Origin of the sequence: Azospirillum brasilense (assembly GCF_007827815.1) — a bacterium.
Classification (GTDB): domain Bacteria; phylum Pseudomonadota; class Alphaproteobacteria; order Azospirillales; family Azospirillaceae; genus Azospirillum; species Azospirillum brasilense_C.
Genome location: NZ_VITH01000010.1, coordinates 132,670 through 248,012 on the forward strand (window position 1 = coordinate 132,670; position 115,343 = coordinate 248,012).

A 115,343-nucleotide genomic window follows, 5' to 3' on the forward strand; every position below is an offset into this window, starting at 1 on the left:
TGACCAATCAGGTGCGCAACATCGCCGACGTCACCACGGCGGTGGCCAACGGCGACCTGTCGCGCAAGATCACCGTCGACGTGAAGGGCGAGATCCTGGAGCTGAAGGACACCATCAACACGATGGTCGACCAGCTCAACAGCTTCGCCTCGGAAGTCACCCGCGTGGCGCGCGAGGTCGGCACCGAGGGCAAGCTGGGCGGTCAGGCCCAGGTGAAGGGTGTCGCCGGCACCTGGAAGGACCTCACCGACAACGTCAACATGATGGCCGCCAACCTGACCGGTCAGGTGCGCGGCATCGCCGAGGTCGTGACGGCGGTCGCCGAGGGCAACCTGAAGCGCAAGCTGACCGTCGCGGCGCGCGGCGAGATCGCGGCGCTGGCCGACACCATCAACGGCGTGATCGAGACGCTGGCCATCTTCGCCGATCAGGTCACCAACGTGGCGCGCGAGGTCGGCATCGAAGGCAAGCTCGGCGGACAGGCGAAGGTGCCCGGTGCCACCGGCGTCTGGGGCGACCTGACCGACAACGTGAACCAGCTGGCCGCCAACCTGACCACCCAGGTCCGCGCCATCGCCGAGGTGGCGACCGCGGTGACCAAGGGCGACCTCACCCGCTCCATCGCCGTCGAGGCGTCGGGCGAGGTGGCGGCGCTGAAGGACAACATCAACGAGATGATCCGCAACCTGCGCGACACGACGCAGAAGAACGCGGAACAGGACTGGCTGAAGACCAACATCGCCAAATTCACCCGCATGCTGCAGGGCGAGCGCGATCTGGTCACCGTCACCAACATGATCCTGTCGGAGATCGCGCCGCTGGTGAACGCCCAGCACGGCGTCTTCTACGTCACCAGCCGCGAGGGCGACGAGCCGGTCCTCGATCTGGTCGCCAGCTACGCCCTGAAGGAGCGCGACGGGCTGGGCACCCGCTTCACGCTGAAGCAGGGTCTGGTCGGCCAGTGCGCGCACGAGAAGAAGCCGATCCTGCTGACCAATGTGCCGAAGGACTATGTGCGCATCAGCTCCGGTCTGGGCGAGGCGGCGCCGCTGAACATCATCGTCCTGCCCGTGCTGTTCGAGAACGACGTGAACGCCGTGCTGGAGCTGGCCTCCTTCGGCCATTTCAGCGAGACGCACCGCACCTTCCTGGAGCAGCTGACGGAAAGCATCGGGATCGTCCTCAACACCATCGCCACCAACATGCGGACCGAGGGGCTGCTGAAGCAGTCGCAGCGCCTGACCGCCGAGTTGCAGAGCCAGCAGGAGGAGCTGAAGACCACCAACGAGCGGCTGGAGCACCAGGCCGCCTCGCTCCGCCAGTCGGAGGAGCTGCTGATGGCCCAGCAGGAGAAGCTGCGCCAGACCAACGAGGCGCTGGAGGAGAAGGCCGAACAGCTCTCCCTCACCTCCAAGTACAAGTCGCAGTTCCTGGCGAACATGAGCCACGAGCTGCGCACCCCGCTGAACAGCCTGCTGATCCTGTCCAAGCTGCTGTCCGACAACGGCGACCACAACCTGACCCCCCGGCAGGTGGAGTTCGCCCGCACCATCCACGCCGCCGGCTCCGATCTGCTGAATCTCATCAACGACATCCTCGACCTGTCGAAGATCGAGTCCGGCACGGTCACGCTGGAGATCGGTGCCGTCGTGCTGGACGACCTGCGCGGCCATGTCGAGCGCACCTTCGCCCAGCTCGCCGAGGAAAAGGGGCTGCGCTTCGACATCGACATGACCCAGCCGCTGCCCGTGGCCATCCAGACCGACCAGAAGCGGCTGGAGCAGGTGCTGAACAACCTGCTGTCCAACGCTTTCAAGTTCACCGAGACCGGCGGCGTCACCTTCCGCGTCGGGCTGGCCAGCGAGGGCTGGAGTGCCGCCCACCCCGTGCTGAACGCGGCGGAGGGTGTGCTGGCCTTCACCGTCGTCGACACCGGCATCGGCATCCCCGAGAACAAGCAGCGCATCATCTTCGAGGCGTTCCAGCAGGCCGACGGCACGACCAGCCGCAAATACGGCGGCACCGGCCTCGGCCTGTCGATCAGCCGCGAGATCGCCCGCCTGCTGGGCGGCGAAATCCGCGTGCAGAGCGAATCCGGGGCGGGCAGCGCCTTCACGCTCTACGTGCCGATGGAATTCGACGTCGCCCGCTACGGCGACCCGGCACCGAAGCTGGCCCCCTTCCCCACCCCGACGCGGCCTATCGTCGTGCCGGGGCCGGAGGAGCGGCTGGCGCTGCCGCTGCACCCCCCCGTCGCCGACGACCGCGAGCGCATCCGCCCCGGCGACCCGGTGGTGCTCATCGTCGAGGACGACGTGAAGTTCGCCTCGATCCTGGTCGATCTGGCGCGGGAGAAGGGCTTCAAGGCGATCCTCTCCCACGCCGGAAGCCCGGCCATGCCGATGGCCCGCAAGTACCGCCCGGACGCGGTGATGCTGGACATCGGACTGCCGGACATCGACGGCTGGGCGCTGCTCGACCTGCTGAAGCGCGACCCGCACACCCGCCACATCCCGGTGCACGTCATCTCCGCCAAGGAGGAGCGGCGCCGCGGCCTCGCCATGGGCGCCTTCGACTACACCGAGAAGCCGGCCGACCGCGAGGCGATCTTCGCGGCGCTCGCCAAGGTCAAGGGCTTCGTGGAGCGCCACCAGCGCCGGCTGCTGATCGTCGAGAAGGTCCCCAACCCGGAGACCGGCGGCATCGCCGGCCTGATCGACCACGATAAGGGCGGTGACGACATCGACATCAGCACCGTCGCCTCCGCCGAAGCCGCCCGCGCCCTGCTGGCGCAGGAGCGGTTCGACTGCATGGTGCTCGACCTGACGATCCCCCAGCCCAGCGACTTCGAGCTGATCGACAGCCTGCGCACCCGCGATTCCACCGCCTGGATGCCGGTCGTCGCCTATGTCAGCGACGCGATCGCGCCGGAGGACGAGGCGCGGCTGCGCCGGCTGGCCGAAACGGTGGTGCTGCGCAGCGTGCATTCCGCGGACTCGCTGCTCGACGAGACGGCGCTGTTCCTGCACCGCGCGGTGGACCGGCTGCCCGACGACAAGCGCAACGCGCTCGACCAGATCCGCCAGCGCGACCCGGTGCTGGCGGGGCGCAAGGCGCTGATCGTGGACGACGATTTCCGCAACATCTTCTCGCTCGCCAGCGTCCTGGAGGCCCATGACATGACGGTGCTGCACGCCGAGAGCGGGCCGGAGGGGCTGGACCTGCTGAAGGCGCACCCCGACCTCGACGTGGCGCTGGTGGACATCATGATGCCGCTGATGGACGGCTATCAGACCATCCGGGAAATCCGCGCGACGGCGGCCGGGCGCGGCTTGCCGGTGATCGCCGTCACCGCCAAGGCGATGAAGGGCGACCGCGAGAAGTGCATCGAGGCGGGGGCGACCGACTATCTCGCCAAGCCGGTGGACATCGACCACCTGCTGTCGCTGTTGCGGGTCTGGGCCGGACGCCGGCAGGATGCCGGCTCCACCGATGGCCCCGCCGACAGCCCCTCCATGGGCCACGACGCCGGACAGGAGTGAGGAGACGTCCATGCCCCACACTCTGATGCCCCACAACCAGACTCCCGCGGGCTTCGCCGAGATCGACGACGCCGGCCTGCCGCCGCCGGAGGTCCGCGTGCTCGTCGTCGACGACGACCCGCGGAACCTGCTGGCAATGCGGGAGACCCTGGCCGACCTCGACGCCACGGTGATCCTCGCCCGCTCCGGCGAGGAAGCGCTGAAGCGTATTCTCGACCAGGACTTCGCGGCGATCCTGATGGACGTCCACATGCCGGGCATGGACGGCTACGAGACGGCGGAGCTGATCCGCAACCGCCGCAAATCGCGGCACATCCCCATCCTGTTCCTGACGGCCATCAACAAGGACGAGATGCACATCTTCCGCGGCTATTCCGCGGGAGCGGTCGACTACATGTTCAAGCCGGTGGACCCGGTGATCCTGCGCAGCAAGGTCACCGTCTTCGTCGAGCTGTACCGCAAGACCGAGGAGGTCAAGCGCCAGGCCGCCCTGCGCGAGCGGCTGATGGCCGAGAACTACCGCGTGCGGGCGGAGAAGCTGGAGGCCGAGCAGGCGCTGCGCCGGTCGGAGGAGCGGCAGGCGATGATCGCCCGCTCCCTGCCGATCGTGCTCTACACCGCCGGGCCGGAGCGCGGCACGCCCTTCCGCTACGTCACCGAGAATGTCGAGGCGCTGTTCGGCTTCCCCGCCGAGCGCTTCCTGACGGATGGCGGCTTCTGGGAATCGCGCCTGCACCCGGACGACCGCGAGCGCGCCGCCGTCCAGTTCGACGCGATGCGGCAGGGCGGCGTGTCCACGGTCGAGTACCGCTGGCGCGCCGCCGACGGGCAATACCGGACGCTCCTTGAAAAGGCCATGCTGCTGCCGGGCGAGGACGGTCGGCCGCCGGAACTCTGCGGCACGGTGCTGGACGTCACCGACACGCGGGAGCTTCAGCTCCAGCTCGCCCATGTCCAGAAGATGGAGACCATCGGCCAGTTGACCGGGGGCATCGCCCACGACTTCAACAACATGCTGACCGTGGTCATCGGCAGCCTGGAGCGGCTGGGCCGCATGGCCTTCGACGACCCCAAGGCGGCGCGGCGGGTGGAGATGGCCCTGCAGGCGTCGCTGCGCTGCTCCGACCTGACGCGGCGGCTGCTCGCCTTCGCGCGGCGCCAGCAGCTCCATCCCGAGAGCGTGGACATGGAGGCGCTGGTCCGCAACATGGGCGAGCTGATGGAGCGCACGCTCGGCTCGGCGATCACCGTCGAGATCGACAGCGCGCCATCCCTCTGCCCGGCGCTGGTGGACCGCACCCAGGCGGAATCGGCCCTGCTGAACCTCGTCATCAACGCCCGCGACGCCATGCCGGCGGGCGGCACACTGACCATCGCCACCGCGATGGTGGAGGCCAGGGAGGGGGACGCGGAGTTGCGCCCCGGACGCTACGTGCGGATGACCGTGAGCGACACCGGTTGCGGCATGCCGCCCGAGGTCCTGGCCCGCGCCTTCGAGCCCTTCTTCACCACCAAGGAGATCGGCAAGGGCACCGGGTTGGGGCTGAGCATGATCCACGGCTTCGTGAAGCAGTCGGGCGGGCTGATCCGGGTGGAGAGCGAGCCGGGCCGCGGCACCTCCTTCCACCTCCATCTGCCCTGCGCGCCGGCCGCCGTCCGCTTGGCGAAGACGCCGGAGGACCGCGAGGACACCGGACCACTGCCCGGCCAGGGCGAGGTGATCCTGGTGGTCGACGACGACCGCGACGTGCGTCAGGTCGCCGTGCTGACCCTCCAGGATCTCGGCTACACCGTGGTCGAGGCGGAGAACGGGCCGGAGGCGCTGGCGGTGCTGGCCGGGGAGCCGCGGGTGGACCTGCTCTTCACCGACGTGGTGATGCCGGGCGGCATGAACGGGCTGGAACTGGCCCAGGAGGCGCAGCGCCGCCATCCGGGCCTGAAGGCGCTCTACGCCTCCGGTTACGCCCATGGCGTGGACGGCGGCCTGGGCGGTGACGGGCCGGGCGCAGAGTTCCTGATCAAGCCCTACCGCGACCGCGACCTCGCCCGCGCCGTGCGCAAGGCGCTGTGCGGAGGCGTGGCGGAGGCGCGCCCGGAGTTGAAGAGCGCCTGATGATTGCCATTTTCATCGAAGGTCATCGTTTTCATCAAAGGTCATTGTCGCCCTTTTGCCCCAACCGTGAGCGGGGCCGCGGTGATCAGATGACCGTCGCCTTGCAATAAAGGAGTAGTCGACGTGCCTGCTGTCCGCCTGTCCGGGATCCGCTTCGCCTCCGTCCTGTGCCTTGGCCTGTCGGTCGCCCTGCCCCTGACCGCCACGCCCGCCGCGGCGCAGGTGTTCACCCAGGGCGGTTACGGCGCGCCGACCCAGACCAACCCGCAGGGCGGCCCGCTCGGCAACGGCGGCAACAACACCACCTTCGGCATCGACAACGACCTGCTGGGCAAGCTCGGCGGCGCCGCCGTCGGCGCGCTCGCCGGCTCGCAGATCGGCAAGGGCAGCGGCAACCTGCTGGCCATCGGCGCCGGCGGCCTGCTCGGCTACTTCGCCGGCGGCTACCTGATGGAGCAGCTGAGCCCGGGCAGCCGCAACGCGGCGCAGACCGCCGAGACCCGCGCGCTCGACGCGCCGGTCGGCCAGACCATCCGCTGGAACAGCCCGGACAGCACCAACACCAGCGGCACCATCACCCCGATCCGCGCCGGGCGCGATTCCGCCGGGCGCGAGTGCAAGGAATTCCAGCACAAGGTGACCATCGACGGCCGCCAGGAGTCCGCCACCGGCACCGCCTGCCGCGGCGACGACGGCCAGTGGCGCCTCGCCGCGACTCCCTGATCGTCTCCCGGTCCCCGGCAGTTCCGGCGACCGCGTCGCCTCACGGCAGGGAGCCGCCGGTCAGGGTCTCCGAGACGCTCCACAGCCGTTCGGCCAGCGCGTCGTCCGCCGCCCAGGGATGGACGCCGCGCCGCCCCGTCGCCGCGCTGTGGACCGGGGCGACGTCGCAATCCTCGCAATAGAGTCCGCCGAGGCCGTCGAGTCGCGGGCTGGTCGCGCACCACACGCTGGTGGCCGCCCCCTGGGCGACGGTCTTCATCCCGCGGGACGGGTCGATGCGCGGGCGCCCCTCCGCGTCCAGCGCGTCGAAGCCAGCGATCTCCGCGGCGGTCAGATGGCGGGCCAGCTCGGTGAGAATCTGCCCCGGATGCAGCGAGAAGGCGCGCACCCCATGCTCCCGGCCGCGGCGGTCCAGGGCGATGGCGAACAGCGCGTTGGCCGTCTTGGACTGGCCGTAGGCGATCCACTTGTCATAGGGGCGCCGCGCGAAGTCGAGGTCGTCGAAGTCGACTCCGGCGATCTGGTGACCGCGCGACGAGACCGACACGACGCGCGCGCCGCCCGCCGCCGCCCCCGCTGAGAGAAGCGCCGGCCACAGGGCCAGGGTGAGCCGGAAATGACCGAGATGATTCGTCGCGAACTGCCCCTCGCGCCCGTCGGCGTCGCGGTGAAGCGGCGTCGCCATGATCCCAGCGCTGTTGACGAGGATCGACAGCGGCCGTCCGGACGCCCGGAAGCGCCCGGCGAAGGCGGCGACCGAGGCGGCGTCCGCAAGGTCCAGCGATTCCAGCTCGACGCGATCGAGACCGGTCAGCGCGGCCGCCGCGCGAACGCTGTCCCGCGCCGGCACGATCACCGTCGCGCCGGCCTCGGCCAGCGCGCGCGTCGTCTCAAGCCCGATGCCGGAATAGCCGCCGGTGACGATCGCCACCCTCCTGCCGAGATCGATGCCGCGGATAGCCTCGGCGGCGGTGGTGGCGGGGCCGAAGCCGGACCCGATGGGCGTCTGGTCGGGGTGTATCATTGGGAGCCTCCTCGCTGGGCGTGGCGTCGGACCCCGTTGTCGCCTATATGCCCAGGATGATCCATCCATCCCCGTCCGGAATCCTGTCGTGATCGTCCAGAACGCCCCCGCCGACGTGCTGTCGGACGTGCTTCGCCTGATGCAGGCCCGGACCCTGTGCTCGGCACGCTTCGCCGCCCGGGGGAATTGGTCGATCCGCTTCCGGCCGCCGCACACCATCAAGTTCAATGTGGTCACGGCCGGCGCCTGCTGGATTCGCGCGGACGGGCCGGACGGAATGGACGCGCCGCAGCGCCTCGGCGCCGGCGACTGCTTCGTGGTGGTGCGCGGCGGCTTTGTCCTGGCGAGCGCGCCGGACCTGCCCCCGGTTCCGGCCGACGAAGTGTTCCGGGGATCGGATGGCGTGGCCCAGATGGATTCGGGGTCCGGCGCGCCCGGCGGCGACGAGGTGCGCTTCCTCGGCGGCAGCGTGTGGTTCGACCGGCTGGACGGCGGCCTGCTGTTCGACCTGCTGCCGCACCTGCTGATGATCCGCGGCGGCGCTCCGGGGGCCGCGCCGGTGGGCTGGCTGCTGGAGCAGCTCGACCAGGAATGGCGCGGCGGCACGGCGGGGTCACAACTCGCCTGCAACGACCTGCTGCGCCTGATGTTCATCCACACCCTGCGGACGCATCTGAGCGAACAGCCGCCGCGGGGGGCCAATTGGCTGGCGGCCAGCCTCGACCCCTCGATCGGCCGGGTTCTCGGCGCCATCCACGCCGAGCCGTGCCGCAACTGGACGCTGGCTGAACTGGCGGGCATCGCCGGGCGGTCGCGCTCCAGCTTCGCCGCCGCCTTTCGCGAGCGCGTCGGCATGCCCCCGATCGATTACCTGCTGCGCTGGCGCATGCGCCTCGCCGCCACGCGGCTGCGGCAGGGGCAGGAGCCCGTCTCGGCCATCGCCGCCTCGCTGGGCTACCTGTCGGACAGTGCCTTCAGCGCCACCTTCCGGCGCATCATGGGCATCTCACCGGCGCGCTACCGGACGGATACGGAGAGGGATGCCGTTTTGGACCATGGCTCCGCGATCACGCGTTGAGCGGACTGCCCGGGCGTCGCGCGGAAGCGCGACGGGACCGGTGGCGGCGGGAGACCGGAACGCGTATGGTGCGGAGACTTGTTCGCCTCTCGTTTTTTCAGGACCCTTCCGCCTTGGACCAGACCACCGCTTCCACGCCCCAATCCGCCACCATCGCCGAGCGGGTCGCCAAGACCGGCATCGACGAGGCGATGATCGAAGCTCTCGTCCGCACCTTCTACGGCAAGATCCGCGACGACGCCCTGCTCGGCCCGGTCTTCGGCACGGCGATCACCGACTGGGAGCCGCATCTGCTGAAGATGATCGACTTCTGGTCCTCGGTCGCCCTGCTGACCCACCGCTACGACGGGCGCCCTCTGCCCGCCCACGTCCGCTTCGACATCGGGCCGGCGCATTTCGAGCGCTGGCTGGAACTGTTCCGCGAGACGACGACCGAGGTCTGCACGCCCGAGGCCGCCGCCTTCTTCGAGGACCGCGCGGTCAACATCGGGCGCAGCATCCAGATGGGGGTGGATTTCTTCCGCAAGCAGGCCGCGGCCGACGCTGGCGTTGCCCGCTGATCAGGCGCCGCGCACCGGCTTGCCCTTCACCCCCCAGCTCTCCGTGAAGTCGCGCACGCCGGGGATGGTCATCATGTGGGCGTCCTTGACGTAGACGAACTGCTTGGGGCCAAGCTCGTACTCCATCATGGTGATGCCCTTGGCCCGGCAGCGCTTCTGTTCCTCCGCCCGGATGGGGCGGTCGGACACCACCATGTCGGGATGCTCCAGCCCGACCCCGGCGCAGAAGCTGCGGAAGCCGCTGTTGGTGCCCTCGGCGACCAAGCGCGGCTGGGTGTCGGGCGTGCTGTCGAAGCGGCTGGCCGCGGTGCCGACCGCCCCGCGCATGGACGGGCTGCCGACGATCCAGATGCCGCGCTCCTGCGGCGGCGGCTTCGGCACGGTCGGGGGCGGCAGGGTGGCGGTCTGCTGCGGCGACGGGAATCCGGGGAACTGGCAGCCGGCCAGCGCCGCCGCGACGGCGACCATGGCAAGGCCTTTCGACAGGGATGGCACGCTGGTGTCTCCTCCAGAACTCTTTCACGGCACGGCGCCATCGGCGCCGCTGGTGGTAGCAACGCTCAAGCCGGCCCGATGGCTCCAAGATGGCGGGCCAGCGCCTCTTCGAGAAGGCGCGGCGTCACCGGCTTGTGCATCAGGCCGAGGCCATGGCGCGCGGCGTCGCGCTGCGGTTCCGGCCCGATCTCCCCGGTGACGATCAGGCCCGGAACGTCCTCGCCGAACAGGTCGCGGATGCGCAGGATGGCCTCGGTGCCGACGCGGCCCTGGCGCAGCCGGTAGTCGGCCAGCACGATGTCCGGACGCCTCCCGCCGCTGCGCAGCTGCTCCAGCGCCTCGCCGGTGCTCCCGGCGGACAGCACCTCGAACCCCCATTCGCCGAGCATCGCCGCCAGCCCCAGCAGAACGATGGCGTCGTCCTCCACGACCACGGCCAGCCGGCCGTCCCCGGTCGCCGTCGCCGCCTCGTCCCGCGCCATTCGGGCGGGCGGTGGGGGATGCGGCGCGTTGTGGCGGACCAGCGGCACGCTGACCGAGAAGATCGATCCGTGCTGCGGACGCGACACCAGATCGACCGGGTGATCGAGCAAACGCGACAGCCGCCGCACGATGGCGAGCCCGAGGCCGAGGCCCTGGTCGCGGTCGCGCTCCGGGTTGCCGATCTGGTGGAACTCCTCGAAAATGCGCTCCCGCTGGTCGGGTGGGATGCCCAAGCCGGTGTCGTGCACCTCGACGCACAGGCGGGTTCCCTGGGGCCGGCAATCGACCATGATGCGGCCGCGGTCGGTGTAGCGGATGGCGTTGTCGACCAGATTGCGCAGCATCCGCCCCAGCAGGACACGGTCGCTGCGCACCGTGCCGGTGAAAGGCACGACCCGCCAGTCCAGCCCCTTGGCCTCGGCCAGCGGGGCGTAGGCGGCGGACAGCGGGCCGAGCAGGTCGGCGACCGGGAATTCCTCGATCTGCGGCGCCACCACTCCGGCGTCGAGGCGCGACACGTCGAGCAGGCTGTCCAGAAGATCCTTCAGCGTGTCCAATCCCTGCTGGAGCCGGTCGAGCGCCCGCTGCCCGGCCTCGCCGGCGACGTGCGGGCCGAGCGCCCCGGCGAACAGCAGGATCGACTGCATGGGCTGGCGCAGGTCGTGGCTGGCCGCGGCGAGGAAACGGCCCTTGGAGCGGTCGGCCTCCTCCGCCGCCTGCTGGGCGCGCCGGATGTCATGGATGTCCACCGCCGTGCCGATCCAGGAAACGATGCTCCCCTTTTCCCGCACCGGCACCACGCGGCACTGGTGCCAGCGCCACGCCCCGTCGGCGCGCCGCATCCGGATGTTGCTCTGATAGGGCGTGCCGGCGGCGATCGACCGCGTCCGCAGTTCCAGATACGCGGCGCGGTCGTCCGGATGGAAGCCCTGCCACGCCGACATGGTCTCCGGGTCCTGCCCGGTGTAGGCGCGCAATTCCTCATTGTAGTATTCGGGCGTGCCGTCGGAGCGGTTGATCCACATGAGCAGCGGCGTGTTGTCCACCAGCGTGCGGAACCGCGCCTCGCTCGACCGCAGCGCCTCCTCCGCGCGCTTGCGGGCGGTGATGTCGCGGGCCACCCCGACGACGCCGGTGGTGCTTCCGCCGTCGTCGCGCAAGGGCATCACGCTGATCATCAGGACGCGCCGCCCGTCCTCCGTCGGGAAGGGCAACTCCTCCTCGACCGTCTCCTCCCGCCCGGTGGCGATCACCCGCCCGCACAGGTCGTCGAGGCGCTTCGCCTCCTCCGGCGGAAACAGGTCGCCGCCGGTCAACCCCGCCACCGCGTCCCGCGTCCGGCCGAACAGGCGCGCGGTCGCGGCGTTGACCAGGGTGAAGCGGCGCTCGCGGTCCTTGGTGAAGATCGGGTCGGTGACGCTCTCCAGAAGGCTTTCCAGCAGGGTGTTCTTGTCCCGCAGCAGCCGTTCGGCCGCCTGGGCGGCACGGCGGGCGGTCTGGGATTCCATCTCGTGCATGGCGAGGCGGGCAAACTCCTCCAGATCCCGCTCGTCCTCCGCGCTGAACTCGGGGTGGGGCTCATGGTCGAGGAGGGAGAAGGTGCCGATCCGCAAGCCATCCGGCGTGATCAGCGGCGCCCCGGCGTAGAAGCGCAGATGCGGCGGCCCGGCGACCGCCTCATGATCGGCGAAGCGGTCGTCCTCCAGCGCGTCGCGGACGACCAGCACCGCGTCGCCGAGGAGGGCGAAGGGGCAGAAGGGCAGCCGCAGCTCGGCGGGCACCGTCTCCATCCCATAGCCGGCCTTGGACCATTGCCGGGTCCCGTCCAACAGGTTGACCGTCACGACGGGCATGCGGAAGTGACGGGCACCCAGCCGGGCCAAGCGGTTGAAGACCGCTTCCGGTGGCGTGTCCAGCGCGCCGTCGCTCTCCAGCCGGTCCAGCCGGGCGCGCTCAGTCGAAGGCCATGGCGGCTCTGTGCTGGTCAACGTGGCCCCTTCAGGCAGGACTCGACGCAAGACGCGGACAAGACACCGGGGAACGGGTCCGGCCCCGCCTTTCCTATGATGTGGGCAAGCTCAAGGCGCAAGGAAAGACACGGAGCCGGTTTCCCTTCCGCCTGCCAATGGTCTGCGGCACAATTGCTTTGAATGCAAACCCTTTGAGTCCGGGCAATGGACCGCCCGCGACCCCACATGGCGAAAAGCCGTTCCCCGTCCCCACCCGGAGCACAGAATGCCGGAGCACAGCATGAAGGACAGCAGGCCGAACCACGAATCCGCCGCCTACCGCATCGCCTTCGAGGACCGCGATTTCCTGTTGAGCGAGCCGATGCGCGGGGTGCGCTTCATGCTCGAATACGCCAAGCCGGAGTCGGAGCTGAAGGCCTGGGGCATCCGGTCCACCATCGTGGTCTACGGCAGCGCGCGGGTCCCCTCGCCGGAACGGGCAGAGCAGCTTCTCCGCGACGCCCGCACGCCCGAGGAACGGCAGCAGGCCGAGCGGCGGGCCAAGCAGGCGGCCTGGTACGAGGAGGCGCGAACCTTCGGCCGCATCGTGTCGGAACGCGGCGGCGCCCTGGCGCCGACCGAGGATGGGCAGCGCGACAACGTGATCGCCACCGGCGGCGGTCCTGGCCTGATGGAGGCCGCCAACCGCGGCGCGCAGGAGGCCGGGGCGCCGAGCATCGGCTTCAACATCAGCCTGCCGCAGGAACCGCACCCCAACCCCTACAGCACGCCGGAGCTGACCTTCCGCTTCCACTATTTCGCCATCCGGAAAATGCATCTGGCGATGCGCGCCAACGGGCTGGCGATCTTCCCCGGCGGCTTCGGCACCTTCGACGAGGCGTTCGAGATCCTGAACCTGCGCAACACCAACAAGGCGTCGCGCCTGCCCATCGTCTTCGTCGGTCGCGACTACTGGAACGAGGTGGTGAATTTCCGCGCCCTGGCCGACCACGGCATGATCAGCGCCGGCGACCTGGAGCTGTTCGACATCGCCGACACGGCGGAGGAGGCGTGGGACTGCATGACCCGGCTCGGCCTCAAGCGCGGCAACCCGCCGCTCGGCCCCGCCGGCACAGGCATGTCGGCGTCCGAGGAGAACTGAGGCTCAACCGGGCGGAGGACTGTCGGCGGCCGGAGCCGTCGGCGCGGGAGCGCTCAGCGCCACCCGCCCGACGCCCGGGATCTTGAACGCGAGATCGAAGGGATCGACCCCGAAGGTCATGCCCAGCAGGTTCACCTCGAACCCCTCCTCCCTGGCCAGGAGGAGGCCGGCAAGGCCGAACAGGCTGACCTGCCAGCCGGTGCCGCTGGGCGCCCGCGCGATCAGGCCGGTGCCCAGATAGTCCTTGCCCAGCGCCGTCGAGGGAAGGTCGAGCCGCAGCTCCGGCACCGCCCGCCCCACCCAGGCGGCGAAGGTGTTGCTGTTGGGGCCAGGCCAGATGCGGTATTCCCCGGCGTAGGGGTAGCTTTGAGCCGCTTCGGCGATCTTGGGGATGGCGGCCTCGGCGGCGGGACCGCGCAGTTCGGCCAGCACGGCGGGGGCGGAGCCGAACCAGCGCCCGTCCGGATCGCGGTTGCTGACCGCCACCGCCGGCAGGCCGCGGTAGACCCGCCAGCCGATCACCTCGTAGACGGTGTAGGCCGACGCCCCCGCCGGCTTCACCGCGAACCACGGGTGCGTGCCGAAGGCGCCGCGCCAGGACAGGGCGCGGGCGGCGTAGACCTGCACCACCGCTTCCGGCGTCGTGGCCGCATCGGGGGCGAGGCCGACCGACCTGCGGTCCGCCCGGCTCCAGTCCACGCCGAGCGTCGCCGTTCCCGACGCGATCACGAAGGCCGGACCGGCCAGCAGCAGGACCAGCGTCATCAAAATCACCAGGATGGTGGCCGTCATTCTTTTCCGCACCGCTCCCTCTCGCCTGATGGGCCGTTTCCCAGATAGGCTGTCATCGCCCGGCCCGCCACCGATGTTGTGCGTCGGGGACCATTCGGATGGTTCATCACCGGACGAATTGCAGAAGGAGCGCACCGATGCCCGCCGCCGACCCGACCGACCTTGTGGACCGCATCACCCGGCAGGCGCCGACCCGCGCCGCGACAATGGAGGTCGCCCGCGCGCTCGGCTGGACCACCGGACCGAGCCGCAAGGGATGGAAGGTGGTGCAGCCCACCGGCTATGTCGGCGGCATGGTCGTCCCGCCCAGCGCCGACACCGCCGCCGCCGAGGCGTGGTTCGACCCCGAGGGGACGGAACGCGGCCTCGCCGGTCCCAACGCGGAATTCCCACCCTACCTGACCAGCCTGGACACCGCCCTGGCCGCCATCCCTGCGGCGGAGCGGGCGACCACCCTGCGGGCCGCGCTCGACCGTCACCGGGCGTGGCAGGAGGAGACCGGCCGGGACGACGCGGCGCTCAGCCGCTTGCCCGCCTTCGTCATCGCGGCATGGCTGTGGGTTAAGCCGGCGGCGTGACGGGCGTCACTCCGCGGCTCCGCTCTCCTTGCCGGTGCCATTCATGGCCTGGGCGGCGGCGAAGCCGATGATCCGGTTTGCGGCGTCCGGATCGTCCACCCGCACCACCACGCCGCGCCCGACCAGATGGATGCCGTGGTCCTGGAAGGCGCGGATCAGGCGATGGTACGCCTCGCGCCGGATGACGAACTGCTCGTTGGGCTTGGTGATGAACTTGACGCCGATGATCGCCGCGTCGTCCTCCACCCGCCGCACGCCCTGGGACTTCAACGGTTCGATGAAGCTCGGCCCCATCTCCGGGTCGGCGGACAGCTCCTTGCCGACGTCCTTCACCAGCTTTTTGACCAGCCCCATGTCGGTCTCCGGCGGGACACGGAACTCCAGGCGCATCAGCGCCCAGTCGCGGCTGTAGTTGGTCAGCGCCTTGATCTGGCCGAAGGGCAGCGTGTGCACCGCACCGCGGTGGTGGCGCAGCTTCAGCGAGCGCAGGGAAATGCCTTCCACCGTGCCGCGCAGGTTGCCGACCTCCACATAGTCGCCCATGTGGAACGCGTCCTCCAGCAGGAAGAAGACGCCGGCCAGGATATCGGCAATGGTCGATTGCGCGCCCAGTCCGATGGCGATGCCGACCACTCCCGCCCCGGCGAGCAGCGGCCCGATCTCGATGCCCAGCGAGGAGAGGACGATCATGACGACGATGGCGACCAGCACGACCTGAAGGAACTTGCGCAGCAGCGGCAGCAGCGTCGCCAGCCGCTGCCCGCGCGACGACACCCCGTCGTGCCGGGCCTCCTCCAGCGTCCGGTCGATCGCCCGCACCACCATCGTCCAGGCGACGTAGCCCAGCAGAAGCACGACCGTCACGTTGAACAGCAGCCGCAGGGCGATGCCGGTCGCTCCGGTCGCCTGCTCCACCCGGAATCCCCAGATGGCCGCGGTGGCGAAGACGCCGACGACGAACAGGGCCAACCACAGCGCCCGCATCACCCGCGCCACCGCGGCCTTCCCCGCCTCCGTCTCCTCCCCCCGGTAGAAGCGCGCGAGGGGGCGTTGGGCCATCAGCGCGATGGCCGGCACGGCCAACGCCACAAGCAGGCTGGCGAGCATCCGCGGCCCTGTCGCCGGCTCCAGCCGCACCGCCGCCGCCGCGACGACCAGCCACAAGGCGACGAGATAGACCGACGCCACAACTGCCCACAATCCCAGCGTGGGGTGGTCCTTCACCTCGACGCCCAATGGGCGGGCGATGGCCCGCGCCACCGGAGCACGCCCGCGCCACACACGGTACAGCAGATACAGGAAGGGCACGGTGCTCAGCGGCAGGCCGATCGCGACGATGGCGTTGCCACCGACCCCCAACGCCAGCAGAAGATCGATCAGCCCGAGCACCGTCGCGGCCAACGTCACGGTGACCACGCCCGTGCGGTGCAGGGAGCGCGCGTCGGCGTCCTCCAGCGGGATCAGGCGCAGCCTGGGGCGCCTCGGCGCGCAGAGGAAGCGGATCAGCCGGTCGGTGAGCAGAACGGTCAGCGCCGCCTGGAGCACCGCCAGAAGGACGGCCGGGGCCGCGGGATGCGGCGGACGCACGATCGCGTAGACGACCAGCACGCCGAGCGCGAAGGCGCCCACCGGCACCAGCCCGAGCACGAAGCGCAACGCGCCGGTCAGCAGCGGCGCCCCGCCGTCCGCCTCCAGCTTGCGGAGCGGCCCCGCCAGGACCCGGCTCGTCAGCAGCGCCGCCGCCGTCCCCGCCGCGAAGAGGATCAGCAAGCCGCGCAGCAGGCGCAGCGGGTTCACCGCCGCCTCCCGCCCGTTGGGGCGGGCGAAGGCGTCCGACAGGATCGTGGGAAGCTGTGGATAGGTGGCGGCGACCGCCTCCAGCCGCTCGGCATACACCTCCAGCGCCGTCGCCGGCCCGCCGGCCGCAGGCGCGTGGGCATCGGGCGTCTGCGCCGCGGCCCATCCGGACGGCGAGGCGGCAAACAGCAGGGCGGCAAGCAAGGCAAGGGCCGGCCACCGGGCCAACCTGCGGCGCGTCCCCGAATCTTCGTTCATAGGGGCCATCCTGCCGGAGAGCGACGGAGCGGTGCCCATCGGGCGGAAAAGTCCGCGCCGATGACGTGGACCGACAATGGGAAACGCTCGTCTGTCCCTTGATGAGGAAGCCAGTACGTTACCGTTGCCTATCGGACGGTCCCGCGGCGGAACGCGCACCGTGACCCTGACTTTGGAAGATCGCGGAGCATGACCGGAGCATGAAAACGGCCGGAGGCCGCCGCCCGCCGATGGGTGGAGCGTATGTTACCGTAACAGCCCGGTTCGTGACCTGCCTTCACATGCGGTCGTCCTAAATCGTTCCTAGAATGCCCGGATTCGAAAACGGTCATAAGGAACCGCCGCATGCGCCTTTTACCCATCCTTTCCTTTGCCTTCGGGCTTCCCGCCGTCGCTCTGGCGCTGACGCTGGCCGCAGCCGCCCCGGCGCAGGCGCAGTTCGGCCTGTTTCTCGGCGGGCGCGGCGGGGTGGATCTGACGGACGAGGATTGGGACCTGTTCCGCAAGGCGCTGGGCGATGCCCTGACCCCCATGGAGGCGGGACGGCGCACCGAGTGGAACAACCCGAAAACCGGGGTGCGCGGCGACGTCACCGTGCAGAGGGTCCACGAGCGCGACGGCGCACCCTGCGGGGACGTTCAGGCCAACTTCATCCGGCGCACCGTCCAGCCCTACACGCTGACCTTCTGCAAGATGCCCAACGGGCGGTGGGCGATCGCGCCCTGACCGTCGCTCGGCCCTTCAGAACCCGGTTTCGCGGATCAGCACGGCCAGCGCGGTGCGCCAGAAGCGGTCGGCCAGGCTGCGCGCCTCGCCGTCCACGCGGGCCACGCCGCGCATCTGGTGGGCGGGTGCCGCCTGCGTCCGGTCCAGCGGCGCCAGGGTCACCCGGTAGACCGCCTCCAGCGGCTTCAGGTTGGAGCGCGCGGCTTCGGTGTTCGTCCGCCCCATCGAGGGGCCGGTCTGGCTGTCCACGGCGATCGGACCGCCGTGGAGCGAGGCCAGGGCGGGAACGTCCAGCCCCTTCACGCTCACCCGGTCCACCGCCGTCACCCGCGCCGCCATGCGGGGGCGCAGCGGATCGTCGGCATGGAAGACCGCCTCCGCCCCGACCGCGACGCGGGTGAGGTCGTTCTCGGCGACATAGCCGACCAGCTCGCCGCCGCCGTCGGCGACGATCTGGCCAAGCGCCAGCGACGGCCCCACCCAGCGCCCGGGGCGCAGCGCGTCGGCGACGTCCACCACCTTCCCGGCGATGGGCGCGCGGATCTCCAGCCGGGCGAGACCGTCCAGCAGTCCCTGCCGGTCGGCCAGCCCGGCGGCCAGATCCTCCTCCATCACGCGCACACGGTCCAGCCCGTCGCGGGCGGCCAGCATGCGGTCGATGCGGTCCTGGGCCAGCGCGATGCGCAGTTCCGACTGCTGCAGCTTGCTGGTCAGCTCCGGGGCTTCCAGACGGAAGAGCAGATCGCCCGCGGCCACGCGCTGGCCGGGCTGGACCAGCACTTCGGCAACGCGGGACGGCACCGGGGCGAACAGGGTCGAGAACCCCTCGGCCCGCCACACCGACGGCACGGCGATGGTTCCGGTGACCGGCATGAAGGCCAGCCAGAGCAGTGCGGTCAGGCCGCCCAGGGTCATCAGGAGGTTGCGGTTGAGCCTGAAGCTGCCCCGCCGCTCCCACCAGGCCGCCGCCTCGTTGAAGAACGGGCGCAGGATGAACCAGCCGACTTCCACCGCGAACAGCACGATGCCCAACACCTTGATGAAGACGTGATAGACCAGCACCGCGATGCCGATGAACAGCACCAGCCGGTAGACCCAGGTGGCGAAGGCGTAGACCAGCATCACCCGGTGCATCCACGGATCGAACCGCTCCGGCACCTCGTCGCCCAGGCCGAACAGCCATTCCCGCAGCCGCCAGCGGGCCAGCGCGAAGGCGCGGTCCTGCAGGTTCGGAACGTCCAGCGCATCGGCCAGCAGATAATAGCCGTCGAACCGCATGAAGGGGCTGAGGTTGATGGTCAGGGTCGTCACCCAGCTCACCGTCGCCACGAAGAAGGCGGCGCTGCGCAGCGGCCCGTCGGGCAGGAAGCTCCAGGCCAGCGTGGCGAAGGCGGCCAGCGCCAGTTCGGTCAGCATCCCGGCCGCCGCGATGTGCAGCCGGGCGCGGCGGGAGACAAGCCGCCACGCATCGTTGGTGTCGGTGTAGAGCACCGGCCACAACACCAGGAAGGCCGCCCCCATGGTCGGCACCCGGCAGCCGAACCGCTTCGCGGTGTAGGCGTGCCCCAGCTCGTGCAGTGTCTTGGTCACCAGCAGGGTCAGGCCGTAGAAGGCCATGCCCTCCGGCGTGAAGAAATGCAGGAAGGTGTGGGCGAAGCTGTCCCACTGGCGCATTGCCAGGATGATGCCGAGAATTCCCGCGCCGATCACCGTCCACAGCCAGCCGCGGCTGTAGAAGGGCGCCACGTAGCGCACCGTCGCGTTGAGGAAGGCGTCGGGACGGACCAGCGGGATGCGGAAGAACAGGTAATTGTGCAGCAGCCACATCCACCAGGACGTGCGCCGCGCCGCCGTCTGCTTCGCCAGGAAATCGACGTCGGCGCCCTGGGTCAGGTTGCTGGAGACCAGGAACTTGTAGAGGCCGACGACATCCTCCGCCTCCGGCTCCAGGACCGTTTCGGCGGCCACCGCGGCGGCGATGGCGCGAGGCGATCCGTGATGCCAGCGGGCGATGACCTCGAAGGCGCCGTGGCCGATGCGGAAGTAGCGGTTGCGCACCGGATCGTGGATCGTCCAGCAGGGCGACCCGTCCGCCGCCGGCGGCGCCGGCAACAGTTGCAGGTCCTCGCGCAGTGGCGCCAGCCGCACGCTGTCCAGCGGGTCCGCCGGCGTGACCACCGCCGGCCCCGTCGTCATGCCGATGGCGGCGGCGCCCATGGCTCAGAGCCCCACGGTCTGGCGCAACGCCGCCAGCGGGCGGCGGAACAGGTAGAAGGCCAGCGGCACCCGCTCGCCCTGGATCTTGGCGGTGCCGCGCAACCCGATGCGCGGGGTCGGCTGGTCCGGCGCCAGATCGGCACGGACGCGGTAGGCCAGGACACCGCCCTGGGTCAGCCCCGGTTCGTAGCTGGCGTGCGAGACGGTTGCGCGGAGCGGGCGCAGGGGATCGACGTTCAGATAGAGGCTGACCACCGCCCCCTCCTGGAGCACGATCGCGTCGTTCACCGGGACATGCACATCCACCTCCGCGGCCTGCGGATCGGCAAGGGTCAGGATGCGCTCGCCAACCGCCACCGGCTTGCCCAGCCAGTCGTTGGCGTCGGTGAAGACGGCGATGCCCGTGCGCTCGGCCTTCACGGTGACGCGGTCCATCAGATCGCGGGCGAAGTCCATCTCCGCCCGCCGCAGCTCCACCTGGGTCTTCAACTGGGCGATGCGCGCCTTGCTCAGCGGATCGGTGAAGGCCCCCTGCGAAGCCGTCAGCAATTCCGCCTCCGCCGAGGCCAGCGCCTTGCGCGCCACCTCCAGGCGGCTCTTCAGTACCGTCGCTTCGAAGGTGAACAGCGGCTGGCCGGTGGTCACCGGTTCGTTCGGCTGGACGTGGAAGCGCTCGATCACGCCCTCCAGCGGCGCGCTGACGATCAGCGGATCGCGCGGCGCCACCTCCGCCGGGGCCAAGGTCGATTGCGGCACCGGGATGGCCAGGACCGCCGCCAGGACCGCCACCACCGCCAGCGCCCACACCCCCTTGCGCGCCCGCATGGTGGAGCGGCGCCCGGCCCGGGTCAACGCCCACCAGGCGTGCCCATAGCCACCGGAAAGCTGCGCGAGCAGCACCTTCTCCCCGTCCGTCCACGCGTCGTCACGCGCCAGCCACAAAACCGCCGCGACCGTGCCGTCCGGCGCCGGCAGCGGCACCCACAACGCCTGCGCCGGCCCCCACTGCCCCCACTCGCGGGCCAGTGCGGGGGGCACCTCCGTGGGCGCGATGCCGTGCAGGCTGTGCGCCTCCGCTCCGGCGGCGATGGCCGTCGCGGCCGCCTCCAGCCAGCGGGTGAAGGGAGCGTCGCGTTCCGGAACCGCGATGTTGGACACCGCCTCCAGCCGCGCCTTGCCGGACGGCGCGAGGGTCAGGAAGACCGCCTGCTGGTAGGCGATCATCCGCCGCGTCTGGTTCACCAGCAGGAAGCGCAGCGCTTCCGGGTTCTGGGCCTGCCGGGCCTCCTGCTGCAGGTTCAGGAGGAGCAGGAGGCTGTTCAGCGGGTTGGCCGCTTCCATCCGGACGGATGTGACGTCATCGGGCACCTTTGGCCTCCTCCGGCGCATTGAAGCGGGCGGTTCCGCTCATGCCGGCGACCAGGTTCGCGGCGTTGCCCTGCTTGTCGGCCTGCAGCTTGCCCGTCACCTTCAGCGACTGGCTGACCGGATCGACGCGGGCGCCGATCAGGGTCACCTCGCCGTCCAGAGCCTCGCCCGTCTCGTCGATGCGCAGTTCGAACCGCTGGCCGGCCTTCAGCCAGACCAGCCAGGAGGACGGAACGATCAGTTCCACCCGCAGATCGCGATCGGACAGCACTTCGAGCAGGGCCGTGCCGGCGGGGACCGACTCATGCTCGCGGATCCGCTGCTCCACCACCTTGCCGTCGAAGGGGGCCTTCACGTCGCAGCGGCGGACCTCGATCTCCGCCTTGCGCAGATCGGCGCGGGCGGCTTCGGCCTTGACCTCGGCCATCTCCACCTCGGCTCCGCCGATGGACTTCAGCTGCTCCAGCCGGCGGCTCTGCCGCACCGTGACGTCGGCGGCGCGCAGGTTGGCGCGGGCCGCATCGACCGCCGCCTGGTAATGGCTGCAGTCGAAGGCGACCAGCGTCTGGCCCGCCTTGAAGGATTGCCCCGCCTCCACGGTCATCCGCCCGATGCGCCCGGCGATCTCGCTGGACAGCACGGCGTGCTGACGCGCCTCGATCAGCGCGCGCACGCCGCCTTCGGGAGCCGGCGCCGGATCAGCGGCGGCAAGCGGCAGGGGGACCAGCGCGATAGACAGCGCGGCGAGGATACGTGAGGGGCGAAATCGGCACATCATGGCAGAGATTTTCTGCACCCTTTGCTTCGGAAGCGCAACGATCCAGGGATGGCAAGCGGTTCTGTACGCTTATTTGTTTCAGCACCGGCGCACCGGCACAGCCGAAAGGGGACGGCGCCGGTGCGCCGCCCCATCGGCGTCAGCGCGCGGAGGGGCGCCCCAGCGGAGCCAGAGCGCTCGTCGGCACCGAATAGACCTTCACCGGCTCCGAGCGGGTGGACGGGCTGTAGGACACCGTCATCGGCGTGGTCATCGAGGCGGCCGGCGGCTGCGGCAGGTCCGCCACCGTCACGCGCTCCGGCGCCGCCGCTTTGCGCTCCGCCGGTTCGTCGCCGCGGGCGGCGACCGGGGCGGTCTTCGGCTCGGCCACCGTCGCGACCGGAGCCTTCTCCGACGGGGCCTTTTCGGAGGTCGTCGCGGGAACCAGGAGGTCCTGGAGGCGCGCCGTGCCTCCGGCCTTCTGCTGCCAGGCGCCCAGCCCGTCGGACACGGCCTGACGCAGGGTCGCGAGATCCTGGGACGGCACGGCCTCCGGCATCGGATCGACGCCCGCCGACACCATGACGCGGGCGTAGGCGTTCTGCAGGTCGGCGTAGACGAGATCGCGCCGCAGGTCGGAAACCAGCTCCGACACCTCGGCCTGGATCACGCTCATGTCGCCCTGCTGGCCGACCGTGCTGCTGTTGACGTACTGCTGCCGGATGCGGCGGTCGATCGAGGCCTGTTCGGCGTTGAGCGAGAACTCCTGCGCCAATTCGCGGAACTGCACCATCGCCACGCGCACCTGGCTCAGCACCGCCACGCTCAGCGCCTGACGGCGGAAGGCGACCAGCTCCTCCTGCGCCTTGGAGAAGGCGTGGGTGTCCGGCGCGGCGGCCAGGGACAGGATGTTCCACGACACCCGCGCTCCGTAATCGGCCCAGCGCTGGTTCAGAAGGAAGCTGTTGCTGTCGTAGTGCAGGCCGGCGTTCAGGTCGATGCCCGGCAGCAGCTTCAGCAGGGCGCGGCGCGTCTCGTCGGCGGTGATGCGGGCGTTGTAGGACTCCTCCAGCAGCTCCGGACGGTTGAGGAGCGCGTAGCTTTCCAGGGACTCGACCGAGGCGGTGATCGCCGGGACGTCCTTGCCGCCAACGTCCGGCGGCATCTGGATGGTGAAGTTCTCACCCGGCGGCAGGCCCATCAGCGCGCCGAGCTGGGACTTGGCGGCAACCAGCTCGCGCCGCAGCGTCTGCAGCTGGCGCAGCGTGTCGACCAGCGCCCGCTGATAGGACAGGGTCTGCAGCGGTGCCTGGACGCGCTGGGCTTCCAGGGCGTTCGCGTTCTTGCGCGCCGCCTCGATCCGCTTCTCCAGCGGCTCGATCCGCTTCAGCAGCCGCTCCGCCGCGACCGTGCGCCAATAGGAGGTGCGGACGTCCTGCAGGATGCCCTGGACGACGCGGCGGCGCCGCTCGTCGGCGATCAGGACGAGGTTGGAGTTCTGGCGGGCGCGCAGATAGCTGACGCCGAAATCGAGAATGTTCCAGGTGAAGCCCAGGTCGGCGGTCCGGCGGTGCCGGTCGGTGGCCGTGGTGCTCTCGCCGGTGCGGCGGCCGGTGGCGAGGTTGAGACTTTCCGACCCGGATTCGTTGTCGCGCCCGGTGTAGCCCGCCCCCGCCACGAGGCGCGGCAGCATGTCGAACCGCGACAGGTCGAGCTGCTGGTTGGCGACCGCCATCTCCATCAGCTTCACACGTTCGTCGAGGTTGTACTTGATGGCCCGCGCCATCGCCTCGTGCATCGACACCGGGCCGGCGATCGGCTCCTGCGGCGACATGATGACCGACATGTCCTCGCGGAGGCGGGACACGTTCTCGTCATCGGTCAGCGGCTTCGGGCTGATGGAGCATCCGCTGGCGACCAGCGCGACGGCCGCCAGGGCGAAGGACGCGCGGGCCTTGTGGCCCCGCGGCCGGGGGGAGGAAGCGAACCGGGTCATTCTCGTCGGCAATCCATTTGGAAAGAAAAGCTCAAGCGGGGAAGACGGCGATGGAAGGCGCGGACGGCGCTAGGCCGCCCGGCTTCCCGGAGGAACATGCGTGGTGAGCGCGGCGAGCAACGCCGCGCTCTGGGCGTCGGCGGCGCCATGGATCTGGGCGACCTGACGGGAGAAGGCCGGGCGAGCCAACGAGGTCCCGTCGAGGTCGGCGCGCGGACCGGGAGCCGGCGCCTGCCCGTCCGGCGCCGGCGGAGCGGAGCCGGGGTCACCGCCCGACGGCGCGTCGCCGGCCGGCGGCTGCCCCTGCGGCTGGCCTTGCCCCTGCGACCGACCTTGCGGGGCAGCCGAGTTGGCGGGCCGGTTGCCCGGCGCGTTCTCGATGGTGGAGCTGGGGCCCGTCTGGCCGCCGGGCCGGTTGCCCGGGGCGCTGCCCAGCCCACCGGCCGCGGTGCCGGGACCGCCCGGGGCCGCGGGGCCGCCAGGAGCACCGCCGGAGGCCGCTCCGGCCGCGCTGCCCGGGCCGCCGACGCCGCCTTGGCCGACGCCGCCGTTCAGACCGCCGTTGCCCGTTCCGGCGCCCGTCGCCGCGCCGCCGGCCGCCGGTCCACCCGGCGCCGGCCCGCCGGTGCCAAGGCCAGCGCCCGAAACGCCACCCGCCGGACCGCCGAACGCGCCGCCGGAGCCGGCACCCGGACCGGCGCCGAGCCCGCCCGCAGCGGCGCCGCCCAGGCCCGAATTGCCCAAACCCGAGCCGCCCAGGCTTGACCCACCCAGAGTCGAACCGCCACCAACGCCGCCGCCCAGAGCGCCCCCGAGGCCGCCGCCGCCGCTGACGACACCGCTCAACCCCGAATTGCTCGCTCCGCCGGTGCCGCCGCCCAGAACCCCGCTGGACGAACTCGCCGTGCCGCCGCCGGAGGGCGCCCCGCCCATCGCCGAGATGGTGATCGAACGCCCGGCATCGCTGCTGGTCGAGTTGCCGATGGCGCCGATGGTGATCGAACGCCCGGCGTCCGTGCTGCTGTTCCCGTTGCCGGCGGCGCCCCCGCTGCTGATCGACGAGCTGGTGATGACGCGGCCCGCGTCGCTGCTCGTCTGCAGGCCGGGCAGGGTCGGCGCGGTGCCCAGAGTCGGACCGGTCGTCTGCGTTACCCCCGTCCCGGTCGCCGCTCCCACCGCGGAGTTGGACGAGGACGCCGCCGTCGTCGTGTTCCCGGTGGAGGCGGCGACCACCACAACCGGCGGTGGCGGAGGAGGCGCGACCGAATAGGTGGTCGTGCCGGCGTTGCCGGTGTTGCCCACGGCGTCACTCGCCTTGGCCGAGATCACATAGCTGCCGACGCTCAGGTCAGCGGCCAGCGCCAGCTGCCACGAACCAGTCGCGCCGGCGCGCGCGGTGCCGACCGCCTGCCCGTTGATCGTCACGCTGATCAGGCTGTTCGCCTCGGCGGTGCCCTGCACGACCGGCGTGCTGCCGGCGGTGGTGTTCAGGGTGACCGTCGGGGCGGCCGGCGGCGTGGTGTCGATGGTCAGGGTGGTGGCCGCCGACAGGCTGCTGACGTTGCCCGCCCGATCGGTGGCCTGCACCTGGAGGCTGTGCGTGCCGTCGGCCAACGCCGCCGTGAACTGGAAGGTCCAGGCGCCGTTGGCGTCGGCGACCGCCGTTCCGGCAACCTTGCCGTCGACCAGCAGGCTGACCGTGCTGCCGGCCTCCGTCGTTCCGGCGAGGGTCGGCGTCGCGATCCCGGAGATGCGCTCGCCCGCCGTGGCACCGGCGACGGTGGCGCTGGTCACCGACGGCGCGGGCGTCACCGGCACCGCGGTGTCGATCACCACGACCAGCGCGTCGGACGGATCGCTGACGATGCCGAACCGGTTGGTCGCCGTGGTCGTGACGTTGTGGGTCCCGTCGGTCAGCGCCGTCTGGAGGCGATGGACCCAGAAGCCGTTCTCGTCGGCCACCGTGGTTCCAACCGCCTTGCCGTCCACCAGCACGGTGACCGTGGCGTTCGGCTCGGCGGTGCCGGACAGAGTCGGCCTCGTCACGTTGGTCAGCCGGTCCGTCGCCGACGCGCCGGAGTCGGACAGGCCGCTCAGCGCCGTCCCGACGGGCTTCGCCGGGATCGGGGTGTCGATGCGCACTTGGCTGGTGTCGCCCACCCCCTTCAGGGTCGTCACCAGCGGCCCCTGGGCCGCGTCCGTCACGATGGAGCCGTTCAGCGCCAGCCCCAGCACCGCGATGCCCTGCGGCGCGCGGTCGCCGACCGGAACGACGTAGTCGAACCGCAGCAGCGTGGCGGTGCTGCCCGCCGCGTTGTAGGCGGCGTTGCGGATCTCGCTGCCCACCGCCAGCTCGAGAACCGGAGCGCCGCCGTTGATGATCGACGCTTCGCTGAGCTGCACGAAGAAGCTCACCGTATCGCCCGGCAGATAGGTCCGCGCCGGCGGAGGCGTGACGCTGACCACCGACGGCGGCGTGCGGTCCACCGACACGTTGCGCGTCGCCTGGATCGGGTTGCCCGCCGAGTCGCTGAGGCTTGCGGTGATGGTGTAGCTGGCGCCGTCGGTCAGCGCCAGCAGGTCGGCGGACGGGACGGTCAGGCTCCAGCGGTTGCTGGTCACCGTCGTGCTGTAGGTCTTGCCGTTCAGCGTTACCGTGACCGTCTGACCGTCCTCGACACCGTTGGTGACGCCCGACACCGTCTGCCCCACGGCGCTGTCCGCCGCGTTCAGCACATTGTCGCCCGCCACGGTGGCGATGGCGAGAAGCGGCGTGGTGCGGTCGACCAGGATGCTGCGCGTCGCCTGGACTGCGGCGTTGCCCGCCACGTCCGTCAGATCGGCGGTGATGGCGTATGTGCCGCCGTCCGTCAGGCCCTGCAGGTCGGCGGAGGGGATGGCGAGGCTCCAGGCGTTGTTGGTCACCGTCGCGCTGTAGGTCTTGCCGTTCAGCGTCACCGTGACCGTCTGGCCGTCCTCGACCCCGGTCGTGGTGCCGGCCACCGTCTGGGGCACCGCGCTTTCCGCGGCGTTCAGCACATTGTCGCCCGTCACCGCGGTGATCGCGACGGTCGGCGCCGTGCGGTCGAAAGTGACGGTCCGCGTGGCGGAATCGGTGCTCTCCATCCCGGCGATCGCTTGGCGCACGGTGAAGTCAACCGCACCGTTGAACCCGGACACGTCGACGCCGGTGAAGCTGTAGACGCCCGACGCGTCGGCGGTGGCGGTCGCCAGCAGCGAACCGTTGGCGTAGAGCCGCACGGTCGTGTTGGCGTTGGCGCCACTGCCGTCGAAGGTAACGCTGCTCGCCTTGGTGATGTTGTCGGAATTGCTGATGCCCGTGTCCGAGCCGGGGGCGAGGCTCAAGGTGTTCGCCAGGGCCGCCGGGGTGATCGCGAGGCTGGCGGTGTCCGTGGCCGTGGAGAAGGCCGAGGTCCCGCCGCCGCCCGCCGTCGCCACCTTGGTCCCGGCGGTGCCGCTGCTCCGGTCCCAGGCGCGGAAGGTGATCGCCGCGCTGAGGATGCCCGCGTTGGCACCCGTCGGCTGATAGTAGAGCCGGTCGGTCGTGCGCAACAGAAGCGCGTTCCCGCTGTCGTTCACCGTGCCGACGGCGGTCCAGCTGGAGCCGCCGTCGGTGCTGTAGAACCAAGTGCCGCCTTCCGACACGTCCACGCCAACCAGCGCGATGCCGGTGACGGCGCCGCTGTCCACATCGGTCACGTTGGCGCCGAGCGCCACCAGGGACGACACGGCCACGCCGACGGCGCCGTTGGGCGCACCCGCGGCCTGGGCAACGCTGGGCAGGGTCAGGACGGTGTCGGTCAGCACGGGAGCGTCGTTTACCGCGCTCACGGCGAGCCCCGCCGTGGCGCTGTTGGTGCTGAACTGACGGCCCGCCCCCTGCCCGCCGTTCGCGGTGGTGTCGTTGCCGACCGTGGTCCCAGCCGTACCGCTGGTCTGATCCCACGCCTTGAAGGTAATGCCGTTGGCGACCGATCCGTTGTAATCGGTGTTCGGCACGAAGCGCACACGGTCGGTGCTGGCGAGCAGCAGGGCCGACGTGCCCGAGACGCCGGTGATGGCGGTCCAGCTCCCGGCCCCGGTCTTGTACTGCCACGTGCCGTTGGCGGTGTCGGTCGCGGTGATCGCGATGCCCAGGGCATTGCCGTCGACATCCGTGGCGGTGCCGGCGGAGGCCAGGATGGAGGCCACGGTGTCGCCGTTGTTGCCGGTGGCATCCTCGTCGATGGTGGTCAGGCTGCGCGCGTCGGTGCTCAGCACCGGCGCGCTGTTCAGGATCGCCGTGTACGTCGACGGGGCCGTCTGCGTGCCGCCCTTGCCGTCGTTGGCCGTCACCACGACGCGCAGATATTTGTGCGCATCGGACGTGGTCAGGGTGTAGTTCGAGCTGGTCGCCCCGCTGATCGAGGCGGCGTTGGTGCCGTTGGTGTCGTCCGCCCGGTACCACTGGTAGGTGAAGCTCCGGCCGTCGCCGTCCGCGTCGCTCCAGGTGCCGTTCGTGGTCGACAGCGCGTTGCCCACCGTCGCCGTGCCGCTCACGCTGGGCACCGCGCTGTTCACCGGCACGCTGTTGGTGATCTCGGTGTAGGCCGAGGTCGCCGTCTGGGTGCCGCCCTTGCCGTCGTTGGCCGTCACCACGACGCGCAGGTACTTGTGCGCGTCCGACGTCGTCAGCGTGTAGTTCGAGCTGGTCGCCCCGCTGATCGAGGCGGCGTTGGTGCCGTTGGTGTCGTCGGCGCGGTACCACTGGTAGGTGAAGCTGCGACCGTCACCGTCCGCGTCGCTCCAGGTGCCGTTCGTCGTGCTGAGAGCGTTGCCGACCGTCGCGGTGCCGCTCACGTTGGGCACCGCGCTGTTCACCGGCGCACTGTTGGTGATCTCGGTGTAGGCCGAGGTCGCCGTCTGCGTGCCGCCCTTGCCGTCGTTGGCCGTCACCACGACGCGCAGGTATTTGTGCGCGTCCGACGTGGTCAGCGTGTAGTTCGAGCTGGTCGCCCCGCTGATCGAGGCGGCGTTGGTGCCGTTGGTGTCGTCAGCCCGATACCATTGGTAGGTGAAGCTGCGACCATCACCGTCCGCGTCGCTCCAGGTGCCGTTGGTGGTCGACAGCGCGTTGCCCACCGTCGCGGTGCCGCTCACGCTGGGCACCGCGCTGTTCACCGGCGCGCTGTTGGTGATCTCGGTGTAGGCCGAGGTCGCCGTCTGGGTGCCGCCCTTGCCGTCGTTCGCCGTCACCACGACGCGCAGGTATTTGTGCGCGTCCGACGTGGTCAGCGTGTAGTTCGAGCTGGTCGCTCCGCTGATCGACGCGGCGTTGGTCCCGTTGGTGTCGTCTGCCCGGTACCATTGGTAGGTGAAGCTCCGACCATCGCCGTCCGCGTCGCTCCAGGTGCCGTTCGTCGTGCTGAGAGCGTTGCCGACCGTCGCCGTGCCGCTCACGCTGGGAACCACGCTGTTCACTGGCGCGCTGTTGGTGATCGCGGTGTAGGCGGAATAGGCGGTCGTCGTGTTGGAGTTGCCGTCGTTGGCGATCACCGCCACGCGCAGGTACTTGTGCGCGTCGGACGTCGTCAGCGTGTAGCTGGCGCCCGTCGCTCCGCTGATCGAGGCTGCGTTGGTGCCGTTGGTGTCGTCCGCCCGGTACCACTGGTAGGTGTAGGTCAGCGAGTCGCCGTCGGGGTCGGTCCAGGTGCCGTTCCCCCGGGTCAACGCGTTGCCCACCGTCGCCGTCCCAGACACGGTCGGAGCAACCGTGTTCACCGGCGCGCCGTTGCCCGCCGCCGTCACCTGCGACGAGTACACCGACGTCGCCGTCTGGGTGCCGCCCTTGCCGTCGTTCGCCGTCACCACCACACGCAGGTACTTGTTCAGGTCACCCGCCGCCAGCGTGTAGCTTGAGCTGGTCGCCCCGCTGATCGAGGCCGCGTTGGTGCCGTTGGTATCATCCGCCCGGTACCACTGGTAGGTGTAGGTCTGGTTGTCGCCGTCCGCGTCGCTCCAGGTGCCGTTCGTGGTCGACAGCGCGTTGCCCACCGTCGCGGTGCCGCTCACGCTGGGCACCGCGCTGTTCACCGGCGCGCTGTTGGTGATCTCGGTGTAGGCCGACGTCGCCGTCTGCGTGCCGCCCTTGCCGTCGTTGGCCATCACCACGACGCGCAGGTACTTGTGAGCGTCCGACGTGGTCAGCGTGTAGTTCGAGCTGGTCGCCCCGCTGATCGACGCGGCGTTGGTCCCGTTGGTGTCGTCGGCCCGATACCATTGGTAGGTGAAGCTCCGACCATCGCCGTCCGCGTCGCTCCAGGTGCCGTTGGTGGTCGACAGCGCGTTGCCGACCGTCGCCGTGCCGCTCACGCTGGGCACCGCGCTGTTCACCGGCGCGCTGTTCAGGATCGCCGTATAGGTGGAATAGGCGGTCGTCGTGTTGGAGTTGCCGTCGTTGGCAACCACCGCCACGCGCAGGTACTTGTGCGCGTCCGACGTCGTCAGCGTGTAGCTGGCGCCCGTCGCTCCGCTGATCGAGGCTGCGTTGGTCCCGTTGGTGTCGTCCGCCCGGTACCACTGGTAGGTGTAGGTCAGCGAGTCGCCGTCGGGGTCGGTCCAGGTGCCGTTCCCCCGGGTCAACGCGTTGCCCACCGTCGCCGTCCCAGACACGGTCGGAGCAACCGTGTTCACCGGCGCGCCGTTGCCCGCCGCCGTCACCTGCGACGAGTACACCGACGTCGCCGTCTGGGTGCCGCCCTTGCCGTCGTTGGCCGTCACCACCACACGCAGGTACTTGTTCAGGTCACCCGCCGCCAGCGTGTAGCTTGAGCTGGTCGCCCCGCTGATCGAGGCCGCGTTGGTGCCGTTGGTATCATCCGCCCGGTACCACTGGTAGGTGTAGGTCTGGTTGTCGCCATCCGCGTCGCTCCAGGTGCCGTTCGTGGTCGACAGAGCGTTGCCGACCGTCGCCGTGCCGCTCACGCTGGGCACCGCGCTGTTCACTGGTGTACTGTTGGTGATCTCGGTGTAGGCGGAATAGGCGGTCGTTGCGTTGGAGTTGCCGTCGTTGGCGATCACCGCCACGCGCAGGTACTTGTGCGCGTCGGACGTCGTCAGCGTGTAGCTGGCGCCCGTCGCCCCGCTGATCGAGGCCGCGTTGGTCCCGTTGGTATCGTCGGCCCGGTACCACTGGTAGGTGTAGGTCAGCGAGTCGCCGTCGGGGTCGGTCCAGGTGCCGTTCCCCCGGGTCAACGCATTGCCCACCGTCGCCGTCCCAGACACGGTCGGAACAACCGTGTTCACCGGCGCGCCGTTGCCCGCCGCCGTCACCTGCGACGAGTACACCGACGTCGCCGTCTGGGTGCCGCCCTTGCCGTCGTTGGCCGTCACCACCACACGCAGGTACTTGTTCAGGTCACCCGCCGCCAGCGTGTAGCTTGAGCTGGTCGCCCCGCTGATCGAGGCCGCGTTGGTGCCGTTGGTGTCGTCCGCCCGGTACCACTGGTAGGTATAGGTCTGGTTGTCGCCGTCCGCGTCGCTCCAGGTGCCGTTGGTGGTCGACAGCGCGTTGCCGACCGTCGCGGTGCCGCTCACGCTGGGAACCACGCTGTTCACTGGTGTACTGTTGGTGATCTCGGTGTAGGCGGAATAGGCGGTCGTTGCGTTGGAGTTGCCGTCGTTGGCGATCACCGCCACGCGCAGGTACTTGTGCGCGTCGGACGTCGTCAGCGTGTAGCTGGCGCTCGTCGCCCCGCTGATCGAGGCGGCGTTGGTCCCGTTGGTGTCGTCCGCCCGATACCACTGGTAAGTGTAGGTCAGCGAGTCGCCGTCCGGGTCGGTCCAGGTGCCGGTCCCACCGCTCAGGGCGTTGCCCACCGTCGCCGTGCCGCTCACATTCGGCACCACGCTGTTCACCGGTGCACCGTTGGAGGGTGAGCCCCCCCCAAGGGTGATGGAACTGGTCCGCGCGGTGCTGGTCGTTTCGCCGTCGTTGACGGTGACCGTCGCGGTGCGGGTGCCCGCCGTGGCGCTGCCGGCGGTGTTCTTGTACTGGATGAGTTGGATCACCGCCTGGTAACCCGCCACGCTGGCGGCGCCCCGCAGGGTGATCGTCGACGTATCGTTGCCGGTGACACTGATGCCGTAGGTCTTGGCCGTCGCCACGGAGGCCGCCAGCATGCTCAGCACTTCCGCGCCGCCGTCCGACGTGCCGGACAGGGCGATGGTGGCGCCGAGCAGGCGGGTGTCGCTGTCCGTCTGGGCCAGAACGGCGTTTGGAGCGATCAGCACGCCGGAAGCGGGGGTGGAGGTGCTGACGGACTCCCCTGTGCCGGCGCCCGCCCCGTTCAGGTCGACGGTCGGATCGCCCGCGTTCCAATGCACCTCGTAAGCGCCGAGGTCGAGGGCACCATCACGGATGCGGTCGATTCCGCGGATGTCGTAGCTGCCGCCGTAGCGGTTCGCGTTGCTACTATCGCCGGCGTTGATGAAGGTCGTCGCGGTCGAGGCCGGACGATAATCGCGCAGGCTCTTTGTGGCGTTGGTGGAGTCGACAAAGATCGCGTTGCCGGTGATGGCGCCCTGATAATTGTTGCCTGCGTTCAGAGTGATCTTGTCACTGTTGTAAATGATGGCGTTCGGATCGGCAAAACTCGTCCCGCCAAGGCTACCGGAATTCCCCGCAATGATCGTGTTGTAAACGTTCACGGTTGCCGATGCACCGGAATAGGTGCCGATGCCCGACGTCTTGACACTGGTAGCGCCGGCATCATTGTTAACATAGCTGTTGTTGACAATGGTGACGTTGCGTATGTTTACCGTATAGGCAGCGGTGTTGTGCGTTTGCGCAATAATGGAGCCCGGATAGAGAGCCGAATTCGAGCCCATGTTCATGACGTAGCTGTTGTCTGCAAACAGACTGTTCTCGATCGTCAGCGTGTCGTTCACCTGCGTGCGGACGACCGCGAAGCCCGCCGTACCGACCACCACACCTGTGTTGTCGCGAAAAACCGAGTTTTTGATCGTCACGGATGTGGACGCGGTGGTCGTGACGATGACGTTGTTCAGGTTGTCCTTGAAGGTCGCGCCATCCACTTCGAGCGACCCGTTCTGCACCGTCAGCGGGCCCTGCAGGGCGGAGCCCGAATAAAAGCGCTCCATAATCACGTTCTTGACCGTCAACGTCTTGCCGGCCGCATTGAAGAGGATGCCCCGGTAGTCCGTCGTTGCGGGCACGGTGCCGGTGTTGGCGCCGGAGATCGTGATGTCGGCGATACCGTCGCCGTCCACGTCGCCGTTGATCGTGAAGTTCTGAGCCGCCGCTGTCAGGAGACTTGTCGTGACGCCCAGGGAAATCTTGCTGGACACCAGCGTCGAGCTGAACTCGATCACGTCCCCGGCGGCCGCGTTCGTGATCGCATGGTTCAACGATCCCGCCGTCGTTCCGGTTGCCGAGGTGACGACAACGGTTCCCAGCCGGCCGCTGAAGGTCTCCATGGACGCGCGGGCGAAGGGAGTCGCCGCCTCGATGGCCCCGCTTTGCACCTCCAGCGACCAGTTCTGGCCGGCGGCGTTGCCGGTCTCGTCGCTGGACACCGCCACGTCGGCCCCGGTGAGCCGATGGATCGTCTGGACGAACTCCTGCCCCGCCTGACCGGCGCCCACATTGCAGGCGTAGAAAAGAAGATCGCCGCCGGGCTTCAGCGCGGCGCCGATCGCCTGGAGATCCTGGGCGCGATTCGCCAAGCCGTCCGCCCAATAGGCGCGGCCGGCGATGTAGAGATGGCCCTCGTTGCCGTGGCTGACGACCTGGACGGAATCAAGGCCGGACATCCCCGACAGCGCCTTCGCCATCTGGCCGAGCGCCTCCTGCTGGGGGTCGAGCAGGACGACCTTGGCATCGGGCGCGATGTCCTTGAGCAGCGTCTGGTAGTCGGACACGCTGGTGTCGACGAACACCACCGACCGGGCCGGTCCCTGGAGCCCGGCGAGCCGCGCCGTCACCGCCGCGGGCTCGGTGAGCGACGGGGCGGAGGCCGCCGGAGGCGACGCCGCGGCGGGAACGGTCGACTCCTTGACGGCCCAATCGGCCAGCTTGTCGGCATCGGTGGCTTTGCCGGCGCCCTTGTCGCCCGGCGCGGGCTGGTCGGGTTGATGATGGACCTCCGCGGCGGTGGCGGCACCCGCAGCGTCGAACATGAAGCGCGGCTCGAGAGCCATCGCGAACATCGATGAGGACGGCTTATGCGTCTTGCCGGGCCGCCCAGTCTCACCGTTGCCGTTCGAACCACGCTTGCGCGCCATCATCCGTCTCCCGCCATACGCGACACCGCCCGACCGTAAGCCGAAGGCAGTCACCAAAAAGTGAATAGCTTGCGGAAGAGTACCACCTTTTCGCAGTGGTTGACAGCGCGTGTGTCTATAAAGACAGCAAAAGAGGCGACCGATTTGCATCGATTCGCGTCATTGGGGAGAGGAGAGCGTCATAAATCGACGCATTTGTTTCTGTACAGCGAACTCTATTTCATTGCTGAAACGAAAGCATATGTTGGTATGCTTTTCACGCCGCGCTTTCTCCCCTGGCGAGCGCACGGCTTGGCGGCGTCAACCATTTGCGTGCAAAACACCGCACACCGATGTCACAGGTCCGGAACGCCGTGACCATGCCGGTGCTCGCCACTGAGGACGCGGACTGTCTGACCGCGTCACCAAGGAACCAGCGTCAGGACGCTCCGCCCTGCTGCATCTGGGCCGGCAGAATCTGCGGCGGCAGATGCCGGATTCCCGGATGACCGGGCGGAAGCCAGATCAGTTCCAGGGACGGCGACGTCTTCGCCAGAAGATCGAAGCCGAGCCGATGGTAAAACCAGTGGACGCGGGTCTCCACCTCGGCCACCGACAAGGTGATCGGCATGCGCATTTGTGCCGCGGTCCCTTGGAAGCTGCGCAGCAGATCGGTGCCGATGCCCTTGCCGCGGGCCAGACGGTGGATCTCCACCTCCGACACGCGCCAGTCGTAGCGGCCGAGATCCATGACGATCCGCCCCACCGGCTGGCCCGTCTTCTCGACGACGAAATCCAGATGCTCCGGATAGCGGGATTCCTGCCCCATGCGCCGGGCGCTGTACTGCTGTTCGTAAAGCGTCCGGATGAAGTCACGGTCATGGTGCGCCTTGGCCAGCCAGGGGCGCGCGTCCATGAACAGGCCCATCAGGAAATCCTCGTCCGATGGGCGGGGGAACCGCACCGTCAATCCGCCAAGCAGCGGCAGCGACCCATTCAGAGCAGCCATCGGCCACACCCCTTCCGGTAGCACAAGCGTGCGCCCTGAATAGCTGAAGATGCGGTCCCGACGCAAGAATCGCCACCATGGACCATCGGCGCGACGATGGCTGAACGAGTCGTCCGCCCCCGCCGCGCGCGCCTGCCCGGCGCGCGCGGCCCAGCGACCATGTTCCGCAACGGCTCGACACCGTCGGCGCTCCACCGCCGATTCGATGGCTGGCAAATGCATACGGCAATATGCAACCGAAGGGTTTTATTACAATGATTGTAACCGGAAAAATGTCATTTTGTATCGCCTATTGCTCGCGCCTTAGCCTATTAGGAGAATATGTCGGTATGTTTTCCATCACATTCGGCGGCGTGGCGCGTCGTTGGTGAGACGCTGGCCGAAGGCCGCCGCAACCGGTTTCATAAAACAGGAGGTGTCGTCATGGAAGTCTACCTCGGCCTGGTTTTCCCGTTCACCGGCGCCTATGCCCCCCAGTACACGGCCCAGTGCCTGGGCCAGCAGATGCAGGTCGGCCAGAACCAAGCCCTGTTCGCGGTCACCGGCGCGATGTACGGCGGCAACGGCACGACCAACTTCAACCTGCCGGACCTGCGCGGCCGCGTGATGGTCGGTTCGGGCACCAGCCCCTACCTCAACAACCAGACGCTCAACCCGGGGAACTTCGGCGGCGTCGCGAACAACACGCTCACCCAGCAGAATCTGCCGGCGCACATCCACGCCGCGACCTTCTCGCCGGTCGGCAGCAGCACCAGCGCGACCGTCACCGCCGCCGCGGCCATCCCGGTGAGCACCGTCGTCGGCGCCAGCAGCACCCCGGCGGGCGGCAACAACTATCTCGGCGCCCTCCGGCTCAACGACACCGTCGGCGCCGGCATCGAGCTGGAGGGTCCCTACAGCTCCGGCACCGCGCCGAACGGTTCGGCCCTGGTCGGTTCGGCCACCGGCACCGTCACGATGGGCGGACTGACGGGCACGGTCAGCATTTCTGCGGGCGGCGGCGTCACCGCCCCGACTCCGGTGAACAACATGCAGCCCTATCTGGCTTTGACCATGCTGATCGTCACCAGCGGCATCTTCCCGATGCGCGACTGATCCGGGATCACTCCCCGATCGTCGACCACCGGATGGACGGATGCGGCGTTTTGGCTTTGCACGCCCGGAACGACCGCCGCACTTCAAGACCCTGAGCCCGGACCTTTGAGATGACCATCGACATCGCCTCCATCTCCCACGAGATGTTCGCTCCGCATCTCGGCCAGACGTTCCGTTTCGTGGCCCCGGAGGACGGGTCCGTGATCACGGAGGTCGAACTGACGAAGCTGACGCCGCGGCCGGAATGCACGCCGCGCTGGGCAAAACGCACGTCCTTTTCGGCTCTGTTCGAAACCTACGGCACCAGCCAGCTGTGGAACGGCTATTTCCAGATCGACCATCCGACGATGGGATTGCTGGGCCCCTTCTACATCGTGCGGATCATTCCGCGCGACCCCGGGCGGGGCTGCTTCGAGCTGGTCCTGAACTGAGTCCGGCCGCCGGTTCCTTCGCACACCATCGTGCACCGTCCGTCCCAGCGCATCGATTCCACCGGAGATTTCGCCATGGATTTCTACATAGGATCCGTCTTTCCATTCGCCGGCAGCTTCGCCCCCGTAAACACGCAACAATGCCTGGGACAAGCGGTCAACTCGGCGCAGTTCCAAGCCCTGTGGGCGATCACGGCCGGGGCCTTCGGCAGCGCGAAGGACAACTCGACGTTCAACCTGCCGGACCTGCGCGGCCGCGTGATGGTGGGGCCGGGGACCAGCCCCTACACCAGCACCACGCTCATCAACGGCTACGCGGGCGGGAAGCAGTACACGACGATCATCGGCAACAATCTGCCGATGCACACCCACGGGGCCGCCTTCCAGGGTGGCAGCGCGGGCGGCACCGTCCCGTTCAACGCGACGGTCACCGTTCCGCTGAACCCGGCGGTCGGCACCGGCAACATCCCGTCCGCCATTCCCGCGGTGCTGGGTGGCCAGTTCGTCGACCCGAGCACCGACGTGAGCGTCGACGGCCCCTACATCCCGGCCTCCAGCCTGCCGACGCCGCCGACCGGAAGCTCGCTGACGGGCGCGCTCTCCTCGCAGGGCACGGTCAGCGGCGGCCCCACAGGCGCCACCGTGGCGGTGAGCCCGGGCGGCGGCGTCGTCTCAACCCCGGTCGCCCTCAACAACCTGCAGCCCTACCAGTCGCTGTTCTTCTTCATCTTCATGCTGGGCTATTTCCCGTCGCGTGATTGACGCGGAGCGCCCCGGTCCCTTCCGGTGGGCCGGGGCCCCTTCCCCGCAGGGCATCGGCCGCCCCCGTGCCGATGCGGTCCAGCAACTCGTCCAGAAGATCGGCGAAGCGCTCCCGCGCGGCGCGCTCCATCAGGCTGTGATCGGCCCCGGCGAGGCGCTCCATCCACAGCCCGCCCATCCGGCGCAACCGTCCGCCGTCCGTCCCGGCCTGCGCCTCCAGCTCGCCCAGCGTCACATCGCCCGCGCTGTGCACCATCAGCGTGCGGACTCCGCGGTCGGCCAACGCCTGGAAGGCGTGGAGCACATCGTCGCGGGCGTAGCCGCGCCCCGTCAGCCCGGCGCGCAACCGCCCCGCCCCGATGCGCAGGCGGCGGGCCGCGCGCTCCGACAGGCCACGGGCGACGCGCGACGCCTTGCGATCCTGGCGCAGGATGGCCCGCCACACCGCCGGCTCGGTCAGCCGGGGCAGATAGGCGGCGGCCGGCTTCACCGCGCTCCCGATGGCCTCCTCCTGCGTCACTCCGTCCCCCAGCGCGAAGCGGCCTGGATTGACCAGCGCCAGCCCCACGACCCGCGGGTCGGCCAGCGCGACGCGCAGCGCCACCGCCGCCCCGGCGCACAGCCCCACGGCCACGGCGGCGCCATGCCCCGCCGCCGCCAGCGCGCCCAACCCGGCCTGCGCATCCTCCACCATGTCGCGGCAATAGATCAGCCCGTCGCGGCGCCCCGGTTTCGACGCGCTGTCCCCCAGCCCGCCCAGGTCCATCCGCAGCGACGCGATCCCCCGCGCCGCCAGCCGGCGGGCCAGCCGCACCGACATGCGCCCGGTACCGCTGTGCGGCGTGGCGCCGCTGTTCAGCAGAAGCACGGCGGGACGGCCGGCGGGGGTCGCGGTGTCGGGTTCGCAGAGGATGCCGAACAGACCCGCGCCGGCACCGAAGCGGAGCGGGCGCTCCACCGCGCCGGCAAGGCGCAACCGGGGTTCGGGCGGATGCACGGTCGAGGCCGTTCCGGTGGACGCTGGATCCGACGACAGCCAAGCCGCCGTCCGCGCGAAGGCCGAACAGTCCGAAGCGGCGTTCTGGACGCTGGTCATCAGCCGCGCGTGATCCGGGAAGGGCGCCTCCTCCACGGCGGCGCCCAGCGCGCGGAACCGCTCCGCCACGGCGGCGGCGCGGCCCTCCGGTCGGTCGAGGATCAGCACGCGCGGCGCTGGGACCTCGGTCAGCCGCACAAGATCGAGCCCACGCAACGCCTCCGCCGTCTCCAGGGTCAGGCGGAAGCCGGCGCTGTCGATCCCCTCCGGCCCCACCGCCGGCGGGGCGCCCGCCGGCCGGTCGGCAAGCAGAGCCACCGCCCGCAATTCCTGCAGGAAGGCGCGGCCTGAAGGAAAGGGGGAGAGCAGGACCAGGGCGTCCGCCGCCGCCCGGCGCGCCGCCGCCGCGGCGAGCAGCCCGCCAAGCCGCAACCCCACCAGGGTCACCTCCTCCACCCCAGCCACGGCGCGCAGGTGGTCGGCGGCGGCGCGGATGCCGTCGAGCCACGCCTCCAGCCGGGCCGGATCGTCCTCGGCGCCGGCGCTGTTTCCGGTGCCGGGATAATCGAAACGCAGAACCGGCAGCCCCGCCGCGGCCAGAGCCTGCGCAAAGCCGCGCCACGGCCGATGGGTGGCCAGCGCCTCACTGCCATAGGGCGCGCACAGCACGACGCCGCGCCGCCCGGCGGCCGGGTGCAGCCAGCCGAAACAGCCCTCGAACAGAACGGGTGCGGCAGGGTCGGATGTGAGCCGATCGGGTGTCATGCGGTCCACCGGTAGCGCGTCGGGTCCAGACCGTTCAACGCATGGACCTCGCCATCGGGCACCGCGGCACCGGGATGGCGCTGGATCAACCGCAACCGACGTTCCTTCCCCGGCGGCAGATGGAACCACTCCTCCTCCCCCCGAAACCCGTCATCCTCGATGTGGACGGAACGGGCGAGGCGCCGGCTCGACAGGATCAGCGCCCAGCCCTCGTCCGTTCGCTCCACGCGGGCGCCGAGGCCCAGCTCCGCGCGCTCCATCCGCCCGCCTTGGAGAAAGTGGAAGGCGTCCGCCACCAGCGCTCCGGACCGCGGGTCGGACAGCGCCGCCACCACCGAGTCGTGGGTGGGCGGACCGAACCGGTAAGCACCGGTCAGATCGATGAAGCGGTCGGCGAGAGACGACGCCGGCATGGCGTGGGCGCTGCGCGGCGGCAGGGTGAGCGAGCGCTCGGCCCGCAGCACCGGGACCTCGCCCCGCCGCAGGGCAGTCAGGGTCAGCACCGCCTCCACAGGTTCCGCCGTCTCGTTCAGCAAGTGGATCGCCAGCCCGTTCACCCCCTCGTCGGTCAGCAGCACCTGCACCGGCCGGAAGGCGCGGTGCAGCGCGTACCACGCCGCCTTCGGCACGCCCGCGGAATCGACCACGCCCCAGCCGGCCCCCGGCCAGACGTCCTGGAACATCCAGACCAGCCCGCCCGCGCAGGAGGAACCGGCACGCCGCCATTCCGCGAAGACGGCCTCCATGACCTCACCGGTCACGGCGCGCGACAGCCGCGCGTAGCGGTCGGGGTCCTCATAGCGCAGGATCATGGGATCGCCGCCGTGCAGCGTCCGCAAGTAATGGTCCCGCACATCCTCGAAATCCCACGGGGCGCCGGGGTCGCGCGGCACGCGCGCCTTCCAGCGCGGGTCGTGGACCGCCGGCACGCCGGGCAGCGCCCCGGCGGCCGGCATGTTGGCAAAGGCGAGGCACTCGGAGGCGAAGCGAACATTCGCCCGGCGCGCGTCCTCCAGCGGGCGGAGATAGGCGCCGACTCCGTAGTAATGGGTCACCCCCGCGTCGGCGGCGAAGGGCAGCGGCCCGCCGGTCGGGGAGTTGGCGATGTAGGGCACGTCGGGCCGCCCCCGTTCCGCCTCGTCGCGCAGGACGGTGTCGAACAGCGGTTGGCTCCAGCGCTCGCGCGGCAGGCCGAGCATGGCCGCCTGCTGCTCCGCCTCGCTGCCGCCGCACAGCACGGCCAGTGACGGCGACGCCTGGACCCGGTCGAGGAATTGCGCCGCCTCTTGCCGCACGCCGTCGAGGAACGGCTCGTCGGCCGGATAGTCGAAATTGGCGAACATGAAGTCCTGCCAGACGAGGATCCCCATCGCGTCGCACAGGTCGAAGAAGGCATCCGCCTCGTAGGCGGCGATGCCCGGCACCCGCAGCATGGTCATGCCGGCCTGCCGTGCCAGCTCCAGCCAGGGAGCGTAGGCGTCCCGCGTTCCCGGCAGGGCCACAATGTCCGGGCTGCTCCAGCAGGCGCCGCGGCAGAAAACCCGCTCCCCGTTGATGCGCAGGGCGAAGCCGTCGCCGGGCTCGCGCTCGATGCGGCGGAAGCCGGTGCGACCGAGGCCGACGCGCGCGTCGCCGACCGACGCGCGCACGGCGTGGAGCGTCGGCTTGCCGTGGCTGTGCGGCCACCAGGGCTCGATCTCCGGCAGACGGAGTTCACCGCTCAGCTCCCCCTGCCCGGTCCAGCGGAGCGGAGCGCGCGCCTCTCCCACCTCCAGCCAGCCCGGCGGCCGAGCGGAGCCGCCCCAATCCGCCGCCAGCGTCAGGGACAGGCGCCCGTCCCGCCCCTCCAGCGTGGCCCGCAGGTCCGCCGAGCGGACGCGCAACGGTCCATCCTCCGTGATCAGCTCCACCGGGCGCCAGGGGCCGACCACCGGCACGGGCGGGCACCAGCCGGGCATGTGCCCCAGCAGCGTCGTCCGCACGGCGCGCAGACCCGCCGGCTCGGCCAGCCGGACCGGCCAGCGCCCGCGCCCATTTCGTCCCTTCAGCACCGGGTTCAGGGCGCGGAAGACGAGGCGCAGCGCGTGCGTCCCGCACAGCGTCACCGGAACGTCGTGGCTCTGGAACATGCTGTCGCTGGACAGGATGCGCTTTCCGTCCAGCCAGACCTCCGTGACGGTGGCGAGGCCGTGGAAGCGCAGCGTGCAGGCCACCTCACCGGTCAGCCGCAACCGGTACCAGACGTCGCGGTCGTGCAGGGGCAGCGGATCACCCAGCCGGTAGAGCCCGGCCGCGCGCAGCGCCTGGGCGACGGTGCCCGGCACCGGGGCGGGCAGCCAGTCGCCGCCGGGCACCGCTCCCGGCTCGGTCACGCACAGTTCCCAGCCCTCGGACAGGGGCGTCACGCAGCGGCCCGTCACGGCGTGGAGGCGCGCCATCCTCCGTCACCCGCAGCTACGGGCCAGCGCGCCGAGCGCGCGGTCGTAGGCGCGCTCCATCGCCTCCAGCGGCTCCGCGTGATCGCCGAAGCGCCGCCGGTGCACGCCGCGCGCGAGCTGGAACTGGAGCGCCTTGGCGGTCGCGGAAAGGGTGGCGCAGGCCTCCGCCGCGTCCGCCGGCCCGCCGATCCAGCGCGCATACATCCCCAGAAGCTCGAAGTTCGCCCCGACCTGCCGCAGCGTGTTGAAGGCGTAGAGGTGGAAATAGTCCATCGGCCGGGCGGCCAGGACCTCCAGATGCTCCGGCAGCGCGGCGCGGAAGGCGGCGATGGGGTTGCCCGCCGGACGGCGGCGCAGATGGTCGGACAACAGCGCGCGTGACGCCTCGATCAAAGTGTCCCCTGCCAGGGCCGGGCCGCCGCGCTTCACGAACTCCACGTAGGGGAACAGCGGTGCCGGGGCGAACAGGCCGTCGTAGTCTTCCCCCTCCAGCGTGAAGCGCCCGGCGTTGTGGATGTAATCGAGCCATCGCGCGCCCGCGTCCAGGCCGAGGATCGCGATGGTGGTCTTGACGTGCTGCGCGCGGTAGGAGGTCCCCCGCGTGTCCGGCAGATGAAAGCCGTCGACCTCGACCAGCACCGGACGACCGCGCGCCACCTGCACCGCCGCGTGGGTGTCCACCCGGTCGTAGAGGGCGAGTTCCTGCACCTCCAGCCCGTAGAGGCGGCGCAGGTCTTCCAACGGCACCTTGAAGAAGGTGAACTGGTCGCCTTCGAAATCCTGCGCGACGGTGAAGGCCAGGGCGGCCATCGGCTCCATCCCAAGCGCCCGCAGCAGCCCGAGCCACAGATCGGTGTAGCAGTTGGTCTCCGCCCAGTCGCGGTCCGGCCTGTCGAGCGGATGCGCCATGCCCGGCCTCCCCTGCCCGCTCAGCCCCACAGGACGGCGCGCACCGCGGCGGGCCACGCCTTCACGTCCAGGCCGTGATGGCGGAACAGCGCCAGCGCCACCCGTTCCATCCCGAAGCCGACGCAGGCCGTGTGGGCGACCGCCCCATCGGGCGTCCGCAGGTCCCAGAGCAGCCCGAAATGGTCCTGGTGGTAATTGAAGCTGAGGCAGGCGGTCGGCTGGTCCGCCGACGCGATGGGGATCAGCAACTCGAACTTCAGCCCCTGGTCGCGCTGGCTGGCCGCCAGCATCCGCCCGGCCCGCCCGAAAAAGGGGTCGTTCGCCAGATCGACGGCCACCGGCAGGGCCAGCGATTCCATCAGCGCCCGTCCCCGCTCCACCCAGCTTTGCCGGAACTCCATCACCTGCTCCGGCGTGCCGGCGCGCACATACTCGCGCATCCGGAACAGCTGCATCCGCGCCGGGTCCAGCGACGGCTCGTGGCGGAAGCAATAGGAATAGACATCGACCAGCGCGCCTTCGGCGGCCAGCGGCCCGCGCTCGGCGATGGTCGGATAGACGGGGTAGCAGGCGGCAGGGGTCAGGACAACGTTGGTCGCCATCTGGGAGTCGGTCCACTCCTCCCCTTCCTCCAGCCGGCGCAACAGGGACTGGTGGGCGCGTTCGTCGCCCTTGAAGGCGTGAACCGTGCCGGCGAGGTGCGGAAAGCTTTTCAGATAGCCGCTCTGCTCGAACTGGTGGCGAGCCACCCCCGGGGGGAAGCGCATGACGTCCGCCCCGTCGCCGCCGCCCCAGGTGGTGATCAGGTCGTTGAAGCGCTCCACCACGTCTTCGAAGACGCCGCTGCGGCCGTACAGCCCGTCGACGCCCGTGGGGATCAGCAGCCCGGCCGCGACCAGCGCGTCGCGGAACGCCGCCTGCCCATTCTCCACCGGTGTGCCTTCTGCCCGCATGTCCATCCGCCGCATTCCGTTCCGAAAAAGTCTCAGCCGAAGAGAGAGCCGTTGTCCCTGTGCGCCAGCAGCAGGTTCGCCGTGTTGCCCAGAATCCGGTCGTTGTTGATCATTAGCGGCGCCGAGTGCGCGTCGCGCAGATGACGGCCCAGGCTGTGGGGACTGTCGTTGCGGTAGGCGGACAGCCCACCCGCCAACATCGCCTGCCCGACGATCCGGACCACCATCTCCGCCGCTTCGGTCTTCAGCGTGTTCATGGCGACGGCGAAGCCCAGGGCGGTGAGGCGGTCGGGATCGTCGGCCGCCTCCTCGAACCGGGCAAGCGCGCCGCGCACCATCCCGCGCATCGCCTGAAGCCCGGCGGTCGCCTCGGCCAGCCGGCGCGCGCCCGGCGGCGGGGTGCCGGGACGCTTGCGCGCCTCCGCCCGGATGAAGGCGGCGGACCGCGCCACCGCGTCGGTCGCGATGCCCAGCCAGACGCTGCTCCACAGGATGTGGGTCACCGGCAGCATGGTCCGGGCGGAGATGTCGGCGTAGGGCAGCGGCAGGATCTGCGCCCGCTCGGCTTCCGCCACCAGACGGTAGCCGACGCTGCGGGTGCCGCGCATGCCCAGCGTGTCCCAGCCGCCGATCTCCTCCAACTGCGTTTGACCGCGCAGGACCGGCACGATGACCTGATCGGAGGGCGGCGAATCCGCCCCGCGCCGCGCCGTCACCAGGATCGCGTCGGCCTCCGCCCCGTAGGAGATGACCGTCGCCTGCTTCTCCAGCCGGAAGGCGCCACCGGGCTCTTCCCCGACGGCGCAGGCGCTGGAGCGAACGTCGCCGCCGATTCCGGCCTCGGTGGTGGCGGAGGCGAGCAGAAGCTGCTCCCCGGCCAGCCGCTCCAGAAAGCCGCGGTGCCAGGCGCTGTCCTGGCCGTGGCGGACGAGGCAGGCCACCTGGATCTGGTGCATGGCGTAGATCAGCCCGCTGGACGGGCATTTCTGCGCCAGGGCGTGGGCCACCGCCGCCACGTCGGCCAGACCACCCCCGCCGCCGCCGAAATCCCGCGGCACCATCAGGCCAAGGAGCCGCGCCTCCTTCAGGGCTGCGAAGGCTTCCGCGGGGAAGCGCGCCTCACGGTCGACGCTGTCGGCATGGCGTCCGGCGATGGCGGCGGCTTCCGCAGCGACCTCCGGGGCCATCGCCGCCGGACCGTCGGGCGCAGCCGCTCTCATCCAGCCCCCAAGCCGCCCGGCGCCCCGTCCAGCAGGCCGGCGACCGCCGCGCGGATCGCCGCGATGCTCTCGAACGTGCGACGGCGCAACAGATGCTCCGGGAACTCGACGCCGTAGCGCTCCTCCAGAGCCAGCATCAGGTTCACCGACCCGTGGGAGGTCAGACCGGCGGCGTAGAGGTCGTCCTCATCGGACAGGGTGGAGGCGTCGATGGCCAGCCAGCCGCTGTCGGCGAGAAGCGCCCGGATGTCGGCCGTGCTGACCGCCGAAGCATCGCCGCCCCGCGGCGCCGACCCAGCGGCGATCTGCCAATCCGGTTGGCGCATGCTCATTCCCCTTACCCCCTATTCAACCTCTGGCTTTTCCAACCCCGGCACAACGCCACAAAACCTTAATTGTTCTGCGCTTCACGCTGCTTTTCCGTATGCCCCGGATGCTTTTCGGATGCCAACCGCTCCTCTTGCTTAACACCTGTGGCGATTGCCGTTTCCCCGGACGGCTCTACCTTCTCCGGCGGTTCATCCAACACTCAAGGAATCGGGAGGTCACCATGGCTGTGCGGCAATCGGATGCGGAATGGCGGGGCAATCTGGCCCAGGGGTCGGGCACGATGCGGCTGGGCAGCGGTGCCTTCGAGGGCGCCTACTCGTTTCCGTCACGCTTTGAGAACGGCACCGGCACCAACCCGGAGGAACTGATCGCCGCCGCGCACGCCGGCTGCTTCTCGATGGCGCTGTCCGCCGGCCTGTCGAAGGCCGGGCACACGCCGACCCGCGTGCACACCACCGCCCGCGTCCATCTGGACAAGGCCGGCGACGGGTTCGCCATCACGAAGGTCGAACTGGACTGCGAGGCCGAGATCCCCGGCATCGACGCCGAGACCTTCCGGCAGCAGGCCGAGGGTGCGAAGAAAAACTGCCCGGTGTCCAAGGCGTTGACCGGAACCGAAATCACCCTGAACGCCCGGCTTCTCTGATCGCATCCGGCCCGGCGGCCTGCGAAGGCGCAGCGACCGCCGGGCCGGCACCGCTTCACCCATTAACCTCCGGTGCGGGAATTTGCCACATCGACACGGCCGAAGCGGGGCTGCGGTCCGATGTGAATACGGTTTTTGACAATTTTCTGCATTTTCAAATCAGCCCATTCTTGAAATCGTTAATTGAGAGCATGCCAACATACTGCATAACTTGGCTAAACCTGCGCACTCCCCAACGGGCAAGACCCCACTCCAACTTTCACTGCGCAAGTATCCATAAATCCATCACCTCTTTTCCTGCATAATTTAAATGATTTGGCAAAAAATAAATTTCGAATTCTCATACGTTTGTATATTTTATCTTGGCGGCAAAGCGACGCACCCGTTATGATCGAACGGTGTAAACCATTGGTCGTAACGCTTACGCCCCGCTCGCAAGGTGAATCGCCCATGCCGCCGTCGCCGTCTCCCCTCGAGTCGATCCGCCAAAGCCTGATGTCGGGCGGGCGCCTGCCGGCGGTGGTCGCCGCCCCCGTCGCGCTCGGCGTGTCGCTGGCCGCAAGTGCAGCGCCGATGGACACGCTGACGACGGTCCAGAACCAGACCTTCTATCCGACCGCCGGCAACATCCTCATCACCAGCACCGGCGGCGTCGTCGACAGCGGCACCGGCAACCAGTACACCGACCTGACCACCGGCGTGTGGGTCAAGTCGTCCGGCGGATGGACCCTGACCAACCAGGGCACGATCAAGATTTCGGTCGACACCAACTTCTATCAGGCCGACGGCATTTACGCTCAAACCTACGGCACCATCATCAATTCCGGATTGATCTCGGTGCCGAAGACCTACCACGGCATCCTCCTGGCGAACTCGGCGGGTTCGCTGACATCGGTCATCGAAAACACCGGAACGATCATCGGCAATTGGTCCGCCATTGAAAGCTCCCACGCCCTCACCCTCACCAACGGGTCCCCGTCCAACAGCGCCGCTCTGATCAAAAACGTGCGGCCGGCGACGGACCCCATGCAGACGGATTATGCGGCGGTCTCAGCCGCCTCCATTTCCAAGCAGTCCACCGTCACCAACTACGGCACGATCATCGGCACCGGCGACGTGCTGTCTGTCACCGGCCCGTCGACCATCGTCAACCACGGCACCATCGCCGCCGGAAGCGGTTTCAGCGCGATCAAGACCTTCGGCTTCGGGACGGGCAGCTTCATCAACCTGAAGGACGGCAGCGTGCTGGTCGGCGGCATCCAGGCCGGAGGGCAGAACCAAGTCCTTCTTCTGGAGGGCGGCGGCACCCTGTCCGGACCGGTGTCCGGCCTGACCACCCTCAACGTCAACGGAACGGAGTGGACGCTGGGGGGTGCGAGTTCGGCCACGACCACGAATCTCCAGGCCGGCACGCTGCGCGTCAACGGCTCCCTCACCACCGGTCTGCAACTCAGCAGCGGAACGACGCTGACGGGCACCGGAACGGTCGTCGGCAACGTGACCAGCCTGTCCGGGACGACCGTGACCCCCGGCGGCTCCGGCGCGCCCGGCACCCTGACGGTTACCGGCAACTACACGCAGCAGAGCGACAGCACGCTGGCGATCCGGACGACCTCCTCCGCGGCCAGCAAGCTGGCCGTCACCGGCACCGCCACGATCGGCGGCGACCTGTCCGTCACCTCCACCGGCAGCGGCTACGGCGACAGCACGACCTACACCATTGTGACCGCAACGGGTGGTGTGTCCGGCGCCTTCACCGCGATCACCGGCAGCGACGCGACGCTGACCCCGACGGCCACCTTCGACACGGCGAACAACCGGATTCAGCTCACCCTGACCAAGGTGACGCCACAGCCTGAACCGGAGCCCGAACCGGAGCCCGAGCCCGAGCCCAATCCGAACCCGAATCCCAACCCCGGTCCCGGACCGACGCCGAACCCCGATCCCACGCCCACTCCGACGCCCACTCCGCCTCCAACGCCTCCGGCAACCGGCGTGATCGACACCAGCCGCCCCAGCTTCTCCAACAGCGACGGCGCGGTCCAGGGCAGCTCGGTCACCTTCGACGGCGGCACGCTGCGCCCGGCGTCGCCGCTGACCGTCGGCCAGTCGGTCACCGTGACCAGCCAGGGCGGCACCATCGCTCCCAACGGCAGCACCGTCACCCTGGCGGGCGCCGTCGGCGGCAGCGGCGCGCTGACCGCGTCCGGCCCCGGCACGGTGGTCGTCTCCGGCCAGCTCGCCAACGCCGGCGGCCTGTCGGTGGGCGACGGCACGGCGCTGACCATCGCCAGCAGCGGCGTGGTCGCGGGCGGCACGCTGGCCCTAAACAACGGCGGCAGCGCCACGGTCGGCGGCGTCGTGGCCGTCCCGGTGACGGTGGCCCGCGGCGGCGCCATGACCGTCGTCGAGGGCGGCGGCGTCGGCGGCACCCTAGCGGTGGAGGGCGGCACCCTGACCGTCGCCGCCTATGGCGCGGTCAACGGTGCGGTCACCGTGACCTCCGGCGGCAGCGCCACCCTGGCCGGCGCCGTCATGGCCCCGGTCACGGTGGGCGACGGCACCGTCACTGTGTCCGCCACCGGCATCACCGGCGCGGTCAATGTGGGGAATGGCGGTTCGGCGACCGTGAATGGCGTGGTCTCCGGCTCGCTGACCACCAGCGCCGGCTCGACCTTCAGCGGCGGCGGCACCGTCCGCGGCCCGGCCACGCTGGCCGGCACCGTGTCTCCGGGCAATTCCCCCGGCGTGCTGACCTTCCAGTCCGCGGTGACCCTGACCGGCACCAGCGTCCTGAACGCCGAGATCGATGGCCCGACCGCCGGCTTCGGCGCCGGCAACCACGACCAGATCCGGGTGCAGGGGGCGTCCTTCACCGCCGCCGGCACGCTGGCTCCGGTGCTGCGCAGCATCAGCGGCGACGCCACCAACGCCTACACCGCCACGCTGGGCCAGAGCTTCACCATCGTCCAGGCGGACGGCGGCGTGACCGGTGGCTTCGCCGCCGTGACGCAGCCGACGGCGGGGCTGGAGACCGGCACCCGCTTCGACACGCTGTACGACGCCACCACCGTCCGGCTGGTGGTCACGCCGACCAACTACGCGGTCCGCGGCGGCACGCGCAACCAGCAGGCCGCCGGCGCGGCGGTGGACGCGCTGCGTCCCGCCGCCGGGGCGCGGCTGGAGGGCGTCGCCGCCCCGCTGTTCAACGGCCTCTACGGCCTGCCGGGCAACGGCATCGCCGGGGCGCTCGACCAGCTCTCGGGCAAGCTGCACGCCGACACGCTGGCCGCCGACCGCACCAGCCGCCGCCTGTTCGGCAGCGCGGTGGAAGGCCGCCTGTCGGCGCTGCGCGGAGGCACGGCGTCCTCCTCCGGCGTCCGGCTGGCCGGCAGCGGCAACGGCACGAGCGCCGTGGGCGAAACCGGTGAGGCCCGCGGCTCGGGCGGCGTGTGGGGCCAGCCGCTGGCGGCCTACAGCCGGACCGGCTCGGACGGCAACGCCGCCGGCACCACCGAGCGCATCGGCGGTTTCCTGCTGGGCGCCGACCACAGCTATGAGAATGGCGTGAGCGGCGGCGTGGCGCTCGGCTACCTGCGCAACCGCGTCACCTCGCGCGACGGGCTGGGCAAGGCCGACGTGGACAGCTATCAGGCGACGCTCTACGGCTCCTGGAACCTGCGCGGCGCGGCGGACAGCCCCTATGTCGAGGGCGCCATCGGCTACGGCTACGCCAACTACGACGCCTCGCGCGGGATCGCCTTCGGCACTCTGGGCCAGGGCGCCAGCGGCAGCGCCGACGGTCATGATTTCTCCGCCGAGATCGCCGCCGGGCACCGCATGGCCTTCGCCGGGTCGGACAGCGCCTGGATCGAGCCGCGGGCCGGCCTGCGCTTCGACCGCATCACCCGCGAGGCCTTCCGCGAGTCCGGCGGCGGCGTGGCGCTGGACGTCGAGGCGGCGGGCTGGACCAGCCTGCGCAGCGCGGTCGGCGTGCGCGCCGGCACCAGCGTGACGGTGGGCGGCTGGCGCCTGCTGCCCAACGCCGCCCTGGCGTGGGAGCATGACTTCGCCGACGCCACCGCCTCCACCACCAACCGTCTGGGCGGGGTGGCCTTCACCGCCGACGCCAGCAAGCCGGGCCGCGACGCCCTGGTGATCGGCGCCGGGCTGGGCGTGGCTCTCGACGACCGGCTGACCGCCACCATCGGCGTTCAGGACGCGATCCGCGCCCGCGAGAACACGGTGTCGGCGACCGCCGGCCTGAAGTGGAAGCTGTGAGGACCAGGACGGCGATGCGCAAGGCCATCATCACGGGAGCGCTGGCGGCGCTCCCCCTCCTCTTCGCGGGCGGAGCGCCCGCCGGAGCTGTGGAGCCGGGCAAGACCTTCGGCGACTGGCAGACCGAATGCGAGACGCCGCCCGACGGCAAGCCCCGCTGCTTCATCTCGCAGACCCGCGTGATGGAGAACAAGGAGGCGAAGCAGGCGACCCGCATCCTCAAGGCTTCGGTGGGCTATTTCGCCCCGGACGGCAAGGGTGTGATGGTCGTCATCCTGCCGCTGGGCGTCGACCTGCACGCCGGGGCGGCGCTGACCATCGACGACGGCAAGCCGCTGCCGCTGACCTACCAGCAGTGCATCCAGGACGGCTGCCTCGCCAACGCCCCGATGGACGAGGCGACGCTGACCGCGCTGCGCCGCTCCAAGGGCGCGCAGATCACCGTCCGCCCCTATGGCGGGACGCAGGCCGTAGCCTTCCCGCTCTCCACCAAAGGGATCACCGACGGCTTGGCCGCCCTGAAGCCCTGATGTTGCGTCCGGTCACCGCGGCGACGGCGCCGCGGATGGCCTCATCCCACCGTCCGGGCGTCGGCTGCCGGTGCAGCGTGACGGTGGGATACCAGGGCGTGCCGCCGCGGCCGAGCAGCCAGCGCCAGTCCGGCGCGTAGGGCAGCAGAACCGCGGTCGGGCGCCCCATCGCCCCGGCCAGATGGGCGACCGCCGTGTCCACGCAGACCACATGGTCGAGCTGCTCCAGCACCGCCATGGTGTCGGCGAAACTCTCCAGCTCCGGCCCCAGATCGACCAGCGGTGCCGTCCCGTAATAGCGGGCGGCCTCGGCCTGCGCCGGCCCCTTCTGAAGCGACACCAGCGCGGTCTTCTCCAGCGCGAAGAACGGCGCCAGCCGCGCGAGAGGCAGGGAGCGGTTGCGGTCGTTGCCATGGCTCGGGCGCCCCGCCCAGACCAGCCCGACGCGGCGGTAGCCGCGGGGGAGCAGCCCGTCCAGACGCTCCGCCCAGCGCTCTACCCGCTCCGGCTCGGCCCGCAGGCTGGGGAGCGGCGCCGGTATCGTGTCCGGCCTCGTGCCGAACAGCCCCGGCAGGCTGGACAGCTCGGCGTGGGCAGCGAAGGGCGGCGCCTCCTCCCAATCGGTGACCGTCCGGCAACCGCCGGGAAGGGACCGGATCACCGGCCGCATGTCCGGGCTGCAGGCGACCACGAGATTCCGGCAGAGCGCCGCCGCCATCGGCAGGTAGCGGGCGAACTGGATGGTGTCGCCGAAGCCCTGGTCGGCAACCAGCAGAAGAGTGCCCTCGGGCAAGGGGCGGCCATCCCAGGACCGTGCGGCGGTGTGCCCATGCCGCTCCAGGACGGCGGGCGGAATCAGCGGCGGCACGCCGGGAAGGCGCCAGCGCCAGTCATATTCGCGCCAGCCTTCCTCCCATTGCCCGGAGAGCAGCAGCCCCTCGGCCAGTTCGAAATGCGGACCCGGCGCGTCCGGGGCGAGCCGGACGGCCCGCCGCTCGCAGGCGATGGACGCCGCGACCCCAAGCCGGTCGTAGAGAGCCAAGCCCAGATTGTACCAGCCCGCCGCGTCGCCGGGGTCGAGCGTGACGGCGCGGCGGCCATGGGCGGCGGCCTCGTCCAGCCGGCCTTCGCGGCGGCGGATTTCGCAGAGGTCGCTGTCGGACGGGGGCATGGGTGGCATGCTACAGGCTGTAGCCCAGCCCGAGAATGACCGGCTCCAGGATCGGGATCGCTGGCTTCAGATGAGTCCTGTAGGCGCGGTGACGGTCGATGGAGCGGCTGTAGAGCTTTTCCGCGACCTGGGCGTGGCTGGGCGTGCGGGCGTGGCGCCGGTTCTCCTCGAAGCGCAGGCAACGGCGGTCGAAACCCAGCCCCAGGAAGCCCAGCAAGCGCCGCACCGCCGGTTCCGGCTCCCGCACCAGATCCTCGTAGCGCAGCGGCAAGTAGCGCAACGGCATCTCCCGCCGGTAATGCTCCACCAGATCGAACACCCGCAGGACGTGGCGCGCCGCCGTCTCGACATCGTTGGCGCAATGGAAGCCGTGGGTGAGGTTGGTGCCCATCATCGACAGCACCACGTCCAGCGGATGGCGCAGCACATGCACCACCGGCGCCGAGGGGAACATCAGCGCGATCAGGCCGAGATGCGTCTCGTTGAAGGGCATCTTGTCGGTGAACAGCGTGTGGCCGGGCTTGGCCGGAACCAGCTTGCGGGCGTGGCGGAGGTAGGCGTCGCGCAGCCGCTCCAGCCCGTCTCGCTGGTCGCCCATCCACAGCTCCGACAGCGCTTCGGGATAGCCGAGCGGGCTGCCCAGTGTCTGCGGCAGCGCCCGGACCACCGCGCCGAGCGACGGCAGTTCGTCCCCCGCAGCGATGGCCGGATGGCTGGAGAGGATCTGCTCGACCAGCGTGGTGCCGGAACGCGGGGCGCCCACGATGAAGACTGGCTGCGGGCCGGCGGCGGGCGTGGCGGGCCGCGGCATCAGGCGCAGGCGCGGCGCCACGAAAAAGGTGGCGAGGCGCGCGATGAGGTCCACCGCCTCCTCCTCGCCGTAGCGGCGCCCGGCCTGCCGCAGCAGCGCCTTGCCGGCGGCGAAGGCGGCGAAGGCCTCGTCGTGACGGCCCAACCGGTCGAGAATGCGCCCGGTCTCCAGCAGCGCGTCGGGGTCGGTGCCGCCATGGCGGGCGGCCGAGGCGTGCAGGACGGCCAGCGCCGGCTGTCCGGCCCCCTGCCGGGCCAGCAGGGCCGCCGCGAAGGTGTCGGCGCCACGGTGGCCGGGGTCGAGACGCCGGGCACGGTCGACCAGCCGTTGCGCGGCGGGAAGATCGCGGGCGGCGTCCTCGGTCTGCGCCCAGCCGTGCCAAGTCAGGGCGATGGACGGATGCAGCGCCGCGGCCCGGCGGTAGGTCCGCCGCGCCTCCTCCAGCCGGCCCTGCCGGGTCAGGCTCCAGGCGAGGTTGGCGACCGTCGCGGCGTCCGGCGGCGCCAGGGCCAGCGCCCGGCGGTAATGGAACTCGGCGGCCTGGGGCCGGTGGGTGTCGGCCAGCACCAGCGCCATCAGCGTGTGGCAGCGCGCGTCCTCCGGCGCCAGCCGGACCGCGTTGCGGGCGTGAGGCTCGGCGTCAGCCGCGCGACCGGCCTGGAACAGCCGCCCGGCCAGCTCCTGCGTCGCCGCGAGATCGTCGGGAGCGGCCCGCAACCGCCGCTCCAGCGCCGCGGCGTCGGGGGCGCCGCTCGGAGGGGCGTCGGGCGTGGTCGGCATGACAGGCGGGTCCCATGGCGGCTGAACGCCCTCATGGGCGCGTGGTACGGCGCCAGGATAGGGAAGCGCATGGGTGGCGGCAAGGGGCGTTCCCTCTCCCCTCTGGGGAGAGGGTTAGGGTGAGGGGGTTGCGCTTTTGCCGGACGTACCGAAACGCACATCCCCCTCACCGGCCCTCCGGGCCACCCTCTCCCCAGAGGGGAGAGGGTTATGAACGCGAAATGCAATGGCTTTGGCGCCCTACCGCCCCACCCAGACCGGACGGCGCTTCTCCAGGAAGGCCGCGATGCCCTCCTGATAGTCGGCGGAGAGGTAGCAGAGGCGCAGCAGGTCGGCGTCGCCGTCCGCCGGCAGCCCATGGTCGCGCCAGCGGCGCAGCGCCTCGCGCGTCGTCCACAGGGTCAGCGGGGCGAGGCTCGCCAACTCCTCGGCCAGCTCCTGGGTGCGCTCGGCGAGGTCGTCGTCCGGCACGACGCCGCGCAGGGCACCGGCGCCGGCCAAGTCGTCGGCGCTCAGCAGGCGGGCGCTGAAGATCATCTCCTTGGTCCGCGCGGTGCCGAGGATCGCGGCCAGCCGGGCGAGGTTCTTGATGCTCAGGCAGTTGCCGACCGTGCGGGCGATGGGGAAGCCGAAGCGCACCGACGGCGTGGCGATGCGCACGTCGCAGCAGGCGGCGAGCAGAGCCCCCTCCCCAACGCAGGCGCCGGCCAGGGCGGCGATGGTGGGAACGCGCACCGCCTCCAGCGCCATCGCCGCGGTCTCCGCGCGGTCCTCCAGAATCGTGTAGTCCTCCGGTGTCTTGACGCTCTGCAGGCAGGAGAGGTCGGCGCCGGCCATGAAGGCGGGCTTGTCGCCGGCGGCACCGGTCAGCACCAGGGCCTTCACCGCCGGGTCGGCATTGACCTCCCGGCAGATGTCGATCAGCCGGTCCTCCATCCAGGGGGTAATGGCGTTGCGCGCCTTGGGACGGTTGAAGATCACCCACTGGACGGCGCCCCGCCGCTCGGTCAGGATTTCGGGCAAGGCGTCGGCCTCGCCGGTCGTGGCGATGGTCATCGTTCGGACTTTCTTGGTTTTAAGCCGCGATCAGGCCGCCGGCCCGAGGATCTGGCAGGAGCCGATGGGAAGAAGCGCCGTCACCACGCTGCCCGGAGCGAAGCTCTGAGCGGGCGGAATGAAGGCGCGCAGTGTCCGGCCGCTCCCCAGATCCACCAGCACGTCGCGATACTCCCCGAGATAGGCGGAGCGCTGGACCGTGCCGGACAGCACGTTGCAGCCCTCGGCGTCCGGCGCTTGGTCCGCGCCAAACAGCCGGACCTGGGAAGGCCGCACGCACAGCGACACCGTCCCGCCATGCGCCGCGCCGCTGCGGTCCGGGGCGGTCAGCACATGGCCGCCGACGCGGATGGCGCCGTTGCCCTCGCTGGTCCCGGCCAGTTCGTTGTTGGCACCGATGAAGGTGGCGACGAAGGCGTTGGACGGCCGCTCGAAGATGTCTTCCGGCGAACCGAGCTGCTGGAGATGGCCCGACTTCATGACGGCGATGCGGTCGGCGGTGACCAGCGCCTCCGACTGGTCGTGGGTGACGTAGACGGTGGTCAGGCCCAGCAGGTCGTGGACCTGCCGGATCTCGAACCGCATCTCCTCGCGCAGATGGGCGTCGAGGTTGGACAGCGGCTCGTCGAGCAGGAGGATGCGCGGTTCCACCGCCAGCGCGCGGGCCAGCGCCACGCGCTGCTGCTGGCCGCCCGACAGCTCCGACGGGTAGCGGTCGCGCAGCGCCTCCAGCCGGACGGTGCGCAGCGTGCGGTCCAGCCGCTCGGCGATCTCCGCCTTCGGCAGGCGGCGGATGGCGAGGCCGAAGGCCACATTCTCCGCCACGGTCTTGTGCGGCCACACCGCGTAGTTCTGGAAGACCAGGGAGATGCCGCGCTTCTCCGGCGGCAGCACCCCGCGCGCCGAGGACAGCAGCACGTCGTCGGCCCAGATCTCGCCCTCCGTCGGCGCCTCGAACCCGGCGAGGAGCTGGAGCGTCGTGGACTTGCCGCAGCCCGACGGGCCGAGCAGGGCCAGCAGCGTGCCGTTGGGGACCTGCAGGTCGATGCCGTGCAGCGCGGTGTAGGTGCCGAAGGACTTGCGGAGGTTCTTGATGCGGATCCCGCTCATGTGGGGAGAACTCCTTCCGCCGGGGCGGTTTTACGGCCGGATTTGCGAGAGGTGCGGCGCACGGTGGTCAGGCGCGTCAGGGGACCGGCGGCGGCCACCAGCGCCAGCGTGATGAGGAGGAGAAGGACGCTCATGGCGCAGACGGCCTCGTAATTGCCGCCGTCCTTGGCGTTGTAGATCAGCGTGGTCATCACGTTGGTCTTGGGCGTGATGAGGAAGACGGCCACCGACAGCTCCCGGATGATCGGGATGAAGACCAGGAACCAGCCCGACAGCAGCCCGCCGCCCATCAGCGGGATGGTGATGGACAGGAAGGTCCGCCCCTCCCCCGCACCCAGGCTGCGGGCGGCGCGCTCCAGCTCCGGCCCGATGCCCTTCAGGATCGACCCGCCATGGGCGTAGGCGATGGGCAGGAAGGTCGCCGCGAAGGCCGCGACCAGCAAAAGCGGTGTGCCGTAGAGGTTGAGCGGCGCCCGCGTGTAGGCGGCGAAGAAGCCGACCGACATGACGATGCCGGGGATGATGATGGGAACGGTGGTCACCGCGCCGAACAGGCTGGCGCCGAAGACCATCCGCCGCTCCACGATGTAGGCGACCACGGTGCCGAGCATCACGCACAGCGTCGCGGCGAACGTCGAGAACAGCAGTGAGTTGACGATGGCGGTGTGCGTCTCCGAATTGCCGAACAGCGCCCACCAGTACCAGTGCAGCGACAGGTTCTCCCACGACAGGCCCTGGCCCCAGGCGCGGGTCAGCGACACCAGCAGCAGCGCCGCGTAGGGCAGGAACACCGAGACCAGCGGCAGCAGCAGCGCCGCCCCGAAGGCCGGCCAGCGGGCGGCGCCCAGCGCGATCCGCCGCCCCGCCCGGCTCTTGCCGGAGATGGTGATGAACTGCTTGCGGCCCAGGATGCGGCGGCGCATCCAGAACAGCATGGCGGTGACCAGCAGCAGCGGCATGCAGTAAGCGGCCGCCATGTAGATTTCCGGCGGGAAGAGCTGGTAGAACTCCGCCAGCTTGGTCGTCACCACCGGGATGCCGGTCGGCGTCAGCAGGAAGGCCGGGACACCGAACAGCGTCAGCCCCTGGATGAAGGACAGGATGAAGCTGGCGATCACCGCCGGGGTGACCAGCGGGATCGTGATGCTGAGCATGGTGCGCAGCGTGCCGGAGCCCAGCGTGGCGGCGGCGTCCTCAAGCTCCACGGCCATCTCGTCGAGCGCGCTCGACACCATGGTGAAGCTGTAGGGGACGGTGTAGATGCCGCAGATGAAGATCGCCCCGGTCATCGAATAGATGTTCAGCAGCGGCCCGGCCTCCGCCCCGGCGAGCGAGCGCCACAGCGCGTTCAGCCAGCCGGAGTTGGGCGCCGCCAGCAGAATCCAGCCGGTCGCCCCGATGAAGGACGGGGTGACGAAGGCGGTCATCGTCAGCACGCGGATGGTGCGGCGGAACGGCAGGTCGGTCCGCGACACCAGCCAGGCCAGCGGCACGCCGATGCCGACGGCGATCACCGCGGTCGCCACGGCGAGGAGCAGCGAGTTGAACAGCGGCTCCAGCAGGTCCACCGACTGGAAGATGCGCGTGTAGTTGCCGAGCGTCCAGGCGCCGGTGATGTCGTCGTGGAAGCTGTTGTTGAGAACCCAGCCGAAGGGCAGGACCACCAACAGGAAGAGAAGAAGGGCGACGGCGCCGAAGACCACGGTCCGGGCGAGCGGCACGCGGGCCATCGCCGGGCGCGCGGTCGCCGCGGCTGCGCTGTCTGGGCTGTCCGTTGAAATGACCCCCATAGGGTCCGCCTCCATTGTCCGTACCATCCCTCGCCCCTCCGGGGAGAGGGTGGCGCCAAAGGCGCCGGGTGAGGGGGTTGCGCTTTTGCCGAACGTATCGACACGTGCAACCCCCTCACCCTAACCCTCTCCCCAAGGGGAGAGGGAAACAGCGATCAGCGCACCAGTTCCTTCCACTTGGCGATGCCTTCCGCGACCTCCGGGCCGAGGTCGTCGCCGGTGTTGCGGGTCCACTTCAACTGGTCCAGCGACCGCCCTTCCGCCCAGGGCACGTCCTTGCGCAGCGTCGGCCAGAAGTTCTTCTGGAGGATCATCGACACCTCCGTGGAATAGAGGAAGTTGGTGAACAGCCGGGCGGCGTTCGGGTGCGGGGCCTTCGCCAGGATGCCGGTGACGCCCAGATTCAGGATGGCGTCGTCGGATGGCGCCACCACGTCGATGGGGTTGCCGGCGGCCTTCTGGGTCAGCGTGTAGCTGAAGGGCGCGCCGGAACCGACGACGCGCTCACCGGCCAGGATGTCGGTCACGGTGTCGACGTTGGACTGGCCGACCTTCGGCTTCTGCTTGCCGAAGGCGCGCAGGAAGTCGTCGCCGTACTTGCGGCGGATGGCGACCACCCAGTTCGCCACGTCGCCGGAGAAGGCCGGGCTGCCTGTGGTGATCTTGCCCTGCCACTGGTCCTCCAGCAGCGCCTGCCAGCTCTGCGGCGGGGACTGGACCTTGCCCGGCGCGAAGTTGATGCTGGTCAGGCTGATGGCGCCGACATGGAACATCTTGTCCGGGTCGAGGGTGCGGAAGGCGTCCGGAATGTGCACGCCGTCCACCGGCTCGAAGGGCGCCAGCGCGCCGATCTTCTTCAGCTCGGTGTAGTGCAACATGTTGGTGGTGCCCAGCGAGTCGCACTCATGGACGCCGCTCTGCAACTCCATGCGCAGGCGGGTGTAGACGGTCTGCGAGGCTTGGCGGAGCAGGTTGACCTCGATGCCCGGATACTTCGCCTTGAAGGCGTCGCGGATCGCCTCCATCGTCTGCTGCTCGTAGGAGCCCCAGTAGAGGGTCAGGGCGCCTTCCTTCTTGGCAGCGGCGTAGAGCGGATCGTCCGCCGCCGACGCGATGCGCGAGAAGGCGGTGCCGGCCAGCCCGCCGGTCACCAGGGCGGTGCCGACGAGTCCGCCGGTCTGGAGAAGGCGGCGGCGCGAGAATTCCATCATGTTGCCAATCCCTGTCTTGTTGTTGCGGTTCCGCCGTTTCGGCGTCGTTCTTCGTTCTTCAGTAAAAATCAGTAGTCGCCGGTGGTCGCCCCACCGTCGGCGACGATGGTCTGGCCGGTGACGTAGGCCGCGTCGTCGGACGCCAGGAAGGCGACGACGGCGGCGATCTCCGCCGGCTTGCCCAGCCGCCCGATGGGCGTCTTCTCCAGCCATTGCGCGCGCACCGCGTCGGGCACGCCCTCGACGATGGCGGTCTCCACGACGCCCGGAGCGACGGCGTTGACCAGGATGCCGCGGCGCGCCCCTTCCAGGGCGGCGGTGCGGGTCAGCCCGACCACCCCGGCCTTGGAGGCGGAGTAGTTGGCCTGCCCGAAGGTCCCCAGGATCGCCGTGGAGGCGATGTTGACGATGCGCCCCCAGCCGCGGTCGCCGACCAGCCGGAAGGCCGTCTGGCAGCCCAGCCAGGTGCCGCGCAGATTCACGTCGATGACGGCGCTCCATTCCGCGTCGGTCATCTTGGGCAGCGAGCGATCGCGGACGATGCCGGCGACGTTGACCATGATGTCCACGCCCCTGAAAGCCTCGGGCAGGCCGGTCACGGCGGCCCCCCAGCTTTCCCGGTCGGCGACGTTCAGCGCGGTGGCGTGGGCTTGAGCCCCCTCGGCGCGCAACGCGGCGGCGACGGTCTCGGCGGTCTCTGCCCCGATGTCGGCGACGACGACCGCCGCCCCCTCCGCGGCCAGCCGCTCGCAGACGGCGCACCCGATGCCGCCGCCGCCGCCGGTGACGAAGGCGACACGGCCGGCGAGACGGTTGGAGTGAGCGACAGCGGAACTCATGCCTGCGCCTCCTTGCGGGCGATGGAGAGCACGTCCTCGCCCTCCTGCACGGTCTCGCCGCGCTGGTTCTTCACGGTGATGGCGACGCGGACGATGCCGCGGTCGGGCTTGGAGGCGCTGGGACGGACCTCCGCCACCTCCGCCTCGTAATGCACGGTATCGCCGGCAAAGACCGGGCCGACGAAACGGCGGCGCGTCTCCAGGAAGGCGAGGATCGCCCAGTCGTCGATGGCCGAGCGCAGCCCGGTGCTGAGCGAGTGGGTCAGCATGCCATGGGCGATGGTCCGCCCGAAGCCGTTGGCCTTGGCGGCTTCGGCGTCCATGTGCAGCGGGTTGAAGTCGCCGGTCAGCCCGGCGAACCAGACGATGTGCGCCTCGGTGACAGTGACGCGTGAGGAGCGCGTCCGGTCGCCCGGCTTGATGTCGTCGAGATGGATGGTGGTCATTCTAGGGCACCCTCAGTCGGGAGTCCGCGGGCGGAACACGGGGAGGCTGATCGCCTCGTCGAGCTGGTGGAAGGCCACGGCGAGCGGCAGCCCGGCCCGCAGATCGGCCTCCGCCACCCCCTCGACGCGGGAGAAGACGGTGACGCCCTCCTCCAGCCGGATCAGGGCGCAGACGTAGGGATCGCCGCGCTGGTTGCCGCGGTGGACGACCGAATAGGTCAGCAGCTCGCCGCGCCCGCTCGCCTCGACCCACTCCGGGCGGGCGTGCGGGGCGTGGATGGAATGGGCGCGCGGGTACCACTGGAAGCGCCCGGTCTCCGGGCAGCGCTGGATCAGGAAGCGCCCCTCGCGCGCCGCCTCCCAGAAAGGGGCGGAGGTCTCGTCCTGGACGGGCGGGATGGTCATGCTGGTCGTTGGGGCGGTCATCAGGCACCTTACCGGGCAAGGATGGCGGTGGCGGCGGAGCAGAAGGTGCCGCCCAGCCCATGGGCCAGGGCGATGCGGGCGTCGGGCACCTGGACGCCCGGCCCCTCGCCGCGGAGCTGGCGGACGCTCTCGATCAGGGTGAAGATGCCGCGCTTGCCGGGATGGTTGGACGACAGCCCGCCGCCGTCGGTGTTGGTCGGCAGGCGGCCGCCCAGCGTCAGGTTGCCGTCCGCGACGAAGGCGCCGCTCTCCCCGCGCCCGCAGAAGCCGAGATCCTCCAGCGCCAGCATCGGCGTGATGGTGAAGGCGTCGTAGATCTGCGCCACGTCGATCTCGCCGGGGGTCAGCCCCGCCATGGCGAAGGCGCGCGGGCCGGACAGCGCCGCCGGGGTGGTCAGGTCGTCGGGAATCTGGCTGTTCTGGGTGCGCGCCACGGCGGCCCCGTAGCCGACCAGATGGACCGGCGGCTTCTTCAGGTCGCGCGCCCGCTCCCGGCTGGTCATCACGACGGCGCCGCCGCCGTCGGTCACCACGCAGCAGTCCAGCCGGTGCAGCGGCGACGCGATCATCGGCGAGGCCAGCACGTCGTCCACCGTGATCGGCTTGCGCAGCCGTGCGTCCGGGTTCGTCGCGGCGTGCTCGCGGAAGGTCACGGCCACCTGGGCAAGCTGTTCCGGCGTGGTGCCATACAGGTCCATATGGCGACGGGCGAACAGGCCGTAGGTCGAAATCAGCGTCGGCGCGTAGGGAATCTCATACTGGCCGGGGCCGGCGGGGAAGACGAACGGGTCGAAGGACGGGCTGCTCAGTGGCCACCAGCGCGGGCAGGCGGCGTAGCTGATGACCACCACCTCGGCCAGCCCGGTGGCGATGGCCGCCGCCGCCTGCCCGGCCTGGAGGATGTAGGAGCAGCCGCCGACGTCGGTGCTGTTCACGTAGGTCGGCGCGATCCCGATGTATTCGGCCAGTTCGACCACATCCATGGTGCTGCCGCCCTCGGCCCAGTCGCCGGAGGCCGCGCACAGCCCGTCCACGTCCTTCAGCGTCAGCCCGGCGTCGTCCAGCGCGCCGAGGATGCAGTCCATCTGAAGGGCGAAGGGGTGGACGCGCGGCGCATCCCGGCGGGGCGATTCAAAAACGCCGGCGATGGCCGCCTTTCCCGAAAGATCGATCACGCGCGGGTTGTCCTTTCCTGGTTGTGGAAGGCCGCGCATCGCTGCCGCGACGCGCGCCGAGCGGCTTCAGTGGACAGGCGATGGGAGTAAAGAGATCACCCGTCTCGGAAATCGCGAAGAATTTCCGATGGCCGGCAGAGAGTTCGATCAGGCCGATCCGCTCCCGGCAAGATCAAGACTACCGGACACAGTTCGTGTCACAAGCAGAAAAAACGATGCGGTCCGGTGCACGGAACGCACCAATGTCACACCCGGCTAATCCACGGAACGGTGCCTTCCATGCACCGGATTGGGCCAAACTAAGCGATTGTTTTCCGGCCGCCGTGGCGCAAGCCTTTGGGTATCGCATTCCCGCCGCCGCCCTGGACCGGACCGGTTTCCAGCCGGGCGCGCGGCCCCGCCCGGACCGCCTGCGCGGCGTCCGGCCATCCGAAGGATCATGCATGCTCAACACCGATACGCAACGCCGCGAAGGCCCCCTGGCCGGCGTGCGCGTGGTCGATCTCACGCACATGTTGGCCGGCCCCTACAGCACGTGGCTGCTCGGCGCGCTGGGGGCGGAGGTCATCAAGATCGAGCGTCCCGGCAAGGGCGATTTCACCCGCATCATTGCCCCCTTCAGCGAGGAGGAGAGCATTTACTTCCTCAGCGTCAACCGCAACAAGCGGAGTCTGACGCTCAACTTGAAGGACGAAAAAGGGAAGGAGATTTTCAAGAGAATTGTCGCCACCTGCGACGTGCTGGTGGAGAACAACCGGGCCGGGGCGATGGACCGGCTGGGGCTGGGCTACACCGACCTGAAGGCCGTCAATCCGCGGCTGGTCTACGCCTCGATCTCCGGCTTCGGGCAGGACGGCCCCTACCGCCACCGCCCCTGCTTCGACGTGGTGGCGCAGGCGATGTCCGGCATGATGAGCATCACCGGCGAGCCGGGCGGCGATCCCTGCCGGGTCGGCGCGTCCATCGGCGACATCGGGTCGAGCCTGTTCGCCGCCGTCGGCATCCTCGCCGCCCTGCAGAAGCGGACGGCCACCGGCGAAGGCAGCTTCATCGACGTGGCGATGCTGGATTGCCAGCTCGCCCTGATGGAGAACGCCATCGCCCGCTTCCTGAACGCCGGGGAGACGCCGCGGGCGCTGGGCAGCCGCCACCCGCTGATCGCCCCCTTCCAGGCCTTCCCCACCGCCGACAAGCCGATCGCCATCTGCGTTGACACCAACGAGCAATGGGACCGGATGTGCCGCGCCATGGGGCTGGAGCATCTGCTGTCCGACCCGCGCTTCCCCACAGGCTCGGCCCGCAACGCCAACCATGCGGAGCTGGAGCCGCTGCTGCGCGAGGTCTTCCTCACCCGCGGGCGCGACGCGTGGCTGGACGCGATGGAGGACGCCGACGTGCCGGCCAGCCCGATAAACAGCGTGCCGGACGCGCTGAACGATCCCCAGGTGGTCCACCGCAAGATGGTCGTCGAAGTGCCGGAGGGCTCGGGCAAGCGCTTCGCCGCCGTCCCGATCACCATGCCGGAAGCCCCCCTGCCCGCCGAAAGCCCGGCGCCGCGGCTGGGCGAGCACACCGACGCGATCCTCGCGGATCTCGGCTTCAGCCCCGACGAGATCGGCGCCTTCCGTCGCGACGCGGTGGTGTGATGGCCGGCGGCGCGGAGGGAGAGCGGCGGGTGGCGGGCGGCGAAGGGGCGCGTGCGGTGCTGGCGGAAATGTTTCATACTGCCGCCGGAATCACTCCCAGCCTCGCCCCGGCTTCCGTCCACAGCCCAAAGGTCCGCATGGCGCGCCGCCTTCCGCCCCTTCTCGCCCTCCGCGCCTTCGACATCTTCGCCCGCCAGGGCACGGTGCGGGCCGCCGCCGACGAGCTGGCGGTGTCCCACACGGTGGTGTCGCGCCACATCCAGAATCTGGAACAGGCGGTGGGTGTGAAGCTGGTGGCGAAGTCGGGGCGGGGCCTGTCCCTGACCCGCGAGGGCATCCGCTACGCCGCCCAGCTCCGCCGCGCCTTCGACCTGATCGGCGAGGCCAGCAACGAGCTGCGCAACGGCGGGATGGAGGCGGTGCACATCTGCTGCCTCGCCGGGCTGGCCTCGCGCTGCCTGCTCGCGCGCCTGCCCGAGCTGGAGGAGGCGCTGACCGGGCGGGAAGTGATCCTGCAGCCGACCTCGACCCGCCCCGACTTCAGCCGGGAGGAGGCCGACGCCGAGATCATGTATCTGGAGGATGGCGGCTCCGTCGCCGACGGGCTGCGCTCGGAGATGTTCGCGCGGCCGCGCATCCTCGCCATCGCCAGCCCGGAGTTCAAGGCGCGCTACCCCGACGTGCGCACGCCCGCCGACCTCGTCGGCCTGCCGCTGATCCACGAGCAGTCCACCGGCATGTGGGAAGCCTGGCTGGAGGAGGCCGGCATCGCCGACATCCCCCGGCTGCGCGGCCCCCGGCTGTGGCAGGCGCACCTGACCATCGAGGCGGCCCGGCTGGGGCGCGGCGTGGCCCTGGTCAGCGATCTGCTGGTGACCGAGCCGCTGGCCAACGGCGAACTGGTGGAGATGGTCGACAGCAACGTCACCATCGGCGGCTATTACTTCATCGCCCCGGTCCACCGCTGGAACACGCCGGTCATCTCGGCCATCCGGCAATGGCTGCGCGGCGTCTTCCCGCCGGACCAGACCTCCCCCCTCCAAGGCACCCCATGACCCAGGACCACGCCCTGCCGCCGGACATCCTGCTGTCCGGCGTGCACACCGTCGACGAAAGCTGGATCGACCTTTACGGCCACATGAACATGGTGCGCTACGTCGCCCTGTTCGACGAGGTCGGCTACGCCCTGATGGAACGGTGGGGGCTGGGCGAGACCTACACGCGGGACGAAGGGTTCGGCCTGTTCGTCGTCGATGTGGCGGTGCATTACCGGCGGGAGCTGCGCGCCGGCACGCCCTTGCAAGTGGCCCTGCGGCTGCTCGACGCCGATGACAAGCGGTTGCTGAGCCTGCTGGAGATCCGACGGGCCGACGACGGGACGGTCGCCGCGACCATGGAGCAGCTCTCGATCCACGTCGATCTGGGCTCCCGCAAGGTGACGCCCCTCCCGCCCGCCGTGGCGGAGCGCCTGCGCGCCCTGGCGGCGGCACAGTCCGCCTTTCCCCTCCCGCCCCGCCACCGGCGGCGGCTGCATCTGGCGCCCAATCCCTCTCCCGCCCCGGGAGAGGGTGGCGCCGAAGGCGCCGGGTGAGGGTCGTGCGAGGATCAGGGCGCTGATTCTCGGCTTCACCCTCACCCTTCCCACGCTTTGCGTGGGCCCCTTCCCTCTCCCGCCCCGGGAGAGGGAAGTCTGTAAGCAACAGAACTGGTTGCCGGCCGGCGGGACCTTCACGATATGTCCGCCATGACTCATCTGCGCATCGCGTTGCGGCTGGCTTGGCGGGACCTGCGGGGCGGCGTCGCCGGACTTTGGATCGTCGTCCTCGGGGTGGCGCTGGGCACCGCCATGATGGCCGCCGTCGGCTCGCTCAGCGGCGGCGTGCTGGAGGGGATGCGGGCCACCGCGCGCGAAGCGGTCGGCGGTGACCTCTCCCTGCGCCTGTTCCACGCACCGGCCACGCCGGAGCAACGGGCCGTCCTCGACACGATGGGCAGGGTCGGCGAGACCGCGGAACTGCGTCCCGGCGCCTCGACGGTGACCGGCAGCGCCCGCGCCCTGGTCGAGTTGAAGGCGGTCGAAGGAAGTTACCCGCTGGTCGGCACGGCGACGGTGTCCGGCGCCCCGTCCCTGGCCGACGCTCTGGCCCAGCGCGACGGGCGATGGGGGGCGGCTGTGTCCGCCGACCTCCTCGACGCGCTGGCGCTGGGCGTCGGTGACCGGCTGCGGCTCGGGGCCGCCGAGGTCGCGATCCGCGCCGTGCTGGAGCATGAGCCGGATCGGGCTTTCCGCGCCTTCTCCCTCGGCCCGCGCGTCGTCATCGACCGCCGGGCGCTGGACGCGACGGGCCTCGCGGAGCCGGGGATGCCCGTCTACTGGTATTATCGCCTCGTGCTGCCCGAAACCGTCCGGTCCGACGCCGTCCTACGCGATCTGGAAGACCACTTCCCCGACGCCGGATGGCGGATCGTCGATGCCTCGCACGGCATTCCGGGCGTGGACCGCACCGTGCAGCTCGTCCGCGCGCTGTTCCTTCTGGGGTCGCTGTCCATCCTGCTGATCGGCGGCGTTGGCATCGGCCGGGCGCTGTCGGCGCACCTTGCCCGGCGGTTGCCGGTCCTGGCGACGCTGAAGGCGTTGGGCGGTTCGCCACGCCTGCTCTTCACCGCCTTCCTGCTGCAAACGCTGGCCGTGGTCGGCGTGGCGCTGCTGATCGGCGTGACGACCGGCGCCCTGCTGGCCACCATGGCGGTGAACGCGCTGCCGCTCGACTGGATGCCGGAGACGGGCGGCGCCGTCGATCCGGCGGCCCTGCTGCTGGCGGGGGCGGTCGGGCTGCTGGCCGCGCTGCTCTGCGCCGTGCCGCCGCTGGCCCGCGCCGCCGGGACCAGCCCCGCCGCAATCTGGCGGGGGGCGGTGGATGGCTTGTCCCAGCCGTTGGGGTGGCGGACCCGTGGCGCTGTCGCGCTGCTCGGGCTGGGGCTCGCCGGTCTGCTCGCCGCCTGGACGGGGATGCCGCTCGCCGTCGCCGGCTTCCTACTCGTCGCGGTGCTGGTTGCGACCGGCTTCGCGTTGCTGGGGCGGGGGCTCGCCTGGGTGGCCCGCCGGCTGGCGCGCGGGCGGCGGGCGGCGGTCCGGCTGGCCGTCGCCAACCTCGGTCGGCCCGGCGCGCCGATGGTCCCGGTGGCCGTGGCGCTGGGCATCGGCCTGACCCTGCTGGTGGCGGTCGGCGTGGTCGGACGGTCGGCGACCGGCCATGTCGCGGCGACGCTGCCGGCGCAGACGCCCTCCGTTGTCGTGCTGAACGTTCCCCCGCCGGACGGCATCGGCTTGAGCGAGCGCCTGACCTCCCTGCCCGGCGTCGGGCGGGTCGAGACGGCGCCTTTCCTGCACGCCAGGATCAGCCGCCTCAACGGAGTCGCCATCACCGAGGCGAATGCCCCGCGCTCCGTCGGCTGGGCGGTGCGCGGCGACCGCGGCCTGTCCTGGCGCGCCCGCCCCGCTACCACCGACCGGATCGTCGCGGGGAGCTGGTGGCCCGAGGGCTATACCGGCCCGCCGCTCGCCTCGCTGGACGCGCAGGTCGCCCGCCGGCTGGGGCTGGCGGTGGGGGACAGTCTCACGCTGGCCCTGGCGAGCGGTCCGGTGACCGCGACGATCGCCAACCTCCGGCGCATCGACTGGACGCGGCTGGACCTGGATTTTCCGGTTCTCCTCTCCCCCTTCCCCGAACCGCCGCCGCACAGCCTCGTCGCCGCCGTCTGGTCCTCGCCCGAGGCGGTTCCGGCGGTTGAGGCGGCGGTGGCACAGGCAGTCCCGCAAGCCCCCACGATCCGCGTGGCGGCGGTCCTGGACACGCTGGGTTCGACCGTCCAGACCGTGCGCCGGCTGCTGGATGGCCTGTCCGCCGTCGCCCTCGGCGCGGCGGCCGTGGTCCTTCTCGGCGCCGTCGCCAGCAGCGCCCGGCGGCGGCTTCAGGAGATGGCGATCCTGCACGCCCTCGGAGTCGGCCGGCGTTCGATGGTCCAGGCGGTGGTGCTGGAATTCGTCCTTCTGGGCGCCGCCGTCGCCGCGGTCGCGGTGCCGCTCGGCTGGGCCGGCGGCGCGGCGGTGGTCGCCAGCCTTGCCGACGGCGCGCCCCTGCCCGGAGGCGCTGTCCCCCTGGCCGCCTTCCTCGGCACCGTCGCTGCGATGGCGGCGGTCGGGGCGGTGCTGGTGGCGTGCCTGCCGCGACAGGACGTGATGCGGCGGTTGCGCAGCGACTCGCTGTCCGCCTGACCCGCCCACCCGTCAGGCCATCTCCGCCGCCGGGATGATGCCGTCGGTCAGCAGGGCGTTGAGCAGGCCGACATGCCCATCCGACCGCGCCGGCCGGCCGGGGTCGGAGGTGACGACGACGGTCAGCCCCAGGCTGGGCACCAGATAGAGCATCTGCCCGCCATAGCCGCGCGCGTAGGCGATGCGGTGCCCCTTCGCCGTGGCGAGAAACCAGCCATACCCGTAATCGTCGCCGGAGAAGGGGGAGCGCGTGCGCGGCACCCACGACGCCTCCACCCAGGCGGCGCTGATGACTTGGCGTCCGTTCCACAGCCCGCCCTGCCGCCACAGCTCGCCGAAGCGGAAGAGGTCGAGCGGCGACAGCGCCATGTTGTTGCCGCCGAGATAGAAGCCCTGTGGGTCGCGCGTCCAGGACGGCACCTCAATCCCCAGCGGCTCGCCCAGCCAGTCCCGCGCCAAGTCTAGCAGGCTGCGCCCCGACGCGCTGGACAGCGCCGCGCCCAGCAGATGGTAGCTGCCGGTCGAATAGAGCATCCGCGCGCCCGGCTCGGTGACGAAGGGGCGACGCAGCGCGTCGACAACCCAGTTGCGGCTGTTGATCCAGCGGCCGTAGCCCGGCCCGGAGGTCGGTTCCAGACCGGCCCGCATGGTCAGAAGGTCGGCGATGGTGATCCTCCGTACCCGCGGATCGACGCCCGCCGGAACCAGCCCCGGCGCCGCCTCGGCCAGGGAGACGTCGACGCCGCGCAGGACGCCGCGGTCGATGGCAATGCCGGCGAGCGAGGCGGCGATGGTTTTGGACACCGACTTCACGTTGACGGCACGGTTCACCGCCGGTCCGCGGAAGGCCTCCGCCGACACCACCGCGCCGTTCCGACCGATGACCAGCGCGTGAATCTGGTCGAGTGCCGCCGCGCGCTTGATCGCCCGGTCCAGCAAGGCCGGGTCGAACCCGGCCCCGGGCGCGGGTTGGGCGGCAAGCAGCGGGCGCGTCAGGGCGCCGCCGAGGGACGCGGCAACGACGGCGGCGGTGGCGGCGAGGACGGTGCGGCGGCTGAGCCGGTACGGCGGTGTCGAGGTCATCCCGGTTATGTGGCCCCGCGTCGCCGCCATCCAAGATTGCCCCGGAATCCCTGATCGGACTTTGTCTCACCCAACCCCGCATCCGCCGCTTGCCTCCCCTCCCCATGGGAACATATTAAGAACGAACACGCAGCGTGGGATGGGACGATGGACGACGCCTTGATCGAGAAGCTCGGCATTCTGGCCGATGCGGCGAAATACGACGCCTCCTGCGCCTCGTCCGGCGCCAAGCCGCGCAGCGGCGGCAAGGAAGGGCTGGGCTCGACCACCGGCGCCGGCATCTGCCACGCCTACACGCCGGACGGGCGCTGCGTCTCGCTCCTCAAGATCCTGCTGACCAACCACTGCCTGTTCGACTGTGTGTACTGCATCAACCGGCGCTCCTCCAACGTCCGCCGCGCCCGCTTCACGGTGGCGGAGGTGGTGGAACTGACCCTGGGTTTCTACAAGCGCAACTGCATCGAGGGGCTGTTCCTGTCCTCCGGCATCATCCGCTCGCCGGACCACACGATGGAGCAGATGATGCTGGTGGCGCGGACGCTGCGGCGCGACCACGGCTTCGCCGGCTACATCCATCTGAAGACCATTCCCGAGGCCAGCCCCTGGCTGATCGAGCAGGCCGGGCTGTGGGCGGACCGCCTGTCGATCAACCTTGAACTGCCCACCGACCACAGCCTGAAGGCCTTCGCGCCGGAGAAGAACGGCGGCACCATCAAGGCGGTGATGGGCCAGGTCAACGAACGCATCGTCGAGGCCAAGGAGGAGCGCCGCCGCTTCTCCCCCGCCGGCCAGAGCACCCAATTGATTGTCGGCGCCGACGACGCCACCGACCGCTCGGTCCTGGAGACCAGCGGCACGCTCTACCAGCGCTACGGGCTGCGCCGCGTCTATTATTCCGCCTTCAGCCCGATCCCGGAGGCCAGCTCGGTCCTGCCGGTCAAGCCGCCGCCGCTGCAACGGGAGAACCGGCTGTATCAGGCCGACTGGCTGCTGCGCTATTACGGCTTCACGGTGGAGGAGATCGCGTCCGGCGGCGAAGGCGGGATGCTCGACCTCGGCATCGACCCCAAGCTGGCCTGGGCGCTGAAGAACCGCGAGCGCTTCCCGGTCGACGTCAACCGCGCCGACCGCGAGATGCTGCTGCGGGTGCCGGGGCTGGGCGCCCGCGCCGTGGACAAGATCCTGTCGGCGCGCCGCCACACCCGCCTGCGCATGGAGGATCTGGGGCGGCTGTCGAACGGGCTGCGGCGCGCCCGCCCTTTCCTGATCGCCGCCGATTACCACCCCGCGGGCGGGCTGACCGACCGCCTGGACCTGCGCCAGCGGCTCGTTACGCCGTCCAGCCAGTTGAGCCTGTTCTGACGATGCGCACGATCACCTTGCGGGAGGGGGCGGACCTCGACGGCTTCCGCCGGGCGGTGCGCCGCCTCGCCGCCGCCCGGACGGCGCCCGAGGCGGTGCTGTGGAGCGTCGGCGCGCCGTCGCTGTTCGGCGACGAAGCACCCGCGTTTGAAAACGGTGCCCCGGTCCTCCTGCCCCAGGCGGTCGGCCGGTTGATCGAAACCGTCGTCTGCCACAGCGATCCGGAGCGCTACGCTCTGCTGCACCGGCTGGTCTGGCGGGTGCTGAACGGGGAGAGGGCGCTGCTCGACCAGCACGCCGACCCGCTGGTGCACCGGCTGGAGCGGCTCGACAAGGCGGTGCGCCGGGACATCCACAAGATGCACGCCTTCCTGCGCTTCCGCGCCCTACCGGACCCGGCCGGTGGGGAGCGTTACGTCGCGTGGTTCGAGCCCGACCACCACATCGTCGAGGCCGTCGCCCCCTTCTTCGTCGAGCGTTTCGAAAGCATGGTGTGGACGATCCTGACGCCGAAGGGCTCGTTGCACTGGGACCGCCACCGCCTGATGACCGGGCCGCCCGCCGAACGTCCGGACTCCTTGGCCGACGACCGCTTCGCCGAGGGCTGGCTGCGCTATTACGAAAGCACCTTCAACCCGGCGCGGGTCAACCCGACGGCCATGCGGGCGGAGATGCCGCGGAAATTCTGGGCCAACATGCCGGAGACGGCGGCCATCCCGGCCATGGTCCGCGCCGCCCCCGCCCGCGTCCAGGCGATGCTGGAGGCAGAGGCCGCCATCCCGCGCCGCCGCATGCCGGAGAAGGCGGTGGCGGCGATGGCCCGGCAGGCCCCGGACAGCCTCGCCGACCTGAACCGCCTGATCCAACGCTCCGAGCCGCTGGTGCCGGGGGCGACGCAGGCGGTGCCGGGCGAGGGGCCGGAGGGTGCGGCCATCGCCATCGTCGGCGAGCAGCCGGGCGACCAGGAGGACCGCGAGGGCCGTCCCTTCGTCGGTCCCGCCGGCCAGTTGCTGACCGCCGCTCTGGAGGAAGCCGGAATCGACCGCGGCGGCCTCTATCTGACCAACGCCGTCAAGCATTTCAAATTCGTCCAGCGCGGCAAGCGGCGCATCCACCAGTCCCCCACCGCCGGCGAGGTCAAGCATTACCGCTGGTGGCTGATGACGGAGCTGGGCTTCGTCCGCCCCCGCCTCGTCGTCGCGCTGGGCGCCACGGCGGCCCTGGCTCTGAGCGGCCGGCCCGTTTCGGTGCTGCGCGAGCGCGGTCCGATGGCCTTCGACGGTTGGGACGGCTTCGTCACCGTCCACCCCTCCTACCTGCTGCGGCTTCCAGGGGAGGAGGAGCGACGGCGGGCGCAGGCAGAGTTCGTGGCCGACCTGCGCCGGGCCGCGGCGCTGGCGTGAGGCGGCGTCAGGCCGTCTCCCGTGTCGCGGCCCTCACGCGCCCTGCTGCTTGAACCGCTTGCCCACGGTGCACTGGATGCGCTGAAGCTCGTACTTCGGGTGGTCGTTGATCCACTTGGCGCTCTCGATCTGGCCGGCGATCGGGCAGCTCGACATGGTCAGGGGTTCGGTGTCGGGAACCATCGGATTGATGGTGCGGCACTGGGTCGGGTCGGACGCCAAGCAGAAGATCATCGACAGGGTAACAAACATCGGGCGCTCCAAAACGCAACGGCACGGCTGTGCCAACATCGTGGGGATCAGCGAGAGCAAGCCGCATGCCATGCCCAGGACGAGGACAGGATTGCGCGATTCCGGCTGCTCGGAAATGAGCCAAACCACAGGGCGCCGAATCATTAGGCATCGAAGGTTAACCAATGCCTAAACGTTGGGAGTTTGCAAAGCCGTTGGTGCAACGGATGAAACGGAACGGGCCGCAAGGTCAGAGAAGCCTTCGCACAAGTCTGGAGTCGGCGCGCCGTAGATCAACGGAACGTTGAGTGATGTGTTTTCTATCCTTGAAGCAACCAGCGCTGGCGTCAGGCACCGGGCTGTTCGCACCGCCATTGACGGACGTTCCAGTTGGGATGCTCCATGAGCCAGTGCACGACGTGGACATAGCTGTTGCGGGTGCACTCCACCGCGGTCGGGTACCGTTCGATGGAGAGGGGGCGTTCGATGGAGCATTGGTCCGGCCGCAGGGCCAGACAGATCACCATGACCAGTTCAAACATGAGTCACCATTCCCGTACCGAAGAGCGGTCCTGAAAGATCGGGCCTGAAAAGTCGATGAGCCGACGCCTTCGGCCGTTTCACCAAAGTGGACGAAGGCCGGAACACGCTTATCAACAGGCGCCGACACCGATCGGGCCGTGTTGCTTTGCAGCAAAAATTGCTGCTTCGCACAAAAATCGCCGCGAAAACTGCAAATAAATAAATCGCAAAATCATCTTTTGAAGGATTATCAACTTACCACCAATTTGCGGCCATCTCCGGACAAAACAGTTAGCAGCCGATTGTTTTGCGTTTTCTATTCGGCAGAGCCTTGACGAGAACATGGTCCCAATATAGCATTAAGTCCCAATTTGGCGTCAGCTTTTCTGAATATTGAGTTTAGAACAAAGCACACCGCGCGACAACATACGCGCGACAACGCCCTTTTGCACTCATCGCCGCGCCGATAAACAAAAAGCCCATTGGTTTTTGGGTAAACAATAAGCGCCACCACGGGAGGGATCGTCATGAAGGTATTGTCTCGCTGGCTTCTGGCGTCAGTCGCCATCGTCGCAGCCGGCTCGGTTTCCGCGAACGACAGTATTCTGAAGAATGAAGCGAACCCCAACAACTGGGCGTCCCAGCTCGGCAACTATGCCGGACAGCGGTACAGCCCGCTCAACCAGATCACCACCGACAACGTCAAGAACCTGCAGGTCGCGTGGTCGTTCTCGACCGGGGTTCTGCGCGGCCATGAGGGCGGGCCGATCGTCGTCGGCGACGTGATGTACATCCACACGCCGTTCCCCAACAAGGTTTTCGCGCTCGACCTCAACAACCCGGGGCGGGTCATCTGGAAATATGAATCGGTCCAGGACCCGACCGTCATCCCGGTGATGTGCTGCGACACCGTCAACCGCGGTGTCGCGGTCGCCGACGGCAAGGTCTTCCTGGCCCAGGCGGACAACACGCTGGTGGCGCTCGACGCCAAGACCGGCAAGGAGATGTGGAAAGCCAAGAACGGCGACCACACCAAGGGCGAGACCCTGACGGCGGCTCCGCTGGTGGTCAAGGACAAGGTCTTCGTCGGCATCAGCGGCGGCGAGTTCGGCGTGCGCGGGCATTTGACGGCCTACGACACCAACAGCGGCAAGATGGTGTGGCGGGCCTTCTCGACCGGTCCCGACACCGACGTGAAGATCGACCCGTCGAAGACGATGATGATGGGCAAGCCGATCGGGCAGAAGGATCTCGGCGTCTCGACCTGGCCGGGCGAGGAATGGAAACGCGGCGGCGGAACGACCTGGGGCTGGTACACCTACGATCCGGCGCTCAACCTGATCTATTACGGCACCGGCAACCCCGGCACCTGGAACCCGACGCAGCGGGCCGTCGACAAGGACCGGGCCAAGAGCGACAACAAATGGTCGATGACCATCTTCGCCCGCGATCCCGACACCGGTGAGGCGAAGTGGGTCTACCAGAAGACGCCCTTCGACGAATGGGACTTCGACGGCGTCAACGAGAACATCCTCGCCGACATCAACATGAACGGCCAGCAGCGCAAGGTGCTGGTCAACTTCGACCGCAACGGCTTCGCCTACACCCTGGACCGAGCGACCGGCGAGCTGCTCGTCGCGCAGAAGTTCGATCCGACGGTCAACTGGGCGACCGACGTCGACATGAAGACCGGACGGCCGAACGTCGTCGACAAATACAGCACCTTCGCCAACGGCGAGGACAAGAACACCGCGGCCGTCTGCCCGGCGGCGCTCGGCAGCAAGGACCAGCAGCCGGCCTCCTTCTCGCCGGACACCGGCCTGTTCTACGTCCCGACCAACCACATCTGCATGGACTATGAGCCGTTCTCCGTCTCCTACACGGCGGGGCAGGCCTATGTCGGCTCGACCGTGTCCATGTACCCGACGCCGAATTCGCACGGCGGCATGGGCAACTTCATCGCCTGGGACGCGGCGGCCGGCAAGATCGTCTGGTCGCGGCCGGAGCGCTTCGCGGTGTGGAGCGGCGCTTTGTCCACCAAGGGCGGCGTCGCCTATTACGGGACGCTGGAAGGCTACCTCGTCGCCGTCGACATGAAGGACGGCAAGGAACTGTGGCGGTTCAAGACCCCGTCCGGCATCATCGGCAACATCAACACCTACACCCACAACGGCAAGCAGTATGTGGCCGTCCTGTCGGGCGTCGGCGGCTGGGCCGGCATCGGCCTCGCCGCGGGCCTGACCCAGGAAGCCGGGGCGCAGGCTTGGCACAACGCCGTCCATCCCGGACACACCGAGGGCGGAGGGGTGGCGACCGCCGGCCTCGGCGCGGTGGGCGCCCACCAGTCGCTGGGCGAATACACCCAGCTCGGCGGCGTCCTGACGGTGTTCCACGTTCCGGACCAGAAGTGATCGGCAGACCTGCCCCCGGTGCCGCAAGGCACCGGGGGTTTTGCTTTAGAGCCTTCGGCATTCACTGGGCCCCGGCTTCCGGGCAAGGATCTCGACATCCATGAAACGCAGATTTGTGCAACGCAGACTTGGCTTGCTGACCGGTGCGCTGACGGTGGGCACCGTCGCCTGTTTCGCCGCCCTGGCGCAGGACGCGCCGACGACCCCCGACGGGACACCGACCTACATCGTCAAGGACGGTCAGGTGGACAAGGGAACCTACAACGGCTACCGCCGCTTCCACGCGACCTGCCACACCTGCCACGGCTTCGACGCGTCGGGGTCGTCCTTCGCCCCCAGCCTCGCGGACTCGCTCAAACGCCTCAGCTACGACGAGTTCAAGGAGGTCGTCGTCAACGGCCGCCAGAACCAGGGCGCCACCGGCGACAAGGTGATGCCCTCCTTCGGCCTCGACCCGAACATCATGGATCACCTGGACGACATCTACCGCTACCTGAAGGCGCGGGCCGACGGCGCGCTGCCCGGCGGACGCCCGCAACGCATCGGCGGCTGATCCGGCAGGGAGGTCCTTCATGGCACGTTCTTCCACGCCCATCGCCCTTGCCGTCGTCGGCGCCGCGACTCTGCTCTCCGTCACCCTGCCGGCCCACGCCGTCGAGGTGACGGAGCGCGAGAGCGTGCGCGTCTGCGCCGACGGCAACCTGCTGCCCTACTCCAACGAGAAAATGGAGGGCTTCGAGAACGAGATCGCCCGGCTGATCGGCGAGGATCTGAAGAAACCGGTGACCTATTACTGGTGGCCGCAGACCATCGGCTTCGTCCGCAACACGCTGCGCGCGCGGCAGTGCGACCTCGTCATGGGCACGGCGTCCGGTGAAGAGCTGATGCAGAACACCAACCCCTACTACCGCACCGTCTATTCCCTCGTCTACCGCACCAAATCAGGCATCAAGGCGGAAAGCGTGGGCGATCCATCGCTGAAAGACGCCCGCATCGGCGTCGTCGAGAAGACGCCCGCGGTCAACCTGCTGCGCCTCTACGGCATCACCCGGACGGAGCCCTACCAGCTCAACACCGACACACGCGCCAACAACCCGGCCCGCGACGCCATCGAAGACGTGGCGGCCGGCAAGACCGACGCCGCGGTGATCTGGGGACCGATCGCCGGTTACTTCGCCGCCCAGCAGACGGAGCCGCTGACCGTCGTGCCGCTGGTCAAGGAGTCGGCGGGCGCCCGGCTGCAATTCAACATCTCCATGGGCATCCGCTCCGACGAACCGGAGTGGAAACACTGGCTCAACGACTTCATCAAGCGCCGCCAGGACGACATCGACCGCATCCTGCTGCGCTACCACGTCCCGATCATCGGCCCGGACGGCGCGCTGAAGACCGCCGCCGCCATCGAGCCGCCGGGCTACCGGATGGACCAGTACCGCGCCCCGACCCCCGCCGGCCTGTCCGGCGCCTCCACCGTGACCCTGGCGGAGCTGCGGCGGCTGATCGAGCGTTTCCCCGACACGCGGCTGGTCGACGTGATGCCGGCGCCGCCGCGCCCGGCGGACCGTCCGGAGCCGGCCGTGTGGGTGCCGCCGCCCCGCCGCAGTCTGCCTGGGGCGGTCTGGCTTCCCAACACCGGCTACGGCAGCCTGTCGGGCGAGCAGGAGCGCTATTTCCGCGCCGGGCTGGAGACGGTGAGCCACGGCGATCGGGCCGCCCGGCTGGTCTTCTTCTGCGAACCGGACTGCTGGATGTCCTGGAACGCCGCCAAGCGCGCGGTGGAATGGGGCTATGGCAACGTCTACTGGTATTCCGACGGCGCCCAGCGCTGGCAGGAGGCGGGGTACGGGCTGGAGACGGTGCAGCCCTTCACCGGCGGTCCGTCGAACTGAGCGAACCCGCTCGCCTTAATCCAGGCGGGCGGCGATGTCCCGGGCGATGCGGCCGGCTTTCTGTTCGAGCTGGACCGGCTGCTCGCACAGCGCCGTCTGGTTGCGCCGCCGTTCGTCGAGGATGCGGCGGCGCCACGCGATCTCCTCCCGCAGAGCCGCCGCCTCGGGAGCGTCGGCGGGAAGCGTCTGAAAGCGGGTCAGCGCCGCATCGATGCTGTCGAGCAGAACGCGCTGCTGGTGGGCATAGCGCTTGATGGCCGAAATAGCCTGCCCACGCTCCTGGTTGAGCGCATCGAAGGCGCCGGCGAACAGGGCGGTGAGGGCAGCGTTGCGGTCCGCCGCTGCCCGGTCTGCTTCCAGCTGGTCGGCGAAGCGGTCGATCGCCGCCTGCTCCTGCTCCGGATCGAGCCGGCGGTCGAGAAGCTGCTTCAGGACCGGTTCGGTGCCGGGAATGTCGCGCCAGTCGCCTTCCTTCCCCTCGATGGGGTCTCCGGGCCAGATCTGGCCGGACGACAGGGTCGGCACGAGGATCTGGACGCAAGGCCAATCCGGGTCGCTCCCGGCGGCGGACGCCGGGACAGACGCCGCCGGGAGCGACGCCAGGGTGAGCAACGCGACGGCGAGGACAGCGGAGCGGTGACGCATGACGGGATTCTGCCGGACATCGGGCGCCCTTGCCCATTCACGCATTCGGATGAGACCGATGGAATCCGCCGCGATGGCGGCCCTGTCCCTGCTTCTGTCGACCTTCGTGGCCCCGGCTGCGGCGCAGACGCCCGCCAAAATCCTGCTCTTTGACCTCGAACTGGTGGACACCAGCCGGGAGCCCGCCGATCCGGACCATGCCGGACGGCTGGAGCGGGTGACGGCGCTGCTGCGCGACGGGCTGAAGGACGGCGGCTATGCGGTGACCGGCGTCCGCGACAGCGCCGTCGCGATGGAGGCGCCGGCCTCGCTCTACCGCTGCAACGGCTGCGAACGCGACCTTGGGCGCCGGGCCGGCGCCGACATCGTGGTGACGGGTTTCATCCATAAGATCAGCACGCTGATCCTCAACATGCAGATTATAATGCGCCGCACCGGAGATGGCAGCGGAGATGGCGAGGTCATCGCCGTCGCGAACGCGGACATCCGCGGCGACAACGAGCGGTCATGGCGGCGCGGCGTCGAATGGCTGCTGCGTAACCGCCTGCTGGCCGTTCCGCCGTCCGACCGGTGACGAGCCCTGACGACATCCGAGGCGGGGGAGCCAACCTTCGTCCGACACGGGGAGGAGGATCGCTTGGCCGACGACGCTTTGCTCTCCTATGTCCCGTACCGCCCGGCGGCGAGCCGCGTCCGGTACTACGACATCACGCTGCGCGACTATGTGGACCAGTTCCGGATCGGCGTCTGGGACGAGGAAAAGGAGCGCACGCAGCGCGTCCGGATCAACGTCTCGTTGACGCTGCCCTGGCCCGACCGGCCGATGACCGACAGCCTGGACGAGGTGCTGTCCTACGATTTCCTGATCGACGGCATCCGCGCCCTGCGCGACGGCGCCCATGTGAACCTCGTCGAGACGCTCGGCGACCGGATTCTCGCGCTGTGCTTCTCCAACCCGGATGTGACCCGCGCGCGGGTGCAGGTGGAGAAGCTGGACGTCGTCCCGGAATCCGGCGGAGTCGGCATCGTCATCGAGCGGTCCCGCCCCGAGGGAGCGCGAACGCCATCATGAGCAGCGCGCCGTTGTGGGTCGTGAAGTTGGGCGGCAGCCTGTGGCGCGCCCCGGAATTGCGGCGCTGGCTGGAAATCCTGGTCGCGGCGCGGCGTCTGCGGGTCGTGGTCGTCCCCGGCGGCGGCCCCTTCGCCGACGCCGTCCGCGACGCCCAGCCGGCGCTCGGCTTCGGCGACCGCGCCGCGCACCGCATGGCCCTGCTCGCCATGGAGCAGTATGGAACCGCCCTGGCCGACCTGGAGCCGCGGCTGTCCCCGGCGCGCAGCCTTGCCGATCTGCGCGGCCGGCCGAGCCCGACCGTCTGGATGCCCCTTCCCCTGGCGGATGACGCCGACGTGGCGGAAAGCTGGGACGTCACCTCCGACAGTCTGGCGGTCTGGCTGGCCGGGGCACTCGGCGCCACCTGCGCAATTCTCGTCAAGTCCGCCCCGTTGCCGGACGCGGCCGTCCCGGTGACCCGCCTCGTGGCCGACGGCGTCGTCGATCCGGCCTTGCCGGGCCGCATGGCGCGGTTCGGCGGGGCGGTGTGGTGCGTGTCGCGGGAAGATCATCGGCGTTTCGCCCGGGCGCTGGACCGCGGCAACCCCGGCGGAACCCGGCTGGTGCCGGCCGCCGAGGGGCAGGAGGCCGATCACCGGGATGGCGATCACCGGGACGCTGACCGCCGGGATTCCGATGGCCGCAACGTCTATGGCTGACGCCTCCGAACACATCCTGTTCCTGACCGGCGCGCTGGCCGAGACCCGCCTGCGTCATGTCCTGGCTTCCTTGGAACCTCTGGAATTCCGGGCCACCGTGGTCAATCTCGGCATCAAGGTCGCGGCGCTGGCGACGACGGAGATCGTGCTGCGCCGCCTCGCCTCGACCGAGGGGGCTGACCGCGTCCTGCTGCCGGGGCGGTTCCGCGGCGACCTCGCCCGGCTGTCCGCCCATTTCGGCGTGCCCTTCGAGCGCGGCCCCGACGAACTGGAGGATCTGCCCCAGCATTTCCGCCGTCAGGCCGCTCCGCTCGACCTCAGCCGCCACCATACGAAAATCTTCGCCGAGATCGTCGAGGCGCCGCTGCTCGGCGTGCCGGCGATCCTGGAGCGCGCCGCCCGCTTCGCGGCGGACGGGGCCGACGTGATCGACCTCGGCGGACTGCCCGACCATCCCTTCCCCCATCTGGAGGAGGCGGTGACGGCGCTGCGCGAGGCCGGTCACACGGTCAGCGTCGATTCCCTCGATCCCAGGGAGCTGTTGCGCGGCGCCGGAGCGGGGGCCGCCTACCTGCTCAGCCTGACCGAGGAGACCGCCTGGGTCGCCCGCGAGACCGACGCGGTGCCCATCGTCATCCCCACCACGCCGGGCGATCTCCCCTCGCTCGACCGGGCGCTGGACGCCATCCGCGGCGCCGGGCGGCGCTGCATCGCCGACCCGGTCCTGGAGCCGATCCACCATGGCTTCACCGACTCCCTGCTGCGCTACCGCGAAGTCCGGGCGCGCCATCCCAACCTGGAAATCCTGATGGGTGTCGGCAACGTCACCGAGCTGACCGACGCCGACACGCCGGGGATGACCGCGCTGCTGATGGGGATCGTCTCCGAGCTGCGCATCGACCACATCCTGACGGTGCAGGTCAGCCCCCATTGCCGCCGCACGATCCGCGAGTTCGACGCGGCGCGGCGCCAGTTCTTCGCCGCCGCGGAGGCCGGCGCCCTGCCCCGCAACTTCGGCAACGCCCTGCTCTGCCTGCGCGACCGCAAGCCCTTCACCAGCACGCCGGAACAGGTGGCCGACCTCGCCGCCCGCATCCGTGACCCGAACTACCGGATCGAGGTGACGGAACAAGGCGTCCATCTCTACAACCGCGATGGGCACCATGTGGCCGGCGATCCCTTCGCCCTGCTCCCCCACATCGATCCCCGAACCGATATGGGGCACGCCTTCTATCTCGGGGCGGAGCTGGCGCGCGCGCAGATCGCGTGGCAGCTCGGCAAGCGCTACAGCCAGGACAACGAACTGCGCTGGGGCGTGGCGGTGGACGCTCCGGAAGGCACGGGAGGGTGCGGGACATGACCTTCATCCGCGAAACCGTCATCACGAGCTGCGACGCGGCGGGCAACGTCCACGTGGCCCCCATGGGCGCTACGGTGACCGAGACCGGCTATGTCCTGGCCCCCTTCCGTCCCTCGCGCACGCTCGACAACCTGCTCGCCACGCGCTGCGCGGTGGTGAACTTCACCGACGACGTTCGGGTCTTCGCCGGCTGCGTCACCGGGCGGCGGCGCGACTGGCCGACCGTCCCGGCGGAACGCGTCCGCGGCGCGGTGCTTGCCGGGGCGCTGGCGCACGAGGAGGTGGAGGTGGCCGCAATCGAGGATGACGGCGTGCGCCCGCGTCTGGACTGCCGCCCGGTGCATCTCGCCACCCACCGGCCCTTCCGTGGCTTCAACCGGGCGCAGGCCGCGGTGGTGGAGGGGGCGATTCTGGTCAGCCGCCTGCACCTCCTGCCGACCGAAAAGGTCGACCGCGAAATCGACTATCTGTCCATCGCCATCGGCAAGACCGCCGGTCCTGACGAGTTGGAGGCGTGGGGCTGGCTGCTCGACCGCATCGCCGAACACCGGGCGGGCGGGGACGACGCGCCATGACCCGGCTGCTCGCCAGCGTCGCGTCCCTGACGGAATTGACGCTCGCCGCGCGGGGCGGGGCGGACATCCTGGATTTGAAGGCCCCCAAGGCGGGTGCGCTGGGCGCTTGGCCGTTGGACGGCATCGTGCGTGCCGTCGACACGGCCCGGCAGTGGCTCATCCGCGCGCCATTGAGCGCCACGGTGGGCGACCTGCCGATGGCGCCTGCGACCGTGACGAGGCGCGTGGCCGAGACCTGGGCCTGCGGCGTCGATTACGTGAAGATCGGTCTGTTTCCGTCCGGCGATCCGGCGGGCTGCGTGGCCGCGCTGGAGTCGGAGGCCCGGCGCGGCACCCGCATCGTCGCCGTGCTGTTCGCCGATCTTTGGACCGACCCCGGCACTCTGCTTCCCGACATCGCGAAAGCCGGCTTCGCCGGAGCCATGCTCGACACCGCCGGAAAGGGTTGCGGCGGGTTGCTACGGCACAAGACGGTCGACGAGGTGGAACGCTTCCTGGATCAGGCGCGCGGCCTCGGCCTGTTCACCGGCCTCGCCGGATCGCTGCGGCGGGACGACATTCCGGCCCTGCTGCCGCTCGCCCCCGATTATCTCGGCTTCCGCACCGCGCTGTGCGCCGGTGCCGACCGGGGCGGCGCGTTGGACCCGACCGCGCTCGCGGCGATCCGCGACGCCGTCCCGAGGCACCCCATCGGCGGGTGACGGCGCCGGGTGACGGCGACGGCTACTGCCCTGTGCCCGACTTTGGTGGTTCGGACGCGTTGGTGCCGCCCTGCGTCACCGACCCGCCACCGATGGTGCCCTGACGCTGTCCGGCCAGGGAGTTGTCCGGCAGAGCGCCCGTGCCGCTCGTGGCGCCGCCCGAGGAACCGGACGGCGACGTCTGAGGAGCAGTCGAGCCGGACGTTCCACTCTGGCCGCCGCCCTGCGTGACCCCGCCTCCGACGGTGCCCTGCCGCTGCCCGGCCAGGGAGTTGTCCGGCAGCGCCCCGGTCGACGGGCTGGTCTGGCTTCCGGAGCCTTGAGGCATCGCGCCGCTCGTGGATTGGGCGGACGCCGGGACCGCCGCCAGGGCGGCGGCAAAGGCCAGCGCGGATGCGCCGGCCAGGATGTTCACCTGTTTCATGGGACATGTCCTCCGGCAAATCATTCGGTGTTTTTTACGCCTCTAACCCGCGTCCTTCGTGCTGCGGTTCTGGCGGGACGCTTCGCCCATGCGGCCGATGTCCTCCTTCGCCCGCTCGTCCCGACCGGCGTCCTGCGGTTGGTCCTTCTTGAATTCCTGCTCACTGCCGAGAACGCTCTTCTCGCCGCGCGGCTGGTCCTGCGGTTTGTCGGAATTTCCCGTCATGACGTTTCCTCCACCCGAGCCCGCCCAGCGGGATGACCGGACGGTCGTCTGTTCCATCAACCGCAGGTCGCCGGGCACGGTTCCGCCCGTCGTGTCACCCCTGTTCCGCCTTATCCTTGTTCCGCCGGGCCGCCGCGGCGGGCCCAGAAGCCTCGTCCGGGATCGTAGGCGAGGATCGCCGCTCCCAGGAACAGCGCGAGGCAGGCGGTGACGGCCAGGAAGGCCGTGCCGTTGACTTGCAGGTACAGCGCGAAGCGGATCAGCTCGACGGCCTGCGTGAAGGGATTGATCCCGGCGATCCAGGCGAGCGTCGGGCTGCCCTCGCGGATGCGCCACAGCGGGTAGAGCGCCGAGGAGGCGAAGAACATCGGAAAGATGACGAAGTTCATCACGCCCGCAAAGTTCTCCAGTTGCCGGATGAAGGAGGACAGCAGCAGGCCGAGCGCGCCCAGCATCAGCCCGCTCAGCACCAGCGCCGGCAGCACCGCGAGATAGCCGAGTTCGGGCGGCTGGACGCCCCAGAACCAGGCGATGGCGAGGAAGACATAGACCTGGGCGATCGACACCAGAACGCCGGCCAGCAGTTTGCAGACCAGCAGGTACCAGCGCGGCAGCGGGCTGACCAGCAGGGTCTTCATGCTGCCCATCTCCCGGTCGTAGACCATGGACAGCGAACTCTGCATCCCGTTGAACAGCTGGATCATCGCCACCAGCCCCGGCGTCACGTAATCCTCGTAGAGGATGTAGGTCTCGTAGGGCGGAATGATCGACAGGCCGAGCACGGCGCGGAAGCCCACCGCGAAGATGGCCAGCCAGACCAGCGGGCGCACCAGGGCGGCGAAGAAGCGCTCGCGCTGGTGCACGAAGCGCAGCCCCTCGCGGACAATGACCGCGCGCAGGCAACGCCAGTGGAGCGTCGCGTTCATTCCCGGGTCCCCTTCGCCGTCAGCCGGGCGAAGGCGTCGCCCAGGGTCGCGGCGCCGGTGGCGGCGCACACCTCCTCCACCCGCCCGGCGGCCAGCACGCGCCCGCGGTGCAGCACCACGACGCCGTCGCCGTCGCGCGCCTCGTCGATCAGGTGGGTTGCCCACAGCACGGCCAGCCCGCGCTCCCGGCAGAGGTCGTGCACATGGTCGAGGACCTGCCGACGCAGCTCGATGTCGAGCCCGACGGTCGGCTCGTCCAGCAGCAGCAGGCTCGGGCGATGCAGCAGCGCGCGGGCGATCTCCACCCGTCGCCGCTGCCCACCGGACAGGGTGCGCACCCGCTCGTCCGCGCGCTCGGACAAACCGATGCGGGCCAGTTCCTCGCCCGCCCGGGCTTCGATGTCGGCGGATGCCAAGCCATGCAGCCCGCCGTGGTAGCGCAGGTTCTGGATGACGGTCAGATCCGGATCGAGTGTGGGCTGCTGGAACACCACGCCGATGCGCGCCAGCGCCTGGGCAGGGTGCCGGCGCATGTCGGCACCGAAGACGCGGATGCTCCCCTGGCGGGTGTTGTAGAGTCGCGTGATCAGCGAGAAGAGCGTCGTCTTGCCGGCACCGTTGAGCCCCAGCAGCACGGTGAACCGCCCCGCGGGAACGCCGAACGACACGCCGTCCAGCGCCGCCCGCGCCCCGAAGCTGTGGCTCAGCCCCTCGACCGCCAGGACCGGGGCCGCCGCGGCGTCACCGGAACGGGCTTGCGGGTCGGGTGGCGCGGTGTCGAAGCAATCCATGTCGTCTCCATCGCCGGGAGCCGTTGCGTTCGCCTGCTTAGCCCTCTCCTCTCCGGGGAGAGGGTGGCCCGCAGGGCCGATGAGGGGGATGTCCATGGCGGTATGTCCAGCAAAAGCGCAACCCCCTCACCCTAACCCTCTCCCCAGAGGGGAGAGGGGATATCGAAAGCCTCCATTACGGCTTGACGATCACGCCCCAGGGCGCGCCGCCGACCGAGATCGACTTCACGACCCGACCGCGCTCCAGATCCATCACCGACATGTCGTTGCTGACGCCGTTCGTCGTGTAGAGGCGCTTCTCGTCCGGCGACAGCGCCAGATTCCACACGCGCTGGCCGACGAGGTGGTAGCGCTTCACCTCGTAGGTCTTGGCGTCGATCTCGGCGACCCGGTTGGCCGGGCCGAGGGCGACGAAGGCCCGTTGCCCGTCGCTGGTCAGCTGGATGCCGACCGGCTGGATGGATTCGCGCGGCACGCCCTGGACCGCGAAGCTGATCTTATGAACGAGCTTGCGCGAGGCCGCGTCGATGACGCTGACCGTCCCACCGACCTCCGACGACACCCAGACGAACCGCCCGTCCCCGGTGAACTGGGCGACGCGCGGGCGCGCATCGACCAGCACGTTGTCGATGATCTTGTGCGATTCCGTGTCGATGAAATGGGCCATGTTCGTCGTTTCGGAGGTGTTCACCAGGATCTTGCCGTCCGGGCTGACGCCCATACCCTCCGGCTCCACCCCCACCTGGATCTCGCCGATGATCTTCTTGGTCGCGATGTCGACCACCGAGACCATGTTGTCGTCCTCGTTGGCGACGTAGAGCCGGTGCCCCTGCGGGTCCAGGACAAACAGCTCCGGATCGGGGCCGGAGGGCAGCCGGTCGACGACCTTCTGCGTCGCCACGTCGATGACGTCGATCCGGTTGTCGTCGCCGACGCAAACGAAGATCTGAGTCATGTCCTCGTTGAAGGTGATGCCGCGCGGCCGGCGGCCGACCTTGATCGTGGCGACCACCTGCAGCTTGCCGCCGTCCACCACCGAGACGGTGTTGCTCTTCTCGTTCGAGACGAAGATGGTGTCCGCCTGTGCGGGCTGGGCGACGGCGAAGCCCAGCAACGCTAAAGCGCCGATCCGGGCGGCTCCTCCGGTTAACGACATCACGTTCCCTCCCATGGTTGCCCCCTGCCGGGGCTTTTCTCAGCGGTTGCGGCACCGGCTTTCCGGGCGATCGTCGCCGAGCGTGTCGAGTTCCGAGAACTGGTGCAGGTAGCCCGGCTGCGGCGACACCGAGACGAGCACCCGCGGCCCGGCCAGCAGCACCGGCTGCCGAAGCTGCCCGTCCCAGTCACGGAAGGTCAGCCCCTGCCCCTTGAAGGCCGGCAGGGTGAAGTCCGGGCCGCGCACGAAGGCGGCGAGCGCCGCGGGGTCGGCGGACTTGGTGCGCGTCGCCGCCTCGCCCACCGCGCGGACGGCCATCCAGGCGGTGTAGTCGCGCGGTCGCATCCAGCGCCCAGCCTGCCGTTCGAAGCGGCTGTGGATCTGCGTCGCTCCCCACTGCTCGTGCACGCGCGACCACGCGGTCGGGACGAGCCCATGGGTGCCGACGACCGGGCGGGGCAGCCACGTCTGATAGAGCAGATACTCGCCGAACCCGTCCGCCTCGTCGGCGACGACCAGCACGTCGTGCTCGGTGCCCTGGGTGAAGGTGAGGATTTCCGACTGGACGGTGACATGCCCGGTGTCGACGCGGCGGTTCGCGTCCTCGAAGGTCCAGCGCTTCTCCTCGACGATTTTGGCGCGGTAGCGCTTGGCGGCGGCGCGGATCGCGTCGGCGTAGGCGGCGTCCTGCGGCGTCCGCCCGACCACCAGCAGCCAGTTCATCCATTTCCGCGAGGCGAGGTACTGGGCCAGCGCGTCGGCCTGCATCCGCCGGCTGGGCGTGACGTGCAACAGGTTGGCGCGGCAGCGCTCGTTGCGCAGGTCGTCGTCCGGGGCGCGGGTGTTGAAGATCAGCATGTCGGCCGCCTCGGGCGCCGCCGCGGCGGCGAGCAGGGCGTCCTCCTTCAGGTCGGCGACGAGCAGGCGCACACCCTGCCCGGCGAGGTCGCGCACGGCGTCCTCGACGCGCCCGTCCTCCGGCACCGTCACCTCGACCAGATCGAAGCGCTGGTTGAGGAACCGCCCGGTCGTGTTGTTGTCGGCGATGGCGAGGCGGGCGCCCTGGACGCCCTCGTCCTCCGACACCGGTTCAAGAAAGGTCTGGGGGATCCGCGGCTCCTCCGCGCGGGTCAGGTAGCCGATGCGTACCACCAGCGGATCGGCGCCCCGGGCCGGAGACCCGAACAGAACGGCCAGGGCGAGGGTCAGAAGGGCGACGGCCCGCAGCGCGGGAGGGCGTCCGCTAGGCCTCCGACACGATAAGCACTTCTCCGATCCCCCCGGCCGTCCGGTCGCCGATAAGGCGCCGGGCACGGGTGCCGGCGGTTGGGAATCCACTGGGCCAAGCCCCGCCATCGATCAGCTCCTTCCGCATCAGGTCCAGAAACAGCCAGTCGTTCATGCCGCCATCGACGAAGCCGGGCGTCACAGCCTCCGGCGCTCGCCGCAGCAGGATGGAGCCGCGGCGCATGGCCTGCCCCGCACCAGGACCGCAACCGGCACCGACGACGATGGTCCCGGCGATCATCCGGGCGCCGCACAGGCCTCCCACCCGTCCATGGACGGCGATCAGGCCACGGCGCATCCGCTCGCCGACCCGGTCGCCGGCGTTGCCCATGACGACGACGGAGCCGCCGCTCATGCCGCGCGTGCCGCCGGCCAGCGGTGCTCCCAGGAAGTCCCCGGCATCGCCCAAGACGCGCAGGCTCCCGCCGGCCATCCCGGCCGCTGCGAAGGCGCCGCAGTTGCCCTCGACGGTCAGCACGCCGCCGCGCATGGCGCTGCCGGCATAGGCGCCGCACTCCCCCTCGACCCGGAGTTCCCCGGCGGTCATGCCGCTTCCCACCCCGTCGAGCACCGCATCGCCGGGCTGCAGGACCAGACCACCGGAGGGGCCGCCGTCCTGAAGCGCGAACAGCGCGTCCAGTCGGTGACGCTCCCGCCCACGGACCAGCATCAGCCCGGCCAACGCCTCCCGACCGCCCTCAATCAGCCGGTCGGGCAGGACGCCGGTCATATCAATGGGCGGGCCGGCGGAGTCGCGGGTGGTGAGAATGAGTCCGCTCATGCCATCACCTCGTGCAGGCGGAACTGGTAGCGGCCGAGCTTGCCGCCGTAGTTGCCGGCGGTCACCGACACCACCCCGCCCGTGGCGCCCAGGTCGGCCACGGCGGCGATGCCCGCGCGCATGGCGGCGGCGACCGCCGCTTCGCTCACCCCGTCGATGACCAGTTCGAGAATGGACTCCACCCCCTCCGGCACCAAAGACGCCGGCACCGCCGCCCGCAGCGTCGGGCAGAAGGCGGTGTTGGTGGAGGCGATCAGCCCCTTGTACTTGCCGCCGATCTTGGAGCCGGAGCGGACCACCCCGCCGGGAAAGGGCAGAATGGCGCCCGGCACCTCGCGGATCGCCAGGACCGCGGCCTGCGCCGCCGCCAGACCGGAGCGGCGGTCTGCCGCCAGGATGATGAAGTTGCCGCCGCCGACGCCCTCCACCGCCGCGGTGGTCGCCTCGCACAGGAACTCGCCGTCCATGACCGGAATGCGCCAATAGCGCCGGCCGCCGACCCGCTTGGCGATCTGCCAGCCATCGCCGAAATAACGCAGCGCGTTGCCGAGCGGAATCGCAGCGCCCTCCCGCAGCCCGGCGTAGCAGGCCGTTCCGGGGCAGGTCATCACGCATTGCCCGACGCGGCGGGCCACCTGCTTCGCCAATTCCGCCTTCGACATGGCGAACAGCAGAACCGCCGCGCCGGGCCGGGAGTCCGGGGTCTCATCGGATGGCAACACACGTTCCATCGCCGCCTCGCAGCCGCAGGCGATCACCGAGGTGGCGAAGCCCGTCAGGCTGACCAACGCCGCCTGCACCCAGGCCGGCGTGTCGGCGGTGATCACCACCCGCGTGCCGAGCATGGGGAAGGCCTCGGCGAAGGTGTCCTCGATGTGGACGCCGTTGAGCCGCATCAGAAAGCTCCCGGCTGACACGCGTGGCGAACCAGGCCGTTGCCCCCGCGGATCTCCTCCTCCGCAATGCGGAAATGCGTCAGCCGCTGGCCCATGCGCTCGTCGAAGCGGCGCGCCATCCAGGATTCGATCTTTGGATCGTAAGCAGGCTCCACCACATGCGTGCGCCCCTGGAGGAACGCCACCACCACGCCGTCGCGGACGATCAGCCGGCCGTCCTTGAAGACGAGGTCCGGTGTCTCGAACATGGCGTGGCGGTCCGGCCGGTCGGTGTAGACCGTGATGTCGGCGACCGCCCCCGGACCGAGATGGCCGCGGTCGGTCAGGCCCAGGATGCGCGCCGGGGCGGCGCGGGTCATGGTGGCGATCTCGCCCAGCGAATACTCGCGCGTCAGCGACCCGAGGATGGTGTGCTCCGGCAACGCCGGGTGCAGCTCCGCCATCCGGGCGAGGCGGTGGTCGCGGTCCATCAGCAGGCGGATCAGCTCGGGGTAGCTGGTGAAGGGCGCGCCGTTGGGGTGGTCGGTGGTGAGGAAGATCCGCCAGGGGTCCTCGATCAGCAGGAACAGCTCCAGCCCGATCGCCCATTGCAGCGCGTTGACGAAGGCCTTGTCGCGGTAGCGGAAGGGCACGACGCCGCAGCCGGCGTCGCATTCGATGTCCATCATCACCCACTTCTTCGGGTGGGCGAGCCCGGCGTTGCCCATCTGCGCCATGGTGTCGGCCGAGGCGGTCACCGTCTGGCCGAACATGATCTGCCCGACATCCACCGAGATGTTGGGCCGGCGGTTGACCGCCTCGGCCACGCGCGCGGCGGCGGAGGAGAATTTCCGGTCGCCCTCCGCGCCATAGGCGTGGAACTGGACGTGGGTGAGGTGGAGCCGCAGGCCATCGACCGCCACGATGCTGTCGAGCGTCGCCTCGACGTTGCCCGGCACGCCGAGATTAAAGCCGTGCAGGTGCAGCGGGTGCGGGATGCCCAAACGTTGCACCGCCCCCGCCAGGGCAGTGAGGATGCGGCGCGGCGTGATGGCGTGGAAGGGGCCGTTCTCGTCCACGTCGAGGCGGCGCTGGTTGTACTTGAAGGCGTTGATACCGCCGGGATTCACCGCCTTGACGGCAAGGCTGCGCGTGGCGTTCAGCATGAAGCCGACGTAATCGGCCACCGCCTCCTCCCCGGCGCCGGAGGCGAGAAGCTCCAGCAGCAGGTCGTCATTGCCCAGCACCAGATAGCCGCCGGTGTCGATCAGCGGGATGTCCGCCATTTCCAGATGGGCGTGGCGGGCGTTGCTCGGCAGCATCGCCGGCTCGAAGGCCGCCGTGTAACCCATCTGGGCGTAGCGGCAGCCGGTGGCGTGGGTGGACGGGGTGGCGAGGCCGACGCATCCGCAAGGCTCCTGCGCCGCCATGCGATGCTCCTCGGCCATCAGCAGCCGCGCGATGTTGACCTTGCCGCCAGCGATGTGGCTGTGGATGTCGATGGCGCCGGCCATCACGACCCGCCCGGTCAGGTCGTGGACCTCGTCCGGCGCGGCGCCGGGTCCGGGATCGGCGACGATCCGGCCGTCCTGGAGGAACAGGTCGCCCACCGCGCCGTCGTGCCCGTTGGCCGGGTCGTAGATACGCCCCCCGGCAAGTTTCGTCAGCATGCGGGGGCCTCCTGCGGCAGGGCGGCGGCGATGGCCTTCAGCACGGCCGCGACGCCCGGCAAGCCACGGTCGATCAGGCCCCGCCCGCGCAGGGCGACCACGGTGTCGCTGCGGAAGACGTGGGCCGGGTGGTCAATGCCCGGCGTGCCGACGGGGATGAACACCGCCGGCTCGTCGGCAAAGGCCGTTCCCGGCGGGGCCAGGGCGACGACGGTCGTGTCCGCCGGGAAGGCGGGGACCTCCGGCCGGAAGGAGGACACCCACACCACCACGTCCGCCACCGCCGCGTAGCGCGCCCAGTCGAAGCGGTGGGGGTCGTGCCGCGGTGTTCCTCCGGCCAGCGACGTGCGCAGCGGCACGCCGAAGCGCCATGTGCAGACTTGGTTGACCCCGACGATGTTGTCGTGCCCGGCCAGCGGCAGGCCGGCGCAGCGGGTGTGGCGGTTCGCGTCGCGCACGAGGCCGACCAGCCGCTCGACCGTCAGGTCGGCGTGCGGCCCGGCAAATGCGGCGGCGCCCCAGGCCACGACGGCGTAGCGCGCCGTGCGCAGCCGCTCCGCCAGGGCGGCGATGTCGCCCGCTCCGATCCCGGCGGCTCCCGCCGCGCGGGACGGATCGGCCAAGGCCGCGGCCAGCGCCGCCGCCGCGTCCCCGGTCCGCGCCGGGTCTCCGGGCAGGACGGTGACGGGAAGACCCGAGAGCACGGCCCGCGTGGTGTCCAGCGGTTCGCCGCACAGGAACACCACCTCCCGTGATGGCGGCGTCTGGAAGGCCGGCGCCGGCGCCACCCAGCGCTCGAAGAGGCGCGGGTGCAGCGCCGCCGGGTCCGGTCCGGCCACCAGCAGCAGGTCGCAGCGGTTGCGCAGCTCGGCCAGGGTGGTGGCGATCCAGCCCGTGCGCTGGAGCACCGCCAGATTGCGGTACAGCCCGTCGGACAGCGCGTGATCGACCACCGCGCCCAGCCGTTCGGCGAGCGACAGGGCGGCCCGCGCCCCATCGACGTCGGTGCCGAGCCCGGCCACCAGAGGCGCCTGCGCCGCCCCCAGCAGCGCGGCGGCGGCCTCCACCGCCTCGGCGAGCGGCACCGGGACACCCGCCACGCGCGGGGGTTCAGCCACCGGCGTGTGGGAAAAGCGCTCGCGCGCGACCGGGCAATCGGTGGAGCGCACCGCCAGCGTCGACGGCGGCTCCTCCTCGACGGTCAGGTCGTCGCAGCCGAGGCCGCAGAACGGGCACACGACGTCGTGATGGACGACGGGGCGGCCGATGGGATGGGTTGGCCGGTCACTCGCCATGCCGTCAGTCGTATTTGATGTAGGCGAAGCGCGGATCGTCCTTGGGCGTCCCCTCCAGCGCGCCGCCGTCGCGGGCGGGCTGCCACTGGATGACCTCCTCGATCTTGCGGGCGAGGTCGAAGTCCTTGTCGGTGATGCCCTTGGCCGAATGGGTTTTCAGCCGCACCTCGACCCAGGCGTAGGAGGCGGTGAGGTCCGGGTGGTGCCACGCGGCCTCGGCCAGATGGCCGACCGTGTTGATCACCATCAGGGTGCCCTTCCAACTGTTCGTCTTGTACTTCCGCCGGATCCAGCCGTCCTCGAACCGCCACCGCGGCAATAATTGCTGCAGTCGCTCAACAACCTCAGTATCGGAATAGGTGGCTTCCTGAACCGCGGTCATGTCTTCCTCCCCGAAGCGACCGAACAGTCCTCACCCCGAAGAGGTATATACTATTGGATCGGGGTCTTTCTTTAATGAAAGATTATCATGATCAAAAGAACGACGCAACTTTCCTTAAGCGAGTGAGGGCCACATGCCACTCGGCGTCGATGAAGTCAGGGAGTTGCGGGTCACGGCCCCCGCGCGGTTGCATCTGGGGTTTCTCGATATGAATGGCGGTCTCGGCCGCCGCTTCGGCAGTCTGGGCCTGACGCTCGACGGGATGGCGACGACCCTCCGCGCGCGACCGTCCGACCGCCTCTGCGCGAGCGGCCCGTCGGCGGAGCGTGCGCTGAAGGCCGCGCGGGCGGTCTGCGACCGTTTCCGCTGGCCGGCGCGCGCCGAACTGACGGTTGAGGAGGCCATTCCCGAACATGTCGGGCTTGGCTCCGGCACCCAGCTCGGTCTGGCGGTCGGCACCGCGCTCGCGCATCTGCACGGGCGGCCCTCGACGGTGCGCCGCCTCGCCGCGGAGCTGGAGCGCGGCGCCCGTTCCGGCATCGGGATCGGCGCCTTCGAGAATGGCGGCGTCATCCTGGACGGCGGCCGGGGGGCGGACGACGCGCCGCCGCCCATCGTCGCGCGCCTGCCCTTTCCGGAGTCCTGGCGGGTTCTGCTGATCCTGCACCGCGACGGTCAGGGGCTGCATGGCACCGCCGAATTGCAGGCCTTCAAGGCGCTGCCGCCCTTTCCGGCGGAGCGGGCCGGGCATCTCTGCCGCCTGATCGTCATGGCGGCCCTTCCAGCGCTGATCGAGGGCGATGCCGACCGTTTCGGGCGGGCGGTGGGCGAGTTGCAACGCACGGTGGGCGACCATTTCGCCCCGGTCCAGGGCGGGCGCTTCACCAGCCCCCTGGTCGCCGAGGCGCTGGCGTGGCTGGAGACCGAAGGCATTCCCGGCGTGGGACAGACGTCCTGGGGGCCGACCGGCTTCGCCATCGTCGGCGACGCCCGGCGGGCCGAGGCCCTGCTGGCGGAGGCCCGGCGCCGCTGGGCGGGCTCTGCGCTGGACTTCCATCTGGCCCGTGGCCGCAACGACGGCGCGACGCTGGAATCCACCACCGACCGGGTGGTGCTGCGGGCCTCCTGACCCCTCACACCCGAGCCAAGCGGGAGGCGCGCGATGGCCGCACCCTATGTTCTGCACATGCTGACGCCGCTGAAGCACGTCAGCGCCTTCGACGTCAACATGGCGGCGGACGCCGGCATGGGGCCGCTGTTCCCCTACACCGGCGTCGCGCTGGAGGAGGTCACCGGCATCACCCAGGACGCGATGTTCTCCCGCGATCCGGCGAACGCGGCGCGCACCGGGCTGTTCATCGGCGGGCGCGACGCGGTCCTGGCTCTCGACATGATGGACGCCGCCCGCAAGGCCATGTTCGCACCCTTCACCATATCGGTCATGGTCGATCCATCGGGGGCCTTCACGACGGCCGGCGCCATGGTCGCCGTCGTCGAGCGCGCCCTGCGCCGCAGCCACCCGGACGGGATCAAGGGGCTGACCCTCAAGGTCTTCGGCGCGACCGGCGTGGTCGGCGGAATCGCCGCGGTGATCGCGGCGCTGGCCGGCGCGCGCGTCACCTTGGTCAGCCACCGCGGCCTGTCCGGCGTGGAGCCCAAGGCCGCCGAGTTCCGCCGCCGCTTCGGGGTGGAGCTGGCCTGCGCCGACGCGCCCGACGACGCGGCCCGGGAAGCGCTGCTCGCCGATGCCGAGGTGGTGTTCGGCTGTGGGCGGGCCGGCGTGCAGATCCTGTCGGCGCGCAACCTTGCCGCGGCGGGCCGCCTGCTGGTTGCGGCGGACATCAACGCGGTGCCGCCATCCGGCATCGAAGGGGTCGGCCCCAAGGACAACGGGACGCCGCTTCCCGGCGGGCACGGCGTCGGCGTCGGCGCGCTGGCGGTCGGCGCGGTCAAGTTCCGGGTGCAGCACGCCCTGCTGACTCGTCTCGCCGCGACGAAGACGGCGGTGTATCTGGATTTCTGCGATGCCTACGACGCCGCCCGCCAGATCGCCGGCTGAGGCGGTGGCAAAACCGGTCGCGGAGGGGCCGGACATCGTCGTCGCGGCCCTGTCGGCGCGGGCGCTCGCCGCCGCCGCCCGCCGCGCCGGCCGGCGTCCGGCGGCCGTCGATCTGTTCGCCGATCGGGACACCGCACAGATTGCAGACCCCTGCCTCCGCCTGGACTCCGACACTCTGCGCCTGGACCCCGCCGCCCTTCGCGACGCCCTGGCGAGGCCCGACCTGCGAGACCTGCCGCTGGTCTACGGCGCCGGCGTCGAGGACGATCCAACGCTGCTGGCGCGCCTCGCGGAGGATCACCCCCTGATGGGCAACCGGGCCGAGGTGGTGGCGCGCGTCAAGGACCCGTTCCGCTTCGCCGCCACTCTGGACCGCCTCGGCGTTCCCCACCCCCCGGTCGCGTCGGCTTGGGACGGATCGTCCGGCGACCATCTGCGGAAGCGGATCGGCGGCAGCGGTGGCGCGCACATCACCCCAGCGACGGCGGGGGACGCCGGGCCGGGCTGGTACGTCCAACGCCGCGTCGCCGGCCATGCGGTGTCGGTCCTCTTCCTCGCGGACGGCGCCCGCGCGCTCATCGTCGGTTTGAGCCGGCAATGGACCGCGCCCACCCCGGAATGCCCTTATCGCTACGGCGGAGCGGCCGGACCCTGGCGCTGTCCGGAGCGCTGGACCCGGATTTTGCCCGCCCTGATCGACGGCCTCGCGGCGGCGTTCGAGCTGGTCGGGCTGAACAGCGCCGATTTCCTGGTGGCCGGGTCGGACTTCCATCTGTTGGAGATCAACCCGCGACCCGGCGCGACGCTGGACGTCTTCGACCGCCCGCCGATGCCGCCCTTGTTCGGCCTCCACCTGGACGCCTGCTCCGGGCGCCTGCCCGAGCGACTTCCGAAGCTGTTGGAGTGTCGGGCGGCGTTGGTGCTCTACGCCGACGCCGCTACCCGGATCGAGGCGGGCCGGCGTTGGCCGGCCTGGACCGCGGACCGACCGGCGGCGCCGACCGTCATCGGGCGCGACGAGCCGGTCTGCACCGTGTTCGGGGAGGGTCCGAGCGCCACCGCGGCACGGCGTCATGGCGAACGGCGGCAACGCGACCTGACGGCCTACGCCGCAATGGAGATGCAGTGATGACCACGGAAGACTCCGCTGACCTGTGCCGGAGGTACGCGCACGCGTTATCCCCTCTCCCCTCCGGGGAGAGGGTCAGGGTGAGGGGGGTGCGCTTGTGCCGAACGTGGCGCCATGCACGCCCCCTTCACCGGCTCTCAGCGGACGCCAGAGGCACCCGCCTGCCGCCGTCAGCTCAAACTCCGTTTGCGCGTGAGCAGAAGGGAGAGGGCTAAAATGGCCAAGCCCAACACCCCTGATCCGCGCCCAAGCCTCGCCGCGCTGTCGGCGCCGTTGGTCGAACGGTTGGTCGCCGATGCCCCGGTGCTTCGCCTCGGCATCGAGAGGGTCGGCGGGGCCTGCGTCATCGATGCCGGGATCGGCCATCCCGGCGGGCTGGAAGCCGGACGGCGCATCGCCGAACTGTGCATGGGCGGCCTTGGCCGCGCAACGCTTGGCCCGATCCCCGGCCCGCCGTCCTGGCCGTTCGGCGTCACCGTCCACAGCGCGCAGCCGGTCCTCGCCTGCCTCGGCAGCCAATACGCCGGCTGGAGCCTCAGCCACGGCAGCGGCAAGGGCGCCTTCTCCGCGCTGGGCTCCGGTCCCGGCCGCGCGCTGGCCCGGCAGGAGGCGCTGTTCGACGAGCTGGACTACCGCGACACCGCCGACGCGGCGGCCTTCGTCATGGAGGCGACGGCGCTGCCTCCCACCGAGCTGGTCGCCCACATCGCCGCCACCTGCGGCATCGCCGCGGATCGGTTGACCCTGGTCCTCACCCCGACGCAGAGCCTCGCCGGGACCACCCAGGTGGTCGCCCGCGTGCTGGAGGTCGCCCTGCACAAGCTGCACGCGCTCGGCTTCCCGCTCGACCGCGTCGTCGATGGCATCGGCATGGCGCCGCTCCCACCGCCGGGCGGCGGTTTCCTCACCGCGATGGGCCGCACCAACGACGCGATCCTCTACGGCGGCACCGTCCATCTGCACGTCGCCGGCCCGGACGACGCGGCGGAGGATCTGGCGCACCGCCTGCCCTCCTCCGCCTCCCGCGACCATGGACGCCCCTTCGCGGAGGTCTTCGCGGCGGCGAAGGGAGACTTCTACGCCATCGATTCCATGCTGTTCAGCCCGGCGCGCGTGACCGTCACCGCGCTGGACAGCGGGCGCAGCTTCCAGAGCGGAACCCTGGCGCCGGACCTCGTGGAGCGCTCGTTCCGCGATGTCCGGTGAGCGCGCCGCCCTGATCCTCACCGAGCGGCCCGACTGGCACACCCCGCGGCTGGTCCGGGCCATCGAGGCACGCGGCCTGCCCTGCCGCTGCGTCTCGCCGCGACACTGCGGAATCGCCGTCGGCCACACGGCGACCGGCCTGCTGATCCCCGGCTTCGAGGACGCGCTGCCCGCTGGCGTCTTCGTCCGCGCGGTCGGCCAGGGCAGCTTCGAGCAGGTGACTCTGCGCCTCGGCGTGCTCCATGCGCTGAACGACCTCGGGGTGCCGGTCCACAACGACGCGCGGGCCATCGAGCGCTGCGTGGACAAGAGCATGACGAGCTTCCTTCTCGCCCGCGCCGGCCTGCCGACCCCGCCGGCCCTCGCCACGCAGGAGGCCGAACCGGCCCGATGCATCCTCGACGATGCGCCCGACCAAGTGCTGAAACCGCTGTTCGGCGCGCAGGGACGCGGCCTGCAACGGCTGGACGGACCCGATGCGCTGCCTGATGCCGAAGCGGTCGGCGGCGTCTACTACCTCCAGCCCTTCATTCCGCCGCGGACCGAGGGCGCGTGGCAGGACCGCCGCGTCTTCGTGACAGGCGGGCGGGCGGTCGCCGCGATGACCCGGCATGGGCCGAGCTGGATCACCAACGTCCATCAGGGGGCAACGTGCGAGGCCGCTCCCGCCGACGACGAACCCGCCGCGCTCGCCGTCCGCGCCGCGGCCGCGGTTGGCGCGCGCTACGCTGGCGTCGACCTGATCCAGGACCGGGCTGGGCGCTGGCTGGTGCTGGAGGTCAACAGCATGCCGGCGTGGCAGGGCCTTCAGCGGGTCAGCGCGGTGGACATCGCCGACGCCCTGGCCGCCGACTTCGTGGAGCGGGTGGGCGCAGGATCGGCGGGCGCATGATCGACTGGGCACCGATCCCCCCCGATCCGGCGTCCGGCGTGGCCGGCGCCTACCGCGCCGCCTGCCATCTGGAGCTGCGCGCGCTGAAGCCCGGCAACGTGCACGTCCACGCCGAGGGGCACGGCATGACCGTCGCCCAGTTCCTCGCCAGCGCCGAGGCGACCGCGCCCATCCTCGCGCGGCCGGGGCTGGGCGTCGGGGAGCGGCTGCACGCCGCCGTCCGCGCCACGCGGGACGCCGCCGGCTGCAACACCAACCTCGGTATCCTGCTGTTGGCCGCACCGCTGGCCCAGGCCGCGCTGCTGCCCGGAAACACCCCCTTGCGCGACCGGCTGGGCCATGTCCTCGCCGGCCTGACGGTGGCAGACGCCGATCTGGCATTCCAGGCCATCGCGCTGGCCGCTCCCGCCGGGTTGGGCCGCGTGGACGGAGCGGACGTGCACGCACCGGCGCGGGTCACTCTGCTCGACGCCATGCGGGAGGCGCAGGACCGCGACAGCATCGCCCGGCAATACGCGACGGGTTTCACGGACGTTTTCGACACCGGCGTGCCGAGCCTGCGGCGATGGCTGGCCGCCGGGGCGGATTTCGAGCAGGCCACGGAAATGATTTATGTCGAATTTCTCGCCACTTTGCCCGACAGCCATGTCATCCGAAAATACGGGCGGGAGCGTTCTGAATGGTTACGCGCGCGGGCTTCGGAATTGAGGGAAAACACGGCCCCGGATCGTGCATTCACGCTAACGCGATCGCGCTTGGCGGAACTGGACCGGGACCTCAAATACAATGGCGTCAACCCGGGAACGACCGCGGATATTGTCGTGGGTTGCCTTCTTGCGTTCTGGCTCATGCAATCCCCGCAGCCGCCCGTCATAACGGACGTTCTTCGAAAAGACGCGCTCCACGAAGAACGCCGGCAACACTAGGGAGAGAGGACATGCCGATGTGGGGAGGACAGTCCACGAAGATCAACCGCGTGCTCGTCGGTGAGTCGCTGGTCGGTGATGGGAACGAGGTCGCCCACATCGACCTGATCATGGGACCGCGCGGCAGCGCCGTGGAAACGGCCTTCTGCAACGCGCTGACCAACAACAAGGACGGCTTCACCGCCCTTCTCGCGGTCGTCGCACCCAACCTGATGTGCAAGCCGGCGACCATCCTGTTCAACAAGGTCACCATCAAGGGCGCGGAACAGGCCGTGCAGATGTTCGGCCCCGCCCAGCACGCGGTCGCCAAGGCGGTCGCCGACTGCGTGTCGGAAGGCACCATCCCGCAGGACGAGATCGACAACATCTTCATCTGCGTCGGCGTCTTCATCCATTGGGAGGCCAAGGACAACGCCAAGATCCAGGACTACAACTACCGCGCCACCAAGGAGGCCATCGAACGCGCGGTCGCCAGCTTCCCCAGCGCCCAGGACCTGATGAACCAGAAGGACAAGGTGAAGCACCCCTTCGCCGCGTGACCGGTTCACCGGGACAGGGCTGCCAGTTCCGCGCCGCCGATGCGGCCGTCGTGCAGCGCCGTCGCCACCAGGGCGCCGGCGCCGCCGCGGGCTGCAAGGTCACGGAGATCGCCGCCGTCGCGCACCCCGCCGGCGGCGAACAGGCTGGCCTGCGGCCCGATCCGGCCGATCTCGGCGAGGCGGCTCCAGTCCGGCCCTTCCCCGGAACCGACGCGGGCCAGGGTCATGACGATGATCCGCTGCGGCCACAGGTCGGCACGCTCCAACAGGCCGGGCGGCCCGACGAAGCGGTCGCGGAAGTCGAGCGAGAGAATCACCCGGTCCCAGACCGGATCGGCTTTCAGCGCGGTGAGCGGCGCAAGACCGTCCAGGCTCTCGCTGCCAAGCACCGGGTCGCCAAGCCCCGACCCGACGAAGCCGCGCACCGCGTCGGCGGTGCGGAACCCGGCATCGACCCAGAACGCAACCTCCGGAAAGGCCGCCTTCAGCCGCGCCAGCGTCAAGCGATTGTCCCCGGTGCCCTGGATGGCATCGAGATCGGCGGCGTAGACGATGCGGAAGGGATGCAGACGCAGCAGGCCGCCGACCACCGCCACCGGGTCGTTGCCGTCACAGAGCGACGAGCGCAGCGGCGGGTAGCGACCCCGGTCGCCGCGACGGGCGTGCACCACGCCGCCCTCCCTCAGGTCGATCACCGGAACGACATGGACCATCTTGCCCTCCCTCGGCTGCATGGTGACAGACGGCGTGCGCATCCTGGCGGCATGCGCATCCTGGTTGTCGAGTTCGTGACCGGCGGCGGCATGCCTTCGGAGAGCGCCATCCCGGCCAGCCTCGCCCGCGAGGGCGACCTGATGCTCCACGCCCTGCTGGCCGACCTGCTGGACGTGCCGGGGGTGGCGGTGACGGTCACCCGCGACGCCCGCCTTCCGCCGCTCGCACTCCCGGTGCGCAGCATAACCATCACCGACCCGCGCGAGTCCTGGTCGCTTTGGGAGGATCTCGCCCGGCAAGCCGACGGCGTCTGGCCGATCGCCCCGGAGACGGACGGCGCGCTGGAGCGCTTCAGCCGCATGGTCGAGGCCAGCGGGCGCCGCCTGCTCAACAGCCGCACCGACGCGGTGGCCGTGGCGTCCAGCAAGGCGGCGACCGCGGCCGTGTTGTCGGCGGCCGGCCTGCCGGTCGTCCCGGTCCGGCCGGTCAGTGCGGACGATCCGCCGGGCGGCGGCCCCTGGGTGGTCAAGCCCGACGACGGGGCCGGCTGCGTCGACACCCGGCTGATCCGCGGCCACGCCGAGTGGCGGGGCTGGCTGGCAGAGGCCGACCGCAGCGGTTTCGTGGTGCAGCCCTTCCAGCCCGGCATCCCAGCCAGCCTGTCGATGCTCTGCCGCGACGGGCGGGCTTGGCCGCTGACCGCCAACCGCCAGGATGTGTCTCTGACCGGCGGCGTCTTTTCCTATGGCGGTGGGCTCGTCGGCGGGATGACGCTGTCCCCGGCTCTCTCCGACCTTGCGCGGGGCGTCGCGGCGACGCTGCCCGGCCTGTTCGGCTGCGTGGGCGTCGATGTCATCGTCGGTCCGGACGGGCCGACCATCATCGAGGTCAACCCGCGCCTGACCACCTCCTCGGTGGGGTTGCGGCGCGCGACGGGGCTGAACGTCGCCGCGGCGGTGCTGGATCTGGCGCGCGACCCGCCGGTCCCGCCGCAGCCGGTGGAGCGCATCGAACCGGTCCTTCTGACGTTGGAGGCGTGAGTCATGCATGGCGGCGCATTGATCGGACTGGACATCGGCGGAGCGCACCTGAAGGCCGCCCTGTTCAATGAGGCGGGAACGCTCCGCGACCTCGACCAATGGCCCTGCCCGCTCTGGCTGGGCCTCGACCGGCTGGAGCAGGCCATGGCGGCGGTGCTCGCCCGTTGGGGCCGGCCGCAACGGGTCGCCGCGACGATGACGGGCGAGTTGGCCGACCTGTTCGACGACCGCACCGACGGCGTACGCCGGATCGCCGCCACCCTGCGCTCCGCCCTGCCCGCTGCGGCGGTCAGCGTCTTCGCCGGTCCGCGCGGGCTGGTGCCGGTCGACGCGGTTTCCGACTGCGCGGAGGCGGTGGCTTCCGCCAACTGGTACGCCACGGCACTGGTCGCCGCGGCGGGCGGCGACGGCATCCTGCTGGATGTCGGCAGCACGACGACCGACATCGTCCCGCTCATTGGCGGCGGACCGCGCCACGCCGGCTATTCCGACGCGGAGCGGCTGGACAGCGGCGAGCTGGTCTACACCGGCGTCGTGCGCACCCCGGTCATGGCGGTTGCCCGCGCCGTTCCCTACGACGGACGCTCGCGCGCGCTGATGGCGGAGCTGTTCGCGACCATGGCCGACGTTCACCGCCTGACCGGCACGCTGCCGGAGGGCGTCGACCAGCACGCCACGGCGGACGGGCGCGACCACGGCGTCACGGCCAGCGCCCGGCGCCTGCTGCGGATGGTCGGCGACGACCTGGACCCGGACGGCCTCACGAAGGCCCGCCGCCTCGCCCACCACCTCGCGGAGCGCCAGCTCCGCCAGATCGAGGACGCGCTCGACCTCGTGCTGTCGCGGGGCCAAGCGGCGGATGGCGTGCCGCTCGTCGGGGCTGGGGTCGGCCGCTTCCTGGTGCGGCGTCTGGCCGAGCGCCGGGGTTCGCCCTATCGGGATTTCGAGGCGCATCGGACGGTGGCGCCGGCCTTGCGGGAGCGCGCGGGATGGTTCGCCCCCGCCGTCAGCGTCGGCTGGCTGGCCATCGAGGGTGCGCCGCACAAACACCTTTGCCCGGTTGCCGGGCCCGCCGACGCGGTTTCATACTTGCCCGATTGAACACAGGAGCAGGACCGGACGATGGCTGCTGCGGCCACGTTCCTCCGGCCGTCCGCGCGCGCGGCGCTGGCCGGCGTCTGGCTGTTTTGGTCGGCCCCGGCGACGGCTGATCCCCTGCCCGTGTTCGAGGTTGCCCCCGGCGTGTTCGTGCACGCCGGCCGCCACGAGGAAACCGACGAGGCCAACGGCGGCGACATCGCCAACTGCGGTTTCATCGTCGGGAACGACGCCGTCGCGGTGATCGACAGCGGCGGCTCCCCGACCATCGGGCATCGGTTGCGCGACGCGATCCGGGTCCACACCGACCGGCCCATCCGCTACGTCGTCAACACCCACATGCACCCGGACCATGCGCTGGGGAACGTGGCCTTCCTTCCCGACCGGCCGGACTTCGTCGCGCATGTCCGCTTCCAGGCGGCCCTGGCGGCGCGCATGGACCATTACCGGCAGGCGTTCGACGACGCGGTCGGCACGGCGGCCGCCACGGAGGTCCGGCTCATCCCGCCGACCGTCGTGGTCACCGACCGCCTGGAGCTGGATCTGGGCGGACGCGTGCTCGACCTCGTGGCGTGGCCGGTGGCCCACACCGACAACGACCTGACGGTGCTCGACCGGCAGACCAGGACGCTGTGGGCCGGGGACCTGCTGTTCATGGAGCGGGCGCCGGCCATCGACGGCTCCGTCCTCGGCTGGCTGCGCACCCTCGACGCCCTGGCCGCCGAACCGGCAACGCGCGTGGTTCCCGGTCACGGCCCGCCCTCCGCCCCCTGGCCCGACGCCGCCGTGGACCTGCGCCGCTATCTGGGCCGGGTGGTCGAGGGCGTCCGCAAGGTCCAGGCCGCCCACGGCACCATCCAACAGGCGGTCGACACGGTCGCCGCCGACGAGGCGCCGCGCTGGCGCCTGTTCGACTCCTACAACCCGCGCAACGTGACGGCGGCCTTCGCCGAACTGGAATGGGAATGACAGCATGACCACACCGCACCGGACCATCCGCACATTGTCGGGCGCCGCACTGGCGGGAGCGGCGTGGCTGTGCCTGGGCAGTGCCGGCGCCCTGGCGGCCTCGCCCCAGGAGGAGCGCTGGGACCTGCTGCGCGACATGTATTTCTCAGGCCGCACCGTCGAGGACGCCGGCCCCCTCCTCAGCCTGGAGGCGCCCAAGCGCGCCAACGACGCGGCGGTCGTGCCCATCCGGATCGTGACGGCGCCGGGCAACGGCGTCGCGGTGACCGCGGTCCATCTCATCGTCGACGAGAATCCGGTGCCGATGGCCGCGACCTTCCGCTTCCCCCACGGCGACAACCCGCAGGCGATCGACACACGCCTGCGGGTCAACGCCTACACAAACATCACCGCCGTCGCCGAGACCAGCGACGGGCGGCTGCTCCGCACCACGCAATTCGTCAAGGCGTCCGGAGGATGCTCCGCCCCGGCGTTGAAGAACGCCCAGCTCGCCGTCGCCCGCATGGGCAAGATGAAGCTGAACCTTCCTGACAGCATTGTCGCCGGGAAGCCGCTGACCGCGCAATTGCTGATCAGCCACCCCAACTACACCGGCATGCAGTACGACCAGATCAACTATTATTTCATCCCGGCCCATTACGTGAAGACCGTCGCCATCCGCTACAACGGGCAACCGGTGCTCGACGTGCAGTCGGACATATCGTTGAGCGAGGACCCCAGCATCCATTTCTCCCTGGTGCCGGAGGAGCAGGGCACGCTGGAGGTCACCGCCGAGGATTCGAATGGGCGGGTCTTCCAGGAAAGCTGGCCGATCCGCGCCAACTCCGGTTCGTGAAGGTCGCCTGCGCCGCCGCCGAACCGGTCAGAAGCATTTCAGGTCGGCGGCGACCTGGGCCTGCCGGAACTCGTTCAGCAGGTCCTTGATCCACCCGACGTCGCGCATCAGTGCGGCGCGCTCGCCGGGGGCCTCCTGCATGCCCCGCGCGGTCTCCACCGCCACATAGCTGTCGTAAGGGAAATGCGCGGCGATCTCGTCGATGCTGCAGGAGCATTTGCGCACGACGTCCGGCCCCTGGCCGTTGGACAGCATGCAGCCGAGGACGTAATCGACGCGGGCGTAGGTGGGGTAGCCGTCCTCGGCCCGCGCCGCCCCGCAACCGATCAGAACCGCGATCAACGCAACCGGAACACCATTCCTCATCATCGGGTCGGGTCCTTGCTGGCCTGTCCGAAGAAGCGCACCCTCATGGTGTGATGATCAAGCGCGCCGTCTCAAGCACGCATTCGGGTGTTTCTCCGGGATTGACCGGTCATTCGACATGGAGACCAAATAAATGCGGCCGACCTTCATCATAAAAACTTCCTACGGATTTTCCGTTTGGCTACCCGTTCGGAGAATGGCCGAGCCGGCATTGGGCCGGTAGGCTTCCTCGAGAGGACCAACCGTGAATGGTCCTGTCCAACCATTTTGGTTCAACCATTGTGGAACAGAGGGAGGGCATCATGAAAACGTGGCGCAAACCACAAATCCGTGTGATCGCCGTCGGCACCGAAATCAACGCCTACGCCTGCGCCCAGCTTTGAGGGCGTGGCGGCGGCATGACCGCGTGCCTCTCACACCACCACCGGCTTTCCGGCGGGCAGCGGCGCATCTCGCCTCCGCTGCCCGCTCAGCCGTTTCGACACCACCACCGGCCGAAAGCCGGCCGGTTGCCGCGCCCGGTGATCACGGACAGTGATCACGCACGGCGATCACGCGGGGCGCAACGGGTCGAACCGGGCGAACCACTGGCCCGCGCCATCCGGCTCCGCGGCATCATAATGCAGCGAAGACAGGCGCAGACGGCCGGCGCCCTCCAGCCGTGGCCCCGTCGCCATGGTGTGAAAGCCCTCTCCCCCCACCACTCGGTGGGCGATGGTGAGGTAGAGCCGCGACAGCGCCCCATCCCGCAGCATGGTGGACAGCATGCGGGGGCCGGTCAGCAGATACACGCTGCGAAAGCCGAGCCTGCCGAGTTCGCGGACCAGCGGAGCGCCCTCCACCGACTCCCCCCCTCCGGCGACGAACACTGGGACGCCGCGGGCCCGCAGCGCGTCGACCCGGTCGGGCGGGGCCTGCCGCCCCGTCGCGACCAGAACGCGCTGCTTCCCGCGGATGATGGACTCCGGCATCGGGAAGTCGAGGCTGGCGCTGGCGATCACGACGGCGGGCTGGGCGGACAGGCCGTTCTCCCGCCGCCAGTCCGCCAGGTCACGATCCGTGGCCCGCGTCCCGATCTGCAACACATCGTCCAGCCGGCCCGCCGCGAGGTCGCGCAGGTAGCCGCCATGGGTGACCAGACAATCGGCCTGGGCCTGCAGTTCGAGGAACAGGCGGAAGTCGTTCCCGCTGGTGATCTCGACGGGGAGGTGACTGTCGCCGCTGATGGCGTCCGACACAGCGATGCGCCCGTCGAGGCTGCCGACGAAGCTCGCATAGACGAAGGGCGCACCGGCGCCGCCCAGGGTGTGCAGCGCGTCGGCCAGACAGAGCCCGGCCAACGCCACCTCCTCGGGCGGCCCCGGAAAAAGCCTCAGCACGCGCGCAGCCATTCCCTACGATAGCACCGCCGCTCGCCTGGCCAACAGCGCGGAAGGAGGGGCGCGCCGCCCCCTCCCGGTCAGGAGAACCAGCGGGCGACGTCACCGGTCTGCCCGACGATGGTGATGCTCACCCCCGGACGCAGGTCGAGCACGGTGCTGCCGTTCACCACCCGCGCCGACGCGATCACGGCCCGAAGGTCGAGCGAGGGGTCGAACAACGCCAGCCGGTCGGTGCCCGGCGTGAAGTCCATCACCATGGACCCGCCGGAGGCACTGCCGAAGGCGAAGACGTCCGCTCCGGCACCGCCCCACACCGTGTCGGCCCCCTGGTCGAGGAACAGGAGATCGTCGCCCGCCCCGCCGGACATCACGTCGTCGCCGGCCCCGCCGAACAGCGTGTCGTTGCCGTCCTCGCCGAACAGCGTGTCGTTGCCCGCCCCGCCATCGGCCAGATCGTTGCCCGTCCCGAGCGACAGGATGTCGTCGCCGGCCCCACCGAACAACGTGTCGTTGCCTTCCTCGCCGAACAGCGTGTCGTTGCCCGCCCCGCCGTCGGCCAGATCGTTGCCCGTCCCGAGCGACAGGATGTCGTCGCCGTCCTCGCCAAACAGCGTGTCGTCGCCGTCGCCGCCGAAGAGGGTGTCGTTGCCGGTGCCGCCGAACAGGGCGTCGTTGCCGCCTTCGCCGATCAGGATGTCGTTGCCGGCACCGCCGCCCATCGTGTCGTTGCCGGCCCCGCCGCCCATCGTGTCGTTGTCGGCGCCGCCGTCCATCAGGTCGTCGCCGTCGCCGCCGTGCATCAGGTCGTCGCCGTCGTCGCCATACAGCGTGTCGTTGCCGAGCGTGCTGGCCACCGTGTCGTTGCCGCCGCCGCCCGACAGGAGATCGTCGCCGGGGCCGAGGATGATCGACTGGCTGCTGGCGTCGCCATACACCACTTGGTTGCCCTCGCCGCCGACCAGCGTCGCCGAACCGATCACCGCGACGAAGGACACCCTGTCGAGCTGGACGGTCAGCGGTCCCGCGGCCCCGGTCGTGTCGATGACCAGGGCAGTCGGCATGGAGGAGCCCACCGCGGCACCGGTGACCCTGACCGCCGCCCCCGGCGTGGCCGGCGCGGTGAAGGCGAGCGTGCGCAGCAGCAGGGAAGCCTGCTGCGACAGCGTGCCCAGGTACCGGAGGCCGCCGCTGGAAAGGTCCGACCGCGAGGTCGATCCCGCCGTCGTGCGCGCCTCGATCGCGCGGATCAGGTCGGCCTGCGCCAGGGTTGCCCCCTCGCGGTCCGCCGGGCCGCTCGCCGTCACGCCGACTCCGGTCGGCAGACCGACCTGCAGCGTGGTCATCAGCGTTGCCTGTCCGCTGGTGGGATCGGTCACCGTCTCCCGGACCAGCGGCACGTCGGCCAGCGCGGCGTTCGGGCTGCCAGGGTCCTCCACGCGGCCGACGGCGGGCGCCTGGATCACCACCGTGCTGAAGGACCTTCCGTTGACCTGCGACGCGAGCGTCTGGACCTTGGTGCCGTCCACCACCGCTCCGGCCGCCTTCGCCGCGGTCGCCGTCCCGGCCGCCGAGACGTTGCCCGCCGCGTCGGTCAGCGTGACCGCCAGGGACAGCGTCCCGTCGAACAGGCCGGACACGTCGATGCCGCCGACCGTGCCGCCCGGCCCGGTGAGCGTTCCGGTCCCCGTCAGCGGATCGCCGCCCCCCGATGAGGTCAGTGTCCAGCGGTAGGCCGTCCCGCTCTCCCCGCCGGACAGGACGAACCCGACGTTGGTTTGCCGGGCCTGGTCGATGGACGCGTCGTTGAAGACCACCGAGGGCGTCGTCGGAGCGACGGTGTCGATGGACACCGACCGGGCGCCGGACAGCGGACCGGTGTTGCCGGCCGCGTCGGTCGCCCGCGCGGTGAAGCTATGGCCGCCGTCCGAGAGCGGCGTCGCGCTGAGGTCGACGACCCAGGCGCCTTGCGCGTCGGCGGTGACGGTCGCCACCTCCGTCCCGCCGTCGGACAGGGCGACGCGGCTGTTGGCTTCCGCCGTGCCCCGCACGAACAGCCGGTTGCGGTTGGTGACGGTCACCGGCTGCGCGCCGGCGGAGTCGATGCTCACGGCGGTGATGGTCGGGCTGGCCGGCGGCGTGACGTCCACCATCGGCAGGGTCAGCGTGCCGGTGGCCGGCGTGGTGACCCCGTCGCTGACGGTCACCGCGACCGTCGCGGTGGCGGCGGTGCCGCCGGTGATCCGCAGGGCGGCCAGCGTCGCGTTCACGTCGGCGACCGATCCGCTGATGGTCATCGTGCCGTTGCCCGCCGTCGCGACGCTCGCCTGCCCCGCCGCCGTGGCTCCCAGGATCGCCTGGGACGGGGTCAGGGTCACCGTGATCGACGGGCTGTCCGGATCGGTGACCTGGATGCCCGCCAGCGCCGTGTCGAGGCCCTGGTCCAGCGTGATCGGTTGCGGCAGGGTGAGCGTCGGGGCGACCAGGACCACCGGATCAGTGATGGTCACCGCGATGGTCGCCTCGGCGTCGGTCGTCAGCGTGCCGAGGTCGCTGGTCGTCACCCGGATCGTCCCGGCGGTCTGGCCCGCGGTGCCGGTGAAGGTCAGGGTGGCCAACGTCGCCGTGATGTCGGCCTGGGTGCCGAGCAGGCGCCAGACGCCCGCCGACGGCTGGGTCAGGGTCACCCCGCCCTGCGCCGTCAGAGCCAGCGCGCCGTTGGTGGGCGTCAGCGTGACCTGGAGGGTCGGGCTGTCATAGTCGCTGACCGACAGGCCGCTCACCGCCGTCGCCACACCGGACACCACCGACAGGCTGGCGGGCGCGCTGTGCTCCGGCGAGGACAGCACGCCGATGACCAGCAGGCTGTCCGCATCGGGGGTCAGCGGCTGGTCGTCGGAGGATTCGAAGCGGATCGACGCGCTGGTGACGTTGCGCGACGCGGTGAACTCAAGCTGCTGCAGCGTGCGGTTCACGTCCTCCAGCGAGCCGGTGAGCCGGACCTTGCCGTTGCCGAGGTCGCTCGTCGTGGCCGAGCCGAAGAGCGGCAGGGTGAGCGTGCCGTTGGTCGGAGTCAGCACGACGGTCATCGTGCCGCCGTCGATGTCGGTGATCTCCAGCCCCAGCACCTCGGTCGAGCGGCCGGCGACGATGGTCGGGCTGCTCGGCAGCACGTTGGCCGGCGCCGACTGGACGGCGATGGCGAGCGTGCCCGAAGCGTCCGGCGTCGACGGATCGCCGTCGGCCACCGTCACCGCGATGCTGGCCGCCGTGTGCCCGCCGGCCCCGGTGAAGACCAGCGAGGCCAGCGTCGTGTTGACGTCGGCCACGCTGCCGCTGATCGTCACGGTGCCGTCGCCGGCCGTGCTGATGGCGGCAGGCCCGGCGAGGCCGAGGCTGCCGTTGCCGGGCGTCAGGGTCACCGTCACCGTGGCGCTGTCGCCGTCCATCACCGACAGGCCGGCGATGGCCGCCGCCGTTCCCGCCACCACCGTCGGGGCGGTGGGCAGGGTCAGCGTCGGATCGATCGGGTCCTCGTTGCGGATGGTCCCGGACGCCGACGCCGTTTCGATCGCGGTCGCCGTGACGGACGGGTTGGACAGGGTGACGGTGAAGGTCTCGTCCGGCTCGATGTCGGTGTCGCCCGACACCAGGATGGTGATGGTCTTCGTCGTTTCGCCGTCGGCGAAGGAGACCGTGCCCGACGGCAGGGTTCCGCCGAAATCGGCGGCGTCGAGCGTGGCGCCGCCCGGCCCGTCGCTGGCCGCGACCGCCCAGGCCACCGTCAGGACGCCGCTGGCGCTGCCGGCGCGGGTGACGGTGAAGGTGAAGGCGGTGGTTCCGCTGTCTCCTTCCCGCTTGTCGGCATCGGTCGCCGCGATGGCGAGGCGCGACGGAATGACCACGGCCACCTGGGCCGCGCTGATCTGCTGTTGCAGGTTGGTGCCGGTGAAGGCGGCGACCGCACCCGACACGTCGCCGGCGGCGGTGCCGTTGCGCAGCTCGTCCGCCGCCGTGCCCTGGGCCACCACCTGGGCCTGGGCCATCTGGGTCAGCCCGTCGACGCCGCCGCTGTTGGTCGTTCCGGCGGTGATGACGGCGCCGTTCGACGCGGCGATGACGTTGGCGGCGCCGCCCGTCACCGCGGCCAGCCTCACGCTGTCCACGGCCCCGATGCGCGCGCCGGCGGCGGCCAGGATGGCGGCCAGGACCGCCGGATCGGCGAGGTCGATGGTGCCGCCCGCCGGCACGGCCTTGATCGCGTCGGCGATGGCGCCGACCAGCGCCCGCCCGATCACGCCGCTGGCCCGCGGCGCGCCGATCACCACCCCGGCGAGCACGGCGCTGCCCTGGACGATCACGTTGGCGACGCTGGCCGCCGCGGCCTGGGTCTTCAGCGCGGTCGCGATGGCCGCGGCGTCCGCCCCGGCCGTGGTGACCGCGACGATGGGGTCGTAGGCGAGCAGGTCGAGGCCGGCGTCGAGCCCGAGCTTGCTCTTCAGCTCGGTCGCCGCCGCGGCGATCTCGCCGTCCGTCCCGGCGAGCCCCGCCATGCCCATGATGATGGTGGTCAGCGGCGTGATGACCGACGCCGAGCCCGGCGCCTCGTAGACGCCGGTGAAGGCCAGGTTGGTCGAGATGTCGGTGCCGCCGATCATGACGATGGGGCCGGACCCGCCGGGGATCGACCAGCTCCCCACCGCGTTGGTGGTCCCGAAGGCCTCGCCGTCGTCGAGCTGGCCGTTGGCATTGGCGTCGGCGAAGACCGTGGCGCCGGCGATGTAACCGTCGATGGCGTGGCCGCCGCGGACATTGACCATGACATGGCTGGTGACCGGCGCCGCGCTGCCGAAGGACAGGCCGGTGACGGTGTTGCCGGCGCTGTCGCGGATCTGCGCGCCGTTCAGGTCGATGGCCCCGGCGACGGCAATGCCGTCGCTGTCCAGATCGTCCGCTCCAACCGCGTAGCGGAACACCAGATTGCCGGAGTCCACGCGCAGGAAGGTGGCGTAGCGGGTCTGGGTTCCGATGGTCAGCGCCAGCCGCGGCGCGCCGCTGCCGGAGACGCTGACCGCGTCGCTGAAGGATACGGTGAAGTCCAGGGTGTCGCCGCGCGCCGCCAGATAGCGGCCGACCGCCGGGCCGCTCACCGCGGTGATGGTCGCGGCGTGGTCGTCGTTGAGGATGGTGCCGATCGCGGTGGCGTTCTCCACCGTGATCTTGGCCTCGGCCACCGTGGTCGAGGGGGAGAAGAGCAGGACCCGGAACCGCTCGTTGGCTTCCACCAGCCGGTCCCCGCTGATCGGAATGGTGATGGTCCTGCTGGTTTCGCCGGCGGCGAAGGTGACGGTGCCGCTGGGCAGCGTGCCGCCGAAGTCGGCGGCGTCCGCGAGGCTGCCGCTCAGGCCGGTCGTGTCGACCTGCCACTTGACCGTGGTGGCGCCCGAGGTGTCGCCCCGCCGGGTGATGGTGTAGGTCAGGCCGGTGGAGCCGCTGTTGCCCTCGGCGATCGACAGGCTGGACGGGGTGAGGCTCAGCCATTGCACCGGCGTCAGGCTGATCGTCACCGCGCGGCCGACCAGGTTGGTCCCGTCGGACACGGCGTAGCTGAAGGACCCCGCCGCTCCGGTCGCGCCGAAGGGCGGCGTGTAGATCACCGCGGCGAGCTGGTCCGGCGTCAACGTGTCGCCGACGCTGAGCGCCGTGCCGTCGTAGCGCTGGAGCGTTCCGACCGTGGGCAGGCCGGTGACCGTGACGGTCAGCGGGTCGCCTTCCGGATCGACCGGCTTGTCGATCGACAGGCCGACGCGGCTGGAATTCTGGTCGATGGCGACGTGCTTGGCCTCCTGCACCGCCGGGGCGGTGTTGACGCCCCGCACGGTGATGGTCAGCGTCGCGGTCGAGGTCGCGCCGGCCTGGTCGGTGACGGTGTAGCTGACCGTCTCCTGCCGGGTCTGGCCGAACAGCAGCGTGCCGTATCCGCCCGCCGGATCGAAGCTGTAGCCACCGTCGGCGTTCAGCGTCAGCCGGCCGCCGCCGGCCAGGGTGATCGCCTGGCCGACGTTGGCGGCGTCGCCGTTCACCGCGCTCACGGTCAGCCGGTCGCCGGCGTCCGGGTCCGTGTCGTTGGCAAGCACGCCGCTCGACGCGATCACCGTGACCGGGGTGAGCCGGTCGGTGTCGCCCGTGTCGTTCACCGCGACCGGCGCGTCGTTGACGTTGGCGACTTGGATGGTCAGCAGGTCCGTGACCGTCGCGCCGGAGGAATCGGTCGCGGTGACGCGCACCGTCCGGGTGCCGACATCGGCATTGCCCGGCGTGCCGGACAGCCGCCCGGTGGCCGCGTCGAAGCTGAGCCAGGCGGGCAGCGCCGAACCGTCACCGCTGGTCGCGCTGAAGGTGAGGCTGTCGCCGGTGTCGGCGTCGGTGAAGGTCCCTGCCGGGATCGTGTAGGAGAAGGCCTGCCCCTGGTCCACGTTGCGGGTGCCGAGCGCCTGGGCCAGAACCGGCGCGTCGTTGACCGACAGGACGCTGATGCTGGTCGTGCTGCTCGTCACCGACGCGCCGTCCGCGTCGGTGACCGTCACGGTGAAGGCGGTCGTCTGCTGAGTGCCCGGGGCGGCCCGGTTGGCCGTCGGCTGGAAATCAAGCAGCCGCAGGGCTGCCTGGGCCGCCGCCGCCGAGCCGGCGGCCAGAGTGTAGGTTCCGGCGGACGACTTCACAAACCCACTGGCGGTGAGGCTGGCGGCGGTGAAGGCGCCGGTGGCGTCTCCGACCGTGCCGCCCGAATCGTGGACTGTGACCACGACCGTCTGGGCTTGCGCGGTCTGGTTGTCGGAAACGGTCAGGCTGGTGAAGGGCTGGAGGCTGGCGGTGTCGTTGGCCGCTTGGCCAGCCATGGCACCGCCGATGACGGGCGCCGTGTTGCCGGATGGAGTCCGGGTGTCGATGGCATAGCCGATCGAGGTCGCCGACGCCGCCGGAGTGTTTCCGGCGGTGTCGCTCCAGCCAGTGGCAACGGTGATACGGCTGTCGGCAGCGAGCGTCTCCGCGCTGGGAGTCAGTATGGCCGTGTAAACCAACCCGTCGCTGCCGGGCAGGACGGACAGGTCCGACAGCGTCCCGTTCTGCGCGGAGACGGCTGACAGGGAAAAACCGACCGGCGCCTCGCTGAAGGTGAAGGTGACGGTTGCCGTCTCCCCCAAACCGAGCGTCGTCTTGTCCAGCGCGACGGTAACGGACGGCGCTCCGCTGTCGACGGTGACGGTGAGAGCGGAGGAAGCCGTGGAAGTGTTGCCGGCGGCGTCGGTCACCATGGCGGTAAGCGTGTGGGCACCGTCGCCGAGCGAGCCTGCCGTGATGCTCCAGGCCCCCGCCGCCGAAGCCGTCACCGTGCCAAGAGCCGTCGCGCCTTCGTACAGCACCACAACGCCGGCCTCGGCCACCGTCCCGGTGATCACCGGAGCCGTCACGTTGGTCAGCGTGTCCGACGTCAAGCCGCTGTTCGAAGCGGACGCCAACGCCAGGGCGGAAGGAGCATTGGCGCTGGTATCAATGGTCACGGTGAGAGCGGAGGAGACGGACGACGTGTTGCCGGCCGCATCGGTCACCGTGGCGGTCAGCGTGTGCGCGCCATCGCCCAGCGAGGCCGCCGTGATGCTCCAGGCCCCCGCCGCCGAAGCCGTCACCGTGCCAAGAGCCGCCGCGCCTTCGTACAGCACCACAACGCCAGCCTCGGCCACCGTCCCGGTGACCACCGGAGCCGTCACGTTGGTCAGCGTGTCCGACGTCAAGCCGCTGTTCGAAGCCGTGGACAGAGCAAGACTGGTCGGCGACGACGCGCTGGTGTCGATGGTGACGGTGAGAGCGGAGGAGACGGACGACGTGTTGCCGGCCGCATCGGTCACCGTGGCGGTCAGCGTATGAGCCCCGTCGCCCAGCGAGCCTGCCGTGATGCTCCAAGCCCCCGCCGCCGAAGCCGTCACCGTGCCAAGAGCCGTCGCGCCTTCGTACAGCACGACCACGCCAGCCTCGGCCACCGTCCCGGTGATCACCGGGGCCGTCACGTTGGTCAGCGTGTCCGACGTCGAACCGCTGTTCGAAGCCGTGGACAGAGCAAGACTGGTTGGCGACGACGCGCTGGTGTCGATGGTGACGGTCAGCGCGGTCGAGCTGGACGACGTGTTGCCGGCGGCGTCGCTCACCGTGGCGGTCAGCGTGTGCGCGCCGTCGCCCAGCGAGGCCGCGGTGATGCTCCAGGCTCCGGCCGCTGATGCCGTCATCGTGCCAAGAGCCGTCGCGCCTTCGTACAGAACCACCACGCCGGCCTCGGCCACGCTGCCGGTGATCGCCGGGGCCGTCACGTTGGTCAGCGTGTCCGACGTCAAGCCGCTGTTCGAAGCTGCAGCGAGCGCCAGGGCGGAAGGAGCGTGGGCGCTGGTGTCGATGGTCACGAGGAGCGAACCTGACAATTCGCTCTCGACGCCGGATGAGACCACCGTGGCCGTCAAGGTCCAGGTCCCGTCGGCCAGCGTCGTGCTCGGAACCACCGACCAGTCGCCGGAACCGTTGACGGTTCCCGTCCCGATCTCGACACCGTTTCCGTATAGGCGCACAAGGACGCCGGGGTCGGCAGTTCCCGTCAGCGTAGGCTGGGACGCGTTTGTCACCGCGTCACCGGCCGTTCCGCTGTCCGACGCCGGGCTGAGGACCGGGATGGACGGGCCGACCGGCAGGACGATCAGCGTGTCGGTGCCGTTGAGCGTCAGGGTCTGGAACGGCGTGAAGACGGTCTCGACACCGGAAACGAAGAGCGTCCCATGGTTGCCGGCAGGGGTGAAGGTCACCACGTCGTTGCCGACGCCGCCGATCAGGGTTTGCAGCTCGGTCACGGTGAGCGTGTTGCCCGCACTGTCACCCAGCGTCACCACGTCGAGGCCGGAACCGCCCGTCAGCGTCTCGACGCCGCTCACCAGCAGCGTGTTGCCGGCGCCGCCCAGCGTCACCACGTCGGTGCCGACGCCGCCCGTCAGCGTCTCGAGGCCGCTCACCAGCAGCGTGTTGCCGGCGCTGCCCAGTTCCACCAGGTCGGTGCCGATGCCGCCGACCACCGTCTCGACACCGTCCACCAGCAGCGTGTTGCCGGCGCTGCCCAGTTCCACCAGGTCGGTGCCGGACGTGCCGATCAGCGTCTCGATCCGCCACACCGTGAGCGTGTTGCCGGCACTGTCGCCGAGCGTCACGATGTCGAGGCCGCTGCCGCCCTTGATCGTTTCGACACCGCTTGCCGTCATCACGTTGCCGCCGGTGCCGAACGTCACGACGTCGGTGCCGGAACCGCCGGTCAGCGTCTCCAGCAACCGGACAAACAGCGTGTTGCCGCCGCTGCCCAGCGTCACCACATCTGTGCCGGAGCCGCCAAACAGCGTCTCGACCTCCGACACCTCGATGGTGTTGCCGCCGCTGCCCAGCGTCACAACGTCGGTCGCGGTGCCGCCGGTCAGAGTCTCGATGTGGCTCACCAGGATGGTGCTTCCCCACGTCGTACCGAAGGACACCACGTCGGTGCCGGACCCGCCGGTCAGGGTTTCCAGCCGGGACACCGACATCGTGTTGCCACCGTCACCGAGCGTCACGAACTCCTGGCCGGTGTTGCCGTTCAAAGTCTCGATGCCGCTGACCAGCGCGGTCAACCCGGAGCCGCTGACCGTCAGCACGTCGGTGCCGGTGCCGCCGATCACCGTTTCCAGAGCGCTCACCAGCATGGTGCTGCCGGCTCCGCCCAGCGTCACAACGTCGACGCCGGAGGCGCCGATCAACGATTCCAGAAGGGACACCGTCAGCGTGTTCCCACCCGTGAGCAGCGTCGCCACGTCGGTGCCGACACCGCCGGTCAAGGTCTCGACGCCGCCCACCCGCATCGTGGAGCCGCCGGTGCCCACGGTCACGACGTCGGTGCCGGCCCCGCCGATCACCGTCTCCAACAGCCGGATCGTCAGCGTGTTGCCGCTGCTGTCGAGGTTCACGGTGTCGGAGCCGGTGCTACCGATCAGCGTTTCGAAGAAACTCACCGACACGGTGTTGCCACCGGTGCCCAGCGTCACGAAATCGGCGCCCGCCCCGCCGATCAGCGTCTCGGTCAACCGCACCAACAGCGTGTTGCCGTTGCTGTCGAGGCTCACGATGTCGGCGCCGGTGCCACCGATCAGCGTTTCGACGAGACTCACCGACACGGTGTTGCCGCCGCTGCTCAGAGTCACCACGTCGGTGCCGGTTCCACCCGTCAGCGTTTCGACGCCCCGTATCAGCAACGAAGTGCCGCCGGTGCCCAACGTCACGTTGTCCGTGCCGGAGCCGCCGAGCACCTGCTCGATCAGCCGGACCAGCACCGTGCTGCCGAGACTGCTCGACATCACCACGTCGGTGCCGGTGCCGCCCGTCAGCGTCTCGACGCCGCCCACCAGCACCGTGTTGCCGCCGCTGCCCAGCGTCACGACGTCGGTGCCGACGCCGCCCGTCAGAGTCTCCAGCTTCGACACGGTCAGCGTGTTGCCCGCGCTGTCGCCCAGCGTCACCACGTCGGTGCCGATGCCGCCGGTCAGCGTCTCGACGCCCTCCGCCAGCATCGTGTTGCCGCTGCTGCCCAGAATCACCACATCGGTGCCCACACCGCCGGTCAGCGTCTCGACGCCGCCCACCAGCATCGTGTTGCCGAGCGAGCCCAGCGTCACCACGTCGGTGCCCACACCGCCGAGCAGCGTCTCGACGCCGCTCACCAGAATGGTGTTGCCGCCGCCGGCCAGGATCACCAGGTCGGTGGCGGAGCTGCCGGTCAGTGTCTCGACCCCGGAGACGGTGTAGGTCGCCCCGATCTCGACCAGCGACACCACGTCGACGCCGGTGCCGCCGGTCAGCGTGTTGATCTGCGACAGCGCGATCGTGTTTCCGGCATTGCCCAGCGTCACGACGACCGGGGCGACGTTGCGGAAATACTCCACATCGCCTCCGTCGACGCCGACCACCAGATCAATGTCGCCGTCGCCGTCGAGATCGCCCAGCGCCGGCCGCGGGTACGCTCCGGGGCCGATGGCCCCGTAGGGATTCGTGGCGAGCAACGAAAAGGTCGGCGCCGCCGCCGTGCCGACGTTGACGTAGACGTTGCTCTTGGTGATGAGGTCGACGAGACCGTCCCCGTTGATGTCCGCCAGCGCGGGCGACGCGTAGCCATCGATGTTACGGGTCAGGCCGAAGGGATTGGTTCCTGCCAGCGTGAAGGTCGGCGACAGCGTCGAGCCGTTGTTGCGGTAAAAGAGAATGTCCCCGCTCGAATTGCCGATCAGCAGGTCGAGGTCGCCATCGGCGTCCAGGTCGGCGAAGCTCGGCG

General features: G+C 70.2%; 87 protein-coding genes (1 of these 87 running past the window's edge). 41 read left to right on the plus strand and 46 right to left on the minus strand.

Annotated features, from left to right (window positions below; genetic code table 11):
* The 3 genes from FBZ83_RS20890 to FBZ83_RS20900 all read left to right on the plus strand — a co-directional run.
* On the plus strand, window positions 1-3,542 hold a 3,542-nt coding region (locus FBZ83_RS20890; protein ID WP_247888399.1), incomplete at its 5' end, for a response regulator.
* Window positions 3,543-3,552: 10 nt separating this feature from the next.
* A complete protein-coding gene (locus FBZ83_RS20895) occupies window positions 3,553-5,655 on the plus strand; it encodes a response regulator (protein ID WP_145687899.1) in 2,103 nt (700 codons plus the stop codon).
* Between the two features lie 123 nt (window positions 5,656-5,778).
* Window positions 5,779-6,378, plus strand: coding sequence for an RT0821/Lpp0805 family surface protein (locus FBZ83_RS20900; RefSeq protein ID WP_145687901.1), 600 nt, complete (start codon window positions 5,779-5,781; stop codon window positions 6,376-6,378).
* A 40-nt stretch (window positions 6,379-6,418) separates the two neighbouring features.
* On the opposite strand, the gene FBZ83_RS20905 is transcribed toward FBZ83_RS20900, so the two are convergent.
* Entirely contained in the window at window positions 6,419-7,402 is a 984-nt protein-coding gene (locus tag FBZ83_RS20905) for an oxidoreductase (protein ID WP_145687904.1), read from the minus strand.
* Window positions 7,403-7,490: 88 nt separating this feature from the next.
* Between FBZ83_RS20905 and FBZ83_RS20910 the strand changes: the two genes are divergently transcribed.
* Both FBZ83_RS20910 and FBZ83_RS20915 read left to right on the plus strand, forming a co-directional pair.
* Entirely contained in the window at window positions 7,491-8,480 is a 990-nt protein-coding gene (locus FBZ83_RS20910) for an AraC family transcriptional regulator (protein WP_145687906.1), read from the plus strand.
* 113 nt (window positions 8,481-8,593) lie between these two features.
* Window positions 8,594-9,040: a group III truncated hemoglobin gene (locus FBZ83_RS20915; RefSeq protein WP_145687907.1), complete on the plus strand. Its 447-nt coding sequence runs from the start codon at window positions 8,594-8,596 to the stop codon at window positions 9,038-9,040.
* Here the strand turns inward: FBZ83_RS20915 and FBZ83_RS20920 are convergent, their stop codons facing one another.
* On the minus strand, window positions 9,041-9,535 hold the full coding sequence (locus FBZ83_RS20920; protein WP_247888400.1) for a substrate-binding domain-containing protein: 495 nt from the start codon (window positions 9,533-9,535) through the stop codon (window positions 9,041-9,043).
* Between the two features lie 65 nt (window positions 9,536-9,600).
* Window positions 9,601-12,006, minus strand: coding sequence for a hybrid sensor histidine kinase/response regulator (locus FBZ83_RS20925; protein WP_247888401.1), 2,406 nt, complete (start codon window positions 12,004-12,006; stop codon window positions 9,601-9,603).
* Window positions 12,007-12,268: 262 nt separating this feature from the next.
* On the opposite strand from FBZ83_RS20925, the gene FBZ83_RS20930 reads away from it, so the two are divergent.
* Entirely contained in the window at window positions 12,269-13,129 is an 861-nt protein-coding gene (locus FBZ83_RS20930) for an LOG family protein (RefSeq protein ID WP_145687909.1), read from the plus strand.
* A 3-nt stretch (window positions 13,130-13,132) separates the two neighbouring features.
* On the opposite strand, the gene FBZ83_RS20935 is transcribed toward FBZ83_RS20930, so the two are convergent.
* On the minus strand, window positions 13,133-13,921 hold the full coding sequence (locus FBZ83_RS20935; protein ID WP_145687912.1) for a DUF3750 domain-containing protein: 789 nt from the start codon (window positions 13,919-13,921) through the stop codon (window positions 13,133-13,135).
* A gap of 137 nt (window positions 13,922-14,058) precedes the next feature.
* Here FBZ83_RS20935 and FBZ83_RS20940 point away from each other — a divergent pair, with 137 nt between their 5' ends.
* The gene (locus FBZ83_RS20940) at window positions 14,059-14,499 is read left to right on the plus strand and encodes a hypothetical protein (RefSeq protein ID WP_145687916.1); all 441 of its coding nucleotides are present in this window, start codon (window positions 14,059-14,061) and stop codon (window positions 14,497-14,499) included.
* A gap of 6 nt (window positions 14,500-14,505) precedes the next feature.
* On the opposite strand, the gene FBZ83_RS20945 is transcribed toward FBZ83_RS20940, so the two are convergent.
* Window positions 14,506-16,554: a mechanosensitive ion channel family protein gene (locus FBZ83_RS20945; RefSeq protein WP_211101680.1), complete on the minus strand. Its 2,049-nt coding sequence runs from the start codon at window positions 16,552-16,554 to the stop codon at window positions 14,506-14,508.
* Window positions 16,555-16,899: 345 nt separating this feature from the next.
* Here FBZ83_RS20945 and FBZ83_RS20950 point away from each other — a divergent pair, with 345 nt between their 5' ends.
* Complete coding sequence (locus FBZ83_RS20950; RefSeq protein ID WP_145687943.1) at window positions 16,900-17,280, plus strand: RT0821/Lpp0805 family surface protein; 381 nt, start codon at window positions 16,900-16,902, stop codon at window positions 17,278-17,280.
* 15 nt (window positions 17,281-17,295) lie between these two features.
* Here the strand turns inward: FBZ83_RS20950 and FBZ83_RS20955 are convergent, their stop codons facing one another.
* The 6 genes from FBZ83_RS20955 to FBZ83_RS20980 all read right to left on the minus strand — a co-directional run bounded on the left by FBZ83_RS20955 (window position 17,296) and on the right by FBZ83_RS20980 (window position 34,911).
* Window positions 17,296-19,497, minus strand: a complete 2,202-nt coding sequence (locus FBZ83_RS20955) for an HlyD family efflux transporter periplasmic adaptor subunit (RefSeq protein WP_145687954.1) — start codon at window positions 19,495-19,497, stop codon at window positions 17,296-17,298.
* Between the two features lie 3 nt (window positions 19,498-19,500).
* The gene (locus FBZ83_RS20960; protein ID WP_247888402.1) at window positions 19,501-20,865 is read right to left on the minus strand and encodes an efflux RND transporter periplasmic adaptor subunit; all 1,365 of its coding nucleotides are present in this window, start codon (window positions 20,863-20,865) and stop codon (window positions 19,501-19,503) included.
* Window positions 20,855-21,643 carry an efflux RND transporter periplasmic adaptor subunit gene (locus tag FBZ83_RS20965; protein WP_247888403.1) on the minus strand — a complete coding sequence of 263 codons (789 nt, stop codon included), beginning with the start codon at window positions 21,641-21,643 and terminating at the stop codon, window positions 20,855-20,857. The genes FBZ83_RS20960 and FBZ83_RS20965 overlap by 11 nt, the downstream gene beginning before the upstream one ends.
* A 139-nt stretch (window positions 21,644-21,782) precedes the next feature.
* Window positions 21,783-23,618: a TolC family protein gene (locus tag FBZ83_RS20970; RefSeq protein ID WP_145687968.1), complete on the minus strand. Its 1,836-nt coding sequence runs from the start codon at window positions 23,616-23,618 to the stop codon at window positions 21,783-21,785.
* 69 nt (window positions 23,619-23,687) lie between these two features.
* Window positions 23,688-33,839 (minus strand): DUF4347 domain-containing protein, encoded by a 10,152-nt coding sequence (locus FBZ83_RS20975; protein ID WP_186466149.1) that lies wholly within the window; start codon window positions 33,837-33,839, stop codon window positions 23,688-23,690.
* Between the two features lie 502 nt (window positions 33,840-34,341).
* Window positions 34,342-34,911: a GNAT family N-acetyltransferase gene (locus tag FBZ83_RS20980; RefSeq protein WP_145687984.1), complete on the minus strand. Its 570-nt coding sequence runs from the start codon at window positions 34,909-34,911 to the stop codon at window positions 34,342-34,344.
* 423 nt (window positions 34,912-35,334) lie between these two features.
* Here FBZ83_RS20980 and FBZ83_RS20985 point away from each other — a divergent pair, with 423 nt between their 5' ends.
* The 3 genes from FBZ83_RS20985 (at window position 35,335) to FBZ83_RS20995 (ending at window position 37,199) form a co-directional block, all read left to right on the plus strand.
* Window positions 35,335-36,006, plus strand: coding sequence for a phage tail protein (locus tag FBZ83_RS20985; protein ID WP_145687997.1), 672 nt, complete (start codon window positions 35,335-35,337; stop codon window positions 36,004-36,006).
* 110 nt (window positions 36,007-36,116) lie between these two features.
* On the plus strand, window positions 36,117-36,437 hold the full coding sequence (locus tag FBZ83_RS20990) for a DUF6916 family protein (protein ID WP_145688012.1): 321 nt from the start codon (window positions 36,117-36,119) through the stop codon (window positions 36,435-36,437).
* A 75-nt stretch (window positions 36,438-36,512) separates the two neighbouring features.
* On the plus strand, window positions 36,513-37,199 hold the full coding sequence (locus FBZ83_RS20995; protein ID WP_145688022.1) for a phage tail protein: 687 nt from the start codon (window positions 36,513-36,515) through the stop codon (window positions 37,197-37,199).
* Here the strand turns inward: FBZ83_RS20995 and FBZ83_RS21000 are convergent.
* The 6 genes from FBZ83_RS21000 to FBZ83_RS21025 are packed head-to-tail and all read right to left on the minus strand — an operon-like array spanning window position 37,168 to window position 44,852.
* A complete protein-coding gene (locus FBZ83_RS21000) occupies window positions 37,168-39,000 on the minus strand; it encodes an alpha/beta fold hydrolase (RefSeq protein WP_186466150.1) in 1,833 nt (610 codons plus the stop codon). The two genes, FBZ83_RS20995 and FBZ83_RS21000, sit on opposite strands and share 32 nt — an antisense overlap.
* Window positions 38,997-41,438 carry a glycoside hydrolase family 2 protein gene (locus FBZ83_RS21005; RefSeq protein WP_186466151.1) on the minus strand — a complete coding sequence of 814 codons (2,442 nt, stop codon included), beginning with the start codon at window positions 41,436-41,438 and terminating at the stop codon, window positions 38,997-38,999. The genes FBZ83_RS21000 and FBZ83_RS21005 overlap by 4 nt, the downstream gene beginning before the upstream one ends.
* 6 nt (window positions 41,439-41,444) lie before the next feature.
* Window positions 41,445-42,347 carry a DUF1839 family protein gene (locus FBZ83_RS21010; RefSeq protein ID WP_145688026.1) on the minus strand — a complete coding sequence of 301 codons (903 nt, stop codon included), beginning with the start codon at window positions 42,345-42,347 and terminating at the stop codon, window positions 41,445-41,447.
* 20 nt (window positions 42,348-42,367) lie between these two features.
* Window positions 42,368-43,306, minus strand: coding sequence for an amino acid--[acyl-carrier-protein] ligase (locus tag FBZ83_RS21015; RefSeq protein ID WP_247888404.1), 939 nt, complete (start codon window positions 43,304-43,306; stop codon window positions 42,368-42,370).
* A gap of 26 nt (window positions 43,307-43,332) precedes the next feature.
* Entirely contained in the window at window positions 43,333-44,520 is a 1,188-nt protein-coding gene (locus FBZ83_RS21020; protein ID WP_145688028.1) for an acyl-CoA dehydrogenase family protein, read from the minus strand.
* Window positions 44,517-44,852, minus strand: a complete 336-nt coding sequence (locus FBZ83_RS21025) for an acyl carrier protein (RefSeq protein ID WP_282186908.1) — start codon at window positions 44,850-44,852, stop codon at window positions 44,517-44,519. The genes FBZ83_RS21020 and FBZ83_RS21025 overlap by 4 nt, the downstream gene beginning before the upstream one ends.
* 218 nt (window positions 44,853-45,070) lie before the next feature.
* Here FBZ83_RS21025 and FBZ83_RS21030 point away from each other — a divergent pair, with 218 nt between their 5' ends.
* The 3 genes from FBZ83_RS21030 (at window position 45,071) to FBZ83_RS21040 (ending at window position 50,307) form a co-directional block, all read left to right on the plus strand.
* Entirely contained in the window at window positions 45,071-45,496 is a 426-nt protein-coding gene (locus FBZ83_RS21030; protein WP_145688031.1) for an OsmC family protein, read from the plus strand.
* 450 nt (window positions 45,497-45,946) lie between these two features.
* A complete protein-coding gene (locus FBZ83_RS21035; protein ID WP_145688033.1) occupies window positions 45,947-49,777 on the plus strand; it encodes an autotransporter outer membrane beta-barrel domain-containing protein in 3,831 nt (1,276 codons plus the stop codon).
* 14 nt (window positions 49,778-49,791) lie between these two features.
* Window positions 49,792-50,307, plus strand: a complete 516-nt coding sequence (locus FBZ83_RS21040) for an invasion associated locus B family protein (RefSeq protein ID WP_145688051.1) — start codon at window positions 49,792-49,794, stop codon at window positions 50,305-50,307.
* On the opposite strand, the gene FBZ83_RS21045 is transcribed toward FBZ83_RS21040, so the two are convergent.
* From FBZ83_RS21045 to FBZ83_RS21090, 10 genes are all read right to left on the minus strand, one after another.
* A complete protein-coding gene (locus FBZ83_RS21045; protein WP_145688063.1) occupies window positions 50,276-51,478 on the minus strand; it encodes a glycosyltransferase family 9 protein in 1,203 nt (400 codons plus the stop codon). The two genes, FBZ83_RS21040 and FBZ83_RS21045, sit on opposite strands and share 32 nt — an antisense overlap.
* A 10-nt stretch (window positions 51,479-51,488) precedes the next feature.
* Window positions 51,489-53,069 (minus strand): tetratricopeptide repeat-containing sulfotransferase family protein, encoded by a 1,581-nt coding sequence (locus FBZ83_RS21050; RefSeq protein WP_145688075.1) that lies wholly within the window; start codon window positions 53,067-53,069, stop codon window positions 51,489-51,491.
* Between the two features lie 240 nt (window positions 53,070-53,309).
* Complete coding sequence (locus FBZ83_RS21055) at window positions 53,310-54,125, minus strand: enoyl-CoA hydratase (protein WP_145688089.1); 816 nt, start codon at window positions 54,123-54,125, stop codon at window positions 53,310-53,312.
* 30 nt (window positions 54,126-54,155) lie between these two features.
* Window positions 54,156-55,235, minus strand: coding sequence for an ABC transporter ATP-binding protein (locus FBZ83_RS21060; protein ID WP_145688101.1), 1,080 nt, complete (start codon window positions 55,233-55,235; stop codon window positions 54,156-54,158).
* On the minus strand, window positions 55,232-57,025 hold the full coding sequence (locus tag FBZ83_RS21065) for an ABC transporter permease (protein ID WP_186466152.1): 1,794 nt from the start codon (window positions 57,023-57,025) through the stop codon (window positions 55,232-55,234). Before FBZ83_RS21065 ends, FBZ83_RS21060 begins: the two co-directional genes overlap by 4 nt.
* A 155-nt stretch (window positions 57,026-57,180) precedes the next feature.
* Complete coding sequence (locus FBZ83_RS21070; RefSeq protein ID WP_145688112.1) at window positions 57,181-58,236, minus strand: ABC transporter substrate-binding protein; 1,056 nt, start codon at window positions 58,234-58,236, stop codon at window positions 57,181-57,183.
* Between the two features lie 68 nt (window positions 58,237-58,304).
* The gene (locus FBZ83_RS21075) at window positions 58,305-59,075 is read right to left on the minus strand and encodes an SDR family oxidoreductase (RefSeq protein ID WP_145688123.1); all 771 of its coding nucleotides are present in this window, start codon (window positions 59,073-59,075) and stop codon (window positions 58,305-58,307) included.
* Window positions 59,072-59,521, minus strand: a complete 450-nt coding sequence (locus FBZ83_RS21080; protein ID WP_094305702.1) for a MaoC family dehydratase — start codon at window positions 59,519-59,521, stop codon at window positions 59,072-59,074. Before FBZ83_RS21080 ends, FBZ83_RS21075 begins: the two co-directional genes overlap by 4 nt.
* Window positions 59,522-59,533: 12 nt before the next feature.
* The gene (locus tag FBZ83_RS21085) at window positions 59,534-59,947 is read right to left on the minus strand and encodes a Zn-ribbon domain-containing OB-fold protein (protein WP_145688128.1); all 414 of its coding nucleotides are present in this window, start codon (window positions 59,945-59,947) and stop codon (window positions 59,534-59,536) included.
* A gap of 8 nt (window positions 59,948-59,955) precedes the next feature.
* Window positions 59,956-61,122, minus strand: a complete 1,167-nt coding sequence (locus tag FBZ83_RS21090; RefSeq protein WP_211101681.1) for an acetyl-CoA acetyltransferase — start codon at window positions 61,120-61,122, stop codon at window positions 59,956-59,958.
* Between the two features lie 443 nt (window positions 61,123-61,565).
* Here FBZ83_RS21090 and FBZ83_RS21095 point away from each other — a divergent pair, with 443 nt between their 5' ends.
* The 4 genes from FBZ83_RS21095 to FBZ83_RS21110 all read left to right on the plus strand — a co-directional run bounded on the left by FBZ83_RS21095 (window position 61,566) and on the right by FBZ83_RS21110 (window position 67,044).
* Complete coding sequence (locus tag FBZ83_RS21095; RefSeq protein ID WP_186466153.1) at window positions 61,566-62,768, plus strand: CaiB/BaiF CoA transferase family protein; 1,203 nt, start codon at window positions 61,566-61,568, stop codon at window positions 62,766-62,768.
* Between the two features lie 137 nt (window positions 62,769-62,905).
* On the plus strand, window positions 62,906-63,823 hold the full coding sequence (locus tag FBZ83_RS21100) for a LysR substrate-binding domain-containing protein (protein ID WP_051658592.1): 918 nt from the start codon (window positions 62,906-62,908) through the stop codon (window positions 63,821-63,823).
* A complete protein-coding gene (locus FBZ83_RS21105; RefSeq protein WP_145688134.1) occupies window positions 63,820-64,359 on the plus strand; it encodes a thioesterase family protein in 540 nt (179 codons plus the stop codon). The genes FBZ83_RS21100 and FBZ83_RS21105 overlap by 4 nt, the downstream gene beginning before the upstream one ends.
* A 144-nt stretch (window positions 64,360-64,503) precedes the next feature.
* A complete protein-coding gene (locus FBZ83_RS21110; protein ID WP_145688139.1) occupies window positions 64,504-67,044 on the plus strand; it encodes an ABC transporter permease in 2,541 nt (846 codons plus the stop codon).
* A 12-nt stretch (window positions 67,045-67,056) separates the two neighbouring features.
* Here the strand turns inward: FBZ83_RS21110 and FBZ83_RS21115 are convergent, their stop codons facing one another.
* Window positions 67,057-68,127 carry a serine hydrolase domain-containing protein gene (locus FBZ83_RS21115; RefSeq protein ID WP_145688141.1) on the minus strand — a complete coding sequence of 357 codons (1,071 nt, stop codon included), beginning with the start codon at window positions 68,125-68,127 and terminating at the stop codon, window positions 67,057-67,059.
* A gap of 147 nt (window positions 68,128-68,274) precedes the next feature.
* On the opposite strand from FBZ83_RS21115, the gene FBZ83_RS21125 reads away from it, so the two are divergent.
* Together FBZ83_RS21125 and FBZ83_RS21130 are read left to right on the plus strand one after the other, a co-directional pair.
* On the plus strand, window positions 68,275-69,489 hold the full coding sequence (locus tag FBZ83_RS21125) for a putative DNA modification/repair radical SAM protein (protein WP_145688152.1): 1,215 nt from the start codon (window positions 68,275-68,277) through the stop codon (window positions 69,487-69,489).
* 2 nt (window positions 69,490-69,491) lie between these two features.
* Window positions 69,492-70,892 (plus strand): UdgX family uracil-DNA binding protein, encoded by a 1,401-nt coding sequence (locus FBZ83_RS21130; RefSeq protein WP_145688160.1) that lies wholly within the window; start codon window positions 69,492-69,494, stop codon window positions 70,890-70,892.
* A gap of 33 nt (window positions 70,893-70,925) precedes the next feature.
* Here the strand turns inward: FBZ83_RS21130 and FBZ83_RS21135 are convergent, their stop codons facing one another.
* Together FBZ83_RS21135 and FBZ83_RS21145 are read right to left on the minus strand one after the other, a co-directional pair.
* Window positions 70,926-71,144, minus strand: a complete 219-nt coding sequence (locus tag FBZ83_RS21135; RefSeq protein WP_035680398.1) for a hypothetical protein — start codon at window positions 71,142-71,144, stop codon at window positions 70,926-70,928.
* Between the two features lie 326 nt (window positions 71,145-71,470).
* Window positions 71,471-71,665, minus strand: coding sequence for a hypothetical protein (locus FBZ83_RS21145; RefSeq protein WP_145688166.1), 195 nt, complete (start codon window positions 71,663-71,665; stop codon window positions 71,471-71,473).
* Between the two features lie 507 nt (window positions 71,666-72,172).
* Here FBZ83_RS21145 and FBZ83_RS21150 point away from each other — a divergent pair.
* From FBZ83_RS21150 to FBZ83_RS21160, 3 genes are all read left to right on the plus strand, one after another.
* Entirely contained in the window at window positions 72,173-74,056 is a 1,884-nt protein-coding gene (locus FBZ83_RS21150) for a methanol/ethanol family PQQ-dependent dehydrogenase (protein ID WP_145688168.1), read from the plus strand.
* A gap of 100 nt (window positions 74,057-74,156) precedes the next feature.
* The gene (locus tag FBZ83_RS21155) at window positions 74,157-74,609 is read left to right on the plus strand and encodes a c-type cytochrome (protein WP_082188271.1); all 453 of its coding nucleotides are present in this window, start codon (window positions 74,157-74,159) and stop codon (window positions 74,607-74,609) included.
* Between the two features lie 19 nt (window positions 74,610-74,628).
* Window positions 74,629-75,945: a quinoprotein dehydrogenase-associated putative ABC transporter substrate-binding protein gene (locus FBZ83_RS21160; RefSeq protein WP_247888405.1), complete on the plus strand. Its 1,317-nt coding sequence runs from the start codon at window positions 74,629-74,631 to the stop codon at window positions 75,943-75,945.
* 15 nt (window positions 75,946-75,960) lie between these two features.
* On the opposite strand, the gene FBZ83_RS21165 is transcribed toward FBZ83_RS21160, so the two are convergent.
* A complete protein-coding gene (locus tag FBZ83_RS21165) occupies window positions 75,961-76,590 on the minus strand; it encodes a hypothetical protein (protein WP_145688170.1) in 630 nt (209 codons plus the stop codon).
* Window positions 76,591-76,648: 58 nt separating this feature from the next.
* Between FBZ83_RS21165 and FBZ83_RS21170 the strand changes: the two genes are divergently transcribed.
* The 6 genes from FBZ83_RS21170 to FBZ83_RS21195 all read left to right on the plus strand — a co-directional run bounded on the left by FBZ83_RS21170 (window position 76,649) and on the right by FBZ83_RS21195 (window position 80,996).
* Window positions 76,649-77,164: a DUF3280 domain-containing protein gene (locus tag FBZ83_RS21170; RefSeq protein ID WP_247888406.1), complete on the plus strand. Its 516-nt coding sequence runs from the start codon at window positions 76,649-76,651 to the stop codon at window positions 77,162-77,164.
* Window positions 77,165-77,227: 63 nt separating this feature from the next.
* Window positions 77,228-77,662 carry a dihydroneopterin aldolase gene (locus tag FBZ83_RS21175; protein WP_145688174.1) on the plus strand — a complete coding sequence of 145 codons (435 nt, stop codon included), beginning with the start codon at window positions 77,228-77,230 and terminating at the stop codon, window positions 77,660-77,662.
* Window positions 77,659-78,360, plus strand: coding sequence for an aspartate/glutamate/uridylate kinase (locus tag FBZ83_RS21180; protein WP_247888407.1), 702 nt, complete (start codon window positions 77,659-77,661; stop codon window positions 78,358-78,360). The genes FBZ83_RS21175 and FBZ83_RS21180 overlap by 4 nt, the downstream gene beginning before the upstream one ends.
* Window positions 78,302-79,720 (plus strand): DUF6513 domain-containing protein, encoded by a 1,419-nt coding sequence (locus tag FBZ83_RS21185; RefSeq protein ID WP_247888408.1) that lies wholly within the window; start codon window positions 78,302-78,304, stop codon window positions 79,718-79,720. The genes FBZ83_RS21180 and FBZ83_RS21185 overlap by 59 nt, the downstream gene beginning before the upstream one ends.
* Window positions 79,717-80,295: a DUF447 domain-containing protein gene (locus FBZ83_RS21190; RefSeq protein WP_145688178.1), complete on the plus strand. Its 579-nt coding sequence runs from the start codon at window positions 79,717-79,719 to the stop codon at window positions 80,293-80,295. Before FBZ83_RS21185 ends, FBZ83_RS21190 begins: the two co-directional genes overlap by 4 nt.
* Complete coding sequence (locus FBZ83_RS21195; protein WP_145688180.1) at window positions 80,292-80,996, plus strand: (5-formylfuran-3-yl)methyl phosphate synthase; 705 nt, start codon at window positions 80,292-80,294, stop codon at window positions 80,994-80,996. The genes FBZ83_RS21190 and FBZ83_RS21195 overlap by 4 nt, the downstream gene beginning before the upstream one ends.
* 22 nt (window positions 80,997-81,018) lie before the next feature.
* On the opposite strand, the gene FBZ83_RS21200 is transcribed toward FBZ83_RS21195, so the two are convergent.
* From FBZ83_RS21200 to FBZ83_RS21250, 11 genes are all read right to left on the minus strand, one after another.
* The gene (locus FBZ83_RS21200) at window positions 81,019-81,420 is read right to left on the minus strand and encodes a hypothetical protein (RefSeq protein ID WP_145688182.1); all 402 of its coding nucleotides are present in this window, start codon (window positions 81,418-81,420) and stop codon (window positions 81,019-81,021) included.
* A gap of 42 nt (window positions 81,421-81,462) precedes the next feature.
* On the minus strand, window positions 81,463-81,645 hold the full coding sequence (locus FBZ83_RS21205) for a hypothetical protein (protein ID WP_145688192.1): 183 nt from the start codon (window positions 81,643-81,645) through the stop codon (window positions 81,463-81,465).
* 110 nt (window positions 81,646-81,755) lie between these two features.
* On the minus strand, window positions 81,756-82,571 hold the full coding sequence (locus tag FBZ83_RS21210) for an ABC transporter permease (RefSeq protein ID WP_145688201.1): 816 nt from the start codon (window positions 82,569-82,571) through the stop codon (window positions 81,756-81,758).
* Window positions 82,568-83,362, minus strand: a complete 795-nt coding sequence (locus tag FBZ83_RS21215; RefSeq protein WP_186466154.1) for an ABC transporter ATP-binding protein — start codon at window positions 83,360-83,362, stop codon at window positions 82,568-82,570. The genes FBZ83_RS21210 and FBZ83_RS21215 overlap by 4 nt, the downstream gene beginning before the upstream one ends.
* 175 nt (window positions 83,363-83,537) lie before the next feature.
* Window positions 83,538-84,518, minus strand: a complete 981-nt coding sequence (locus FBZ83_RS21220) for a PQQ-dependent catabolism-associated beta-propeller protein (protein WP_145688206.1) — start codon at window positions 84,516-84,518, stop codon at window positions 83,538-83,540.
* Between the two features lie 39 nt (window positions 84,519-84,557).
* Window positions 84,558-85,670 (minus strand): ABC transporter substrate-binding protein, encoded by a 1,113-nt coding sequence (locus FBZ83_RS21225; RefSeq protein ID WP_247888409.1) that lies wholly within the window; start codon window positions 85,668-85,670, stop codon window positions 84,558-84,560.
* Window positions 85,671-85,761: 91 nt separating this feature from the next.
* Complete coding sequence (locus tag FBZ83_RS21230; RefSeq protein ID WP_145688213.1) at window positions 85,762-86,586, minus strand: formylmethanofuran dehydrogenase subunit C; 825 nt, start codon at window positions 86,584-86,586, stop codon at window positions 85,762-85,764.
* Entirely contained in the window at window positions 86,583-87,482 is a 900-nt protein-coding gene (gene fhcD / locus FBZ83_RS21235) for a formylmethanofuran--tetrahydromethanopterin N-formyltransferase (RefSeq protein WP_145688223.1), read from the minus strand. The genes FBZ83_RS21230 and fhcD overlap by 4 nt, the downstream gene beginning before the upstream one ends.
* A complete protein-coding gene (locus tag FBZ83_RS21240) occupies window positions 87,482-89,131 on the minus strand; it encodes a formylmethanofuran dehydrogenase subunit A (RefSeq protein ID WP_145688233.1) in 1,650 nt (549 codons plus the stop codon). Before FBZ83_RS21240 ends, fhcD begins: the two co-directional genes overlap by 1 nt.
* Complete coding sequence (locus FBZ83_RS21245; protein ID WP_145688244.1) at window positions 89,125-90,426, minus strand: formylmethanofuran dehydrogenase; 1,302 nt, start codon at window positions 90,424-90,426, stop codon at window positions 89,125-89,127. The genes FBZ83_RS21240 and FBZ83_RS21245 overlap by 7 nt, the downstream gene beginning before the upstream one ends.
* A gap of 4 nt (window positions 90,427-90,430) precedes the next feature.
* A complete protein-coding gene (locus FBZ83_RS21250) occupies window positions 90,431-90,808 on the minus strand; it encodes a 4a-hydroxytetrahydrobiopterin dehydratase (RefSeq protein WP_145688252.1) in 378 nt (125 codons plus the stop codon).
* A 133-nt stretch (window positions 90,809-90,941) separates the two neighbouring features.
* Between FBZ83_RS21250 and FBZ83_RS21255 the strand changes: the two genes are divergently transcribed.
* From FBZ83_RS21255 to fae, 7 genes are all read left to right on the plus strand, one after another.
* Window positions 90,942-91,937, plus strand: a complete 996-nt coding sequence (locus tag FBZ83_RS21255; protein WP_145688262.1) for a beta-ribofuranosylaminobenzene 5'-phosphate synthase family protein — start codon at window positions 90,942-90,944, stop codon at window positions 91,935-91,937.
* A 33-nt stretch (window positions 91,938-91,970) separates the two neighbouring features.
* Window positions 91,971-92,867, plus strand: coding sequence for an NAD(P)-dependent methylenetetrahydromethanopterin dehydrogenase (locus FBZ83_RS21260; protein WP_145688272.1), 897 nt, complete (start codon window positions 91,971-91,973; stop codon window positions 92,865-92,867).
* 4 nt (window positions 92,868-92,871) lie between these two features.
* Entirely contained in the window at window positions 92,872-93,996 is a 1,125-nt protein-coding gene (locus FBZ83_RS21265; RefSeq protein ID WP_247888411.1) for an ATP-grasp domain-containing protein, read from the plus strand.
* A gap of 216 nt (window positions 93,997-94,212) precedes the next feature.
* Window positions 94,213-95,202: a methenyltetrahydromethanopterin cyclohydrolase gene (gene mch, locus FBZ83_RS21270; protein WP_145688289.1), complete on the plus strand. Its 990-nt coding sequence runs from the start codon at window positions 94,213-94,215 to the stop codon at window positions 95,200-95,202.
* On the plus strand, window positions 95,192-96,094 hold the full coding sequence (locus FBZ83_RS21275) for a RimK family alpha-L-glutamate ligase (RefSeq protein WP_145688298.1): 903 nt from the start codon (window positions 95,192-95,194) through the stop codon (window positions 96,092-96,094). Before mch ends, FBZ83_RS21275 begins: the two co-directional genes overlap by 11 nt.
* Complete coding sequence (locus tag FBZ83_RS21280; protein ID WP_145688306.1) at window positions 96,091-97,020, plus strand: triphosphoribosyl-dephospho-CoA synthase; 930 nt, start codon at window positions 96,091-96,093, stop codon at window positions 97,018-97,020. Before FBZ83_RS21275 ends, FBZ83_RS21280 begins: the two co-directional genes overlap by 4 nt.
* A gap of 11 nt (window positions 97,021-97,031) precedes the next feature.
* Window positions 97,032-97,559 carry a formaldehyde-activating enzyme gene (gene fae / locus FBZ83_RS21285; RefSeq protein WP_275945596.1) on the plus strand — a complete coding sequence of 176 codons (528 nt, stop codon included), beginning with the start codon at window positions 97,032-97,034 and terminating at the stop codon, window positions 97,557-97,559.
* A gap of 5 nt (window positions 97,560-97,564) precedes the next feature.
* Here fae and FBZ83_RS21290 read toward each other — a convergent pair whose 3' ends face one another.
* The gene (locus FBZ83_RS21290; RefSeq protein ID WP_247888412.1) at window positions 97,565-98,314 is read right to left on the minus strand and encodes a HisA/HisF-related TIM barrel protein; all 750 of its coding nucleotides are present in this window, start codon (window positions 98,312-98,314) and stop codon (window positions 97,565-97,567) included.
* 9 nt (window positions 98,315-98,323) lie between these two features.
* Between FBZ83_RS21290 and FBZ83_RS21295 the strand changes: the two genes are divergently transcribed.
* Genes FBZ83_RS21295 through FBZ83_RS21310 form a run of 4 tightly spaced genes read left to right on the plus strand, consistent with a single transcriptional unit; the run spans window position 98,324 to window position 102,215 of the window.
* Entirely contained in the window at window positions 98,324-99,313 is a 990-nt protein-coding gene (locus FBZ83_RS21295; RefSeq protein ID WP_145688332.1) for an ATP-grasp domain-containing protein, read from the plus strand.
* A 3-nt stretch (window positions 99,314-99,316) separates the two neighbouring features.
* On the plus strand, window positions 99,317-100,414 hold the full coding sequence (locus tag FBZ83_RS21300; RefSeq protein ID WP_145688344.1) for a hydantoinase/oxoprolinase family protein: 1,098 nt from the start codon (window positions 99,317-99,319) through the stop codon (window positions 100,412-100,414).
* A gap of 21 nt (window positions 100,415-100,435) precedes the next feature.
* Entirely contained in the window at window positions 100,436-101,380 is a 945-nt protein-coding gene (locus FBZ83_RS21305; RefSeq protein WP_145688355.1) for a quinoprotein relay system zinc metallohydrolase 2, read from the plus strand.
* A 4-nt stretch (window positions 101,381-101,384) separates the two neighbouring features.
* A complete protein-coding gene (locus tag FBZ83_RS21310; RefSeq protein WP_145688368.1) occupies window positions 101,385-102,215 on the plus strand; it encodes a quinoprotein dehydrogenase-associated SoxYZ-like carrier in 831 nt (276 codons plus the stop codon).
* Between the two features lie 27 nt (window positions 102,216-102,242).
* Here FBZ83_RS21310 and FBZ83_RS21315 read toward each other — a convergent pair whose 3' ends face one another.
* Entirely contained in the window at window positions 102,243-102,584 is a 342-nt protein-coding gene (locus tag FBZ83_RS21315) for a hypothetical protein (protein WP_247888413.1), read from the minus strand.
* 245 nt (window positions 102,585-102,829) lie between these two features.
* Here FBZ83_RS21315 and pqqA point away from each other — a divergent pair, with 245 nt between their 5' ends.
* A complete protein-coding gene (pqqA, locus tag FBZ83_RS32020) occupies window positions 102,830-102,964 on the plus strand; it encodes a pyrroloquinoline quinone precursor peptide PqqA (protein WP_247888414.1) in 135 nt (44 codons plus the stop codon).
* A 168-nt stretch (window positions 102,965-103,132) separates the two neighbouring features.
* Here the strand turns inward: pqqA and FBZ83_RS21325 are convergent, their stop codons facing one another.
* Complete coding sequence (locus FBZ83_RS21325) at window positions 103,133-103,960, minus strand: RibD family protein (protein ID WP_247888415.1); 828 nt, start codon at window positions 103,958-103,960, stop codon at window positions 103,133-103,135.
* Between the two features lie 80 nt (window positions 103,961-104,040).
* Window positions 104,041-115,343, minus strand: the 3' portion of a protein-coding gene (locus FBZ83_RS21330) for an Ig-like domain-containing protein (RefSeq protein WP_247888416.1). Its footprint extends 406 nt past the window's final position; only the last 11,303 of its 11,709 coding nucleotides appear in the window; its start codon lies off the right edge, out of view; the stop codon is at window positions 104,041-104,043.

Excerpts from the sequence above, each read along its gene's own strand:
- FBZ83_RS20895 (WP_145687899.1), top strand. The coding sequence starts at position 3,553 with ATGCCCCACACTCTGATGCCCCACAACCAGACTCCCGCGGGCTTCGCC.
- FBZ83_RS20905 (WP_145687904.1), bottom strand. The coding sequence starts at position 7,402 with ATGATACACCCCGACCAGACGCCCATCGGGTCCGGCTTCGGCCCCGCC.
- FBZ83_RS20930 (WP_145687909.1), top strand. The coding sequence starts at position 12,269 with ATGAAGGACAGCAGGCCGAACCACGAATCCGCCGCCTACCGCATCGCC.
- FBZ83_RS20935 (WP_145687912.1), bottom strand. The coding sequence starts at position 13,921 with ATGACGGCCACCATCCTGGTGATTTTGATGACGCTGGTCCTGCTGCTG.
- FBZ83_RS20940 (WP_145687916.1), top strand. The coding sequence starts at position 14,059 with ATGCCCGCCGCCGACCCGACCGACCTTGTGGACCGCATCACCCGGCAG.
- FBZ83_RS20945 (WP_211101680.1), bottom strand. The coding sequence starts at position 16,554 with ATGAACGAAGATTCGGGGACGCGCCGCAGGTTGGCCCGGTGGCCGGCC.
- FBZ83_RS20950 (WP_145687943.1), top strand. The coding sequence starts at position 16,900 with ATGCGCCTTTTACCCATCCTTTCCTTTGCCTTCGGGCTTCCCGCCGTC.
- FBZ83_RS20955 (WP_145687954.1), bottom strand. The coding sequence starts at position 19,497 with ATGGGCGCCGCCGCCATCGGCATGACGACGGGGCCGGCGGTGGTCACG.
- FBZ83_RS20965 (WP_247888403.1), bottom strand. The coding sequence starts at position 21,643 with ATGATGTGCCGATTTCGCCCCTCACGTATCCTCGCCGCGCTGTCTATC.
- FBZ83_RS20970 (WP_145687968.1), bottom strand. The coding sequence starts at position 23,618 with ATGACCCGGTTCGCTTCCTCCCCCCGGCCGCGGGGCCACAAGGCCCGC.
- FBZ83_RS20975 (WP_186466149.1), bottom strand. The coding sequence starts at position 33,839 with ATGGCTCTCGAGCCGCGCTTCATGTTCGACGCTGCGGGTGCCGCCACC.
- FBZ83_RS20980 (WP_145687984.1), bottom strand. The coding sequence starts at position 34,911 with ATGGCTGCTCTGAATGGGTCGCTGCCGCTGCTTGGCGGATTGACGGTG.
- FBZ83_RS20985 (WP_145687997.1), top strand. The coding sequence starts at position 35,335 with ATGGAAGTCTACCTCGGCCTGGTTTTCCCGTTCACCGGCGCCTATGCC.
- FBZ83_RS20990 (WP_145688012.1), top strand. The coding sequence starts at position 36,117 with ATGACCATCGACATCGCCTCCATCTCCCACGAGATGTTCGCTCCGCAT.
- FBZ83_RS20995 (WP_145688022.1), top strand. The coding sequence starts at position 36,513 with ATGGATTTCTACATAGGATCCGTCTTTCCATTCGCCGGCAGCTTCGCC.
- FBZ83_RS21000 (WP_186466150.1), bottom strand. The coding sequence starts at position 39,000 with ATGACACCCGATCGGCTCACATCCGACCCTGCCGCACCCGTTCTGTTC.
- FBZ83_RS21005 (WP_186466151.1), bottom strand. The coding sequence starts at position 41,438 with ATGGCGCGCCTCCACGCCGTGACGGGCCGCTGCGTGACGCCCCTGTCC.
- FBZ83_RS21010 (WP_145688026.1), bottom strand. The coding sequence starts at position 42,347 with ATGGCGCATCCGCTCGACAGGCCGGACCGCGACTGGGCGGAGACCAAC.
- FBZ83_RS21015 (WP_247888404.1), bottom strand. The coding sequence starts at position 43,306 with ATGGACATGCGGGCAGAAGGCACACCGGTGGAGAATGGGCAGGCGGCG.
- FBZ83_RS21020 (WP_145688028.1), bottom strand. The coding sequence starts at position 44,520 with ATGAGAGCGGCTGCGCCCGACGGTCCGGCGGCGATGGCCCCGGAGGTC.
- FBZ83_RS21025 (WP_282186908.1), bottom strand. The coding sequence starts at position 44,852 with ATGAGCATGCGCCAACCGGATTGGCAGATCGCCGCTGGGTCGGCGCCG.
- FBZ83_RS21030 (WP_145688031.1), top strand. The coding sequence starts at position 45,071 with ATGGCTGTGCGGCAATCGGATGCGGAATGGCGGGGCAATCTGGCCCAG.
- FBZ83_RS21035 (WP_145688033.1), top strand. The coding sequence starts at position 45,947 with ATGCCGCCGTCGCCGTCTCCCCTCGAGTCGATCCGCCAAAGCCTGATG.
- FBZ83_RS21040 (WP_145688051.1), top strand. The coding sequence starts at position 49,792 with ATGCGCAAGGCCATCATCACGGGAGCGCTGGCGGCGCTCCCCCTCCTC.
- FBZ83_RS21045 (WP_145688063.1), bottom strand. The coding sequence starts at position 51,478 with ATGCCCCCGTCCGACAGCGACCTCTGCGAAATCCGCCGCCGCGAAGGC.
- FBZ83_RS21050 (WP_145688075.1), bottom strand. The coding sequence starts at position 53,069 with ATGCCGACCACGCCCGACGCCCCTCCGAGCGGCGCCCCCGACGCCGCG.
- FBZ83_RS21055 (WP_145688089.1), bottom strand. The coding sequence starts at position 54,125 with ATGACCATCGCCACGACCGGCGAGGCCGACGCCTTGCCCGAAATCCTG.
- FBZ83_RS21060 (WP_145688101.1), bottom strand. The coding sequence starts at position 55,235 with ATGAGCGGGATCCGCATCAAGAACCTCCGCAAGTCCTTCGGCACCTAC.
- FBZ83_RS21065 (WP_186466152.1), bottom strand. The coding sequence starts at position 57,025 with ATGGGGGTCATTTCAACGGACAGCCCAGACAGCGCAGCCGCGGCGACC.
- FBZ83_RS21070 (WP_145688112.1), bottom strand. The coding sequence starts at position 58,236 with ATGATGGAATTCTCGCGCCGCCGCCTTCTCCAGACCGGCGGACTCGTC.
- FBZ83_RS21075 (WP_145688123.1), bottom strand. The coding sequence starts at position 59,075 with ATGAGTTCCGCTGTCGCTCACTCCAACCGTCTCGCCGGCCGTGTCGCC.
- FBZ83_RS21080 (WP_094305702.1), bottom strand. The coding sequence starts at position 59,521 with ATGACCACCATCCATCTCGACGACATCAAGCCGGGCGACCGGACGCGC.
- FBZ83_RS21085 (WP_145688128.1), bottom strand. The coding sequence starts at position 59,947 with ATGACCGCCCCAACGACCAGCATGACCATCCCGCCCGTCCAGGACGAG.
- FBZ83_RS21095 (WP_186466153.1), top strand. The coding sequence starts at position 61,566 with ATGCTCAACACCGATACGCAACGCCGCGAAGGCCCCCTGGCCGGCGTG.
- FBZ83_RS21100 (WP_051658592.1), top strand. The coding sequence starts at position 62,906 with ATGGCGCGCCGCCTTCCGCCCCTTCTCGCCCTCCGCGCCTTCGACATC.
- FBZ83_RS21105 (WP_145688134.1), top strand. The coding sequence starts at position 63,820 with ATGACCCAGGACCACGCCCTGCCGCCGGACATCCTGCTGTCCGGCGTG.
- FBZ83_RS21110 (WP_145688139.1), top strand. The coding sequence starts at position 64,504 with ATGTCCGCCATGACTCATCTGCGCATCGCGTTGCGGCTGGCTTGGCGG.
- FBZ83_RS21115 (WP_145688141.1), bottom strand. The coding sequence starts at position 68,127 with ATGACCTCGACACCGCCGTACCGGCTCAGCCGCCGCACCGTCCTCGCC.
- FBZ83_RS21125 (WP_145688152.1), top strand. The coding sequence starts at position 68,275 with ATGGACGACGCCTTGATCGAGAAGCTCGGCATTCTGGCCGATGCGGCG.
- FBZ83_RS21130 (WP_145688160.1), top strand. The coding sequence starts at position 69,492 with ATGCGCACGATCACCTTGCGGGAGGGGGCGGACCTCGACGGCTTCCGC.
- FBZ83_RS21135 (WP_035680398.1), bottom strand. The coding sequence starts at position 71,144 with ATGTTTGTTACCCTGTCGATGATCTTCTGCTTGGCGTCCGACCCGACC.
- FBZ83_RS21145 (WP_145688166.1), bottom strand. The coding sequence starts at position 71,665 with ATGTTTGAACTGGTCATGGTGATCTGTCTGGCCCTGCGGCCGGACCAA.
- FBZ83_RS21150 (WP_145688168.1), top strand. The coding sequence starts at position 72,173 with ATGAAGGTATTGTCTCGCTGGCTTCTGGCGTCAGTCGCCATCGTCGCA.
- FBZ83_RS21155 (WP_082188271.1), top strand. The coding sequence starts at position 74,157 with ATGAAACGCAGATTTGTGCAACGCAGACTTGGCTTGCTGACCGGTGCG.
- FBZ83_RS21160 (WP_247888405.1), top strand. The coding sequence starts at position 74,629 with ATGGCACGTTCTTCCACGCCCATCGCCCTTGCCGTCGTCGGCGCCGCG.
- FBZ83_RS21165 (WP_145688170.1), bottom strand. The coding sequence starts at position 76,590 with ATGCGTCACCGCTCCGCTGTCCTCGCCGTCGCGTTGCTCACCCTGGCG.
- FBZ83_RS21170 (WP_247888406.1), top strand. The coding sequence starts at position 76,649 with ATGGAATCCGCCGCGATGGCGGCCCTGTCCCTGCTTCTGTCGACCTTC.
- FBZ83_RS21180 (WP_247888407.1), top strand. The coding sequence starts at position 77,659 with ATGAGCAGCGCGCCGTTGTGGGTCGTGAAGTTGGGCGGCAGCCTGTGG.
- FBZ83_RS21185 (WP_247888408.1), top strand. The coding sequence starts at position 78,302 with ATGGCGATCACCGGGACGCTGACCGCCGGGATTCCGATGGCCGCAACG.
- FBZ83_RS21190 (WP_145688178.1), top strand. The coding sequence starts at position 79,717 with ATGACCTTCATCCGCGAAACCGTCATCACGAGCTGCGACGCGGCGGGC.
- FBZ83_RS21195 (WP_145688180.1), top strand. The coding sequence starts at position 80,292 with ATGACCCGGCTGCTCGCCAGCGTCGCGTCCCTGACGGAATTGACGCTC.
- FBZ83_RS21200 (WP_145688182.1), bottom strand. The coding sequence starts at position 81,420 with ATGAAACAGGTGAACATCCTGGCCGGCGCATCCGCGCTGGCCTTTGCC.
- FBZ83_RS21205 (WP_145688192.1), bottom strand. The coding sequence starts at position 81,645 with ATGACGGGAAATTCCGACAAACCGCAGGACCAGCCGCGCGGCGAGAAG.
- FBZ83_RS21210 (WP_145688201.1), bottom strand. The coding sequence starts at position 82,571 with ATGAACGCGACGCTCCACTGGCGTTGCCTGCGCGCGGTCATTGTCCGC.
- FBZ83_RS21215 (WP_186466154.1), bottom strand. The coding sequence starts at position 83,362 with ATGGATTGCTTCGACACCGCGCCACCCGACCCGCAAGCCCGTTCCGGT.
- FBZ83_RS21220 (WP_145688206.1), bottom strand. The coding sequence starts at position 84,518 with ATGTCGTTAACCGGAGGAGCCGCCCGGATCGGCGCTTTAGCGTTGCTG.
- FBZ83_RS21230 (WP_145688213.1), bottom strand. The coding sequence starts at position 86,586 with ATGAGCGGACTCATTCTCACCACCCGCGACTCCGCCGGCCCGCCCATT.
- fhcD (WP_145688223.1), bottom strand. The coding sequence starts at position 87,482 with ATGCGGCTCAACGGCGTCCACATCGAGGACACCTTCGCCGAGGCCTTC.
- FBZ83_RS21240 (WP_145688233.1), bottom strand. The coding sequence starts at position 89,131 with ATGCTGACGAAACTTGCCGGGGGGCGTATCTACGACCCGGCCAACGGG.
- FBZ83_RS21245 (WP_145688244.1), bottom strand. The coding sequence starts at position 90,426 with ATGGCGAGTGACCGGCCAACCCATCCCATCGGCCGCCCCGTCGTCCAT.
- FBZ83_RS21250 (WP_145688252.1), bottom strand. The coding sequence starts at position 90,808 with ATGACCGCGGTTCAGGAAGCCACCTATTCCGATACTGAGGTTGTTGAG.
- FBZ83_RS21255 (WP_145688262.1), top strand. The coding sequence starts at position 90,942 with ATGCCACTCGGCGTCGATGAAGTCAGGGAGTTGCGGGTCACGGCCCCC.
- FBZ83_RS21260 (WP_145688272.1), top strand. The coding sequence starts at position 91,971 with ATGGCCGCACCCTATGTTCTGCACATGCTGACGCCGCTGAAGCACGTC.
- mch (WP_145688289.1), top strand. The coding sequence starts at position 94,213 with ATGGCCAAGCCCAACACCCCTGATCCGCGCCCAAGCCTCGCCGCGCTG.
- FBZ83_RS21275 (WP_145688298.1), top strand. The coding sequence starts at position 95,192 with ATGTCCGGTGAGCGCGCCGCCCTGATCCTCACCGAGCGGCCCGACTGG.
- FBZ83_RS21280 (WP_145688306.1), top strand. The coding sequence starts at position 96,091 with ATGATCGACTGGGCACCGATCCCCCCCGATCCGGCGTCCGGCGTGGCC.
- fae (WP_275945596.1), top strand. The coding sequence starts at position 97,032 with ATGCCGATGTGGGGAGGACAGTCCACGAAGATCAACCGCGTGCTCGTC.
- FBZ83_RS21290 (WP_247888412.1), bottom strand. The coding sequence starts at position 98,314 with ATGCGCACGCCGTCTGTCACCATGCAGCCGAGGGAGGGCAAGATGGTC.
- FBZ83_RS21295 (WP_145688332.1), top strand. The coding sequence starts at position 98,324 with ATGCGCATCCTGGTTGTCGAGTTCGTGACCGGCGGCGGCATGCCTTCG.
- FBZ83_RS21300 (WP_145688344.1), top strand. The coding sequence starts at position 99,317 with ATGCATGGCGGCGCATTGATCGGACTGGACATCGGCGGAGCGCACCTG.
- FBZ83_RS21305 (WP_145688355.1), top strand. The coding sequence starts at position 100,436 with ATGGCTGCTGCGGCCACGTTCCTCCGGCCGTCCGCGCGCGCGGCGCTG.
- FBZ83_RS21310 (WP_145688368.1), top strand. The coding sequence starts at position 101,385 with ATGACCACACCGCACCGGACCATCCGCACATTGTCGGGCGCCGCACTG.
- FBZ83_RS21315 (WP_247888413.1), bottom strand. The coding sequence starts at position 102,584 with ATGATGAGGAATGGTGTTCCGGTTGCGTTGATCGCGGTTCTGATCGGT.
- pqqA (WP_247888414.1), top strand. The coding sequence starts at position 102,830 with ATGGTCCTGTCCAACCATTTTGGTTCAACCATTGTGGAACAGAGGGAG.